Below are 115,343 nucleotides of genomic sequence, written 5' to 3'. Positions count from 1 at the left end.
ATACATGGACTTTTCAATTACCACGGAATAAAGATTAAAAAGGAAGTACTGACAATCAAAGCGGGATTTGAATGCTCTCTTGGTAAACATGATTGGAGTCACTTGGAAAAGGTTGAGATTGAAGTGATTAGCAGTAATCTGGAAGTCATTCGAGAAAGTCTCAAAAAACTTGAAAAGGAAATTATAGCTTTTGCTCAGCAGCTTCCTGGATTTAATAATCTCATCAGCATTAAAGGTATTGGTGCGATTTCTGCAGCAGTTTTTGTTGCAACAATTGGTGATATTAATGATTTTAGTAATCCTGAAAAACTTACAGCTTATTTTGGAGTTGTACCGCGAGTTTCTCAATCCAATCAACAATGCACAATTGGAAGAATTACTAAACGTGGATCAAAAATTGGGCGTACTTCTTTAGTACAGTGTACTTGGATTGCTATACGTTATAGTCCTTATCTGAAAAGTTTTTACGAGCGTGTGAAAAAAAGCGTGGTTCTGCTAAGGCTATTATTGCTACTGCTAGGAAGTTTCTCACAACTATTTTCTATACTCTTAAAAACAACTGGATTTTCAAAGATTTTACAAAATATGAAATTTCTTATTGACAACAATCATAGGAGAAACATTTATGAGTTGTATAACCGAACAAAATAACCTTGGTGACCTATTAAAGTATGAGGCATCAAATCTATACTCAAGAGACCAAATAACAGTAGCAAAGGGGCAAAACCTAAGCTTGGGTACTGTAGTTGGCTGTAATATTGAAGATAATGTAATTAAGATTATCAATCCAACTGCAACAGATGGTACGCAAACAGCTATAGGAGTGATAGCAAGTGATGTAAACGTGAAAGAAAATACCAAAGCAGTAATCATTACACGTATAGCAATGCTAGCAGATCATGCAGTTGTGTGGCCAGCAAATATAACAGAAGAGCAGAAAGCTGCAGCAATAAAGCAACTTGAAGCACGAGGCATCATTATCCGCAAAGGGGTTTAGAAGCCCAGCAAACATCTTAATCATTCGCAAAGGGCTTAAAAGCCAACAAACATCTACAGCATTAAAGGGGAAAAAACATGCAAAATCCATTTACAAATTCAGCATTTAGTATGACGGAATTAACTAAAGCAATAAACATATTGCCGATAAATTATGGTCGAACAGAAAGCTTAAATTTATTTCCAAGTAGATCGGTAAGATTCCGACATATTACGATAGAAGAGCAAAACGGTGTTTTGAGCCTATTACCAACGCAAGTTCCCGGAGCACCAGCAACAGTGGGAAAACGTGGAAAACGAAAAATAAGAACGTTTACGATACCACATATTCCCCATGATGACGTAGTGTTACCTGAGGAAGTGCAAGGGATAAGGGCATTTGGGTCAGAGAATGAACTGAAAGCGTTGGCTAACGTGGTAACAGATCATCTGGAATTGATGAGGAACAAGCACGCGATAACGTTAGAACATTTGCGAATGGGGGCGTTGAAAGGGATTATTCTGGACGCTGATGGCAGTGAATTGTTAAATCTTTACAACGAATTTGAAATTACGCCAAAAGTAGTAAATTTTGCACTGGGAATAGCAACAACAGATGTAAAGCGTAAGTGTATGGAAGTACTCCGGCATATAGAAGATAATCTAAGTGGTGAATATATGACAGGAGTACATGCTTTGGTAAGCCCTGAATTTTTTGATGCATTAACTTCGCATAGTAAAGTAAAAGAAGCATATGAAAGATGGCAAGAAGGAGCAGCGCTTCGGAATGATATGAGATCAGGATTTACGTTTTGTGGAATAACATTTGAGGAATACAGAGGACAAGCAACTGATCCTGAAGGAACCGTGAGAAGATTTATTGAGAAAGATACAGGTCACTGTTTTCCACTTGGTACAGCAAGCACATTTACTACTTACTTTGCGCCAGCGGACTTTAATGAAACGGTAAATACACTAGGACAACCGCTCTATGCAAAACAAGAGCCAAGAAGATTTGATAGAGGGACTGACCTTCATACCCAATCAAACCCTCTACCAATGTGCCATCGCCCAGGTATACTTGTAAAACTTGCTGCATAACAGGTGAGGTAAAGCTAAGTGCAGATTGTTTTTAATACCCCGAACAGGAAGCATTATATCAACTAAAGAATAAAAAGCAACTAAAAAATTATGTTTAGAGATATTAAAAGATTATTTGCAGATTGTTTTGCACATCTAGGGCAGCAAGCGTTGTATGAATCAAAGGATAAGTCATATATGGTGCAAATATTAAAACAACAGCCAGATAAATTATACGAGATTGGTGAAGGACAATTTGTAGGGGAGATATTGATTTTGGAGGTGAGTATATTCGATGTATTGCAGCCAGTAGTAGATACCGTCTTGCAAGTCAACAAAAAAATTACAAAAATTGTTCAAGCTGTATCATAAAATTAAAAAATACTTCCAATTCACATTTTGTGTAACGGTACACAGATTATAGTTAGTGAATATGTTGATAAGTAAATTTCCGCTTTTTTGTACGTATAAAATTAATTTACTTATCAACATATTCACTAACCAGTTACAAAATTTGTGTAAGATACTATTTTACATAATTGGAGCGTTTTTTGATTTTAAAGCACTAAACTTTCAGCCAAACTCCTAGCTCTGTAGTTTTTGATATGATCTGGATCAAAAGCCTTCTTTGACCTTAAAACACCAAAAACAATATGGAGTAACTTACGCATTGCAGCTCCCACAATGGCCATGTTATGCTTGCCTTTCTCTTTTAACCTTTTGCAAAAAGTCATAATAGTAGGATTATGATTCTTAGCTACTATGGCAGGAAAGTACATTGCCTTACATAATGTTCGTGAACCGGATTACTTAATCTGGGCTTGGCATGTACAGACGTACCTGACGTTATATTTCGTGGTATAGCTCCAGCATATGCTGCCAATTGCCTGGCATCCTTGAAAGCTTTTATGTTAGGAACTTCAGCCAAAATAGCTACTGCTGATTCTTCTCCTATTCCTGGAATGGTCAATAGAAGTTGAAAATTTTCCAACAATTCTTTGTGTTTATTTAATAGTTCACGTAAGGAGTTTTTTATTCTTTCTATTTTTTGTTTTATGTTCATTGCAAGGTCTTCCCAAGCATTTGCAACTTCTTTAGGCAGTCTCTCTTTTTTTTCTAAGTGGTTATTTACTAATGTCAATTCATCTTTTAACGCAGCCGAGCAACGATAAAGATGCTTTAATTTCTTTAACTCAGGAGAAGGTGGTGCCCAACGAATAGGTTCCTGTCTTTGGCAATAATCGGCAATTATCTCTGCATCAGTCTGATCATTCTTTTGTCGTATAAGCTTACTTTTTGCATAAAATCTTATACAAGCTGGATTAACAACACTCACAAAATGTCCAGTATTGTGTAGAAATTCAGCTAAGGCTTCACTATAACAACCAGTAGCTTCCATGCAGGCTTTTACTTGTTCTACATTATGCTTTTGTAGAAAGCTCAGTAAACCTTGAAACCCATGATCATTATTCTTGAAACTCCTTTTCCTGGTTTCACGTTTTCCTTTGTTGCTTATGAATGAAAGAGAAACATCAAAGCGATCTTTTGATATGTCTATACCCAAAAAGTTGTTGATCATATATAACTCCATACGTTACTATTAAAATGAAAAGTAAGGCTAACCTTGTGGATACAGAATTATAACCATTTAGGTCTTTCTACGATACCGTTCAGCCTATACTTTTGAGAAGGGAACTCTTGTCTACCACACAGATTTTATATCTAAGGAGATATTCAAAGTTCTTCCCTTCTCCACCTAATGCTTAAGCTTAAAACATCAGATGCTTTTGACAAGATACAAGGAGATATTGCTCTTGTACTTGGAATTAATATATCGATTATAGAGTTTCTTAACCATCTAACTAGGAATCTTACCCAATTTTCTACTCATTTCGGCAAAGTTTCAGATGCATTGCCAATCTTGACTACCGTACCAGAAATTCAAGATAAGGAAAATGCTAAAGAATTAAATTTATTAAGTGGAAGAATAACGTTTAATAATGTTTCTTTTTCTTATGAAGGTCAGGAGCCATTATTTCAAGATTTTTCAGTTACCATTAATCCTTGCGAAAAGGTAGGTCTAGTTGGTTATTCTGGAGGTGGTAAATCTACTTTTATAAACTTAATTCTAAGGCTATTTGATGTTAAAAAAGGTAATATACAGATTGATAATCAAGTAGTATCGGAAGTTACACAGAGTTCTTTGAGGCAACAAATATCTGTAATACCTCAAGAACCATTGTTGTTTCATGATACTATTTTAGCAAATATTATATATGGTAAACTTCAATCTACTATCGAAGAAATAATAAGAGCTGCAAAGCTGGCTGGTATTCACGATTTCATTATGACTCTACCCGATCAATATGAAACTGTAGTCGGAGAAAAAGGCATAAAGCTATCTGGAGGAGAAAGACAAAGAATAATCATAGCGAGAGCATTTCTAAAAAACGCTCCGATATTATTTTTCGATGAGCCAACTAGTCAGTTAGATTCTATAACAGAGAAAACAATTCAAATGAGTTTATTTAAGTTGATGGAAAATAAAACCACCATTACTATAGCACACCGTATTTCTACACTTTTACATATGGACCGAATTCTAGTATTTAACAAAGGAAAAATTGTCCAAGATGGTAAACACGCTGAATTAGTTTCTAAGCAAGGTCTTTACAAGGAACTTTGGAATGCTCAAATTGGTTGTTTGAATGGCAAAAAATAAGATGGAAAAAATTATTGATCTGAGAAGTGACACTACAACTCTGCAGAGCTCCAACGTTATACATGCAATAAGTAATGCAACTGTTGGAGATTTTGCTTATGGTGAAGACAAAAGCTGTAATGACTTATCAGAATATTGCAAACAACTATTCAAAGTAGAAGAAGCATTATTTGTAACCAGCGGTATGCTTGCAAATAGATTAGCCATTGCCAGTCAAACAAGTCCTGGTGATGAACTCATAACTCATTATAATTATCACGTTAATTTTTTCGATAGCGCAGGCAATGCAAAAGTAAATAATATCGTATTTAATTGCATTAGAAATAATAGCGGAATCTTAGATGTTGATGAAGTAGAATATGCTATTAATTCTAAGCCGAGGTATAAAATTTTTGCTCAGGTGAGTCTTGTTTCTATAGAAAATAGTATAAATGGGTTTAATGGTAAAATTTATCCTTTTGAAAAACAAGTTGAGTTATATAACTTTTTAAAAGCTCACAATGTAAATCTTCATTTAGACGGTGCAAGAATATTTAATGCTCATATCGAAACGAATATTGCTTTAGCAGATTATGCTAAATACGTGGATACAATGAGCTTTTCTTTTACTAAAGGACTTGGAGCTCCTTTTGGTTCAATGCTTATGGGTAAAAGAGAGATAATTGAAAGGGCTAAAAAGCTACAGGTTTGGCTAGGTAGTGGTTATCATCAGATAGGGTATTGTGCTAATGCAGCAAAATACGTACTACAGAATAATATCTCTAGGCTTAAAGAAGATAATAAGCTCGCTAAATTACTTGCAGATAAGATTAAAGAAATTCCACACATAAAACTGGTACTACCTTATCCAGAAACTAATATAGTAAGCTTTAGTATAAAAGCACTAAATGTAACTAATGAGGTTTTCTTGAGTAAGTGCCAAGCTTATGGTTTATTGCTTTTTCCTTGGCTCGAGTCTCATATAAGAGCAGTTACCCATCTTGGCACAAAGAAAACAGACATCATGAAAGCTGCTGAAATTATAAAGGAGGTTGTGTTAAATTTAATATGAGAATAAAAATAGATTTCTTTAGCGATTCAAACACTGACCCTTCAGCTAAAATGAGGGAAGCGATGGCTAAAGCAAAAGTTGGAAACGAAGCTGCATGTGAAGATCCAACTGTGAACGAATTAGTGGCAACCGCATGTAAAATATTAGGTAAACCTGCAGGAATCTTGTTGATTTCAGGAACGATGTCCAATGTAATTGCTTATAAAGTACACATTCAAAGACCTGGTGATTACTTGCTGCTTGATGAAACTTCACATCCGCTCATAGTACAATCTGGCTTGATTGCGGCCCAGGCACATGCTACTCCTTTGCCCATCAAAGGTACGAGAGGAATATTTACTGGAGAACAAATTGTTGAGTTTATTACTCGTCCTAGTTTAAGAAATATTCCGAGAGTTGGGCTTGTTTCTATCGAACAAACGACAAATTTTGGTGGTGGAGCTGTGTGGCCTTTAGAATATATTCAAGAGATCTCAAGTCTCTGCAAAGAGAATGACGTATTCACTCATTTAGATGGAGCAAGACTGTTCAACGCTTGTGCTCATACTAAAATATCTCCAAAGGAGTATGCAAGTTATTTTGATTCGGTATTCATTGATTTTAGTAAAGGATTAGGTGCTCCAATGGGCGCAATATTGCTTGGAAGTGAAGAGTTTATTGAAAAAGCTTGGTACTATAAGTTTCAAATTGGCGGAGGTATGCACCAAGCTGGCATTATTTCAGCTGCATGTTTATATGCTCTACATAATAATGTAAATTCTTTAGAAGAGGATCATAAAAAAATGCAGCACCTTATAGAAGGCCTAGACTCCATAGATCAAGTTATAATTGATATCGACCTGTATAAAACTAATATAGCGTATTTTTCATTACGTACTAATTGTATATCTACTCAAGAATTAATAAACGTACTAATGACAAATTATGGAATTAGAATGGCTAACATCAAAGGTAAAATCAGAGCTATAACACATAGAGATATAAGCTATGAAGATATTAATACTACTGTATCTGCTATAAGAAAGATACTAAGTAAGTAATTTTTTGCACTAATTGTTTGCAAACTTCTTGTCAAACAATATTATACCAATATAGTATTATGCTAGCATCTGCATAGAGCTATTTGGGAATAGGTGTGAACTTTGTCTTCTTTCAATATTTACTATTCTTCTGTGGATATATGCTGCTTTATTTATCAAGACAAAGTATACCAATTGCTCTACCACTGTTAATAGATACTGACCATGTAAAATTAAGCTATTTTTTTGCCTGCTTTTCTTTTTTTTATGGAGTATCAAAATTTGTTAATGGAATAATAATGGACTCCAAAAATAATCCATTATTTATGTTTGGGCTATGCAATATTGCAACTGGATTATTAACCATTGGTATAACTTTATCATATAATAATCTAACTTTATTACTGTTAACATTAATATTATTAGCTTGGACACAAGGGTTAGGTTGGCCAGCTATTACCAAGTTTATGGTTACAAACTCTAGCATCTCTTCAATTGCATCATCATGGGGAGTTATGAGCTCATCTCAGCAACTTGGTTCTTGTATTACTTTAATTGTATTACCAAGTATAATTAAAATATATGATGCAAAAAGTGCATTTTTGTACTCTGGTCTCTTATGCTTACTTTTTGGAATTTATATAATATTAAAAGCATATTACAAAGAAAGTGCCAACTTTACTACCTATTATAAGGTGCATAAATCTCAAATAGGTATCAAGGTAACAAGTTCCATATGGTTTCTATGTTGTGCTACTTTTTGTGCTTATATTATAAAAATGGGAATCTTCTTTTGGTTTCCTATAATTTTAAGGGATAAATTACAAATTTCTCTTGTACAATCCTCACTAATAACAGGTGTATATGATTTAGGTGGAATCCTTGGAACTTTAATCACAGGAAGAATTAGTGATATGTACTTCTTTCAAAATAGAAGCTTGCTGGCATTACTTTACATGTTGGGTATAGCACTCACTTTTATTGCAATGAACTTTGGTCAAAACATAATTCTTATGAACCTTTGTGCAATCTTATCAGGATTCTTTATATTTGGAGTGCAAGTACTGACAGGTGTTATAGCTATAGAAATTGCTCCACAAAATAATGTATGTGCAATTGTAAGCTTAACAGGATTATTTGGGTATATTGCAAGTTCAATATTTTCATGCGTGGTTTTAGGAGTACTTGTTAAGCACTATGGTAACAGTATTATGTTTTCATTTTTTTCCATTTGCTCTGTTGTTGCACTCGTTTGCTTTTCCATACTATCAAGCAAAGATCTAAAAAAACTAAGTAAAGCGGTGTAAAAAAAATTTCTCAACAGTTAAACTTTGTAGATAGATTTTTTACCCAAGGAATAAACATGGTAACCATATCTTAGTAATAGCTCGCTATCTAATAAATTACGGAAATCAAAAACATTAGGTGCAGCCATAATACTCTTTAAACTTGCAAAATCTTGATTTTTAAATTCTTTCCACTCCGTTAACAATAACAAGGCTTCCGCGTCCCTTGCAGCCCCTATAGCATTGTCCGCGTATTCTATATCCTTTAGAACTTGCCTAGCATTATCCATCCCCATTGGGTCATATGCAGTAATTTTAGCCTTGTTATTCACTAACAATTGTGCAATATCTATAGCTGGGCTATTTCTTACATCATCAGTACCAGACTTAAAAGTTAGCCCCCATATTGCTATTTTTTTATTTTGGACTCCATTTAATACATATTCTACCTTTTTAGCAATGTTTGTTATATGATTATAGTTAGATTCCTTAACTGAATTTAAAATGTGTAGCTTGACATTGTGATCTTCAGCAAGCCTTATTAAAGCTGACAAATCTTTAGGAAAACATGATCCTCCAAATCCTGGACCAGCTTTGAGAAATTCCTTACCTATTCTATGGTCCATTCCCATACTGTTAGCTAAAAGGTCAATGTCTGCTCCTAATAGCTCACATAAACCTGCCATCTCATTGATAAAAGCAACCTTTGTTGCTAGAAAAGCATTAGAAGCATATTTAATCATTTCAGCAGTAACTGTATCAGTGACTATTAACGGAATATTCTTATCTATAAATGATCTATATATAACTTCTAGTTTTGCTCTAGCTAGCTTAGTTTTTACTCCTATTATTATCCTATCTGGGTATAAAAAATCTGATACTGCAGAGCCTTGCTTGAGAAACTCTGGATTAACCCCCAAATCAAAGTTATAGCCCTTATTAGATAAATAATTATATATATTTTCTGCAGTACCAGGAGGAACAGTTGACTTTATCACTATTAAGCAATCTTGATTAACTCTCTCAGAAACTTCACTTACTGCATTATATACATTCTGTAAATTTGCATTTCCTAGGGAGTCTGATGGAGTATCTACAGTTACAAACACTACTTCTGTGTTGGGATTTATTTGAGAATACGAATCGAAGAATCTTATCCTTTGTAACTTTATATTATTCTCTAAATAGTCTGCTAATCCAGGCTCATATATAGGAATTTTTCCTAATTTCAATAACTCAATCTTCTTAGTATTTATGTCAATGCAATCAACGTTATGACCCTGCTCTGATAACATTGCACAAGATACTAAACCTACATACCCTATTCCTATAATGGTTATATACATCTTGTCATCACCTTAAAAATATCCTAATGTAGCTCAACTGCTTAAACATTTAAAAAGAACATCATTAACAATTAGAGTCATAAATTTTTACTCTAGCGTTGCATACATTATTTTTCTTAATTACTTTACTTTCTGAATAAACTATAAACAAAGTCGATGGTATTAATATTAAAATACCATACAAAGCACTTTTATCAGGCAACTCATTAAACATAACATATGTTACTATTGCAGAAATTATTAGCTCTATGTATCTATATGGTGCAAGTGCAGTAGCATCTGCAAGAGTAAAAGCTTTTAATGTGAAGAACAGAATTAGATTTGAATTAATTCCCAAAATCAGTAGTAATACTAATTCTAACAAGGAAGGCAAATGCCAATAAAACAGCAAAGGCACAGTGGAAAAAATAGTTGTTGTTAGAGCTGAATAAAATAACATACTTATTATGGACTCTTTTATTGCGAGTTTCTTATTAAGTATGTCTAATATAGCAAAGATTAATGTAGATACAATAAAAATAAGAATTTTAGGATTAAAGTCTTCACTATAAGCTTTGGTAGTAATAGCAATACCAACAAAGCCAATAACAGTTACTGACCATCTTTGCCAAATTATATTTTCATTTAGTAAAGGGATTGCAAGAAGTATAACAAATAATGGTATAGAAAAACTTATAACTGTTGCAGTTACTATGGGAAAAATAGCTAACCCATAGGTCCACAAGGTTATTCCAACAAATAACAATACTCCTCTAGTTATCTGAATAGATATTTGACTTGTTTTAAAAGCTTCTCTTCCATAGTAAAGCATAAAAGGTACAAGGGTAATAGTGCTAAATAAAAAGCGGAAAAAGATTACTTCAAAACTTTGGAGATGTAAACTTAGATATTTTGATATAGTATCATTAACTACACTACTAAGTAAACTGAGTATAAACCAGGTAACTCCAAGCAAATAAGCTCTTAATCTGTGATCCATAAAACTCCCAATTTAATATTTTATGAGATAACTTTACTATAAAAAAGATCAATACTAGACAAGTTTTCCTCTATCTACTGTTTAACCATATTCATAAATATTTAGTAGAAATGATTTGAGAAGTATTATATAAAGTGCAGCTTTATTGTATAATTTTAATAAACAGAAATGCTAACTGATTTTTTTGTAATATATGATAATACTTGCGAATACTATCACATTATCAGGAAAAGTAATCGGGAGTACTGACGGCTGTGGCAATTTTACCAACTAGCTTCTCTGCTAGCATTAGCAATATGTGTTTTCAGTGTTAGCTGTGATGACGTTAAAGAAAGTTATCAAACAAGCAAATTAGCAGCAAAACTTTACGAAAATGCTTCAGTTGAGTCAGCTAAACAAATTTTCAGAATAGATGTATTAAATACGTAACCATCTTTACTTATATCTTAATATAATGTTTCTCAGTACCGTCTTTAACACAATTCAATTTTCACACTCATCAGCAGTTAGGCCACTTGCTCGCACAATAATATCAATTGCAACACCTGCCTTTGCTAGATTTTTCGCAACCCTGATTTTCTCTGCTTTTTTAACTTTTTCCTTGCCGCTTTTCATATCTTCAGATAGAGATTTGACTAACGCATCTAATGATTCCGGTTCTCTGTACTCGTTTATTAAACTCAATAGCTTTTTACTTTCTCTCGTTTCAGGTAGCAAGACTTTAATATTTACTGATAATGCTCCTGCTATTTCATATAATTTATCAAATAGTATGGTAGTATAACCTCTTTCATATTCATGTATTTCCTTGAGTGTTACGCCAACTTTATCCGCTAAATCTTTTTGAGTATACCTTCTTATTAACCTCCATTCTCTTATTCTTTGCCCTATTCTGTAATATATAGAATCAGTGCAGATTTCTCTCTCTGTATTATCATACTCGTAAATAGATAAGCCGGTTGCCTGGGAAATTATGTCAACTGAAACTCTTTCTTTCACTAGATTTTTTGCTATTTCCAACCTTGCCTCTTCTTGATTAATTTTTTCGCTAATATGAACAAACCTGACTAATGAAGGTACTATTTTGCCTAACTTTTGATTCTCATATATTTTCGTTAGATAGAGTATTTCCTCGTCTTCATAGCTGTCTTCCCTTACTATTACTGGTTCGGGTAATAAATCTATAGCATTAACTGACAATACTCTTGCTATTACATATAGTACTTCAATTGGAATAGGAATATACCCATTTTCATAGCTGTTTACTTCTTGGTATGTTAAACCTATTTCACTTGCCAATTCTACTTGAGTATGCCCTCGCATTAACCTGCTATCTTCTATTTTTTGTCCTATTTTGTAGCTTATAGAACTAATATCGCTTACAGAAACAAACATATATACCTTACTTAGAAATAAATTTTCATGCAATTTGATCAACGGATAAACCGATTATTTGCAAAATAATATCAATAGAAATTCCCCCTTTTACTAAATCCTTTGCAACTTTAATCCTTTCTATCTCTCTCACTTTCTCCTCACAAATCCGTATCCCTTCAAACAAAGACTTTATTAGTGCATGCCGTAGTTCTTGGCTCTCAATTTCTTTGTATTCTTTAATCAAATCAGGTAGCTCATTTTTCACTTTACTCCCTTCCTCTATTAGTAGATCCGTAATATTAATCGATAATGCTTCTGCCATTTCATATAATTTATCAAGTGGAACAGCAGTCCTTCCTTGCTCATAGTTGCTTATTTCGTCACGTGTTGTACTCATTTTTTCTACTAAATCTTTTTGAGTATACTCTCTCACTAGCCTCCATTCTTTTATCTTCTTTCCTATTTGGCAGTAAATAGAACCTCCTTTTTCTTCAACGCATTCATCAGCAGAGAGGCCAATTGTTTTTGCAACAATATCAACAGAAACTCCTGCTTTAACCAAACCTTTTGCAATCTTTATTTTCTCTGCTTTTTTACTACTTTTTTCACTAACTTGGACAAAATTGGTTAGTAAACAAAACATCTTACGTAACTCCTGGTCATTAATCTTTTTATATTCTCTTACTAGATTTAAGATTTCTTCTCCCTCATCTTCAAGACAGCTTTTTGATATAGGAATTAGATCCGTAATACTGATTGATAGTGCCTCAGTTATAGCATATAACCTTTCAATTGAAATTCTACGATTCCCTTTTTCATATTGAAGTATTACCCAGTACTTTACACCAAGTTTCTCTGCTAAATCTTTCTGAGTATACCCTCTCTCTAACCTCCAACTTTTTAATTTTTCTCCCACTTTATAATCTAGACTTTTTTCCACAAAAAGAACCATACATATAATATTTTATACTATAGCTCAAAGGCTCCAGATATAATAGCCAGACTCTGGAACCTTTAAATTGATGAATTAAAGTGCCCTACAAGTTTCTTTACTATTTTCACGTACTTTGTCTGCCCATGAAAACAATTTTTCACTTACTTCCTTCTGCTTTTCACTCCATATGCCGCACCTAGTGAAATTACCTCTTTCTACCACTTCCTTAAGATTCACTCCCCCAAAGAGGCAATTTTTTCCTATTTCTTCGCCTCTTTTTTGTAATTCAGCCCACATTTCCTTATCCGCTACTTTTACTTGTACCTGACTGCAGTTTTTTACGTCCTGGTACAATACAATATTTAGCTTACCAAGGCTTGTAGGAAATTCTAACACAACGGAGCTACCATCTGATACATCAACGTAATTTCTTGCACCTCCTTCCTCCCTTCTGATCTCAACTGCATTATTACCCATTTTTAAAATGTTACTCCCTAACTCTCTCAGTATTTTGGCTACCTCTACCTTGCTATTCCCAGAAAACTCTATGTACGATGTTGTATTATCTATCTCAACATCTATTAATTCTCCTTCTTGCACAGCACTTTCGCCAGCTTTCTCTAGTTCTTCTAGTCTCTCATCTATCTGTGGCTGAACTTCTGGTTGTAGCTCATTATAGATTTCACCTATCAGTTTATTCTGTAGTAGAGTATCATGAAACTCTGCACCACTTAGCATTAGCTTACGCATTATCTTTTTTCGATCACTTTTTTCTAATCTGTGAAAGTGTGTGCCCAATATCATGTATTCTGCGAAGCTCCACTCCCCATCATTACATGCATTTACTCTTGCTCCAGAGGCTAATACTTGCTCTATAACTTTATGCAATGCATTTACGTTTTTTGTCTCTACTACAGCACTCTTAAACCAGCTCAACTTTTCACTTTCGCTTGCACTTGGTTTTATTTTTTGCAAATTTGAAGCAAATGGATTTAAATCTTCTGCTTGATCATTTAAAGGTTTTGTGCCATAAACATAGTCAAGGCTTTTCCCGTAGTTGATTTTGTTTTCGCGAATGTTTCTGCTAGGGGAGGCCTCCCGGTTTATCTCCTTCTGGTTATTAATTTTACTCACAAATTTAGACTGCTTTATATCAACGCCTTCAAGAGCACCAAATATTTTCTTGTGATTAACATTAGTCTTTTTATTCCGATCTTTACTAGTCATATAAACCTCATATTAAAAATACTTTTTAAGCGTACAATAAACTTTATACATCTTACTACTCATTATAAATTATAATGAGTAGATTTGCAAATACTTTCTACTATAACAATCCATTTTCTCGAAAGCTGAAATAGCCTCCACTTGTGATGATAATATGGTCAAACAATTTTACGCTTACAGTACTACATGCTGCTGCTAAGCTCTTCGTTACTGCTTGATCTTCTTCTGATGGCTCTAAGCTCCCTCCAGGATGGTTATGTGACATTATTATTGATGTTGCATTTTTCATTAATGCCTTTCTTGTAATTTCCTTTATGTATACTGGTGCTTTTTCCATTTCACCAATATAGGATTCTTCTCCAATTAGTTGACGCCTTTTATTCAAGTACAGTATTTTTACACATTCCCTTTCTGAGTGGCCTATACTTACGTTTAAGTACTCTACTATCCCTTATAAGTCCATGATTGGCTCACTCTTAAGCTTTTCTTTCAGTACCCTTTCTAGTGTTTCCTTAACACACATGATCATTGCTACTGCAGAATCAGTTACTCCTTCTATAACTTTCAGGTCATCCATTTCTCTACCTAAAATCCTTCCTACTCCCGTATAAGTATTCACCAGATTTTTAGCAATTTCTTGAGCTTGTGGCCTTTCATGTACTGCACTTAGAAACGTTTCCATTATTTCACGATCAAGTAGTGCTTTGCCTTTGCTTTCTAATATTCTGAATTCGATTTCTTCTTTACTTTTATTCATATAATTTACCCTTCACTAACAACAAACTTTTTTTTAATATTTACTGCTGTTTTTTATCAGCATTGGCATAAAGCCATAGCTTTCGAGTGAAGTCAAATCAATTTCTCAATCTTTTCTACTTATTTTTTCATGAATAAATTAAGATCTTAATAGATAATGATTTTTTTATTTTAAATCTGTTGAATTTCGCCTAAAGAGATGCCTACTGTTTTTAAAATAATATTGATAGAAATTCCTTCCTTAACTAAATTCTTTGCAATTTTCATCTTTTCTACTCTCTCCACTTTCTCTTTGCAAACTTGTATGCTTTCAAACAGAGATTTTATTAGCGCATAGCGTAATTCTTGACTCTCAATTTTTTTGTATTCTTTTATTAAATCAGGTAGTTCATTTTCTACTATCTCATCTTCTTCTATGAGCAGATCTGTAATGCTAATTGATAATGTTTCTGCTATTGCATATAATTTTTCCAGTGGAATGGCCACACGTTCTTGCTCATAATTGCTTATTTCATCACGTGTTGTATCCATTTTCTCAGCCAAATCCTTTTGAGTATACTCTCTCACTAGTCTCCATTCTTTTATCTTCTTTCCTATTTGGCAGTAAATAGAACCTCCTTTTTCTTCAACACATTCATCAGCAGAGAGACCAATTGTTTTTGCAACAATATCAACAGAAACTCCTGCTTTAACCAGACCTTTTGCAATTTTTATTCTCTCCGTTTTTTTACTATTTTTCTCACTAACTTGAACAAATTTGGTTAGTAAACAAAACATTCTACGTAACTCCTGATCGTTAATCTTTTTATATTCTCTTATTAGATTTAATATTTCCTCTCCCTCATCTTCAAAACAGATTTTTTCCTTTGATACAGGAATTAGGTCTACAATACCTATCGATAACACTTCTGCTATAGCGTACAACTTCTCAATCGAAATTTTACGTGTTCCTTTTTCATATTGTAGTACTATTTGATATGTTACGCCGATTTTTCCCGCTAAATCTTTTTGAGTATAACCTCGCTTTAACCTCCAGCTTTTTACTTTTTGTGCTATCTGATACCTTATTGAGATATCTACCATAAATATTATACAGGTTAATACTACCAAATAAAGATATACAAAATGTTTGCATTTTAGTTGAATATTTCTTCACAATTGTGTATAATTATTAATGCTTTTTATCTTACTTTCTCATGGCTCTTTCGAAGTTTCTTGATGCTCGCAATGATTATGCCTTTAAAAGAATATTTGGCACCGAGAAGAATAAAGATATTCTCATTCATTTCTTGAACGATATTTTAGGCTTTACTGGCTTAGCTGCTATTCACGATGTTGAATTCTTAGCTACCATTTTGGACCCTGAAATTGCCGCTAAAAAGCAGAGTATTGTTGATGTTCTTTGTAAGGACTCTCAAGGTTCAAGATATATTATAGAAATGGTGCGACCTGAAAGCCTTCGGTCATATTGTTTAAAAGGAGAGGAATTCATTCAGAAAGAAACTGAAAGGATTCTAAAGCTTATTGAACCAGATGTTTTGCCATCTGAGTCTACGCATCAGTGCGAATTGGGTAACCAGTTGGTGCCGAGCGACGCGGACAATGAACCTCCTCTTGATAAAGAAGATGCTCAATCGTAAGAGAAAGCATAAACTACAAGCATCATGTGGTTGGAGGGCTAGGCTTAGTGGTATGGTGAACGTAAGTGAAGCTTCATAAGTATCGTAACGATTAAAGAGCTAAAGATGCTGATAAGCTCCGACCAAAAGGTAATGTGGATGAGTTACATTTTTCATTTCTGGATGTACGCAAATAATAATTCCACCGGTATAGAGAAGCCACCTAACCCACTATTGTATGACAAAAGGAACAGGATAAGCCTGTATTTTCGCCTATATGGCAGGCAACCCGCAAGGAATGCTGATGGATGTGCAGGTAAAGGATAATGGAGAAAGCGAATGCCATTTTGTAACGAAATGGATAGAATTTGTAACATTAATTCGCGTGAAAACGAGCAGACTTCCATTTGGTCCCTCATGACAAGAAACTTTGTTAACCACTTAAGGTAGGAAAGCAGATGATTACAAGTACAACTGTAAGTGCACCTACCAATAACTCCGAAGCATGGAACCAGTTACCCTGGAAGAAATGCCAAAAAGTTGTTATGAGGCTACAGAGGCGTATTGTTAAGGCTGTCCAACAAGGCAGATGGGGTAAGGTGAAAACTTTACAACACCTTCTCACACGCTCTTTTAGCGGCAAAGCTTTGGCGGTTAAGAGAGTAACTGAAAACCAAGGAAAAAACACAGCAGGTGTAGATCGTCAAATATGGTCAACTTGCAACACAAAATTTCAAGGAATAAAGCTATTAAAACAAAGAGGATACAAACCTTCTCCGCTAAAACGGATATACATCAGTAAGTCTAATGGCAAAAGAAGACCTCTTGGAATCCCTACGATAAAAGATAGAGCCATGCAAGCATTATACTTGTTTGCTTTGGAACCGATAGCTGAAACGATCAGTGATCGTCACTCTTATGGTTTTAGACCAAAAAGATCCTGCGCAGACGCTACTGTGGCTTGTCACTTGTTACTGGCAAGCCGTAACCAACTACAATGGATACTCGAAGGTGATATTAAAGGGTGTTTTGATAACATTAACCATGAATGGCTCATGAAGCATATTCCTATGGAGAAGAAAATTCTTCATAGCTGGTTAAAAGCTGGCTTCCTAGAATCAAAAACTCTGTATTCCACAACTGCAGGTACCCCACAAGGTAGTATCATCTCTCCAATACTAGCAAATCTAGCCCTAAATGGACTTGAAAAATCATTGGAAAGTCAATTTGGTAAACTTGGCAGTAAAAGAAGAAGCAAAATCAGAAGTGGAGTAAATGTAATCAGGTACGCAGATGACTTTATCATTTCAGGAATCACACGCGAAGTACTGGAAAATGAAGTAAAACCTCTAGTATCGTCCTTTCTTCAGGAGAGAGGTCTTATCCTTTCCGAAGAGAAAACAAAAATTACATCTATTACAACAGGGTTTGACTTTCTTGGTTGTAATGTACGCAGGTATAATAAGAAGTTAATTATAAAACCTTCAAAAGAAAGTATTAAGAAACTTCTTAATAAAGCACGTACATTGATAAAGGCAAACATAGCGAACACTCAGGCCGTACTAATCAAGTTGCTCAATTCCCTATTAAGGGGATGGGGAAATTACTACAGCCATGTGTGTGCGAAAAGAGCTTTTAACAAAATAGACCATGAAATTATGTGTGCTCTATGGAAATGGGCAAAGAAAAGACATCCTCGTAAAGGATTACGTTGGATAAAGAATCGTTACTTCAAGGTAATGAAACAACGCCAATGGGTCTTTGCTGCACCCATATGCAAGAACAAACCGAAAGAGATAAGGTATTTAAGACTGCTTAGGTTGATTGATATACCTATCAGACGACATGTTAAAATCAGGGCGGATGCAAATCCACTTGACTTAAAATGGAAAAAGTATTTTGATGAAAGAGTGAAACAAACAAAAATTTTAGCAAGCTCTTTCTCAAGAGAAGGTTCTCTACTGTTGGTGTCACCATTAAGAATGATGTTTTCTGAGGAATCATGAAGGACAAGCCGGTTCGAGAAAAGAAGGACTTAGATAAGGGGCTCAAGCGTAGTGTGGGGAAACCTGCATGCTGCGTTTCTAAGGGAGGGAGTAGTAGCAATACTACTTCCTTACCTAACCAGGTCGCTAAAACTAAAGGCTTTGAAAAACGCGCACAACTTTATGCTGCTAAGGCTTACTCAAGACAAGCTGATAAATCTGGTAAATACGTTGATTTAAAGAAGATTTTCTTTATCGCGATTTCAAATTGTACCTTATTCCCTGATAAGCTTGACTATATATCTAGCCATACCATAAGAGATGAAAAAACCAATGAGCATGACTTAAAAGATTTTCAATTTATCTTCATAGAGCTGCCAAAATTTCCTAAGAGTAGAGAAGAACAACTAGAAAGTGTAGTAGACCGTTGGCTATTTTTTTTCAAATATGCAGATGAAACAACGGACGAAGATCTCAGAAAAATTGCGGAAAAATCACCAATAATAAAGCTAGCATATGATGAATTAGATAAGTTTCACTGGAATGAAAAAGATCTAATAACTTATGAAGAAAGAATAATGGATCTGCGCAAAGAAGAAGCCATTCTTGAATACAGACTTGACCTTGCTACTGAAAAAGGCATCCAAATTGGCGAAGAAAGAGGCATCAAAATCGGTAAAGAGGAAGGAAAAATCGAAGGAAAAATCGAAGTCGCAAAAGCAATGCTGGCTAACAATGTTGATGTCAACACTATTGTCAAATTTACTGGCCTTTCTATTAGTGAGATTGAAGAATTAAGTGTGAACGGTTACTAATTAAGAACTTTAATCATCAATCATAAATCACTGAATTTCGCTAGTAAATTTGTTGCCATTGTCCATATTGCACAATTGTATATAAGATATAGTATAACAATAGTGTCCGTTCAGCTAAGAGGTTGTCCGGAAACAAGTAAAAGGCTATAATATCTGAAATTTTAGTACGGGGTAAAGATGAGAAAAAAGTATCCAACAGATCTAAGCGAAAGGGAATGGGCAAGAATAGAAAAACACTTCAGAGTATCATACAAGAAAGGAGGAAGGCTGCCAAAGTATAGCAAAAAAGAAATATTAGAAGCAATTTTCTATGTATTGCGTACAGGGTGTCAATGGCGGTATTTACCAAATGATTTTCCGCTATGGAAGACTGTGTATGAGCAGTTCAGGCAATGGAAGAAGCAGGGAATTTTTGAGAAAATGAATTATGAAATTACAAAATATAGTAGAAGAAAAATAGGAAGGAATGAGCAGCCGAGTGCCTGTATAGTAGATAGTCAATCTGTAAAGACTACAGAAAAGGGGGGATCAAAGGCTATGATGGAAGTAAAAAAGTAAAGGGTAGAAAAAGGCATATAATTACAGACACTCAGGGTTTTATACTAGGTTGTTACGTAGGCGCTGCTAACGAAAATGATAGAGATGGTATTAAAATAGCATTAAACAATATGAGAACAAAATATACTAAAGTTAAAAAAATGTGGGCTGACATGGGATACCAAGGAAGAAATTTAAAGAATCACATAAAGGAAGAATATGACATAGATATTGAAATTGTTAAAAGGCCTCCATGTAGATTTTGGGTGCACAAAGATACGCCACCTGAGCTACTACCAACAAGAGAACAAGGGTTTAAAGTACAGCCAAGAAGATGGGTTGTAGAAAGGACTTTTGCTTGGGTTAATAGGAATAGAAGGCTATCGAAGGAGTATGATTTACTCACAACATCCACTGAGAATTTCATATACCTAGCTATGAGTAGGGTTATGTTAAAGAGGGAATATGCTTGAATTTACTAGTTTCCGGACAACCTCTAACTTTGCTATTTTTCTCTCTAGATTCTTGCAAAGTTCTACAAGATTAACCACATTACCTCACGGTTTCTCTATGATTATTTTTTTAGATTACTTGTTTACCTTATTTGCCGTTCTCCTGAACGAATATACATAAGCTATAAAAACTATCTAATAGCTACCCAAAACCCTTATTTCCCACTCAAGTTCAACATTAAATTTATCCTTTACTGCATCTTTTACTTTGTTGCCAAGGTTTTCCAAGTCAGATGCAGTTGCATTATCGTAATTGAGCAAGAAGTTACAATGTTTCTTAGAGATTCTAGCTCCACCAATATTTAACCTTAGGCAGCCAGATTTATCAATTAACTCCCATGCTCGGTAGTTTTTTGGATTTTTGAATATGCACCCAGCAGTTTTTCCTCTTATTGGCTGGCTTTTATTTTTCCTCTCAATAACTTCCTTTAACCTTTGCAGTATAAGCTCATACTCTGAGTTTACTCCTTTAAACTCAGCTTCAACAAAAATCCAATTTCCTTTTAGGCTATGTCCACGGTAAAAATACCCCATTTCTTCGCTGGAGAACTCATATAGGTTTCCATCCTCTAGATTCACTGCTTTTATGTATTGTACAACACTTGCGATATCACTACCATATGCACCTGCATTCATTTCTATTCCGCCACCAACTGTTCCTGGAATTCCAACTAGAAACTCCAACCCACTAATCTGCTGATTTCCCGCAAAGTGAGCAAGGTTGCTGAGCAGCACAGCTCCCCCAGCTACAATAGAGTTGTTACCCTTACTTTTAATATATGCAAACTCCTTACCTAATTTTACTGTTATTCCTCGAATGCCACTATCTCGCACTATTATGTTGGATGTTGCACCAATAACGCTAACTGGCAGTTCAGTATTTTTAATCAAGTATGTTAAATCTTCAATATCACATGGTTTAAATAATACATCAGCTCGTCCACCAACATTTAACCACGTCGCTTTAGACATTAAGACATCATAACGATAGATTCCACGTACTTTAGGTAAGCTTATAAGCATTTTGATTTCAACTCTAATCCTGCATCCATACCCATTTTCTCCGCATCTTCTATAAATGAAGTGCGCTCAGTGAAGTATATATTTTTTCCACTTGCTAACATACAACGAAGGTGTAGCATATTTTCGCTCACATATTCAGCCAAAGCTGCAAGTGGTGTAAAACATGAACCATTCACTGTCTTCATAAAACTGCGCTCTGATTTCACTCCTATAAAAGACATATTATTATTAATTTTCTCTAAAAGATCGATAATTTTTACATCATTCCTTCTACATTGAATACAAACCGCCCCCTGCCCCACTGCACTTAACATAACTTTTGGTGGCAATACCTCTGTAATCAAGTGATGTTTTTCTAATCTTATGAGTCCTGCTTCAGCTAGAATTATTCCATCAAAACTTTGATTTTGCAATCTGGTTGTTACATTTCCACGTAGCGGTACTATATTTAAATCTGGTCTAACATTTAACAACTGAACTTTTCTTCTTATTGAAGAAGTGGCAATAGTAGCCTGCTGTGGCAAAGACTCAAGGCTATTGTGTTTATGAGAAATAAACGCATCGCATGAACTTAGCCTTTCTAAAACACAAGGAATTGTTAAACCCCCTGAGAAAAACGCAGGCATATCTTTTAGCGAATGAACTGCCATGTCTATATTATTTTCGAGCAATTCAGTCTCAATTTCTTTAATGAATAATCCTTTGCCTCCTATTTCAGCAAGATTTGCGTTTGCATACTTATCTCCAGAAGTTTTTATTTTAACAATTTCAATAGATAAGTTAGGAAAAGAATCCAGCAACTTTTGTTTTGCTTCCAAAGCCTGGGCAACTGCAAGCTTGCTTCCTCTGGTACCTATTTTGACTAGCATGTGTACGATTGTTTGTCTGATGTCATTCAAGTAGCTGACTACTTGGATCCAGTTTATATAAACCTTTGCATTTATTGTACTTTAACTTAAAACCAAAAGCAACTTTGACTTTACAAAATAATAACCTTTTATATGCATAAATAAGCTTACTGGATTCTAGTACTTGCATGACAAGGTATAAACCTTATCGTCATACCACCGCGAACCGTCATACCGTCACGGTATCTCTAGATCCCGCTAACACGTAGCGGGATGACGAATTATTTAACCTTCATACCGCGATTCATTCGCGGTATCTCTAGATCCCGCTAACAAGCAGCGGGATGACGGTTGTCGTTTAGCTATAAATATTAAAAAATTTACCAAGCGAAAAAAAAGGCAAAAGAAGCCCCGTGGTGGTTGGCTATTTACTATGTACTAAAATATCGGCGTTTTTTTTATTCTAAAACGCTTGATTAAGAGCGATTTAGCTGCTTTTAACTTGCAACTAACCTACACCGCAAGTGTTTAAGAAATTTACTAAGCAGGAAAAAAGGCAAAGAAACCCCGTAGTAGCTAGCATTCAAATTCTCCCTTGTCAATTTGACGTTTTTTGCTGTCTTAAACGCTTTGTAAGCGCGTTTCGGCTTATATAGGTAAAAACCTAAAAATTTTTAAAGACATGCGATGCACGTAGTGCGAAAAATTAAACATGAGACGCCAAATACCCTAAGTTTTTTGTCATTAACCTGCACAGATTGCGAAGATAAATAAATAGCTTCAGTTTCATGATAGGGGGGATGGCAAAGCTTGTCAAGGAATTTTTATGGCCTAGCGTCACGTGCTGGAATGACATTTGGGAATATGTTATCCGTTTGTCACTTCTAAATGATAAGAGCCTCAATGAATTTATTAGTTTATTACATGTCCCTTTTCATGTATAAATCTATAGAAAGTTTTATACGGAAGTTGTTTTATGAGCAAAATTATAGAAATCAGAGCACCAAAAACTCTTGGTGGTGAATCAGTTACAGAAGGTATAGTAAAAATAAAGAAGGGTATTGGAGAAGCAGTAAAAGTAGATGACTTGATCTTTGAAATTGAAACTGACAAAACAGCACTCGAATTAACTGCAGAAGCTTCAGGGCAAATAACTGAATTTCTTATAAAAGAAGATGATGTAATAAGTCCTGATCAATTGTTAGCGAAGCTTTCCATGGGAGAAGTAAAAGAGGAAGCGAGAAAAGAAGATAAAAGCGAAAGTGCTGCTAAAAAAGATGCTCCATCAGCTCGTAAAATTATGGAAGAAAATGCAATCAGTGCAGAAAGCGTCAAAGGAACTGGCATGGGAGGCAGAATAACAAAAGCAGATGTGATAGGCCATATGAACAAAGCTGAACAACCTGCAATAAAACAATATGAATTGCCAAAAAGTGTAGTAAATGGAGAGCAAAGAGAGGAACGAGTAAAAATGAGCAAAATAAGGCAAGTAATTGCCGCTCGTTTGAAAGCATCGCAAAATACTGCTGCAATACTGACCACGTTCAATGAAATTGACATGAAGAATGTCATGGATCTAAGAGCAAAATATAAGGACGCCTTTGAAAAAAAATATGGAATAAAACTTGGTTTTATGTCGTTTTTTATAAAGGCAGCGGTGCAAGCATTGAAAGAAATTGCTGAAATTAACGCTGAAATCTCAGGCGATGAAATCATATATAAACATTACTATGACGTAGGTGTTGCTGTTGGCACCGATAAAGGTCTTGTTGTACCAGTTATTCGGGGTGCCGATCAGATGTCATTTGCAGAAATTGAGTTGACTTTAGTTGCTCTTGGCAAAAAAGCTCGTGAGGGTAAATTACAAGTATCAGAAATGGAAGGTGCAACATTTACCATCTCAAACGGTGGAGTATACGGTTCACTTCTTTCCACTCCGATAATAAACCCTCCGCAATCTGGAATACTTGGAATGCATTCAATACAAAACAGGCCAGTTGCTGTTGGTAATGCAGTAGAAATCAGACCTATGATGTACATTGCTCTCTCTTACGATCACAGAATAGTTGACGGCAAAGGAGCAGTAACTTTCCTCGTTAAAATAAAAAATTATATAGAAGATCCAAATAGATTAGTTTTGGAAGTGTAGCTCAAATGAATTGTTGTTAATCCAGTATTGCTAAAAACCTAAATGTCATCTAGTTCTGCCAGCAGTTTAGCAACTTCCGGATGATCAGGGCCATAATGTTTCTCAAAAATAGGCAAGGCCTGTTCAAGCAATTCCTCTTGTTTCTTGTGATCGCCCAAAGCGCCATAGGCAATACCAAGATTTGCCAGTAGTTTGGCAACTTGAACATGACCAGAGCCATAATGTTTCTCAAAAATAGGTAAAGCTCGTTCAAACAACTCTTTTGCTTTCTGATGATAGCCAAAAGTACCATAAACGATACCGAGGGTTGCCAGTAATTTAACAACTTCAAAATGGTCGAGGCCGTAATGTTTCTTTCGAATTGCTAGAGCCTGTTCAAGCAACTCTTTTGCCTTCTGGGGATTACCTAAAACCCTATAAGAATTACCGAGGTTTGCCAGTGTTCTAGCAACTTCAAAATGGTCAGGCCTGTAATGTTTCTTTTTGATTGCTAAAGCCCGTTCAAGTAACTCCTTTTGTTTTTTATAGTCACCTAAATCCACATGAGAGATACCAAGGTTTGTCAGAGTAATAGCGACTTCAAAATGATCAGAGTTGTAATATTTTTCTTTAATTGTTAAGGCCTGTTCAAGCAGCTCCTTTTCTTTCTGAGGATCACCCAAAGCACCATAAGCGATACCAAGGTTTGCTAGTAGTTTAGCAACTTCAAAATGATCATAGCCATAATATTCCTTAAAGATAGGTAAAGCCCGTTCAAGCAACTCTTTTTCTTCCTGAGGATCACCTAAAGCCCTATAAGCGGTGCCTAAACTTATTAGTGTTCTAGCAACCTCAGGATGACCAGTGCCATAATGTTTCTCAAAAGTAAGTAAAGCTCGCACAAGTAAAGCCTTTTGTTTCTGAGGATCACCTAAAGCACCATAAACGTTACCTAAGTTTGCCAGTGTTCTAGCAACTTCAGAGTGATCGGAACCACAATGTTTCTCTTGAATTGCTAAAGCTCGTTCAAGCAATTCCTTTTGTTTCTTATAATTGCCTAAATACCCGTAAGCGTTACCTAGGTTTGCCAGCAGTTTAGCAACTTCGAAATGATCAGGGCTATAATGTGTCTTCAAGATAGGTAAAGCCCGTTCAAGCAACTCTTTTTCTTTCTGAGGATCACCTAAAGCACCATAAGCAATGCCAAGGTTTGCTAATGTAATAGCAGCTTGAAAATGATCAGAGCCATAATGTTTCTTGATGATAGGTAAAACCCGTTCAAGCGACTTCTTTTGTCTTCTAGGATCTAAATCAAAATATCCATCGCCTATCCATATTAACAAATTTACAAGATAATCCTTTTCTATTGTTTGTTTTTCTGAAGGATTTTTTGTTAGCCAATTATCTACATGTGATAAGAACGCTTCTAAATGCGGCAATAATTGTCGTTTCTTAGCATAATCTTCTAATTTATCACTGCCGTAAGGAAAGCTTTCTTCCAGTAACTCAAAAGTCTTTTTCACAACTTTGTCTTTGCCTTGTTTTTCTAACTCTATTCTTGTTACTTGCTGTACTAACCTGTGGATATTGACTGAGCTTTGCTCTTCTCCTGAGTTGATCATTGAATATTGTTTAAGTAGTTGGATAGCATCACCTAACTTTTCTTCATTGCGTTCTACCCCTAAAAACATTTTTGCAGGAATGTTGTCAGGAGCAATATAGGCAATGATATCCAAGATTTCTTTGGCTTGCTGACCATACTCTGGGTTATCTTTGATTTTATCAATAGTAATTCTCCAGGTTATAAAAGTTGTCTTGGTGTAGCTATTGTCGCTGTCTTTAGGAAACTTAAAATCAAGTAATTTTTCTGCTTCCTCTTTGTATCTCTTTAAATAATCACTAATTTCAAACTTCAAGCCTACATTCTTTAATGCTATATCCCTTTCTTTTATGTATGCAACTGCCTGCTGCAAAGCTAAAGGAAAATGCTGTAATGTTTCTGCCAAATTCTTTATTTCATTTTCTTGTGACCCATCTTTTATACCTAATGCTTTTCTAATAAAGTCTATTGATTCTGGTTCAGTAAATGCACCCAATGTTAATGATTTTATATCTCCCCATTTCTGATTACGAGAGGTAATCAAAACACTAGGTTTATTATCATCAGATGATAAAAAGTGGGACGGTAAGAATTGACTAATACCAGCATCTTGACCTTCACTTCTATATTCTTCTGCATTATCGAAAACAAAGAGACTTTTTCTCTTGGCGAAAAAAGCGTATATGTCTCTTACAATAGATTCAATATCCCTATCTTCTGTAGGAATGCCTAAAGGATCTCTAGCTAACCTGAGAAAAGACTGCACCATGGTTTCATGGGTTTCAGCTTTTATCCATATAATATTGTTGTCATAATCTTTACTGTGTTCTTCAATATATTTTTTGGCCAGCTCAGTCTTACCTATTCCTCCCAACCCACTAATAGAAACCAGTTGCGATATTACTGTGGCTACACCTTGACTTTTTTGTATTAATTTGTGTAGTTCTCGTAATTCTTCTGTCCTTCCAGTGAACGATCCTACTGGATTTCTCACCTCAAATCGAAAGCCTCCTAAGATTTCTTCTTTCATCTTGCGAAAGAATTCTCTTCCGTCTTCATGTGTAAGAAAACGTCTCCCTTTTTCTTTCAACCAATCTAGCATTTTTTCTTGGAAGCGAGCGTAAACATTCTGTCTATCAATATCATTAAATTGCTCGCCTAGCTCACTTTTGATAATATCCGCTAGTTTTATTTCATTGGGCTGATTTACTGCAAATACTAACTTATCAAAAAATTCTTTTATATTGTCTTCCAACCTACCTTCATTCATCATTCGTCCAAATTCACGTTGCCACGTCTGATTTCTTTCCAATTTCCTTTTTGAGTTCTGATCTGGCTTGTTTTGGAGTTTTTTTATCTCCTCTTCTAATTCTTCCATCGCTTCTTCTACAGCACTTTCAAATGCTGGTTGCACTACTGAAATCATGTTATTGTGAATATAAGAGAACTTATATCTAGTGCCACCATCTTTAAAAAAGACATCACTAGTGTCGATTACTTCAACTAAAATTTCTATTTCCTCGTTTGGTCCTAAAGTTTTTACCCTCAACTTCTTCACTGTGTTTCGTGCTGTGCTTTGATCCAGATCAAAATCGATATTAGTACAGATAATAAAATCTTTCAGGTTACCATCTGCAAAATCTTGATTATTTTTGATCTTTAGGTAAGAAACAAAATACTTTGCTAATCCAAACTCACCACTTTTATCTTTTGTAAGTAAGTTCCCTACTCCAATTTTCTTGTTATCTTCATCTTGTGTGTGTTTAGCCTGCAAAAAACGGTATACTTTCTTACTACCTTGGGTACATTCAAATACTAAATCATCGAATTTTCTGGCCTCTTCTATTTCTGTACCTAAGCGAAAAGAGTGCTGATAGAGCACTCCTCGATGCAAAAATAGCATCAATACCTTTAGCTGGTAGATATTACCGTGCATAACTAGTTACCTCATACAGGCTGCTATAAATTTGTTTGATCTAGAATTAAAGATTACCAAACACCTAAAATAATGCAATAGAGTCTTTATGTGTTGATAGAAAGGCCTTCGAGGGTAGGAATTGCCTGGCAAACTCTTAATTCTTGATTTAAAAAAGACTTTCCAAAGACTCCCCAAATCTAATATGTAATTGCTGTAGGCTGCATTTAGTAATATAATCTCATATTAAATAAGACTTTACTTAAGTTTATGCTAGATTCTCCGCTAATTTTGACAGCCATTCTTATATTTTTCATTTTTACGTTGTCATTCTTTTTTATAAGAAAGATATTTGGGTCAACAAATAAGAAGATAATAAAATCCTTTAGGAAAATTGTTCAGCAAATAAATGCATTAGAAACAGAAATGCAGAGTTTATCTGATGAGGAGCTTGCTGGTAAAACTGAAGAATTCAAACAAGAATTGAAAAATGGGAAAACGTTAAATGATCTTCTCGTACCTGCATTTGCAGTTGTGCGTGAAGCCTCTCGAAGGTTTCTTAACATGAGGCACTTTGATGTTCAACTGATTGGTGGAATGGTGCTCCACAATGGTATGATATCAGAAATGAAAACAGGAGAGGGAAAGACACTCGTTGCAACTTTAGCAGCATATCTAAATTCCTTAGAAGGGAAAGGCGTACACGTCGTAACTGTTAATGACTACCTTGCAAAACGAGACACAGAGTGGATGAGCAAATTATATAATTCTCTTGGGGTTTCTGTTGCGTTTATTACGAATAACTTGACAGACGAAGAGAGGAAAGAGGCTTACAGTGCAGATATCGTGTATTCCACAAATAACGAGCTTGCCTTTGATTACCTGCGAGACAATATGAAATTTTCTCAAGAAGACATGGTTCAGAGAGGCTTTCACTACGGAATAGTTGATGAAGTGGACTCAATACTCATTGATGAAGCTCGCACTCCGCTTATTATTTCTGGCCCGGTTGAGGAAAACAATCAGATATATAAGCATATCAATAAAATAGTAACCAAATTAGTTGACTCCGATTATGAAGTAGATGAAAAAGGTAGAACGGTATTCTTGACTGAAGATGGTATTTCACGAGTGGAGGAACTACTAAGGTCATACAATCTCATTCCTGAAAATTCCTCGCTCTATGATACTGACAGCATGATAATGACTCATTATATAGACCAAGCATTACGTGCATATAAGCTGTTTACTGCTGATAAAGATTATATAGTAAAGGATGGCAAGGTAGTGATTATTGATGAATTTACTGGGCGTATGATGGAGGGCAGGAGATATTCGGATGGTCTTCATCAGGCACTTGAAGCGAAGGAGAATCTTGAAATTCAGCATGAAAACCAAACTTTAGCATCGGTCACATTTCAGAATTACTTTCGTATGTACAATAAACTTTCCGGAATGACGGGAACAGCAGCAACAGAGGCAGAAGAGTTTCGTGATATATACAGATTAAATGTAGTAAAAATTCCAACCAATGTACCTGTAAAAAGAGTTGATATTGATGATGAAATTTACGGTACAGAAAAGGAAAAATTTAATGCTGTGTTGAAGTTTATAGAAGAATGCTACAAACGCCTTCAACCGGTCCTTGTTGGCACGGTGAGCATCGAAAACTCTGAGAAGCTTTCTGCGCTTTTGCAAAGCCATTCTCTTAAGCATTCAGTATTGAATGCTCGTTATCATGAACAAGAGGCGTACATAATAGCGCAAGCTGGGGTGCCAGGTAGTATCACTATAGCAACTAACATGGCAGGGCGTGGAACTGATATTCAACTCGGTGGAAATGCTGAAATGATCGCAAAGGTAGAGCTAAAGAAGATAAAAAATGCTGATGAAAGAGAAAAAAAATACCAAGAAATAGTTGAAAGAGTAAAAAAAGATAAGGAAATTGCTATAAAAGCTGGTGGTTTATGTGTGGTTGGAACCGAAAGACATGAAAGCAGGAGAATAGATGATCAATTACGCGGCCGTTCTGGTCGTCAGGGGGATCCTGGACTTTCTAAGTTCTTTTTATCGCTCGAAGATGACCTAATGAGAATATTTGGCTCTGATAGAATGAGAAGCTTTTTACAAAAAGTAGGGTTAAAGAATAACGAAGCTATTCATCATCCATGGATCAATAAGGCACTCGAGAAAGCGCAAAAGAAAGTTGAAGCTAGAAACTATGACGTGCGGAAATCTCTACTTAAGTTTGATGACGTAATCAATAACCAACGTAAAGTTATTTTTAAACAGAGAAACAATATCTTAGGCAACGAAATTAATGATTTACTTGAAGTATATAGCGAAGTAAATGAGAGCGTAGTAGAAGGTATAATCCAAAGTGGCTATTATGAGGATTATATTGAAAATATAGTCAAAGAATTCCATACAAGGTATGGAATAACGCTTGATAAAGAAGACTTGGCAAAGTTTTTGAATAAACAAGAAGCTTTGAATTATATAAATGATAAGATACAAGAATTTTTTACTGAGAAAGAAAAATATTTCAACAGTCAGCACACTACAGATTTGTGGAATACGATCGTGAAGCAAATGATGATAATGACACTTGATCATTTATGGAGGGAACACCTTTCAGTTCTAGAGAGCCTAAGACAAAGCATAAGCTTACGTGCTATGGGGCAGAAAGATCCACTGAATGAATTTAAACGCGAAGCTTTCTTGATGTTTGAGTCAATGCTTGAAAAATGGAAGGAACTCACCATTCACCGCTTAGCACACTTTAAGTTGGCAGACAACCAAGAGATAGGCAATAGGTTAGATTCTGCTAGAAATAGCAGACTTCCCAAAGTCTCAAGAAACGACAAATGTCCTTGCAACTCCGGAAAGAAATACAAACACTGCCATGGTGCGGTTACTGTGGTGAGCTAATAATTATGGTTATACAGTTTGTTTATTTCCATCAACATTACTGCATCTAACCTCACTTAGCTTACTGTTTAATGAGTGCTCTGATGACTTATACGCAGCCCCATAGGAAATTCCACCAACTATCAGTGCAGATGCTACAGTAATTCCAATTATTGCTAGTGCAGGTAATGCAGTAGCGTAAACGAGTGCTAATGGAGTAACAATGGCAGCTAATATACCCACAGCAACTCCTGCTGTTATAGCTTTAGATCTATGAATAAATGATGGATCTGCACCATCATTTAGTAGAAGTTTTGCTAGCTTTGGGTATCCACGCTGAACAGCGTAGTGTAAAGGAGTTCTTCCTCCTCGATCTTGTATATTAACATCTGCTCCTTTTTTTAGTAAAACTTCTACTACTTGTGTGTGTCCATGCTTAGCAGCATTATGTAAAGGAGTTCTTCCAACTTTACTTTGCACATTAACATCTGCCTCTTTTTCTATAAGATGTTTTACTACCTCTATACGACCATGCTTAGCAGCATCATGTAAAGGACTTCTTCCATATTGGTCCACTACATTAACATCTGCCTCTTTTTTTATAAGATGTTTTACTACCTCTATATAACCATTATTAGCAGCATTATGTAAAGGAGTTCTTCCAACTTTACTTTGCACATTAACATCTGCCCCTTTTTTTATAAGATGTTTTACTACCTCTATATGACCATTATTAGCAGCATCATGTAAAGGAGTTCTTCCAACTTCACTTTGCACATTAACATTAGTGCTTCTTCCCAATAGATTTTCTAATACCTGTGTATGTCCATACTTAGCTGCATAATGTAGAGGAGTTTCCCCATACCTATTTTTCAGATCGATATCTGCTTCTTTTTTTGACAAAATTTCTACTATTCGTATGTGTCCATGTTTAGCAGCAACATGTAAAGGAGCTTCTTTGCAATATCCATTTTTTATACCGGTTTTCGCTCCATTGTCTAATAGATTTTCTACTATTTGTATGTGCCCATGTTCAGCAGCAACATATAAAAGAGTCCTTTCATATTCTATAAAGAACCCTGTTAATTTTGTATCTTTAGCTATCATACGCAACATGATACCTGGTAAAAACAGGTGATCTATATCAAACTTGTTATCTTTCCACCCGTTGTATACGCGTGGGTCCTTTTCCTGCAGCTTATCCTTAATTTTATCAATTATATTATCTTTATTGAAGCCTTGATCATTAATTTCTTGTAATATTTCCTTTAGCATTTCTTCAAATTCTGATCCCACTATTTCCTACCAAGCTATAAAACTTTATTAAGGCATATGAAGTGGATTATGTCAATGAAGAACTAAGAAACTGGTTCTTCTTTTTTTCTATAGCTTTAGGTTTACCTACAATTTGAAAAACAACAAATTCGTCATTCCGCTACTCGTTAGCGCCGCGGCGGTATGATGTAGGGAAACCTTTCTTGGGTTAGCTATAAAGTTAAAATTCGACCAGGGCAGCCGCAATAAGGTAGCAAACGCCATCATGTCTTTAGGAGAGTTTGCTAATGAAGGCTCTTAAGTTGACGCCATTGCCTGAACGGATACGCCAATTTTTATGTTCATTTGTAACCGTCTATTATTTTACACCCCAGTCTTTTTCAAATATTGCTAGCCCTTGGTCAGTAAGTGGGTGATTAATTAATTGTCTAAGTACTTTTGCTGGCACAGTAATTGAATCAGCACCAAGCCTTGCAGCTTCTATTACATGCGCTGGGCTTCTCACTGATGCAACAAGAACTTTAGTATCAAAACCGTAATTAGAATATATAGTACATATATCTTCTATTAGCGATAAGCCATCATAGCTTATATCATCAAGGCGACCAACAAAGGGGGAAATAAAACAAGCACCGACCTTAGCGGCAAGCAGTGCTTGTCCAGGAGAAAAACATAATGTGATGTTAACAGGTATTTTATGCTCTGTCCATAACTTTTTACAAGAAATTAATCCTTCATGTGTAAGAGGTAATTTGATCACAACATTATCAGCAATTTTTGCTAAATTCAGACCTTCTGTGATCATCTCTTCATGGCTATCTGCAACAACTTCAACACTAACAGGCCCTTTTATAATAGAGCATATTTCACGCACTAAATCCTCGTATTTATCTTTACGCCCGGACTTTGCTATTAAAGAAGGATTAGTTGTTATGCCGTCAATGAACTCCTTTAGTCCTTTAATTTCATTTAAATCAACGCTATCAAGAAAAATTTCCATATTAATCTCCTATAAAAAAAATACCCTTGCAAAATCTTGTCATCCTACCGCTTGACTTACAACCTTATGAACTTTCTGCGTTGTAAACATCAAACAGCCGATAACACAACTGTACAAATATTGAGACATAAGAGTAATTTGTACCAAGAAAAAAGATGTCATCCCAGTGCCCAGACCCCTTAGACAATGTACCATCTTTTGATTTTGTCCATTCTGGGCGGGGTTTTCAAGTTCTTTGATCTTAAATACTACATCTACTTTATCAAGATCAATGTTGACTTCTTTTACTAATGTTCTAATAAGACTACGTTTGGCTTGCCAATCTAGGTCCGATTTAACACTAGAATAAAAGCCCTTTATGCTATTTGTAATAAGATTCATTTTCTGCCGTATTCCCTTTTACCTTTTTCTTCTCTCCTTCAATCTCTTTTAAACGTTACTTCATTTTTTTTATTGCCTGCTTAAAGTCTTCCTTACTTATAGTTAGTGCATACTTTGTTGCCGTAAAAACTTCTGGTACCCAAACAATTGTAATAAGTATACACAATCTTTGTCAACTATTTTCGGCACTGGTATATTGACCTTACCCAGAAAAAGTGGAGAGAAAGAAAGGAGTTTTTTCGGGTAAAATAAAATTTTGGAGGATTAGAAATGGTAAGAGAATATACGGCAGAATTCAAATTGGAAGCTGTTAAGCTGGCAAATGAACAAAGAAAGGTAGGTCAACCAGTTGCAAAAGTAGCAAGAGATCTAGGAATAAGGGATAGTGTATTAGGAAAATGGATGAAGAAATATAACGAAAAAAAGTCAGCGGCAAATGCATTTCCAGGTAGAGGTAACATGGCTCCTTACGACAAAGAGAGGTTTGATTTACAAAGAGAGTTAGCAAGAGTAACAAGGGAAAGAGACATTTAAAAAAAAGCCCTGGCCAGTCAAAAAGAGTAAAATATTTTTTTATATAGTAACTGCTATAAAGTACAGGAATTATGTAGGATTTTCTGCTAGTGGCTACTATAAGTGGACCACAAGAAAAATAAGCAGTAGAGAATCAGCAAATAAAGAGCTACTCGCAGCTATTCAAAAAATATATCAAGTTTCTAAATGTAGATATGGAGCTCCTAAAATTCATGCTGAATTGAAGGCTTTGGGTAAAAGTTGCAACTTAAAAACAGTGCAAAGTATTATGCAGAAAAATGGTATTCAGGCTATATTGAGAAGAAAATTTAAAATTAAGAAACAACAAACGGACAGTAGCTCCCAATATATTAGACCAAAACTTTATTGTCGATCAACCAAATAAAGTATGGGATTACTTATATAAAAACCAAAGAAGGATGGCTATATTTGGCAACAATAATCGATCTATATTCACGCATGGTAGTTAATGAGCAGTTCAATAAATAAACAATTGGTTATGGACTCTTTATTAATGGACGTTAACAAGCGTAAACCTGCCAAAAATCTACTATTACATAGTGATCAAGGTTCACAATATACTTCGCAAGGTTATCAATATCTCTTATCCATAAAAAACATAGATGAGTTATAAAGGTTGTTGTTACGACAATTCTGTTGTGGAAAGCTTCTTCAGTTCTCTAAAAAGGGAGTTACCAATAGACACCTCTCGGCACTCTAAACAGCATATCAAAACTGCTATATTTGAATATATAGAAATTTTTTATAACAAACAACGTCACTATTAACTATTGCATTCCTGAGCATTTTGATTCATCATTCTCTTTGTGAAAAACATTCCAAACTTTCTCTCCACTTTTTCTGGGTAAGGTCAGATACTATAAACTATAAAAAAATTTCTCCGATAGTTCATATAGCAAGTAAATTCACAAAATGAAGACTATTATTTTTATTACAGGTGTATCTACGGTTGGAAAATCAAGTTTGGCTCATATATTAGGTTCAAAGCTTTTTATGCCTAGAAACTTTGCAATTCCACTAACTATAGCTAACCCAAGAAAGGTTTCCCTACGTCATACCGCCGCGGTATCTCAGCATAGATTCCGCTAACGAGTAGCGGAATGACGAATTTGTTGTTTTTCAAATTGTAGGTAAACCTAAGCCACTTTAGCTATACTTGTAGAGAAAAAAGAATAGATGATGATCCTAAATATTTAATAAATTTGACTACTGAGGAATTTCAAAAATCTCAATTTTTTATTAATTGTGATATGGTACATTCTATCTTCATATAGCTTTCCTCTTCATACCTCAACTAATGAAATCAGAAGCATCAACTCCCTTTTGCAAGCAAGCAGCAATAACAGTGTTCATCATTAGAAATGCAATGGTCATTGGGCCAACGCCCCCGGGTACTGGGGTCATAGCTTTGGCTTTCCCTTTTATTCCTTCAAAGTCAACATCACCTACAAGCTTTCCTACGTTAACGCTATTTATGCCAACATCGATCACTATTGCACCTTTCTTTATCCAGTCTGCTTGAACAAAATTTGGCTTTCCGACTGCTGCAACTACTATATCCGCTTTAGAGCAATATTCAGCTAAATCCTTGCTTTGTGAATGCAAGATGGTGACAGTGCAGTTTTCTTGCAATAGCAGGTAAAACATTGGCTTGCCCACGATATTTGACCTACCAATTACCACTGCGTTTTTACCGGAAAGGTTCTCTTCAATTGACTTAATTAAATGCAAAGAACCTTTAGGAGTGCAAGGTATAAGGCAGTTTTTTTCACCTTTAACTAATTTGCCAACGTTTTCATCATGAAAGCCATCTACATCTTTTTCAACACTTACTGTGTTAATTACTCTGCTTGCACTAATATGATTTGGTAAAGGCAATTGCACTAAAATGCCATGCACAGATGGATCTTCATTTAATTCATTGATTTTTTCAATTAATTCATCTTCTAAAATATTATTAGGCAAAACAATGGTCTCAGAACTTATGCCTATTGATTCTGCTTTTTTCTGTTTGTTGCGAACATAAACCTGACTTGCTGGATTGCTACCTATGAGAATTACTTTCAGGCAAGGAAAAATGTTATACTCTCTCTTTAAAATATCAATTTTTTGTGATAGCCTCTCACATAGGTCGTTTGCTATTTTTTTACCATCAATAATAATTGTCACTTCCTTGCCACTCCTTAAAGTCGGGTAATTTGATATCAAATAAATCCAATACTTTGCCAACAGAATGATTAATAATATCATCCAACGATTTCGGTTTAATATAAAAAGCAGGCACTGGTGGAGCAATAATTGCTCCCATCTCCGTTAATTTTAACATATTTTGTAAATGCCCAAGATGCAGTGGTGACTCTCGCACCATAAGAACTAACTTTCTTCTTTCTTTTAGCGTTACATCTGCAGCCCTTGTCAATAGATTGGAAGTAACACCTGATGCGATTTCAGACATTGTCTTCATAGAGCATGGTGCTACAATCATCCCTGAGGTTTTAAATGAGCCGCTTGCTATTTTTTCTCCAATCTTTTCTTCAGAATAGTAAAAATCTGCAAGTGATGTAATATCTTCAAGTTTTTCTTTAATCTCGTGAGCTAAAGTTACTTTCCCAGCACGACTTATCACTAAATGAGTTTCATAATCGACGTCTTTCAACGCTTCTAAAATACGCACACCGTAAATAGAACCAGATGCTCCACTTATTCCAATTACAATTCTGCTATTCACTTAACTCTTCTTCGTAGCTCATTCCCAATGCACGTTTATAGGTATCAAGCAATATTTCTTGTTCCTCTCTGTCATCATCATCCATCTTCCTCAGCCTAATAATTTGTTTCATCACTTTTATATCCCAACCTTCATCTGCGGCTTTTGCATATACATCACGAATGTGATCTTGCACATCCCTCTTTTCTTGTTCAAGTTTTTCGATTCTCTCTATGTAACCCTTCAACTCTTCAGCCGTTATTTTTACTGTATCTTCCATGAAACTCCACTAATTAATTGCTGCCACTAATATTACCAATTTTTACTTGCACTTCAACAACAGTAATAATATTTTTATCTTTTTTTAAAATCTTAAAGCGAAAACCATACATGGAAAACTCCTCGCCTTCGTCAGGAATGCGCTCTATTTCATTCACAATCATACCTGCTAGAGTTGTAGCTTCTTCATCAGGGAGATTCCAGTATAACTGCCTGTTAATGTCCCTAATAGTAGATTTTCCTTCTATGTGATACATATTATCAGATATTTTCTTTATAAAATTCTCCGTAATCAAATCATGTTCATCCGAAATTTCTCCAACTATTTCTTCCAGTATATCCTCAAGAGTTACAATTCCCTGCAGTGCTCCATACTCATCAATAACAAATGCAAGGTGTTTCCTGTTCTTACGGAAGTTGTGAAGTTGCACGCTGAGCGGTGTACTTTCTGGTATGAACCAAGGCCTTGACATAACTTGGGTAATGTCAACTTCTTCCGCTTTATTATTCTTTTCACGCAAAGCATTTATTAGAGCTTTCACGTGAATTACACCTACAATGTTATCTGGTTCCTTCTGCCATAAAGGTACTCTACTGTGACTGCTGGTTAAAATCTCTCTTATTAACTCTTCTTTATTCCGATCTATATCAAGAGAAAATAGGTTTCTTCTATGGGTCATAATTTGTGATATCTCTGTCTCAGCCAAATCAAGTATGCTGCTTAGCATATCTAAATCCTGTTGCAACATAGTTCCTTCACTGCGGTGAAGAGTAATCATATTACGCATTGCATCCGCTGCAGATATCACTTCCTTATCTTTATGCAGCCCACATAATTTTAGGATGAGGTTAACAATAAATTGAATACCTAGTGTCAATGGAGAAAAAATCTTTACAAAAAACAATACAAAATAAGCAGAAAATGATGCAAATTTTTCAGGATTTTGAATAGCATAAGTTTTTGGTAGAACTTCGCAGAACAATAAAATACAAAATGTCATTATAATTGTTGATAGGAGAATGCCCTCATTTCCAAAAAGATTGATAAATATTGCTGTAAATAAAGCAGAGCAAGTAATATTAATAATTGTATTGCCGAGCAATACCGTTCCTATTGTCAATTCTTTCCTATTTAATAAGCGATCTATTACCCTGGCTTTTTTGTTACCGTCTAGCTTTAGCTTATTAACTCGAGAACGGCTAATTGAGGTTAAGCCTATTTCTGCTCCTGAGAACAAAAACGATAAAACTAACAAAACAAAAATTGCTGATGATACTAAGACCAATAACCAATCCATTAAAGTACGATGTTATTGTGATAAAAAATAAAATTAATTTTACATGTTATGAGAGGCATTTGCAAGCCTGAATTTATATTGCCGAATTTTATATACCTTTAATCTTAAAAAACAAATCATAAAGCATATTACACGCTGCGTTCACATGCTCATCCTCAATGATAAGTGGTGGGGTTACCCTTACTACTTTGTTGTTTAAAACCCTAGTTATTATTAAACCTTTATCAAGAGATCGACTAATAATTTTATCAGCTACAAGAGTTGCTAGTTCTATTCCCATTAGTAACCCTTCTCCACGAACTTCTAAAATCATCTCAGGAAATTCTTTAGCTAAAAGCAACAGCTTTTCTTTTAAATATTTACTAATTCTTTTAACATGATCAAAAAAGCCTTCTTTTAGCATTATATCGAGCACTGCATTACCAACAGTCATGGCAAGTGGATTGCCACCATAGGTTGATCCATGAGTTCCTGGAGTAATTGCTTCTGCTATATAATCTTTCACTAAACATGCAGCTACAGGAAAACCGTTACCCATAGCCTTCGCACAGGTTAGCATATCAGGTTCAATGCCGACATTTTGATAATGAAATAAAGAACCGATGCGTCCATATCCGCACTGCACTTCATCAAAGCACAAAATTATTCCTTGAGCTTTTGTTATTTCCCTTACTTTTTGAAGATATTCTACGTCTAGTGGATATACTCCACCTTCGCTTTGTATGGGCTCTAAAAATACAGCAGCTATTTCATTGTTGATTTTTTCTTCTAATGCTTTAATGTCATTTCTTGGCACTTTATCAAAACCAGAAAGGAGCGGAGCAAAACCTTCGCGTGATTTTTCATTGCCTCCAGCAGAAATTGCAGCAATACTGCGGCCATGAAAGCCTCCTTCAATTGTAATAATACGATTACGTTTTGCTTGCCCTTTTGAATAAAAGTAACGACGAATAAACTTAATTGCAGCTTCTGTTGCTTCAAGCCCACTTGAGCAGAAAAAAACTTTATCTGCAAAAGTAAGGGTTGTTAAACGCTCGGCAAGCCTTTCTTGCTCGGGAATAGTGAAAATGTTAGAGCAGTGCCATAATGAGCTCGATTGCTCTTTCAGCTTATCTGTAATGTATGGATGACAATGCCCTAAAGAAGTTGTAGAAATACCTGCAGCAAAATCTAAATATTTTTTACCATCTTTATCAAAAAGATATGCCCCTTCTCCCCTGACTATAGGAGTGTCAAGTCTATTATACGCATTAACAACATGATCCATTTTATAAGTATTGTGGTATTATCTATACTATACCTGAAATGAATCCATTAACACAAAGCTTTTCCTTTAACCTCTTATGCTACTTCAACTAAAAATTTGGCTAATGCAAACCTTTTTTGTCATTCTATAGCTAAAGTGACTTGGTTTTACCAACACTTATTAGCCATTGTAAAAGTTTTTGTTTCTATTGAATGATAGTTGTAGCCTATGCAAGAAGTTTATTGACTTTGAGCGCACTTTAGCCTATACAATTTCAATATCTTAAACTACTGGACATGCCCGATCTAAAGACAATGATGTTAAATTTTGGACCTCAGCACCCAGCTGCACATGGAGTGTTGCGTCTTGTTTTAGAGATGGATGGTGAAGTGATCGAGAGGGCAGATCCCCATATTGGGCTTTTGCACCGCGGTACTGAAAAATTAATAGAACATAAAACGTATCTTCAAGCTTTGCCTTATTTTGATCGCCTTGATTACGTATCACCAATGTCACAAGAGCATGCATATTCACTTTGTGTGGAGAAATTGTTGCAATGTGAAGTGCCAATTAGGGCAAAGTATTTACGTGTCTTGTTTTGTGAACTGACGAGAATACTAAATCATTTACTGAACGTTTCTTCTCAAGCACTTGATGTTGGAGCAATGACCCCTCTTTTATGGCTCTTTGAAGAAAGAGAAAAAATACTGGAATTTTACGAAAGAGCTTCAGGTGCAAGGTTTCACGCAGCTTACATCAGGCCAGGTGGAATTGCAGCAGATGTTCCAGAAGATTTGATTGAGGATATTGCAAAGTTTATAGAGCAATTTCCAAAATATATAGACGATGTTGATGAACTTTTAACAGAAAATAGGATATGGAAGCAACGCACTGTAGGAATTAGTGAAATATCAATTAAACAGGCACTTGATTGGGGCTTTAGTGGCCCAATGTTGCGCGCTGCTGGGCTTGCTTGGGATTTGCGAAAAAGCCAGCCATATGAGATATATGATCAACTAGATTTTGATATACCGATCGGCCAAAATGGCGACTGTTATGACCGTTATCTAGTTAGAATGGCAGAGATTAGGCAATCTATCAGTTTGGTGAAGCAGTGCATAGAGAAAATGCCTGAAGGGCAAATAAAAACTGAAGATAGAAAAATTTCTCCACCGTCAAGAGCAGAGATGAAAAAATCTATGGAAGCTCTGATTCACCATTTTAAGCTCTATTCAGAAGGATATCACGTACCAGAAGGTGAGGCTTACGCAGTTGTTGAGGCACCAAAAGGTGAGTTTGGAGTGTATATAGTTTCAGATGGTACCAATAGACCTTATAGGTGCCGAATAAGAGCACCTGGCTTTGCGCATTTACAAGCCTTAGACTTTATGGCAAAAGGACACATGCTTGCTGACGTTGCAGCAATTATTGGCTCACTCGATATAGTTTTTGGTGAGATTGATAGGTAATCATTGGTACCCGTTCAGGCAATGGCGTCATGCAAGTAGCTGACACATAACTGTACGAACATTTGTTTGCAAAGGCAGTATGTTAAGTGTTATAGCCGATTTTGCCTCAAACACAAAGGCAGTGCCTTGACTACTTGGATCCAGAAAAATTGATTGTGTACTATACAACATTTTTGATCAAAAGCGTAACCGTTCACTGTTAGACTGCATTCTGTGATTTTTAGCAAAACATGATCTTTCATTTGAGCTTCCTTCAATTTAAAATAAATACAGAAAATTGCTGCCTATAGCTAAACTGACTTAGATTTACCAACAATCGTCATCCCGCTACTTGTTAGCGGCTAAGAGATACCGCGGCGGCATAGCTATCTTCAAAAATATGGTTGAATAATTGTGTGTATAATTATTAATATTTTTAAACACTTTGGCTATGGCTTTATCTAAGTTTCTCGACCCTAAGCTGGATTTAACCTTCAAAAAAATATGTAGGGTCAAGAACTGGCGCGCCTACTTTAGGGTTTGGTGGCTGATCCATTGTTTTCACAATAGGCCTCAATCCAAATTCCCATGTTAACGTTTCCAGCTCCCGCCTCGTCAAACGCAGCATCCGCACTACGCTTTCCTAGCAGATTCTTTACCAAAGTTTATAACATATTGTGCTGGTGATGCTTTCGGTTTGTAATACCTTATTCTATAGTCTGAATATAGACCCAGCGTTTTGTATATCCATTCGCTACTCCACTTCTTCCAACCAAACCCTCTCTTCACTTTCAGCTAATAAGTGATTTTCTATTTCACCTTCCAAACTTGCCTCCAGCAGCTTTTTTATAAATGGTGTAAATGCTCCATCCCTTCCTGTTAATGGTCTGCCTTCCCTTATTGATGACAGTATATTTGCTTCCAGTTCTTTGTAATCTACCAAACCGGTAGTTCTGTTTACTACTTTCTGACTCATTGTCAAACCTCCATTTTTTTTATATCAATTTATTACTTTTTTTTTGGTTTGACACACTTTTTTGAACATTCCCTGTTAAGATGCCTAATCTACTTTCAGCTCCTCAGTATGTAAACTGCGTGGTAAAGACTCTAATTCCTTTGCAGCACTTAAACTTTTATTTTTTGCATGTATACCAAGCTTATTGAATTCTTGAGCAGCAGGAAACACCCTTGCTTCAAGAGAGCCAGCAGTTTTATTATAATGATCAACAGCACTTTTTAAGCTCCTGCGCAAATTATCAAAGTTTTCACCCATTGTGCAAATGCGCTCATATAAAATATGACCTAGTTCACTGATTTTCTTTGCGTTTTCAGCTATCATCTCTTGCTTCCATCCATACGCTATTGCTCTCAGCAACGCAATTAGAGTGATCGGTGTTGCAATGATCACTTTTTTTTCCACTCCAATCTCTATCAAAGCAGGCTCATATTCCAGTGCTGCGCTAAAAACCCCCTCCCCTGTTAAGAAAAGCACCACAAGTTCTGGCGTATTTTCAAATTGATTCCAATACTCTTTTTTACCCAAATCATTTATGTGTTTTTTTATTGCCAGGGAATGATTCTTTAATTTCTCCTTTTGTATTTGCAAATCATTTTGTGATATAGCATCCATGTAAGAATCAAGCGGCACTTTAGCATCTATTATTATTTGCTTTCCAGATGGCATTTTGATTATTAAATCAGGACGCAATAAATTATCCTCGTTTTTATCAACCACTGACGGCTGAGTAAAAAAATCGCAATATTCAATCATTCCCGCCATTTCTACCACCCTTTTGAGTTGCATTTCACCCCACTTTCCTCTGATGTGAGGCTTTCTCAAGGCATTAGCAAGGCTGGAAGTTTGGTTCATCAGCGCTCCAATTTGCTCCTTTAAACCTTCATAGGCCCCTACCCTCTCTTTTTCCAGCTCGCGTATTTCATTATCAAATTTTTCTAATTTTTCTTTTATTGGAGTTACAACTTCGTTGATCGTTGCTTGTCTTTTTTTGAAATCGCTTTCCGTTTCTTTTAATTTACTATCGATTACTTCCTTTGCTAAGTTCAGAAAATTATTGTTATTTGTCTGCAAAGCATCAAGAGAGAGCGCTTTAAAAGTGTTTGTTAATCTCTCCTCTGCTTTTGTTAGTAATTCTATTTCCTTTTTCTTTTCCTCACGTTCTTTTTGCAGAGTTACTTCAAGTTCTGCTTTTTTGACCCTTAAATCAACTATTTCTTCATTCTTCGTAAGCAAAGTTTGCTTTGTTTCTTGAAGTTCTTGCTCTAATTTACATAAATTACCCTCAAGGTTTGCTTTCTTTTCGCTCAGTTTTTTTACGATAATGTAGAAAAATAGTAATAGAGAGACAACCAGAGCTATAGAATTGAAAAGCATCAGAATAAAAAAGCTGTATTTACAATTCTATATGATTTTTGTGTGTATAAGAAAGAAAAAAGGAGCACCTAAAGAGGTGACCTTACCCAGAAAAAGTAGAGAGAAAGTTAAGACGTTTTTATCATGAGAATAAATTGTGCAGGAATGCAATAGTTAATAGTAGAATGTCTACGTTATTTGTTATAAAAGATTTCTATGTATTCAAATATGGTAGTTCTGGTTTGTTGAGCGAGAAGTATCAATAAGCAGCTCCCTTTTAAGAGGTTGTCCGGAAACTAGTAAATTCAAGCATATTCCCTCTTTAACATAACCCTACTCATAGCTAGGTATATGAAATTCTCAGTGGATGTTGTGAGTAAATCATACTCCTTCGATAGCCTTCTATTCCTATTAACCCAAGCAAAAGTCCTTTCTACAACCCATCTTCTTGGCTGTACTTTAAACCCTTGTTCTCTTGTTGGTAGTAGCTCAGGTGGCGTATCTTTGTGCACCCAAAATCTACATGGAGGCCTTTTAACAATTTCAATATCTATGTCATATTCTTCCTTTATGTGATTCTTTAAATTTCTTCCTTGGTATCCCATGTCAGCCCACATTTTTTTAACTTTAGTATATTTTGTTCTCATATTGTTTAATGCTATTTTAATACCATCTCTATCATTTTCGTTAGCAGCGCCTACGTAACAACCTAGTATAAAACCCTGAGTGTCTGTAATTATATGCCTTTTTCTACCCTTTACTTTTTTACTTCCATCATAGCCTTTGATCCCCCCTTTTCTGTAGTCTTTACAGATTGACTATCTACTATACAGGCACTCGGCTGCTCATTCCTTCCTATTTTTCTTCTACTATATTTTGTAATTTCATAATTCATTTTCTCAAAAATTCCCTGCTTCTTCCATTGCCTGAACTGCTCATACACAGTCTTCCATAGCGGAAAATCATTTGGTAAATACCGCCATTGACACCCTGTACGCAATACATAGAAAATTGCTTCTAATATTTCTCTTTTGCTATACTTTGGCGGCCTTCCTCCTTTCTTGTATGATACTCTGAAGTGTTTTTCTATTCTTGCCCATTCCCTTTCGCTTAGATCTGTTGGATACTTTTTTCTCATCTTTACCCCGTACTAAAATTTCAGATATTATAGCCTTTTACTTGTTTCCGGACAACCTCTAAGTGAACTTTTCTGCAACAGAGTTATCGTAACAACAGCCCTTATGGCTCATGCTGGAAATGATGTTTTTTGTATTCAATAGAAATTGGTAATTTTGAGAGGTATACTGTGACCCTTGATCGCTATGTAACAGCAGATTTTTATCGGGTTTGCGTTTATCAACGGCCATCAATAAAGAATCTATAACTAATTATCATGTTACTCATTAACCACCATGCGTGAATATAGGTCAATTATTGCCGCCAACAACCTTCTTTAGTTTTTATGTAGGTAATCCCAAACTTTATTTGGCTGATCAGTAGTAAAATTTTGATCCAATGTGTTCGGAGCCACAACTCGGTTGCTTATTTGCTGTTTTTTATTTTTGAACCTTCGTCTAAACTTGGCTTTAATGCCATTTTCTTGCATAACACTTTGTACTGTTTTAATTTTTGCCTAAAGCTTTTAATTCAGCGTGAATTTTAGGGGCTCCATATCTGCATTTAGAAGCTTGATGTATTTTTTGAATATCTGCTAGAAGCCCTTCTTTTGCTAATTCTTTACTGCTTTTTTCCTTAGCAACCCATACCACCAGTACAAAACCCTACATAGTTCCTGTGTTTTATAGCAATTTCTATATAAAAGAATACTTTACTCTTTTTCTTTGCCCAGGGCTTTTTTTAAGATGTCTCTTTCTCTTATTAGCTCTTTTTTTAGATCAAATCTTTCTTTGTCATAAGGAGCCTTTGCCTGGAAATGCGTATGCTACAGACATTTTTCCATTATATTTTCTTACTTAACATACTGCCATCTATACCTAGATCTTTTGCTATTTTTGTACTTGCTTGACCTGTTTCTTTAACCAGCTTAACAGCTTCTAATTTGAATTCTGCTGTATATTCTCTTCTATTTGTCATATTTTGAAAAAACGTTTTATTTTACTCCAAAAACGTCTTAACTTTCTCTCTACTTTTTCTGGGTAAGGTCAATTTACCGCCGCGGCGCTAACTAGTAGCGGGATGACGGGTTACCAAATTGTAGAAGTTGCTTTAGCTATAAATTCAAGTTTTATCAATGTCTTGTGTTGTTACCCAAATAATGGTTGTGCAAGCGCTTAATTTTTTGATCAAAAAGGAACAAGTTTAGTAAAAAATAATGATATTATTAGTGGAACATAAAACAGTCCCACTGCAGTACTGATTAGAAGCAACAGAGTAGCTTTATCTGGTTGATAATTCAAAATATTAGCAAGTATTATACTGGACCCAGAAACTGGAATAATAGCCAGCAACATCAGTGCTTTATATATGCTCTCATCGTATATACCTATAACATGCTTGTCTAAAAGGACAATTCCTAAAACAAACAGTGGCCAGAATACGTACTTTGCTGTAATAGTGATCAAAGCAAGCTTCCAATCTATTTTAAAGCTTGCAATATTCGCAATGCTCACTCCAAGTAGCACCATTCCTAATGTGACAAATGTACTTCTAATATTCATCATAACATCTGTTAAAAAAGTAGGTATTTGTATATCGTATATACTTAAAAAGAAGCCCAGAACCATCGCATAAAGCGAAGGAAGTTTGAACAACTTTAATATGCATTCTTTTGCGGTATAAATACCATTTGCAGCTATGTAAAATCCTAAGCTGTTTTCAAATAGCGCCATTCCTATATAACAAACAACATATACAGATACTGAATCTTCATCAAATAAAGCCATGGCAATCGGCAGGCCAAAATAACCCATACTTGTGCTGCCCGAGCTAAATGCTAATATGTTTCTTGTGTTATCCTTAAATAAAAAAGAAGAAAGATAATACACTGATAAGGACATAGTGCTACCTATAAACCATATCAAAATCGGCAGAGAAATTACTTTTAAGTTAACTTCTGTATGAGAGACTCCATATAAAATCACTATTGGATTAGCTATATAAAAAAGTATTTGAGATATAGTGTTTCTATCAATTTTAAGATATTTTCCTGCTAAGTAACCAATAAATATTGTAATATAAATAGGTAATATTTTGAGAAAAAGAGTAAGGAACATACTAGCCTATTGTAATATTTTTGATTGATAAAGTGACATTAGATCTTAAGGTGTTGTAAAAGTAAACAAAATTTATTTTCTAATTTATCCAGCTCATAGTTAATTAAATTAGTGCCAAAATTTGTTTTTACATAGGACTTAAGAATGACATTTGTATGATAAAATTATGTTAAGTTTCTGTAAAGCTTCTTGCATATTTTTGAATAATGACATATTTACTAAAAATTAAACTGCTTGTAGTAATTTAGACGGACTGTTGAAAAAGTAAGAGGAAATAAGTAAAGTTAGGACAGAGAGTAAGAGCTTTAACATAGTTGTCATATTTTTCTTTAATTAACCCTAGTGTCCAATTTATCCACCATTCCTTCACATGAGGTGTTTCTAACCATTTTAATAACAGTAAAAAATGTTTTCTTTCAACGCTTTAAATGTGATATTTTTATTCATTAATTAAAAATCTCAAATGTTACTACCATTTCTGTTAATCCTGTCTCTCATTGCCAAGTTCATTGAAATTGACATTTCCGTACCTAGTTTTCCTGATATGGTGCACTATTTTAACGTACCGGAAGGCATAATTCAATTAACTATTGCTTATAATTTCCTAGGCTTTTGCATAGGAGGGTTGTTTTTTGGTCCATTGTCTGAATGCTATGGCAGAAGGAGAATTATGATCATAGGTAACACTTTGTTATTAATCGGCGCTGTTGGTTGTGTTTTTGCACCGTCGATTTTTTGGCTTTTAATCTCTCGCTTTGTTCAGGGCATTGGTGTTAGCACATCTGTAGTTGTGTTTGCAATCGTTGCAGACAGCTACAAAGGCGACGAAGCGGTGAAATTTATTGGAATCATGAATTCTGTTCTTACAGTTGTCATGGCAATTGCGCCAGTGTTAGGCAGTTTCATCAATGAAATTGTAGGATGGCGTGGTAATTATGCAACTGTTGCAATACTTTGTTTGATCTCTTGGGTTTTGCTGCTTTTAGCGTTACCAGAAACAAAAAAGAACCGCGATATTTTCAGTTTGAAAAAAACGATGAAAGATTACAGAAAACTACTATCTAATCCGAGGTTTGTTACGTTGTCTTTGATGTCAAGCCTCTTTTCTGCTGCGTATATGTCATTCATTACTTGTGGACCTTTTCTGTATATGAAGACTTTTGGTTTATCTAGCACTATTTATGCACTACATCAAGGTGCAATAGTTGGGTGCTTCTCACTCATCAGTCTATTTGCTGGCAAAATCTTGCAGAAACTTGGAGCAATAAAGTGTGTAATTTCTGGTACGAGCGTGGGTGCTATTGGGTCTCTATTGCTTGTAATATTCAGTATAATTGTACCCCACTCTTTCTACTTAGTAACACTGTCTATGATTATTTTTTCTATCGGTTGTGCAATTTTCCAGCCAGTGATTTTTAATGCATCAATAAATGTTTTCCCTGAAATTAAAGGCACAGCTTCTTCTGCAGTCTCGTTCATTAGAGCTTTTATCATGGCTATTTTTATCGGCTTAACAAGCTACATTTACAATGGTCAAACAATTAGTGTAGCTGTTCTTGTTTTATCCGCGATAGTACTAGAACTTGTTTTTACTGTCTATCTATTGCGTTTAAAAGATCCTATGTAATTAATAAAGATATTCCATTGTAGGCTGCTAACTTTCCCCTGCCAATCTTTCTGCTTCATTACGTGAGATTAATGCCTCAATAAATTCATCTAGTTCGCCTTCTTTTATAATCTGCTCTAGCCGATGTGAAGTTAGATTAATTCTGTGGTCTGTTATTCTTGATTGTGGGAAATTATATGTTCTTATGCGCTCGGAACGATCACCAGAGCCAATCTGACTTTTCCTCATTGTTGACCTTTCCATTTCTTTTTTTTGTCTTTCAATTTCGTATAGCCTTGCCCTCAATACTTTGAGCGCTTTAGCTTTATTTTTATGCTGCGATTTTTCATCTTGCTGTATCACAACTATCCCTGTTGGCAAGTGGGTGACCCTTACTGCGCTGTCAGTTGTATTCACTGATTGCCCTCCAGGACCACTGGATCTATAAACATCTATTCGTAAGTCTTTTTCTTCTATTTTAAAGTCAACTTCTTCTACTTCAGGTAATATCGCAACAGTAGCGGCAGAGGTATGCAACCTTCCTGAAGATTCAGTTTCTGGCACTCTCTGTACTCTGTGCACTCCTGATTCAAATTTCAACCTTGCAAAAACTTCTGTTCCATTAATGAGTGCAGAAGCTTCCTTATATCCACCTATACCTGTATTAGAAATGCTTATTGGCTCGAACTTCCAATTTCTTCTTTCTGCATATTTTTGATACATACGAAATAACATTGCTGCAAATAATGCTGCTTCTTCTCCGCCTGTACCTGCTCTAATTTCTAATATTGCATTTCTTGAGTCATCTTCATCTTTGGGCAATAATGCTAACTTTAATTTTGCTTTTATTTTTGGTAATAATACCTTGTGCTTTTCGAAAAATTCTTCTTTTGCTAACTCTTTTATATCACCTTCGCTGTTTTCATCTTTCATTATTTCTTCTAAGTCTGAAATTTCCTCTTTCAGCGTGTTATATTCATCAATTATCTTGATTATTGGCCTGAGCTCAGAGTATTCCTTTGAAAGGGTAATGAATTCTTTTTGACTTAAATTGGTAGGATTTTCCAAATTCCTCTCTATATCATTAAATTTTTTCTTTAAGTCTTGTAAATTATTTTCCATATCCATATAGCACAGATCTAGCTAAGTAATATATACTGAAATAAAAAATTTCTTATATCAAGCAATAACACTATAATATACCTACTACCTTCTAGTTGAATATAATGGCAAAACAGATAACATCAAACTGCAATTTCATATTTGGAGCTTCGGATATAAAATCATTACCAAATGAGTCGGCTCCAGAGATTGCGTTTGCTGGTAGATCAAATGTAGGAAAATCCAGTCTGATCAACTTACTGATAAACAGCAAAAAAGCTGCCAGAGTTTCCTCTAAACCTGGATGCACTAGACAAATAAATTTTTACTCTATGTACGATGATAAGTTCAGACTTGTTGATCTACCAGGGTATGGCTACTCTCATGCAGGCAAGGAGGAAATTATACAATATTTAAACTTAATTGAGTATTATCTAATTCAAAGAGAAAATCTAAGAAGAGTGTTTGTGTTGATAGATAGCAAGGTAGGATTAAAAGAAATAGACAAAGACTTCATTTATTGGTTAATATATAATAACATTAACTTTAACATTGTGCTAACAAAAATAGATAAAGTAAGTCAAAAAAGCTTAGGTGCTGTTATAGAAGATATTCAAAAATGGATTAATAATGAGAATGTGTCAATTCATCAAATGAGCATCCGTGTTAAGCATAAAATAACCAAGGTAAGAGATGAGTTTTTCAAGTTTACAAGATAAAAAAATGAAGAGTAGTGAATTTTTAAAGGGTGAGGTATCATTTGAACAAAAAGCAGAAATATTACTTGAAGTGCTATCTAACATACCTAGCTTTGTAGGCGAGACTTTTGTCATTAAATGCGGTGGTACAATAATCTTAGATGAAACACTATTTAATACTTTTGTGCATAATGTTGTCTTGTTGAAACAGCTTGGTATAAATCCGGTAATAATTCATGACGGAGAATATGAAATTAACTCAGTGTTAAAAATGCTGGATATGAACAGTAAGTTTGTGAATGGTATCAGACTTACAGACAAAGACACTATGAAAATCATTGAAATGGCACTGTGTGGTTCAGTTAATAAAAAAATTGTTCAGTATATAAATTCTGCTGGTGGTTCAGCTATTGGATTATGTGGAAAAGATGGTAACTTAATTAAAGCCGAAAAAATAACCGCTACGCTTAGAGAAGATAGATCAAATAATATCGAAAAGATATTAGACATGGGGTTCATCGGTAGACCCACTGAAATCAATCCTGATATATTATTTTTTATTGAAGAATCAGATTTTATACCAGTTATTGCACCAATTGGTCATGGAAAAGATGGGGAAACATATCATATTGATGCCGATAGCACTGCAAGCGCAATCGCAATCGCAGTTTCTGCATCTAAAATGATAATCTTGAGTGACACAGATGAAGAAATAGATAAAATTGGTGGCAGGAAGATATCTGTTAAAAATTTAAATGCATCGATTGATTGTGGGAAAATTAAAGGGGAAAAATTTATTGAAAGGCTTATGGCATACGTTAAAATGGCGGAGGAATGTGCTGGAGTTGTTCACATAGTTGATGGTAGAATATCTAACATTATGCTTGATTTATTTACTGAGAGTAATTCAAGCATATCGATTGTGAGTGATTTATAGCTATACTGCTTGCAACTACACGAATACCAAGAGGGTGTCATTCAAGTAGCTGACACTGGAATGACAACAATCTACGTCATACCGCGATTCATTCGCGGTATCTCTAGATCCCGCTAACAAGTAGCGGGATGACGGTTGTCAGGGTGTCATCCCAGCGCCCTTATGATGTCATCCCAGTGCCCAGACACTGGGATCCAGAAGACTTAATTTCAACCAAGTGGCTGCATAATAAGGACTAGATTCCAGACTGGAATGACATCATAGAGGCACTGGGATGACAAAAAAAGGAGCACTGAACTTGTCAAGGAATTTTATGGCCTAGCGTCACGCGCTGGAATGACATCATTTACATTTATCACTTTTGCAGATACAATTTACATGCTATAATTGAGTCTTCATAGATGGTAAATTGGAGTGCAAAGAAGTAAAATTAAAGTAGAAATAAAAAGATTATCACACGGAGAAGACTTGTCTCTTCCATGTTATGCAACTACGCAGAGTGCTGGCATGGATCTTTATGCTGTATTGAATGATTCTGCTGTTTTAAATCCACTTGAAAGATTACTTGTTCCAACTGGAATTGTGATTGCAATACCAAACGGTTTTGAGGGGCAAATCCGCCCACGTTCTGGTCTTGCTGCAAAACATGGAATCACTGTCTTAAATTCTCCGGGCACTATAGACTCTGATTATCGAGGTGAAGTTAAAATTTGTCTAATTAATCTAAGTAATCAGCCATACGAAATAAAAAGAGGAGATAGAATCGCACAAATCCTTATTTCTCCTGTATCTCAGGTAATTTGGGATGACAGAGAAGAATTCTGCGCAGAAGAAACCGGTCGCAATGCAGGGGGCTTTGGCTCAAGCGGCAGGTAGCTTACGAAAAAGCTTGACTATGACAGTTTTTTTATTTAAGCATATTAATATTTGAGGTCGTTTATGCTAACTTTCAAAAATCACTGTGGTCAATTCCACAAAACAAATACTGCACTTGTTGCACTTACTTCTTTGTATGTCATAGGCGCAGCAGTAGCACTTTCAGCACCATATTGGGTGTCTTCAACTTGCACGCTTGCTCCACTTGCAGCTTTTGCAGCTACACCACTTGGAATCGGTATATTAGCAATTGTTGCTGTTGCACTGGTTAGTTCAGCAATGTACGCTATCAGCAAAAACAATGAAATATCTGAGTTGAGAGCTCCGAAGATTGTTGTTAATAACGATAGAAAAAACGGTAAAGAAACAGCATTGCTAGTAACAAAAGACACATTTAAGGAAATGGCAAGGAATAACCAAGTTAAAGATGAAGAAGGTAAGGTAGAAAAGGGTAAACATTATATAGCCTTCAGCTTAGAAGGCAAGAACTACCGTATTATTGTTGATATTAATCAGCTTACCAATACGCTAGGCAATACTTTACTCTTCGAGATAGGTTCACTAAAAGAGAAAAACGATGAAGGTAAGTTCGAGGCAGTAAATGAAACAAAGTGGAATAAAACATTAGGTTTAGACAAAGATGGTGCTAAAGGGGTTAACACTTATTTAGGCTCACTTATTGTTGAACAAGTTACTTCTCAACAACAGACAGTATAGCCAAGTGAAATAAAAGAGGTAGATTAAGTCTGCCTCTTTGTTTTTTTTGATTTTTAGTGTTACGCGCATAACTGCATGGATGTTGCGATTCTCAAGGCAACGTATCTGTTTAGATGCATGGCTAATGCTGAAACAAAAATTCCAGTGTTCCCTTTCTTGTCATCCCAGTGCTTGACACATAACTGTACAAACATTCATTTTTGAAGGTAAATTGCACAACAGATAATGTCATTCCAGTGCTCCCTTTCTTGTCATCCAAGTAGCTGACACTGGGATGGCTTTGTTGCATCACACTTTATGAGATGGTGATTTATGGTAAATTCATGTAACTATCTCAAATTTAGCCATACCAATATCAGTGAATTTATTAAGCAAATAGCATTTGATTAGCAGTTCTTTTTCTCGATTTATCTCAGATTTATTCCTAAAACTAAATCCGAATATTTGCTTTAATCTTGAGAAAAACCCTTCAATATAAGATCTTTTCCCATAATTTACTTCTTTTTTCCATTCTTTCATGCCATCTTCACCGTATAATTTTATTAACCTAATAGCAGCATTCCTGTCAGACATATAATCTATTTCTGGATGTTCTGCCGCATTGTTTATTGGTGGAATTTTTGTCTTTATATCATATTCGTTACACAACTTATAAAACTTGTGCCTATCACATGCCCTATCTGCATATAGTACTTTTATGACATACTGAAAATCGACTTCTTTTAGCAAATCACAAGCTCCATAGTGATCAGCCGTTACTGTATTTTACAGCTATGGCTTTTTTGCTGTTTGTATTCAACATTACATGCAATTTTCTTGTCTGTTCATAGCTGCGATACTTTCTATCTTCGCTATTTTCTTTGCTATGACCAGGAGTGTTGTTGTATATACTAATTCCTGTACTGTCTATAGCAATTTCGATATCTTCCATATTATTTTCTGCAATCATTGATCTTAATATTGAGTTTCTTAAACCTTCTTGATGATTGTGAATAGCTGATAACTTGCAAATTTTTCCCAATTTGCTCAAGGTATCCTGCTATAAACCCAACTGTTTGCCTCAGGCCTATTCTAAATAAACAAGTTATTATGTGCACCAAAATTACAACTTTATCGCTATAAATATTGTTGCCACCTGGTATTTTTGGACCATTCTCGTACCACTTTTCTATGGCTTCGTTGATATAATGAAAAATATTTCCTCTTTTTTCTAGAAATTTGTTATATTCGCTATGGTTACTGACCCTCATTTTTTGTGGCATATTTTTTCTTTCAAGGTTAAATGGCTATTTTATAATGAATTTTGTCAGTAGCCACCAGATTTTTTCAGTTGCTATGCAACAAAGCCATTCCAGTGTCAAGCACTGGGATCTGGTAGACAATGTTCATACAGCAGCTACTCGGATGACACCTTGTGCTTGCTGGCTATAATTGCTAAGGATTTTTATTTAATTTAACTGCATCTTTTGCCTTATCCAATAACCCATTAATAAAACCAATTTCGCTTGGTTTATCAAGTAAATCAGATGCAATGTTAGTATATTCATTAATGACAACTGGAACTGGCGTATCACAATTAGCTAACTCACATATTGCAACACGCAAAATAGATAAGCTTATAAGATTTAACCGTGAAAGGGACCAACTTGGGTGTAAATAAGACTCTATTATTTTATCATATTCTTCACTGCTTTTTATAACCTTATATAACAAGTTTTCTAAGAACTGATGTTCAAATTCTTCACATTCAAATATATCTTTCAACTTATTTATGTAGTCCTTAAGCTCACAACTTTCCAGTTTAAAAGTGCTTTTGTTGTAACCTACGAAAATATTTGAATAAGCAATTTGTACAGCAAGAAATCTTGCCGTGCTTCTTTTTATGCGCCACTTTTTATCTACTGGTTTTTCCTCCATTATTTTAATTTATTGTGTAAATCTATCATACGCAAAACAGTTGAGGCTGCATGGCCACCAACGTTCTTTTTGTTTTTATCAGCTCTAACTAGTGCTTTATCTTTGCTGTCAGCGGTAATTACACCCATACCAAGGGGTATTGCATAATGCATAACAACCTCATTTAAGCCTTCAATTACTCCTTTACAAACATATTGATAATGATCGGTTTCACCGCGAATTACGCACCCAAGAGCTAAATAACCATCATAATTAGTATGCCCACTCTTGACTGCAAAAAGAATTGTAGCTGGTATCTCAAATGTACCAGGAACCTCAACTACATCGTAACTGGCATTACTGCCTTTTAATTTATCAATTGCACCTTCAAGCAAAAGGTTCGCTATTTCAGTATAATAAATCGAATTAACTATTAGTATTCTCGACATTTACTACCACTTTTTTTGTTAAAAACAACTTTATTAATGACTGTTGAATTAGAGTTATAATATTACTAAATATCCAATATATTACCAGGCCGGCAGGAAAAGAAGAAAAAATAAAGACAGAAATGTAAGGTAAAAACTTCATAACATTTACTTGAATATCATCTTTACTGGTTTGATCTTTCTCACTTAGCTTCTGCTGAATTATCATGGTGGCACCGAAAATTATAGGTAAAATGCCTATAGAAATAGGAAAGTTATAATTAAACAACCCAAATAATGTAAAGATGTTCGTTGGGTCAGGAGCTGAAAGATCCTTAATCCATAAAAAAAAAGGAGCATGCCTCATCTCTATAGTAACAAATAATACTTTATATAGAGCAAAAAATACCGGTATTTGTATTAGCATGGGAAAAATGCTCGACATTGGATTTACGTTGTTTCTCTTAAACAATGCAATTGTCTCTTTATGCTGCTTTAAGCTGTCATTTTTATACAACTCTTTTATACGAGTTAATTCAGGCTGCAGGCTTTTTACCTTAAACATCGAAATATATGATCTATTAAATAAGGAAAGCATCAAAAGTTTGATTACTAAAGTCAGCAATAATATTGCTAAGCCAAAATTTTTTAAAACGAAGTTAAAATATTCAAGCAGTAAAAACACTGGTTTAGTTATAAAGTAAAGAACACCAAAATCTACAGCTTTATCAAACAGGGGTATATTGAGAGTGTCCTTATAAGAATCCAGTAAATTCAACTTTTTTGCTCCAGCAAAAAAATAATTCACATTAGAAACGCTTGCACCAGGAAGTATGCTCTTGTAAGGTTTGACAAAATCTACTTGGAATTTATCAGTATTATTAACGTTTGTGTGTTTAATGCTTACATTTATTTTATCAGATTTTTCAGGTATGATGGCTGTGAGCCAGTATTTATCAGCAAAACCAAACCAATTTTTTTCACTCGTGCTTGCTTTTATTAAATGTTTTTTGGAAATATCCTTATATGTCCACTCCTCTAGTTTATTATCAAATGCACCCAGTACTCCTTCATGGGATATCCAATAAGATTCGTTGATATTGTCACGTTTACGGTTAATTTTACCATAAGGAACCAAAACTACATTATCCTTTGTATTATTTTCAACAACTTGCTCAACTTTAAACATGTAATTATCGTCGAGGTTAATTTTCATTCTAAATAAAATGCCATTCTCATTGTCCCAAGATAAATTGACCTCTTTTTGATTAAGTTTATCTGCTCGCCAGACTGCTTTAGAATCTGGAACTTTAATCTTGTTACTCGGATCGAGCCACCCAAATTCTGCAAAATATACATCTTTTGATTCTGCAGGTGACAGTAACACCACTTGTGGAGAAGAAGAACTCGGTTCTAAGTGGTAATTAGTTAAAATTAAGTCATCAAACCTTGCACCTTTCAGAGAAATTGATCCTTTAATCATGTTATTGGTTAAACTAACCCTCTGTTCTCGAGTAGAATTAATAATTTCAGAACGATTTTGGTATATTATAGGAGCAAGGTCGTTAAAAGATTCGATATGTTCAATATTTTCAATCAATGGCTGGTTTTGGTTTGTACTAAAAAAATTATCATAAATAATACGCCAAGACACCATGATTAACATGGAAAGGATAGCTGCCAAAATTAAACTTTTTGCTTCTGACATGAAATTAAATCAAACATATCTTCTTAAAGTGTATACTAAATATTGTACTAAAACAATGAAATTTACTTATTTTTAATAATAACTTTTAACGCTGATCTTTAAAATTTATTTTAATAGCTTCAAATTTTAACAATATGAACGCGGTGAAAAATCTAGTTATTTGGTTGCTAATAATAGCCACTACTGCAATGCTTATTGATTCACAAAGGGACAAACTAAGCGACAGATTTCTCAGTACTTTTTTACCATATAAAGGAAGAATTCAAAATAGCGGTCAGAATAGTGGAAGTATTGAATTTACGAAGTCATATGATGGACACTTTTATATTCAGGCTCAAGTCAATGATCGCAATATAACGTTTTTGCTTGATACTGGAGCAACCGATATTGTTCTATCACAAAAAGACGCATTACATGTTGGTATTAACTTACAAAATGTTCAGGATTTTAAAATATATGAAACTGCGAAAGGTCAAATAAAAGCTGGAGTGGTTCAAATACCTCAAGTTAAAATAGGAAATTTTTTGATTAATGATGTACAGGCAAGCGTTAACACTCATTCTATGTCTCATTCACTACTTGGAATGAGCTTTTTAAGGTATTTTCATTTCACTATAAGAGATAATAAGTTGATATTATACCGCGACTAAACACTTCTACAATCTACTTATCAAAGCTCTGTAGGTCAATATAGGAGCAGAAATAAATATTGCAGAACAAGTGCCAATCAAAATACCAAAAAAAATGATCAAGCTGAAGTCTCTCACTGCATCTGTGCAGATTAATACCAAAGGAAGAGCAGCAAGAAGGGTTGTACCAGAAGTTAATATAGTGCGAAATAATGTAGCGTTGATACTTGCATCTACTACCTCACTCATCCGCCCACTTTTACCACTCCTGCGATACTCTCGAATCCGATCATATATAATTACTGAGTTATTGATTGAATAACCAATGACAGTAAGGAGAGCTGCAACTGATGAAATATTAAACTCAATGCCAGTTAGGCTAATAAAACCAACAGTTAAAATCACGTCATGAATCAGTGCTGTTATTCCACTGAATCCACATTGCCAATTAAATCTAAACCAAACGTAAAAAAATATTCCAACAATCGCGATCAACATGGATAACATTCCTTCAAATATTTGTGTTGAGCTTATTTGTGGGCCAACATAGTCTATTTTACGATAGCTTATTGAGCTCCCCAGCTTTTCTTCTAGTATGCTTTTTATCTTTTTGATTTTATCTTCATCTCCTTCATCTTTAAAACGCATGACTAAATTATCACCCGCTTTTGAACTCTGCACTGTAAAACCATTTTCTTTTAATGCATCGAGAATAGAGTGATTCTCATCTGAAGATTTTATCTCTATCAAAATTCCGCCTGCAAAGTCTATGCCTAAGTTCACTCCACGCAGCACAACAGTGAATATTGAAAAGATGATAAGAATAATGCTAATTAATGCAGTCAAATCCCTATATTTACTAAACTTGATATCGAGGTTGTCTGGAATGAGTCTAAGTGCCATGCTATTTACTTAAACTTGAATTTTATATACTTTTCAAAAAATTCACTAGTTTATTCTGTGATTGTTTGATTATGTCAATTTTTCCATCAGTTAATTCTTGTCTGTCAATTAAGTTCTATCTAGCTTGCATACTACCATTTTGAAGTACATTACAAAAGCGAAATACTGCCAATTTGGCCCATCATTTTATCTCTGCAAGCTTATCCCCCCCTTGCTATGTTAGCAACGCAACCTAAGCTAGGTTCCTTCATAGCAGTGTTAGGTACACTGCCATATCTTTCAAAACTTTCATGCTCTATAGCTTCCTCAACACTTTTTCCTCCTAAAAGACAGTTTTCCCCTAAACTTTTTCCCCTATTTTTTAACTCATTAAGCCTTGCTCTGTTTTCCCCATCAATCTCCACTTTTATTTTATTGCTGCCTTTCTCACTAGGACTTAGATAAATACTTATCTCTCCTACCTCAGTAGTAAAAGACATTTCAATACCACCTTTTGAGACATCCATGTAATTTCTTTTTCCCCCTATTTCTTCTACATTTTCAACTCTTACTATACTTTCTCCAATTTTGAGTATGCCAACTCTTAAATTTAAGTCTTTGGCTTTTTCATTGTTTAGGATTTCTGCAACTTCAACAATACTATCTTGCGAGTACTCTATACAAAAATATCTATTATCCTTGTCTACTCCTAATACATTTTGAGTCTGCTTGCTTTTGTTTACAATACTTTCATATGCTAAACCTTTTAGCTTGCTTTCAATTTCCTTACATTTCTCAGAAAGACCATCATCAAATCCATTACAAGTAACTATCTGCTCAAACTCATTCCCATCGAAAAAATTATGGCGTTTTACTTTCCCACCTTCTAACAATAAATTACTAACAATGCTTTTGATAATGTCCTCTTCGGACACTTCATTTTTTTTGTTACAGTTTTGATCTTCACTTTCTTTATTACAGTTTTGATCTTCACTTTCTTTGTTACAGTTTTGACCTTTACTTTCTTTGTTACAGTTTTGACCTTTACTTTCTTTGTTACAGTTTTTATCTTTACTTTGATAGGGAAAGTTATCAAATACAAAAGTGTTACTTCTGTTACTTATATGACTACCACTAGTAAGATCTTTTATTTCTTCAAATACTGTATTTGTTACAGTTTTGTTACAACAACTACATTTTAAATTTAACATTACTTCTTTTTCTAAGTATTTAGCTACTATGCACTTAATACTTTCTGGAGTATTTTTTATATCTTTTTGTTCATTTTGTTCTGTTATACCTCTCACCTCCCCACAGCATTTATCAATCAGATCCTGTTTACTTTGAGTTAACGACATTTTTAGTTTCATAAAAAGTGAGTCTTTTAGAAAAGGATTATCATCTTCTAGGTCCCGATCATTTTCTGAATCCAAATCATCTGTTAACTCCATTGAATCAAGATTACCTGAACTATAGTACGAACCCTTTTTTGAGTCCGAACTATCTTCTGAGTTCCCATCACTATCTGACCAATTGTCAACTTTCGGAAATTCTGAGCTTTTCTGTTCACCTTCAAAAGTCTGATTACTACCACCAGCGCCCTTTGTCAAATTTTCTTTATTTTCACAAGAACCACCTAAAGAATAGCCTTGACCCTCTTCTTGATCTGAAGCACTTAATTTACTATAAGTTGCTTGACTATAACCATTGAAGTTATAACCTAAACCATTACTACCATGCTGTAAAGGATCGCTTTCAAAAGTTTGTGGATTATCACTTTCACCTAACAAACCACCATTTGTTGGATTACATACATTTTCTGTATATTTTTGATTATTTTGTGCTTCTATTTTCCTCTTCTTGTACAACGGTTCAAACTGATCAATTTCAATCGATCGTACTCGTTTCCTTGAAGGAAAGTCCTCTGGAATCTGATCCTCATCGTCAGAATTGTGACCTGAATCACAAATTACATGATCATTGCAGGTAGAATTATGCTCTTGACTAATCAAGGAAAGCTGAATTAGATTGCTAAAAACAATATTATCTAGCTGTACTGAATCAGTACTTTCAAAAATTTGTGGATTATTACTCACGTCTGGCAAATCACCTGATAAACCAGTCTGATGATTATTTTCACCTACCCAACCATCAGTTGGTGTTGGAATGCATATTCCTGTATATCTTTGGCTATCAAGAGAATCATTAGTTAATTGTACTGCTGTATAAGTTGTCCGGTCATCCTCATCATCGGAACTAATACCTGAATCATGGCCATCACCTTCTTCAATCTTTTGAGTTTCTATATCGTGTTCATTTATTTCGCTCGACGAATCATAGTTGGAAGGGTTATACTGTTGATTAGGACGTTTAAAAATTTGACGCCAATCGCTGTAAGGCTCCTTAAAATCGAAAGGAGTGCGTATAACTTTTTCCTTGCCTGATACCCCACCATTCATATTGTATAACCATTACTCACTAATCCCTTAGTGAATATCGTAATATATAGGTCTGTCAATAAAAAAATATAACTTTCTTTGGTTCTAACCTTTGCAAATCAGTATCTATAGCTCGGTAATTTCTCATACGTTGCACTCTGGACCTAGGAGCGTTGTTAATAAATCCACGACAGCTAGACAATCCTTGCTCGTCCACTAAAAGGAAAAGCAGCAAGGAGCGAACCAAAAGCGATAAGAAAGGATCCAAGCCAGATTATAGACATTCCAGGTTTATAGTGCACTTTGGCTGCGATTTTGCTCTTACTCTTATCAATCTCTCCAATTACAACATAAATATCAGAAAGCAAATTGTGGTAGATACTGCTTTCAACATTTTTCTGACCTTCCGCAAGGTAAAATCTATATTCAGGAGTTACTTCACCTAATATCTTATTATTCAGCAAATTCCTGATATCCATTGTACCCCTCACTGCATGGAAATTTTTTTCTTTTATTAGCTCAATATTGCGTAAAGTAACTTTAAATTTATTGACTGTTATGCTATCCCCTATTTTTAAGTAATTTTCTTTTTTCTCCTGCCAACCAACTGAATAAGCTATACCAAGCACTAGAATTGCCACTCCAGCATGAGCAAGCATCATTGCATAGTAGGACTTAGAAACTCTTCTTGCTAATAAAATTGATTCACCAAATGCTACCTTAAATAAACGAATTCTTTTACTGTATGCTTCTAAAACAAAGATTAATAATGCTATGGAGATAGTAATTGATAGCACAATTATTAGCTCCATGTGAAAGATAAACGGCAAAATAGCTGCAGCACTGCAGAATGAAAATCTATATTCACGGAATATTGGCAATAGACTATTTCCCTGCCAACTGCAGTATTGCCCGATCATGGTGAGCACTAGAATAGCTAGTGCAATAGAGTTAAATAAAGAATTGTAATATGGTGCTCCAACTGAAATTAATTCACCGGTTAAATACTCAAGCACTGTAGGGTATAAAGTGCCAACGAACACGATGAAAAAGGCAGTGATGAATAATAAATTGTTCATCAGTATCATCGTAAAGCGTGAAAAGAATCTTCTACCCTCTGTCACTTGAGTAGCAAGTTTCTTTCTGGATTCCAGTGTCAAGCATTGGAATGACATCGCAGGCGTGTGATTTTTTCTCGTAAATACTACAAATATTACTAAGCTACTGACTGTAATTACACCAAGTAGAGCTAATATATATAGTCCATATCTTGGGTCATCTGCAAACGTGTGCACTGAGGTAAGTATTCCTGAGCGGACTAGAAATGTTCCAGTCACACTCAATATAAAAGTTGTAAGCGTAAGTAAAATAGCAAAGTTCCTTAAAACATTGAAATTCCGTACCACGAGCAACAAATGTGTCAGCGCTACTGCAATTAGCCACGGCATCAAAGAAACGTTTTCCACTGGATCCCAAAACCAAAATCCACCCCACCCAAGTTCGCGATATGCCCACCAGCTACCCAAGCTGATGCCCAAAGTGAGCAGCGACCAAGAAATAAGTACCCAAGGCCTGACAATTTTAGCCCAAACATTTCCTTCAGTATTTAAAATTAATCCAGCTATAGAGAGCGAAAAAGGAACGCTAAATCCAAGGTACCCCAAATATAATATCGGTGGATGAATAGCAAGGCCTATATCCTGCAATATCGGATTAAAACCTAATCCATCTGTTTCAATGCCTGGCATTTTAGTGAAGGGGCTGGATTCAATTAAAGTGAACAGCAAAAAACAAAAGCAAATCAGCCCATGAGTGATAAGAGATATTTTTTTTAATTTACTACCATTAGTTCGTTCTGGTGTCATTCCAGTGCTTGACACTGGAATCCAGTTTTTATTACACTGCCATTTGATGTACTCATTTGCAATTAAATTGTCTGGATCCCAGTGCCCAGACACTGGGATGACAGAAGAAGAGACTGGGATGACAGAGGGGGAAACTGGGATGACAGAAGGTATATAAATATCCATTAGTAATAAATACATGACAAGCACTAAGGTCCAAAGCAACATGGACCCTTCTTTGTTTCCCCAAACACCACAAATCTTGTAGATCAAAGGTTTTGTTGTGTGTGAGTGGTAGTATACGTTTTCAAGTGAAAAATCATTTGTAATGTGGCAGTAGATCAAAATAGCCATTGACGCTGATACACAAAAAAATATGGCAGTGGTAATAAACCGACAAGAACTAAGCGGTAAAAACAAATATGTCAAAGACAATAAGCAGGCTAGCAATAGCAATATATTCCCAAGTTCAGGCATAAAAAATTATAGTTTTTATATAAACAATATTACTGATGACAAGTTAGAAGTTAAAGTGTTAATTGATGCTAGCATAATGCTCCCGTAGTTAGCTGTGCTAGTATTAATTAAAAATTAAATATTAAATCTTTATACTTTTATAGATAGCGTTAATATTGAGGTAATATTGTGGGTACAACTAAGATTAGTAAATTTCCATTCAATATAAAAGGTAAAGTGGCAAAACAACATGCCGAACCAATAATCGAAAAAAATCTCTATACTATTTTAGGATTCAAAGATATAGAAGATTTTGAAAATAAGACAAGTAAACTTGTTAATAAAAAAGTTTGGCAATCATTTGTTGACTGCTTTGCAAAAGAAATAGATTATGCAGCAACCGAAGAAGTTGTAAAAAACATCGTTTGTAACATTGCAAAGAGTGATCAAGGTAATGCTTTTACCAAAACTGAACATCTCATATTAAATGAAAAGCAAGATAATAAAAAGAGAGAAAAAGCGATTAGAAAAGCTATTAGTATTTTGAGAAAAATCAATCCAGAAAAAGCCTTTAATGAACTTTCAGTAATAAAAAAACAAGCTGAAGATTTTTTACAAACCGATTTTTGTAAAGCACAGAGTAAATCACTTCAAGGATTTGCTCCCTCTGGTGGACAGCTCTTTGCGGAAACTCTGAAATATATAGAAACACTAGAAAGATTATCCGAAGTAAAAAAAGAAGGGCTAGTTAGAGATTTCTTGTTAAATCATGTTAGTTTATTGAATAAAAAGTATCCTAAATCACAAGGTAAAAGGGAAGATGCTATAACAATACTATCAAGTGATGAGTTGAAGAATTTTTACAATAAAGGTGTAAAAGAAGGAATGTTACAACCAATGGCATCTTACAAAGGATGCAGAAACCTGTATGACAAAATGAACCAGATAAAAAATGAATCCAAAAGTATAATTAAAAGAGAAGAACGGGAAGAAAATTTAAAGAAAATAGATAAGTCGATAATCAGCGCAATTAATGACATAAAAAAACATAGAGAAGCAATCCTTAACTGTAAAGACTTTCAAAGTTCTTACATAAAAGAGAAAAAAGAACATCCATTTAGAGGCAACGCATGTCAAAAAATGATTGATATATATCAAGAGAGAATTGTTGGATATCAGGAGAAAATTCGTCAAAACTTAAACCAAATAAAAGCGATATTAAAAAGTGCGCCGCAAGAAATGGATGATGTGGAAGAATTCGAGGAAATAATTGATGATATACATGAAGCAAAGCAGTGTGATGAAATTTTTGATTCAGCTTTAATTTGTTTATCGAACATACAGAATGAGCTAGATATTCAGCTGGAAAATCCTTCAACAGAACTCAGAGCTTCACACATTAACGTTAAAACTGAGCTAACTAGGTTATAAGAACCAAATCTTTAGGGTAATGAAAGCACTTTAATTCAAGACAGCTCTTAGTCTGTGTTTTAATTTGGTTGTGTTTTATTAAAAAAACTTTAGATTTATTTTATAATCGATACTCAAATATAATGACTCAAACTTGGGATTTGTTGCAAACAGGGCAAAAGGAAGGCTATAAAATTGCGTATACTAATGCTCGTATTATCGACCCGGAAACTAAACTTGATATAAAAGGTTCATTATTGACTGAAGGGGATAAAATTGTTGACTTTGGTGAATCATTATTTTCAACAAGTGGAGTTGATGAAACAATAGACTGTAAAGGGCTTGTTCTAATGCCAGGCCTTATTGACATTCACGTACATTTTCGTGAACCAGGCCAGGAACATAAAGAAACTATATATACAGGCAGCAAATCTGCAGCTGCGGGGGGAGTTACAACTGTAGTTTGTCAGCCAAACACTGTTCCAGCAATTGATAGCGTTATTTTGGCTAAATATTTGAAATATAGAGCACTTGAAACTTCACATGTAAACGTTGAATTTTACGCTAAAATCACCACTTCGGAAGAACACCTGACTGAAATGGCACTTTTAAAGGAAGCAGGTGCGGTTGGGTTCACCGATGATGGCATGCCAGTTATGAACCCAATGATTATGAGACAGGCGCTGCTTTATTCAAGTATGCTGAATGTTCCTATTGCTCAACATGCAGAAGATTTAAATTTATCTGCTGGTGGCGCAATCAACGAAGGTAAAATTTCTGAAGAATTGGGAGTAAAGGGGATCTTGAGTGCGTCAGAATCGGTTATGGTAAATCGTGATATACTGCTAATGAAGGATATGGAAAATGTGCACTACCATATTCTACATGTCTCTTCAAAAGATTCACTTGATGCTATTAAACGTGCAAAAGATTTGGGATTAAATGTTACGTGCGAAGTAACCCCTCATCACTTCACTTTGACTGAAGATATAGTAAAACAACATGGAGCAATTGCAAAAATGAATCCGCCGCTTCGCACTGAAGAAGATCGTTTAGCTATGGTTGAAGGTTTAAAGACAGGTGTGATTGATTGCATTGCAACTGATCACGCTCCGCATGATCGTAGTTCTAAAGATCTACCACTTGAAAATGCTGCATTTGGTATTGTTGGTCTTGAAACAATGCTGCCCCTTTCACTTGAACTCTATCACAGTGGGCAAATGGGTCTACTTGATGTGCTTGCAAAATTGACATATAAGCCTGCAGATATAATACACATACCACGTGGTCGTATACAAAAAAACCTTGCTGCAGACTTAATTTTAGTTGACCTCAATCATGAATGGGAAATTAAAACTGACAACTTTGCTAGTAAATCAAAGAATTCTCCTTTCGATGGTCGCAAAGTAAAAGGACACGTAGTACGTACTGTTGTGTCCGGCAAAACTATATACTCGCAGAAGAGTTAGTTATCATATCTTATCTATTCCAATTTGTTATCACCAGAATGGGCTAAGTGCACCTAAATTTAAATTAAGAAATCTTACACTGTCTCCGAATAAACACATCCTCTTATCTTTCCCTAATCTGTAAAGTTATTTTGTCTATCAATCTGATTCCAAAACAGCAAAATTATTGTATAATGTTACTTTGAAGTTTTATTTTCAATGCACAAGTTTGCAATACTTTTTTCTATACTGCTTGCAATAGTTGCTTACTACCTAAACAATGAAATCATATTTGAAATAGCAAAGCTATTTAGTGATATCTTTATCAGCTTGCTCAAATTAATAAGCTTACCTCTGGTTTTTTTATCCATAGTTTCCACAATTTCCGGGCTCAAAGACTCAATTGAAATCAAAGTCTTAGTTAAGAAAACACTATTTTATACTCTGCTTACAACTATTATAGCTGCGTTTGTTGCATTATCGTTTTATTTGTTAATAGATCCAGCAAGAAAAAATTTCATAAGTAATACAATAGGGAGTATTAACAGCAATAACCACAGTTATTTTTCATATTTAAAATCACTCATTCCTTCTAATTTTGTGCAAGTTTTTCTTGAAAATAATATGATTGGTAGCATATTAATCGCTTTTTTGATGGGTGGAGCTATTGTTTCACTTTCAAAAGAAAAGCAGGATATATTATATCAAGTATTCTCTGCACTTTTTGATACGCTACTTAAAATTGCTCAAGGGTTATTAAAATTTATTCCGCTTGCTGTTTGGTCTTTTATTACATGTTTTTTGCATGAATTAAAAGGCGGTAGTGAGTTCTACAATCTTTTATGGTATTTTGTTTGCATAATGTCTGCAAATTTTGTGCAGGCATTTCTGATTTTACCGCTATTTATGTGGTATAAAGGCATATCACCAATTCAAACGCTGAAAGGGGTTATGCCAGCACTCACACTTGCGTTTTTTTCTAAATCATCCAGTGCAACATTGCCAACAACTATAGAATGTGTGCAGAACAAGCTAAAGGTGCCAAAGAAATTATCGTCTTTTATTTTACCAATATGCACAACAATTAACATGAATGCATGTGCTGCATTTATACTAATCACTGTAATGTTTGTTGCAGAAATGAACGGATACGTATTTTCCTTAAGCGAAATGTTGATATGGATTTTTTTAGCTACAGGGGCTGCAATTGGTAACGCTGGAGTGCCGATGGGGTGCTATTTTATGGCAACCAGTTATCTCATGTCGATGAATGTTCCTCTGCATATTATGGGACTGATTTTGCCTATTTATACAATCATCGATATGTTTGAAACTGCAATAAATGTGTGGTCTGATGTTTGTATCACTCAGATAATTAATAAAGAATGTAATAGTGAAACTTAAAAAATGATATTAGACGAAAATAACCTAATAATAAAAGAATTTAAAGAAGCAGAAGCAATTTTGCATGGGCATTTTGTTTTATCATCCGGGCTGCATAGTGACACATACATACAGTGTGCGAAGATTTTTGAAAATCCAAGCAGAGCCATGAAAGTTTGCGCATTATTAGCAGATAAAATAAAAAAAGAATTAAATAGCTCCATAGATTTAATATTATCTCCTGCAATTGGTGGAATAATTGTGGGTTATGAGATTGGCAGGCAGCTTGGAATAAAGACAATGTTTTGCGAGCGCGTTAATGGTAAGTTTGAATTACGCCGTGGATTTAAGATCAAAAAGGGTGAGAAAATATTGCTCATTGAAGATGTAATAACCACAGGTAAATCTTCACTTGAAGCAGTGGAATGTGCAGAAGGGGAAGGAGGTAAAGTTGTTGCTGAAGCTTCTTTGATAAAGAGAAATAGTGAAACGAAACTGCCTTTTCCTGTCATATCTTTGATTGAACTGAACATCAAAAACTACAGCGAGGAAGAACTTCCAAGTGAATTAAAACAACTACCCATAACAAAACCTGGGAGTAGGGAATATTTAACAAAGTAATCCTATAATATCTTGGAAACACAGCATTTATACACAGCTTTAGTTATTTACTCCAAGTGTATTTTATGTATACTTATTACTAAATTAATTTTGAAATGATAGAAAATGAACGAATTTAAATCGATCCGAAATATAGCAATAATCGCACACGTTGACCACGGTAAAACTACTTTACTTGATAACATGTTAAAACAAAGTGGCACATTCCGCGAGAATCAAGAAGTTCAAGAACGAGTGATGGATAGTGGTGATCAAGAGCGTGAACGCGGAATTACAATACTTGCAAAATGTACATCAATAATGTGGGGCGATGAAAAGATCAATATTATTGACACGCCAGGGCACGCGGACTTTGGTGGGGAAGTGGAAAGGGTATTGTGCATGGCAGATGGTGTGTTGCTGCTGGTTGACGCTGCAGAAGGTCCCATGCCACAAACAAAATTTGTGCTCTCAAAAGCACTAAAAGCAAATTTGAAGCCAATTGTGATAATCAATAAGGTCGACCGACCAGATAGCAGAATTGATGAAGTATTAAATGAAATATATGAGTTATTTTTTAACCTTGATGCAACCAACGAGCAGCTAGATTTTCCAGTGTTGTATGCTTCAGGTAGAAATGGCTGGTGTGCTAAGGAGCTTTCTGATGAAAGAAAAGATTTAAGCCCATTATTTTCAACGGTTATAGATTATATAAAACCTTCTGTTTATAATCAAAATGCACCTTTTGCTATGTTGGTCACTCTACTTGAGTCTGATAAGTTTCTTGGCAGAATATTGACAGGAAAGGTTTATCAGGGCATTGCAAAAGTCAATTCAGATCTTAAGGTGCTTGACCTCGATGGCAAAGTAATTGAACGAGGAAGATTAACTAAGTTGCTCTCATTTTCTGGCTTGAAACGCATTCCAGTAGAACAAGCTGTGGCGGGAGACATAATTGCAATTGCAGGACTTGAGGAAGCTTCGGTTTCAGATACTATAGCAGCACCAGAAGTTACAACTGCAGTAAGCTCAACTCCAGTTGATCCGCCAACAATGGCGATTACTCTGAGCGTTAATGATTCACCTTTTGCTGGGCAAGAAGGTACAAAGCTTACTTCAACTGCTATAAAGGATCGTTTATATGCGGAAGCAGAAACAAATGTTGCAATTACTGTGACTTTGGCACCAAGCGGTGAAGCATTTGAAGTAGGTGGGCGTGGTGAGTTACAGCTTGGAGTGTTAATTGAAAATATGAGGAGAGAAGGTTTTGAGCTTTCGGTATCACGCCCTCGCGTGTTATTTAAAGAAGAAGGCGGTAAAAAACTTGAACCTATAGAGGAAGTAGTAATTGATGTAGATGATGAATATAGTGGAATCATCATGGAAAAACTCAGCTTCCGTAAAGGTGAAGTAACTGACATGAGACCTTCTGGTAATGGCAGGACAAGATTAACGTTTTTAGTGCCATCAAGAGGATTAATCGGTTATCAAGGAGAGTTTTTAACTGATTCTCGTGGCACAGGCATAATTAACCGTTTATTTCACAGTTATGCTCCACATAGAGGTCCAATTTCTGGAAGGCGCAATGGAGTTTTAATTTCTACAGATAAGGGTGAGGCTGTGGCATATGCAATTTTCAATTTGCAAGACAGGGGAATTATGTTTATTAAGCCACAGGATAAGGTATATTGTGGCATGGTTGTCGGCCAGCATAGCCGTGACAATGATTTGGAGATAAATGTGTTAAAGGGTAAGCAATTAACAAACGTAAGAGCTTCAGGTAGTGATGAAGCTATAAAGCTCACTCCACCAAAGATAATGACACTGGAGGATATGATAGCGTATATAGATGATGATGAATTGGTGGAAGTAACTCCAAAATCTATACGTTTACGCAAGAAATTCCTTGATCCAAATGAACGTAAGCGTGCAGGAAGGGCAAAGAATAAGGAGTAATCAGAGGTTGAACATTTGCGAAAAATAGTGTATAATTATTCGTCTCCTAATTGTATTTAATTATGGCCTTTTCGAAATTTCTCGATCCAAAAAACAATTTCGCGTTCAAGAGAATATTTGGCACTGAGAAAAATAAAGATATTCTCATTCACTTTCTCAATGATATATTGGGCTTCGCTGGCAAAGATGAAATAGAAGAAATAGAATTTCTCAGCACTATCATGGATGCTGAGATTGCCTCTAAAAAACAAAGTATTGTTGATGTTTTCTGTACTGATTCTGCTGGAACCCAGCTAATTATTGAAATGGTGCGACCTGAAAGTCTTCGGTCATATTGTTTAAAAGGAGAGGAATTCCTTCAGAAAGAAACTAAAAGAGTTCTAAAACTTATTAAACCAGATGTTTTGCCATCTGAGTCTATGCATCAGTGCGAATCGGGTAACCGGTTGGTGCCAAGCGATGCGGACAATGAACCTCCTCTTGAAAAAGAAGATGCTCAATCGTGAAAGGAGCATAAACTACAAGCATCATGTGGTTGGAGAGCTAGGCTTAGTGGTATGGTGAACGTAAGTGAAGCTTCATAAGTATCGTAACGATTAAAGAGCTAAAGATGCTGATAAGCTCCGACCAAAAGGTAATGTGACATTTTTCATTTCTGGATGTACGCAAATCACCGGTATAGAGAAGTCACCTAACCCACTGTTGTATGACAGAAGGAACAGGGTAAGCCTGTATTTCCGCCTATATGGCAAGCAAACCGCAAGGAACGCTGATGAAAATGCAGGTAAAGGATAATGGAGAAAGCGAATGCCATTTTGTAACGAAATGTATAGAATTTGTAACATTAATTCGCGTGAAAACGAGCAGATTTCCATTTGGTCCCTCGTGACAAGAAACTTTGTTAACCACTTGAGGTAGAGAAGCAGATGACCTTACCCACAGAAATGATGAAGAAATTAGGAATATTTTTTACAAAAAGGACAATACTAACAAAAGAACTTTATTCTATTTAAAATATAAAGTTACAATAAATTTTCCTGTCATCTCCAAATAAATTACATTAACTTAGTATTGTATATTGTTAATAACTTAAATAATACAACCATTTTCAGCAACAAAAACCAAAGGTCTTGAGATACAAGATATTTGTATGGTTACTATGATAGTTCCTTTTTTAAGAAAGTTTTAAATTTCATACCTAACAATAAACAACTTTAGGTTTAAATTTATGAAATCAGTTGTTATATACATCAGCAAATACGAATTTAACTGGTGTTATGGACTTAAATAAATTTACCGAAAAAGCAAAAAGTCTAATTCAAAGTGCTCAAATGAAAGCGTTGGGAGCTGGGCATCAGATTTTTATGCCTGAGCATTTACTAAAAGTGATGCTTGAAGATGAATCAGGTTTAGTTCAGGATTTGATAAACGCTTGTGGTGGAAATGTGCAGAGTATTTCCGATGCTGTGGATAGTGCAATAAAAAAGTTGCCAGTAATTGAAGGTCCAGGAAGTGGTGGCCTTCAACTTTCAAGAGAAATAGCAAAAGTTTTTGAAGATTCAATTGGTATTGCAAAGAGAAATAAAGATTCATTTGTTGCTGTCGAGCGTTTACTGCAGGGCCTCACTGCACAAAAAGATGATACTGTAGGCAAAATTCTGGCAGAGAATGGTGTGACTCCACAAAAACTGAACTCAGTTGTTGCAGAAATGAGAAAGGGCAGCAGTGCGGACTCGCCAAACAGTGAGGAAAAATTAAATGCGGCAAAGAAATATACAAAAGATGTTACAGAGCTTGCTATGCAAGGAAAGCTTGATCCTGTAATTGGTCGTGATGAAGAGATCAGAAGAACTATGCAGGTATCACTGAGGCGGACAAAAAATAATCCAGTGCTGATCGGTGAACCTGGTGTTGGAAAAACTGCAATAGTTGAGGGGCTTGCAAATAGAATTGTTGCAAACGATGTACCACTTGGTTTGCATGATGCAAAGGTCTTAGCTTTGGATCTTGGAGCACTAATTGCTGGCACTAAGTTTAGAGGAGAATTTGAAGAAAGGTTAAAAGCAGTTATTAATGAGCTTTCGAGAGCGGAGGGAAAAGTTATCTTGTTTATAGATGAGCTTCATACTTTAGTTGGAGCAGGAGCAACAAGTGGTGCAATGGATGCCTCGAATCTGCTGAAGCCTGCTCTTGCGCGTGGAGAAATTCGCTGTATAGGAGCCACAACTTTAGATGAATATCGTCAGCATATAGAAAAAGATCCTGCACTTGCAAGGCGTTTTCAGCCTGTGTTTATCTCTCAACCAACTGAAACTGATACCATTTCAATACTCAGGGGTTTGAAGGAAAGATATGAGGTGCATCATGGTATAAGAATTACAGACGGTGCAATAATTGCTGCTGCAACGTTATCCAATAGATATATAACAGATAGGTTTTTACCTGATAAAGCAATTGATTTGATTGATGAAGCAGCAAGTAGGGTGAGAATTGAAATGGATAGCAAGCCTGAAGTTATTGATGAACTTGAGAGAAAGGTTATACAGCTAAAGATTGAAGCAGAGGCTCTAAAAAAAGAAAGTGATGAAAATTCTAAACAGCGTTTAAAAAAGATAAATGAAGAGATCGAAAATCTAAACAGTAAATTTGCTGACTTGAACAGCAAATGGCAGATGGAAAAGAATAAAATAGCTAGAATACAAGAAACAGCCGAAAAATTAGATAACGCTAGAAAAGAGTTGGAATTAGTTCAGCGTAGTGGGAATTTGGGAAGGGCAGGAGAGCTGATGTATGGTGTGATCCCTCAGCTTGAGAATGAATTAAAAAATCAGGAAAAGGTTACTGATAGTTTCTTAAAGAAAGAAGTGACTGGAGATGATATTGCAAACATTGTTTCAAAGTGGACGGGAATTCCAGTTGATAATATGATGCATAGTGAAAAGGAAAAACTCCTTAACATGGAGAATGAAATAGGAAGAAGAGTAATAGGGCAGAAAGATGCAATAGAAGCGATAAGTAATGCAGTTAGGCGCTCCCGCTCTGGGGTGCAAGATACCAATAAGCCTTTTGGTTCATTTTTATTTTTAGGTCCAACTGGAGTTGGTAAAACCGAACTTGCGAAAGCCTTAGCTGAATTTCTGTTTGACGATCAATCAGCGCTTTTGCGTTTTGATATGTCAGAATATATGGAAAAACATTCTGTTTCAAAGTTAATTGGCGCGCCTCCAGGGTATGTTGGCTATGAACAAGGTGGCAGATTAACTGAAGCGGTAAGAAGAAGGCCATATCAGGTTATTCTGTTTGATGAAATCGAGAAAGCAAATCCAGATATATTTAATCTATTGCTGCAAATCTTGGATGAGGGTAGACTCACTGATAGTCATGGTAAATTAATTGATTTTCGCAACACCATACTGATTTTAACTTCTAACCTTGGCGCTGAGATAATGCTAAAAGGGAATGTTGATTCTGTAAGAAATGAAGTGATGCAAATAGTTAAATCAGCATTTCGTCCAGAATTTTTAAACAGGCTGGATGAAATTATTATATTCCACAGTTTAACCAGAGATGACATCTATAAAATTATAGATGTTCAATTTTCTTATTTACAAAAAACACTTGCTAAGCGTAAACTGAGTATAAGTTTGTTGCAGGAAGCTAAAGAACTAATAGCACAAACTGGCTATGACCCTGAATATGGAGCAAGGCCCTTAAAAAGGGTTATACAAGAGTGTATTCAAAATAATTTAGCTAAATTAGTTTTATCAGGGGAAGTAGTAGAAAATGATGAGCTAATAGTGTACGCTCTTGATAATGAAATCTTAGTTAAAAAGGTTTAAGTTCACTGTGTATTTTTGTTAAAAAAAATGTGTATAGATCATAATGTTGACACTGAGTCTTTATTTAAGTTAGCTGATCAAGAAAATCAGCAAGATAAAGAAAAAATTAAAAAATTTATTAAGTATTTTTATAGTTTTGTTTATAAAAGCGACCTAAAAGCCAATGATAAGTTTTTGCTATATATTGTAAACGATGCTTACAATTTTGTTTCTCAAAAAGAGAAAGATGAAAGTAAGTTAGTAGTAAGCAATATAGATGATATACCAGGAATAGAAGGCGATTTTACCACGATTAAGATAACAAACGATGATATGCCATTTTTGGTTGACTCCGTTATTGCAACTATTAAGTCGCACGATTTAACCATATGCTATTACAGCAACAGCATAATTAACATTAAAAGAAAAGATGGCCTAATAGACGAGATTTACTCTTTGGAAGAAAGCAATGGAGTCAAAGAGTCAGTCATATATGTAATTATCAAAGGTATAAGTGACAGCTTTGTTGATACATTAAAAGAATCTCTACAGAAAACGCTGAAAGCGGTTAATTGCGTTGTGAAAGATTGGCACTTAATGCTCAAGAAACTTGATGAGGCAAGTCTTTCTGTCATCCCAGCTGGGATCCAGGAAAAGGACACGTGGATTCCAGTGTCACGCACTGGAATGACACCAGACCGAAATCAAGAGCAAAAAGATTTTCTAGTTTGGTTAAAGAATAATAACTTCGTATTTCTAGGTTATCAAGAATATATTGCTGGTAAAGATGAAAAACTCGTCTGTGACAGCAAAAAGGACCTTGGCCTGATGAGAGTAGGTCAAAGTACGTTGATTCCTTCTGCAAACCTTGATTCCCTATACATATTGAGATCAGATCTAATCTCAATAGTCCATCGGCGTACATACATGAATTGTATAGGAGTAAAAGAATTTGATGACCAGGGTAATGTGGTAAAGGAACGGCGTTTTTTCGGGCTATTTACTTCTGTAGCGGAGGTCCAAGATATTAGAACTATTCCAATAATAAGAGATAAAGTTAAAGTTATAGAAAAAAATGCAGGGTTTGTAACCGGGGGCCACAATAACAAAGCTTTGATTTCTATTTTGCAAGTGTTCTCTTGTGATGAATTATTCCAATCAAATGAAGACGAATTATTTAAAATTTGCATTTCGATCATGTCTCTTGCGATTAGGCCAAGGGTCAGATTATTTTTAAGAAGAGTCGGGGATTTTATTAGTTGCATAGTGCTGATACCGATGCGTTATGCTAGCGCTAGGCTAATGTTCAAGATACGTGACATATTGAAGGATGAGACAAGTGCAGGAAGTTCAGATATTTATAACAATCACATTATCAATGAATATGATTTGATGAAATTGCATGTAGTGCTAAAGACCAAAAATGCTAGCGTTCTTGATGATGAAGTTTTGCGTATCGAAAACAAATTAAGAAACATTACAGAAAAGTGGGAAGATCGTTTTATAGACAATTTATACAATACTTTTAGCACTGTTGAGGATATATTCATCCGTTATTGCAAGGCATTTCCAATAAGCTATCAAGAGAGTTTCGAACCTCATGACGCATATTACGATATGAAAAAATTGGAGATAGTGAGGAAGAAAGGAGTTAGCGAGGTCGATTTAAGACTTACTCGTGATAATCTTAATTATCAATTAAAGGTTTATACTCCAAACAATGGAGGCCTTGAATTATCGAAGATATTAAGGATCACTAAGAATTTGGGAGCTAAAATTCTATCTCATAATGGCTATTACATAGAAATTAACGGTGGAATATGGATACACCATTTTGTGTTGTCAAGAGTCGATGAATTAATAGACAACATTACTCTAAAAGAGCAATTTGAAATAACACTTGCGAAAGTGTTTAGCAAGGAAATTAAAAATGACTATTTCAATAGTTTGATCATTATTGCTGGGCTCAAGTGGAAAGAAGTGCTTCTGGTTAGAGCGTTAAGTGCTTACCTAAAGCAGACGTCATTTAACTACAATCCAGAATATATCCAAAAGGTAGTCTCAGAGCATCCAAAAATAGTAAAGTATTTGATACAACTATTTCATGCAAGATTTGATCCTAACATAGACATTGATAGAGCAGAAACTACGGACATTGTCAGAGAAAAAATTGAGGAACTTCTAAAAGAGATCAGCAATGTTTCACATGATTACGTTTTGCGCTCGATATTTAACTTGATAATGGCTATTTTAAGGACCAGTTATTATCAAGACGATAAACCATATTTATCTACAAAATTTGACTCAAGTAAAATAAATGGTTTACCTGATCCTCGTCCGTATCGTGAATTGTATATTTATTCAAACCTTTTTGAGGGAATACATCTAAGAGGAGGGAAATTAGCCCGTGGTGGCTTAAGGTGGTCGGATAGGACGGAAGATTTTCGCACTGAAGTTTTGGGGCTCATGAAAGCTCAGATGACAAAAAATGCGGTTATTGTCCCTGTTGGTGCAAAGGGTGGGTTTGTAATAAAGCAAGCTTATAAAGATAAGAATATTTTAAGAGAGAAAAGTGTTGAGTGCTATAAGAGTTTTATCAGAGGAATGCTTGATATTACTGATAACGTGGTTGATGGTAAAATAATTCCACCAGAGAATGTGATTAGGTATGATGAAGATGATCCATATCTCGTGGTTGCTGCTGATAAAGGAACTGCTTCATTTTCTGATTATGCCAACCAGATAGCCTCTGAATATAACTTTTGGCTTGGCGATGCATTTGCATCTGGTGGATCAGTAGGTTACGACCATAAGAAAATGGGTATTACAGCAAGAGGTGCATGGATTGCAGCACAGAGGCATTTTTGGAGAATGAATAAGGATATTTACCAGGATGCAACTGTTATTGGAATTGGGGATATGGCTGGCGATCTATTTGGAAACGGTATGCTGCTTTCAAAAAATATACATTTAATCGGCGCATTTAACCATATGCATATTTTTATTGATCCAAATCCTGATGCAGAAAAGAGTTTCACAGAACGTAAACGTCTCTTTAAGTTACCATTTTCAACCTGGATGGATTATAACAAAGATTTGATCTCTCAGGGTGGCGGGGTATTTGAGCGTAGCAGCAAGCAAGTAAATCTTTCTCAAGAAATGAAAAAATGCTTTGACATAACGGAAGATACGTTATCTCCAAGTGATTTGATTAGATATCTACTCAAAGCAGAAGTGGACTTCATATGGAACGGAGGAATCGGCACGTTTGTTAAGGCAAAGAGTGAAAGTCATAGCATGGTCGGTGACAAAGCAAACGATGAATTAAGAGTAAACGGTAAGGATATTAGAGCTTCTATGTTTATAGAGGGTGGAAATCTTGGTTGTACACAGCTTGGGAGAATAGAATATGCTGAAAGAGGTGGATATATCAATGCAGATTTTGTTGATAATTCAGCCGGAGTGATATGTTCGGACCTTGAAGTTAACATTAAGATTGCATTTGTTTCAGCTATGAAAGCAGGGGGTATTTCTTTAGAAAAAAGGAATGAAATACTGGCAAGTATGGTGGATGAAGTTGCATCCAAGGTGCTTGAGAACCACAACAGAATTGAAACAAAAGCATTACTTCTTGAGTGTTTGCAAGCTAAAGAGAGATTGGAGCAGGACCACAGGTTACTGCTCAGTTTAGAAAAATCTGGGCTGTTAAACCGAAGCGTAGAATTTCTTCCAGCTGACGAAGAGGTAGCAAGGATGTTAACCGGTGCAGAAGGTTTCAGTTCTCCTCAGCTTTCTATTCTAATATCTTATGCTAGAACAGCAATAAAAAATAAAATTATACATTCCGATCTGCCTGAAAAAGATCTTATATCTAATGACTACTTGCTAGGTTATTTTCCTAAAAAGATGTTAACAGAGTTTAAGGATTTCATATTAAAACACCAACTTCGTAGAGAAATTATCTCCACTTGCATTGCAAATGATGTTGTAAATAGGATGGGCTGTATATTTATTAATAATTTAGTTGAGAATACTGGAATTAAGGTACACGAAGCAGTTAACATATATATCGTTGTTAACCACCTATATGATTTAAATAACCTGTGGCAGAAAATTGATGAATTGGATGGAAAAATTGATATTAACTCATACTTGCAAATAGTGAGAAATGTGCAGAAATTTATTGGCAGAGTATCGTTTTGGTTAGTAAAAAATCTTAGCTTTGTAGAATTGGATGATGTTACAAAATTTAAAGATGCAATTGAAACTTTAGGCCATGATGTTTTAGATGAACACCTGTTAAAGGTCTATAATCATGGATACACTTCTTTAGTGGAACTTAATATAGATAAAGATCTAGCAAAAAAAATTGCTGACCTGTGCGTTCTTACTTATGCACTGGATATTATATCTGTTGCTGAACAGACATCTTTGTCCATTCTTGATGCTGGTAAAATATACTTTGAGTTAAAGTCGCTGTTAAGATTCGATCTGATTAGGACAATTGCCATCAAGATGAAAAGCCGCTCTTCTTATTGGGATCGCAGCTTAGTTAATGATTTATTGGACGATTTAAGCAATTACCATCACAAGCTAGCTGTTAAAGTCATAAAAGCTACTGATAACCCTGAAGATAAGGTTCAAACCTGGGCTTGTAATGATAAGGACTACATAGAACGTTATAATAGTTTTTTAGATGAGATGGTTGCTTCTAAACTTGATTTAAGCAAATTAATATTTATAATCAGAAGGATTAAAGTACTTGCTTCATAGGAAAATGTTCAATATAGGTCTTTCAGAAATTTTAGTTGTAGCTTTAGTGAGCATAATTGTTCTTGATAAAAATAAGGTACCTGTATTTATTGATTTTATTAAGACTATATATAGGTATTTTACAATTGTAAGGTTAAAAGCCAGAAGGTTATTGAAGGATGCCGGAATTGAAGACTTATATAAAGAGTGTAATACTGAGAAAGTAAATTACATAGTTGGTAAAAATGGTAAGCTTTATCCTACTTACGATATAGATAATACATCTAAAGATAATGACAGCGAAGATTCTGGTAGTAGATGATGTACTATCTAATGTCAAGCTTTTAGAAGCTCGACTAAAAGCAGAGTACTATACGGTTATCGTAGCTCATGATGGTGAAGAAGCTATAGATTTAGTAGCAAAGCAGCAGCCTGATATTATATTACTTGATATCATGATGCCAAAGATGAATGGCTTTGAAGTTTGTAAGGAGCTAAAGAGTGATCCCTTGACAACCCATATTCCAATAATTATGGTAACTGCGCTGCATGATACTCATGATAGAGTGCAAGGTATTAATGCTGGCGCGGATGATTTTCTGACTAAACCAATAAACGAAACTGCTTTATCTTCACGAATTAAGTCTCTCACACGCTTAAAGATGATTATCGATGAATTGCGTTTGAGAGGAGAAACTAACGCTGAGATTGGTGGAGTCGCAGGAAACAGTATTATGGATTATTCCAATCAGATTTTTGATGCTAACGTACTTGTTATAGATGAGGATGTTCATCAAGCAGAGCAGATATATAATATATTAAAGCAACGCTTTAGGTCAATTAAAATACTGAGTGATCCAATGGAAGCATTGAAGGTTGGTATTGAGAATGGTTACGACCTGATCATTTCTGATATGCAATTTTCAAAAACTGACGGCTTGCGTTTGTGTTCTGAGTTTCGTAGTAAGGTGGAAACACGTTATACACCAATTCTGATTCTTTCTGAGGATTATGATAAAAACAATTTAGTAAAAGCACTTGATGTAGGTGCTAATGATTATTTAACAGTACCTTTGGATGAGGGTGAGCTAATAGCAAGGGTTAATTCGCAAGTAAAACGCAAAAGATATCAAGATGCCTTGAGAATGAATTTATTTAATAATGCGGAAATGTCTATAAAGGACCCATTAACTAACTGTTATAATAGAAGATATTTTGATGCACACTTAAGAAACATTGTTAAGGACTCTGTGGAAAAGGATAGAAGGTTGTCTCTTATGATACTTGATATAGACTATTTTAAGATAGTGAATGACAGTTTTGGGCATAGTGCTGGAGATGAACTTTTAAAGCAAATACAGAAAAGAATTTCTGAAAATATCAGAGTGACAGATTTACTAGCTAGGTTTGGTGGTGAGGAGTTTGTTGTTGTAATGCCAGATACCAATGTATCAGATGCGTATACTATTGCGGAGAGAATACGAAAAATTATTGCTAAAAAACCTTTTATACTTGCGGATAAAAATACAACCCACGATGTAACTGTGAGCATTGGAATTGCAGAAATGCAAGAATCTGACCTTGACAATATTAAAGAATTTATAGTACGTGCCGACAAATATTTATATAAAGCAAAAAACAGTGGTAGAAATAGAGTGGTTACTGGCTATAGCTAAAGTGGCTTAAGTTTGCCGACAACCGTCATTCCGCTACTAGTTAGCGGAATCTATGCTGAGATACCGCGAATGAATCGCGGTATGACGGTTCGCGGCAGCATGACGATAAGGTTTATACCTTGTCATTCCAGTGCTTGACACTGGAATCCAGTTTTCCATATAATCTCATCGAAAACGTTGTAACCACTTTCCATGCTAGTTTGCTTGTTCACAAGCAAACTTTTCTGGATCCCAGTGTCTGGGCACTGGGATGACATCATAGGGGCGCTGGGATGACACCCTGACAACCGTCGTCCCGCTGCTTGTTAGCTGGATCTATGCTAAGAGATACCGTGAATAAATCACGGTATGACGGTTCGCGGTGGCATGACGATAAGTTCGTCATCCCGCTACTTGTTAGCTGGATCTATGCTAAGAGATACCGCGAATGAATCGCGGTATGACGTAGGACTGCTAAGATTAAAGCGACAACATGAGGTTTCTCAGCTCTGGAAATTTCACGTTTAACTGCAAAAATAGATACTTATTTAAAAAATATCCTGTGACTTTCAGTCCTAACTGAAATTCTTGGAATGAGTAGCTGTTTTGTAGGTTATTATTGTATACATCATGTAACATTTGTGGAAAAGGTAGGAGTTTATCTGCATAATAATCTCCTACTTTTTTTGACACTGCTCTACCAGTTTTTGGAGAAATAAATTGTAAATTTTCCTTAACACCTGTTACAGCGCATTTGGATAAGTCTAACTTGAATCCCAATTGCGTAAGAAGCAGAAGCTCTAAGTTAAGATAATGGCTTTGCCAAGACTGATTGTTGTGTTTAATTACATCGATGAAATATCGAAAATTGTCATACAGCATGGCACAGGGTTCACTTTCTGGAAGCACTTTTTCTAAAATAGAGGAGAAAGAAACAATAGTAATGCTTTTTAACCTATCTTGAAAGAAATGATGGAATGGAGATTCGATTAATTCGCACTTAAAAAAACCTAGATTTTCAGGTAACTTAGCACTCCATTCTGCATGTAATAGATTACTTATCTGAAACTTATAATTGCTATTGTTTGTTAGCTTAGTTAATCCCCTGCGCTTTCCATGATTTTTTGTAAACAGAGAAAGAATTAAGTTTTTATCGCCGTATTTTTTAGCAGCTATAATGATGCCTTCATCTTTCCATCTCATTTAGAGTGTATTGACCGTATGATATATAGGATAGTGCACCTAGAGCGTGTAATCCATAAAAATCACTTACTCCGTTACTGTTTGCTTCCAAAGTTTCAAGGCTATGAGAGAGTAAGTTATTGGCTGCCACTCTTCTTCCTGAGCCTGATGCATTTCATACTGAGCTTTTGGTTTGCTAAATAATTGTTTGAATGATTTTAGTAACATTACTTTTCCTCGTCTGAAATTTTGGATAATTCAGCTTCTAATTCTTCTATCGTCGGTAAAGCTGTTTTTATGTTCTCTGGTAGATTTTCAGTTATTCGATATTCTGCTAGCCCTATTGGCTTGTTCATGTCTCGGAGTGTATATTTAGCAAGTACATCGTCTTTAGATTTACATAAGATTAACCCTATAGAAGGTTGATCTGTCGAGTGCTTCAGTAAATCATCAACTGCAGAAAGATAAAAATTCATTTTACCAGCATATTCCGGCTTAAAATCCTTATCTTTTAGTTCAATCACTACGAAGCAACGTAACTTTAAATGATAGAATAATAAATCAATATAAAAGTCTTTATTACCAACATCTAAATGAAATTGTCTACCAACAAATGCAAATCCTTCACCGAGTTCTAACAGAAATTTTTCCATATGCCCTACGAGTCCTTTTTCTACTTCTCTTTCATGAGCATCCTTACCTATACTTAAAAAATCAAAAATATACGGATCTTTTAATGTGTAATGTGCTAGATCGGATTGTGGAGATGGTAATTTTTCTTTAAAATTAGTTATTGCTTTTCCTTGACGTTTATGTAGTCCAAGTTCTATCTGCATCACCATAATGTTACGTGACCAGCCATGTTCAATAGCTTTTTTTACATAAAATAATCTTATTTCATGACTTTCTATTTTTTCCAAAAGAGTGATATTGTGATACCAAGTTAATTGTGCAAGAGGCTCCTGCACAAATTCAACATCAGGATATTCTTCGGCAAACTTACGCATATACTTCAGATTTCTCATGCTAAAGCCTTTCATTTCTGGAAATGTACTTCTCAAATCCTTACTTAATTGATCAATTACCTTAGCTCCCCAGGTATGTTCTTTTTGGCGTTTTAGGATCTCTGTACCAATATGGTGGTAAAGCAAAATAAGCTTACTATTTACTGCAAGTGCTGCTTTATAACGGTTTGTTGCAATATGATCCTTCAATTGCTCTAAAAATTCTGTATATTCTTTTGCTATAATTTTTGTCATACGGTTCCTTTTAATCCATTATACAATTCCTTTGTCTGTCGAGAAGACAATCTTCCGCTTGCCTTCAGCTTTGAAGGGATTCCTTATTGACTTCAAACTCGTCCATCAACTAAAATATATTGACTTTACGTGCAATATTAGCTTTAAACCAGTAAAACAAGCTGCTTAACATATGCGTTTTTTCTATTCGAATTATATTCTTTTTTTGTCTTTATGTTGTTTTTTGCTTTTTTCGTTATCTTCAACAAAAGCCCAAACGAATGATACGTTAGCTGTTCCTATACCACAAAGGAAAAAAGAAATAGTTGAGCACACTGTTGTAGCACAACCGAGGCAAATTATCGAAATGCAAGAAGAAGTCATTATTAACGAGGGTAAAGAATTCATTCCAATTCCAAAAAGAAAAAAAAGTGTAGAGAAAAAACTAAGAAGGGATGTTAGAGGGGCAAAAAATGAAATAGGAAACGAAAAAAGCGTTGAGAGCAAAAAGGATGAATTAGTTGTAACAGAAATTATTAACTCTATAAGAGACAAGCTCACAAAATGCTGGAGCATTCCTGAAAGCATAGCTTACAAAGAAAATTTTAATATAAAAATTAACTTATTGTTATCCAGTCAAGGCGAGATAATTATGGCGGATGTAGCAGACAGTGATTCCTATCGAAATAATCCACTTTTCAGGTCGATAGCAGATAATGCAATGCGTGCAGTATATAAATGTAGCCCATTGACCGGCTTGCCTACTCAGCACCACCACATTTGGCGTGAAGTAACACTAGATTTTATTCTATAGCTAAAGTAATTCTATAATTTAATAAGCCCACTGTATCCGTTCAGAATAGCAGCAAGGTAGTATAACCATAGAGTAAAAGTGAGTTTACAACAAATGGTGTCATCCCAGTGCTTGACACTGGGATGGCTTTGTTGCATCGCTACTTATGAAAGGCTAACTATAGTTAGGATTATAAGCAACCTATTGAAAATCTTGTTTTTTTGCAATCAATCTGATCAAATTTAAGAATAGTAATTTGTTATTTATATTAATAAATTTAATTCTATTGAAAATAGCTAAAGCATTGAAATTCTTGAATTTTAGCCGGATTGGTAAATGGTAGTGAAATTTCTTTTACTCAAATTTAGGTATTCATTGACCGTTCTTGTTATAAATACCAGAATAATAAGCTACTGATATTCCCTATCTTTTTTATCTTTAATCCATCATAGCTAGCGATGCAACAAAGCCCACTGGGATCCAGTTTTCTTTACAAATTCACCAAAAGTGCTTCATTCTATAACGCAAAACCCATACTTACCAAACCCAATGCATTACTTGCAATTAAGTTTCCTGGATCCAAGTAGTCTGGGCACTGCCGTCATAAAGGAACTAGTGTCAGCTACTTTCATGACACCCTTCTGGTAGGCCCAAATCGCAATGTTCGTACAGTTATGGAATGAACCGCGGTATGACGTAGGAAGATCTGAGCAAACTTTCAATCAGAAACAGCCAAAGATCTCTCTAAGATGTCAGTTTCTTTTGTATCTTCAACTTTACCGTCCTGGTCGAATGAAATTTGCAGAGACTTACTACTATACTTCCTTTTTCCTAAAAAATTGGCTTGTTTAATTTTATATGAGACATAGTACCAAACATTGTCATCGAACTTTGATACTAATGTTGGTGATCCTAAAGTGTGAACCACTTTTTCTTTATCGTCACCTACTTTTATCTTGCTCCACAATTCAACACTAATGCCAGGAGCTCCGTGATTGTGAATAGTGTGAGTGCAGCTCACTGTAAATAATAAAATAAAAGATATTAATACTCGCATTTCTGTTGATAAATTACTTGAAGCTATAATACACTAATAAATTATCTGCCGTCAAATTTCAAAAAAGTTAAATTGACTGATTCTCAATATCACTTAATATAATATTTACTTTAGAAAATAATAGGTGTCTTATGTCATTGTTAGAAGCAGATCCAATATACAAACCTTTTAATTACCCTTGGGCGTATGATGCGTGGCTGCAGCAACAAAGAATCCATTGGATACCTGAAGAAGTTCCGCTCGCTGATGACGTGAAGGATTGGAAAACTAAACTTTCAAGTGTAGAAAAAAATCTACTAACCCAGATCTTTAGATTTTTTACTCAGGCAGACATTGAAGTAAATAACTGCTACATGAGGCATTATTCAAATATATTTAAGCCAACAGAAATATGCATGATGCTTGCAAGCTTTTCCAATATGGAAACCATACACATTGCAGCTTATTCTTATCTTTTAGACACAATTGGCATGCCAGAAAGTGAGTATCAAGCATTTTTAAAGTATGATGCTATGAGAAAGAAATATGAATATATGTTGGAATTCGAGGAAAGCAAAAAACACGATAAAAAACATGTAGCTAAAACTCTAGCAGTGTTTGGTGCATTCACTGAAGGGTTGCAGTTATTTGCATCATTTGCAATTTTGCTCAATTTCCAACGTTTTGGAAAAATGAAAGGAATGGGGCAGATAATCGCCTGGTCAGCCCGTGATGAAACTTTGCACACCAATTCAATTATCATGTTATTTAATACATTTATTAAAGAGAATAATGAAATTTGGGACAACGAGTTTAAAGAGGAATTATATTCTGCATGTCGCACCATCGTTGAACTTGAGGACGAATTCATAAAGCTTGCCTTTGATTTAGGAGATGTTGAAGGACTATCCGCAGAAGAAGTGCGCAATTACATACGCTACGTAGCAAACAGACGGTTAATGCAATTAGGTCTTGAGTCCATATATGATGTCAATGATAATCCTATTCCGTGGCTTGATGAAATACTAAATGGCGTTGAACATACGAATTTCTTTGAAAATAGAGTAACAGAGTATAGCCGCGCAGCAACTCAAGGCACGTGGGAAGAAGCTTTTACTGAAAATGACACGAATAATAAGTGAATGCTAATTTCACTCTTTTTTGTCATTCCACTTTCATTACACCATTTGCTGTGCAGTTTAGACAGTTTTGCTTTACTTAACAACTAACTTACCATATATATGTCCATAGGACATTGGTATATAAGAACGTGCTACAACTATTAATCTTACTCACGGTCATCACTTCAGCTGCATTCTTTGGTCATTTAGTTCCAATGGAAGTAAAAACCTTCTTGTACTCAACGAGCCTTAGTATAAAAGAGGTTTTGCTATTTATAATGCCTTTTATTATTTTTGCGTTAATCTTTAGCAGTGTTAACAATCTTAAGCAGTCAGCTATAAAGTTCATATTGTTACTTATTATAATGATCTTCTTATCGAATCTGGCTTCAAGTTTAATAGCTTATTCTGTTGGGCATTTTATCATACAAAACACTTATTCAATACAAGATATAACGTATGAAGAAACAATTGTTCCCTTATGGTCGTTTAGACTGCCTGCATTGCTTTCTAATTTTTATGCCCTTGCTTGTGGATTTGTGTCCAGCATAGTAGTGTCCACACTGCTACCCAAAAAAAGCAGAGAGCTTTCGAACAAAATGTTAGATTTAACTCTCTTTATTTTGAAGACGTTTTTGACGCCGATTATTCCAATATTTGTACTTGGGCTTGCTTTAAAAATGCAGCATGATCAAGTTTTATCTATAATATTTAAGGATTACTCAATAATTTTCATTATTATAGCATCTGCAACCTACCTTTATGTTTTCCTCTTATATGGAGCAGCAAATTCATTCAAGATCACAAGCTGGATAGCTAGTATAGGCAATATGATACCGGCATTTATTACTGCAATGAGCACAATGTCTAGTAATGCAACTATGCCGCTTACTCTTGAAGGAAGCAAAAAAAATGTAAAGCAACCTGACATAGCATCGTCTGTTGTGCCAATAACTGCTAGCTTTCATTTAGTAGGTGATTGCTTTTTTATTATAATATTATCAATGATAATTGCCTCCGGTTATTCATTGTGCACAACAGACTATGTAACTTTCCTTCTCTATTTTTTGTTATTTAAGTTTGCTATCGTGGCAGTTCCGGCAGGAGGAATTATGGTAATGCTACCTATTCTTGAGAAATACCTCAAATTTTCTCCAGAAATGCTTTCGTTAATCACAGCACTGTATATAGTGTTTGATCCAATAATCACTTCAGCAAACGTTATGGGTAATGGTGTCTTTGCTATAATGTTTACAAAACTCTATGATAAGCTTAAGTAATGTCTATTTTAGCGATTGATACTGTAGGTATTGGTAGTTCAATAGCAATAGTTGATTATGATGGTAACTGTTTTGTAGAGCACAATTCCGCCAGCAACAATCATGCAGAATCATTTTTTCAAATTCTGAATACTTTGTTTGATAAGCACAACTATAATTATGATAAAATAGATCATTTAGTGGTAGTAGTTGGACCAGGAAGTTTCACTGGAATTAGAGTTGGTATATCAGCTGCACAAGGTATAAATCTTGCTACAAATAAGCCATTATACGGAGTTAGTGCGCTGGAAGTTCAAGCCTACGCAATATCTTTGCTTTGTACGAATAACAAAAAAAATATCAGAGCTATAGTCAAAAATGCTCAAGGGTTTTATACGCAGTTATTTGATTTCAATTTATTGCCACTATCTGCACCTGGATCCCAGTGTCACGCTACAAGCAGTACACATATGGATTGCAATTTAAATGCTAGCCATGCAGGGCTATTAGTCCGTTATAGATTAGAGAACAAGCAAAAATTAAATGAAGTTGAAGCTCTATATTTAAATGAGCCTCAGTATATGAAATCATTATAGACTATTCTTTCACGTACATGCAATGTTACTAAGCTTGTGCATCTGGTTTACTATCTCTTGAGCTACTTCTTTTATAATCATATCTGAATTTTCTATCTCTATGGCACTTGGTGGTATAAATAAATCGTCAGTCCTAAATTTCTCTACAATGCTATTTAGATTAATCACCTTCCTATTTTTTCTTTGCCTTTTTAATGCAATACGCTTTTGTAATGTCGGTAGATCACACCTAAGTACCACAGGAAGGATTTCTGTGTTCATTTTTTTACTAAGCCTTACTATTGAATCATACATCCTCATGTTCTGGTCATTATTTTCCATCAACTCATCAATAAATATGTAATTTTTTGAGTGAATCGGATAATTTTCTATTACCTGAAGCATAATTTGCATAATGCCATATATTCTATCTTGAACTTCTTTAGGTATTTGATCACGTTCAAAGACACCATCGTATATAGAGCAAGCTTGAACATTGTTATAGAACTTACTATTTACAATTAGAGGTTGTCCGGAAACAAGTAAAAGGCTATAATATCTGAAATTTTAGTACGGGGTAAAGATGAGAAAAAAGTATCCAACAGATCTAAGCGAAAGGGAATGGGCAAGAATAGAAAAACACTTCAGAGTATCATACAAGAAAGGAGGAAGGCCGCCAAAGTATAGCAAAAGAGAAATATTAGAAGCAATTTTCTATGTATTGCGTACAGGGTGTCAATGGCGGTATTTACCAAATGATTTTCCGCTATGGAAGACTGTGTATGAGCAGTTCAGGCAATGGAAGAAGCAGGGAATTTTTGAGAAAATGAATTATGAAATTACAAAATATAGTAGAAGAAAAATAGGAAGGAATGAGCAGCCGAGTGCCTGTATAGTAGATAGTCAATCTGTAAAGACTACAGAAAAGGGGGGATCAAAGGCTATGATGGAAGTAAAAAAGTAAAGGGTAGAAAAAGGCATATAATTACAGACACTCAGGGTTTTATACTAGGTTGTTACGTAGGCGCTGCTAACGAAAATGATAGAGATGGTATTAAAATAGCATTAAACAATATGAGAACAAAATATACTAAAGTTAAAAAAATGTGGGCTGACATGGGATACCAAGGAAGAAATTTAAAGAATCACATAAAGGAAGAATATGACATAGATATTGAAATTGTTAAAAGGCCTCCATGTAGATTTTGGGTGCACAAAGATACGCCACCTGAGCTACTACCAACAAGAGAACAAGGGTTTAAAGTACAGCCAAGAAGATGGGTTGTAGAAAGGACTTTTGCTTGGGTTAATAGGAATAGAAGGCTATCGAAGGAGTATGATTTACTCACAACATCCACTGAGAATTTCATATACCTAGCTATGAGTAGGGTTATGTTAAAGAGGGAATATGCTTGAATTTACTAGTTTCCGGACAACCTCTTAATGCGTTTATCATATTAGATAATTCTATTGCTGTGGAAAGTTTACCACTTCCCGAAAGACCAGAGAGATATATGAAAAATCCTGCTGGCTGTTTTTTTGTGTTAATATTTACCATATTATTTTCAATCTTGAAACTTACATTTATAATAACATAAAAATGAAGCTTTAAAACATATGAAATATTATATAGAAAATTATTTTTGTAGTTAAGATATTATGTAATTTAAAAACATAAATTCTGTATATAAACTCTATAATAACGATAACTATTTTTAAGCAAGCTACAACACAAAAGTGTTTGGTATTCAGAAAGCAAGACAGAGTGGCATAGACTTATTAGTTTACTACAAGTCTCTTTTCGCGTATAAACCTTCAGAAGATTCTAACAGAGGATTGTGTTGTTAACAAAGAGCAGAGTAAAAAGGGATCTAGTCTATGCCTATCAGATTTTGTCCTACCTTAAGTTCGATGATCATACATATACTCACCTTTCAGTGCGTTCTGAAGATCAAAAGTCGTTTTATATTTATCCGTTTGGTATGCGTTTTGATGAAGTAGATGAACGTTCGTTAATGAAAGTATCATTTGATGGAGATGTAATTGAAGGCAAAGAATATCAATATAATAGAACTGGCTATATAATTCATGGTTTTGTTTATCAAGCAAGGAAAGATATTCAAGCAATTTTTCACTTGCATACACCTTCTATTGTAGCGGTTTCTTCTCTCAAAGATGGGCTGCTTCCTATAAGTCAATGGGCACTGCACTTTTACAATAAAATCTCTTACCATAATTATAATTCCCTAGCACTTAGCGATACAGAAGGAAAGAGGTTAATAGCTGATCTGAAAGAAAATTTTGTCATGTTAATGCGTAATCATGGATCTATAACGTGTGGTCGGACTATACAAGAAGCAATGTTTTACTCGTATCATTTAGAACAAGCGTGCAAAACTCAATGTTTAACGTTAGCAATGAATAAGGAGTTATCAATTCCAAGTGAAGAAATTTGCTCAAAAGCTGTAAAGGATCTCCTATCTTTTGAAAGCAATCTTGGTGAGAGGGATTGGCACGCATGGGTTAGACTAATTAAAAGTAAGTTGTAAGAGACTTTCGCACTACTATCTGTCATCCAAGTAGTGACCTTACCCAGAAAAAGTAGAGAGAAAGTTAAGACGTTTTTGGAGTAAAATAAAACGTTTTTTCAAAATATGACAAATAGAAGAGAATATACAGCAGAATTCAAATTAGAAGCTGTTAAGCTGGTTAAAGAAACAGGTCAAGCAAGTACAAAAATAGCAAAAGATCTAGGTATAGATGGCAGTATGTTAAGTAAGAAAATATAATGGAAAAATGTCTGTAGCATACGCATTTCCAGGCAAAGGCTCCTTATGACAAAGAAAGATTTGATCTAAAAAAAGAGCTAATAAGAGAAAGAGACATCTTAAAAAAAGCCCTGGGCAAAGAAAAAGAGTAAAGTATTCTTTTATATAGAAATTGCTATAAAACACAGGAACTATGTAGGGTTTTGTACTGGTGGTATGGGTTGCTAAGGAAAAAAGCAGTAAAGAATTAGCAAAAGAAGGGCTTCTAGCAGATATTCAAAAAATACATCAAGCTTCTAAATGCAGATATGGAGCCCCTAAAATTCACGCTGAATTAAAAGCTTTAGGCAAAAATTAAAACAGTACAAAGTGTTATGCAAGAAAATGGCATTAAAGCCAAGTTTAGACGAAGGTTCAAAAATAAAAAACAGCAAATAAGCAACCGAGTTGTGGCTCCGAACACATTGGATCAAAATTTTACTACTGATCAGCCAAATAAAGTTTGGGATTACCTACATAAAAACTAAAGAAGGTTGTTGGCGGCAATAATTGACCTATATTCACGCATGGTGGTTAATGAGTAACATGATAATTAGTTATAGATTCTTTATTGATGGCCGTTGATAAACGCAAACCCGATAAAAATCTGCTGTTACATAGCGATCAAGGGTCACAGTATACCTCTCAAAATTACCAATTTCTATTGAATACAAAAAACATCATTTCCAGCATGAGCCATAAGGGCTGTTGTTACGATAACTCTGTTGCAGAAAAGTTCACTTAAAAGGGAGCTGCTTATTGATACTTCTCGCTCAACAAACCAGAACTGCCATATTTGAATACATAGAAATCTTTTATAACAAATAACGTAGACATTCTACTATTAACTATTGCATTCCTGCACAATTTATTCTCATGATAAAAACGTCTTAACTTTCTCTCTACTTTTTCTGGGTAAGGTCAATTTGGGTCTGCACCATTTTTGAGTAATAGTTTTACTTCTTGTGCATTACCATCTTCTACAGCTAGGAATAATTGTTCTTCCTGTGTTTTTACGCGTGTTTCCACATTAGATATAAAAAATAACAATACTAAACATGCAATACCAATAATGCTAATATATTTTATAACTTTTCTCATAAGATATTTTACAATGCTTCTAATAATATTAGATATCATCTATAAAATTAAAAAATCCATGAAAGGGGATGAAAATATGTAAAAAAGTATTATTGATTAATTAAAAACAGATTTTGATTTAATAATACTAATAAAATCGATTTATCTTAAATTTACGTTGATTTTTACCTGTTATTTTTTGTAGTTTATCCAACGTAAATTCCAGGTAAAACAAAGTCGTTATCTCCAACCGTTACAACCAACTCTCCTTCTTTAATTTTTATTTGATTAGGTGTATGGTCCCATACCATCACACTCTGGGATCATACACCTAAAGTACTCCGACACTGGGATGACACCCCGGGGTTTCTGGGATGACAAAAAAGAGCCCCCTGAGCAAAAATCTTATAGCCACTTGAATGATAATTGACTTTTTGCCTAAAATAACTAAGAAAGAAACTTCTCATCAAGATAACTTAAATATATACTAATTCTCTTATTTTTAAACGATTTCTCATCATGAATTGCACGATCAAAAACCTGAATTTGACTTGTTATAATGCTACAATTATTATTTGCAACTTCTAATACGCCACTATCAATTACAACCTTCTTTTCTGTTTGGTTACTCATTTTAACAGTAATCATACCAGGCAATAAATAAATTAAGTAAGGAGCATGGTGAGCTAAAATCATAAGCTCCCCTTCGAGCCCAGTTACTGAAAGAGAAACCACTCCACTGAATGAAATTTGATCATCAGGAGAGAAAAATTGCACTTTAAAAGTATTCATAATCTTTAACTTTTATTTAGCTTCAGCTTGTATTAATTCAGCCTTTTTTATTGCTTCATCTATATTCCCCACCATATAAAAAGCAGCCTCTGGTAAGTGATCATATTTGCCTTCAACAATCCCTTTAAAACTGGAAACAGTATCAGAAAGTGAAACAAATTTACCAGGCATGCCAGTAAATATTTCTGCAACGTGAAAAGGTTGAGAAAGAAATTTCTGAATCTTCCGAGCCCTATCAACAATAATTTTATCTTCATCAGATAGCTCATCCATACCAAGTATTGCGATAATATCTTGCAGTGATTTATAAGTTTGCAATATACGTTTCACCTCAGAAGCTACATTATAATGTTCTTCACCAATGATTTCAGCAGATAAAGACTGAGAAGTTGAATCAAGTGGATCAACAGCAGGGTATATTCCCATTTCAGCTATTTGCCTTGACAACACTGTGGTTGCATCAAGGTGAGAGAATGTAGTTGCTGGGGCTGGATCAGTCAAATCGTCCGCAGGAACATATATAGCTTGCACAGAAGTAATAGAGCCAGAAGTTGTTGAAGCTATTCTTTCTTGCATTGCACCCATATCAGTTGCAAGGGTTGGCTGATAACCAACAGCTGACGGTATTCTTCCAAGTAAAGCAGAAATTTCAGAACCAGCTTGTGTAAATCTAAAGATATTATCCACAAAAAATAGAACATCTTGGTTTTCACGGTCACGAAAATACTCTGCCATAGTAAGTGCTGTTAAAGCAACTCTAGCCCTTGCTCCAGGAGGCTCATTCATCTGACCATAAACCAAAACAGCTTGAGATTTTTCATGCTCATTTATATTTATTACATTTGAAGTGATCATCTCGTGATAAAGATCGTTACCTTCACGCGTTCTCTCCCCTACCCCGGCAAACACAGAAAATCCTTTATGAGCTTTTGCTATATTATTAATTAATTCCATTATTAGGACTGTTTTACCAACACCGGCTCCACCAAATAAGCCAATTTTTCCTCCTTTAAGATAAGGTGCAAGAAGATCTATAACTTTTATTCCCGTAACTAAAACTTCTTCCTGTATTCTCTGTTCAGTAAAACTTGGAGGTGCTCTGTGTATAGGCTCTAAGTTATACTTTCCCTTCAGTGGACCACACTCATCTATAAGCTCTCCAACAACATTAAAAATCCTTCCTAAAGTTGAACGCCCAATTGGCACCGATATTGGTGCACCTGTATCAACAAATTCATCCCCCCTTGACATGCCATCTGTGCTATCCATAGCAATACAACGAACTATATTGTCACCTATATGCTGCGAAACTTCTAAAACCAGCTCCTTATCCTTATATTTTAGTTTGCTTTTTAAAGCATTAAATATTTTAGGCAATTCACCTTCAAATTTTATATCAACAACTGCTTGAGTTACCTTAATCGCTCTACCTATATTCATCTCTTTATTTTTATCACCTAACACTATAATTCCATAAAAGAACTTCTAAAGAAAATAAATTTTATATTATTAATAGAAATTTTGCAACATTAAAACGCTTACTAGTTACGCTTCATTACAAACAATGCAAATGCATTTAATAGCCAAGTAATAATAAACAATACTAAACTAAGCGCATAAGCAGCAAGAGTTTGTACACTATTGAAATCCTGATCTCCGGTAAGTAATGTAGCGATCTGCACGGTAATGGTAGTAACTGAATTAAGAGGGTTAAAAGTCAAATTTGCGTTGATTCCCACAGCCATTAGCACAATCATTGTTTCACCTATCACTCTTGAAATTGACAATAAAATTGCACTTAAAATTGTAGGCATTGCATAAGGTATTGTTATATGCCATATAGTTTCCGCTGGAGTTGCACCAAGTGCCATGAAGCCATAACGCAAGCTTTTTGGAACAGATCTTATGGCATCTTCGAGTAAAGAAATAATAAAAGGAAGAATCATTATCCCAATCGATAAACCGGCAACTAAGGCACTTTCTGAGTGTATACTTAAACCAAAAAAATTTGCTACCTGCTTTATAAAGAAAGACAAAAACACAACCGCGAAATATCCATATACAACCGTAGGAATAGCAGACAAAACTTGCAAAGTTGTATTAACAATATAACGCACTTTCTCACTCGCATATTCACTAATATATATTGCAGAAAATAAACCAAGCGGAACGACAACTAACATTGCTATAATAGTTATAAGTAATGTACCAACTAAAAGCGGCGCTATACCAAAACATCCTATCTTCTCTTCATTGATAGTGACTACATTGTGGCCCCATTTCAAGCAAAACAAGAATTCTGAAATAGCTACTTTATTAAAAAAACTAATGGATTGAATAAAAATAGACAGCATTATAAATAAAGTGATAAAAAATGATATGGCCAAAGCCACAAATAACGAAAGTTTTATTATCTTATTTCTTTTATTTTTAAAGATAAAAGCAAGCATGAAAAAAAGTAACGCTATAGAAATAAAAGTTACAAAACAATTATTATAGAATACTAACAACCAAGTTAGCATCCATACACAACTAAGATATAGATAAGATTTAACCTTATTTACTTCTTGAAACCTACTAAAACAAAATAAAAGGATTAGTAAGACAGGTATGACTATCACCGAATTCATTCTTCCATGCATCAAATTTTATTCTACGAAAATGTCATACAAGTTCACCATTATTTGACAATAAAGTAAAACAATTTAAAATAAATAATTATATTAATATAAAAACAATGAAGAGAACATTTCAACCAAAAAATTTGATAAGAAAGCGCAGACACGGATTTCGTTCACGTATGGCAACAAGAGCTGGAAGAAAAATCCTTAATAGGCGCCGTTCATTAGGGTGTAACAAATTATGCGCATAGTAAGTATAAAAAAAAAGATTTTTCTTCTGCTTTCAAAAATAAGTTAGCACTCAACAGTCTTTTTTATCGTGGGCTTTATATATCACTGTACGCTATAAAAGAAAGAGAACCTGAAAAGTACATTCATACTATTAGAGTAGGTCTGGCTATCAGTAAAAAAACCGGAAAAGCAGCAAAAAGAAATAAAATAAAAAGGCAACTACGAATGCTTGCTAAAATTAGCATTTTAAATATAAGTAATATAGGGCACTACTACATAATACTAACTCATAGAAACATTATGCAAGCAAGTTATAAAAATTTACAAAAAGATCTAACTATTTGCTTAAAAAAGATAAAATAAAAAAAATCTCAATTAAGGTATTTACAACTATATTTTTTATGATAATATAGGTAAAATTTTTAAAAATAGTTAATGGGTGTGGTGAATGGTAGAGCATATAAAAGAGGTAAATAACACAGGCTTTGGTCAGATGTATCAATTCTTATTTCTTCCTAAAGGAACAGGAACAGATTGGAGGTCAGCATTTCGCCAACAAGAAGAATTATTTAAAAAAGTGGGAGGTAATGTAATATTACCAGAAGTCAGTAATTCTCCTTCAAAAGGGAATCAATTAGGGGAAGTAGGAACAATGCTAAATAATGTAGAAAATGACCAAGAACATATAAGAAAAAAAAGATATCGTAGTTAAAGTAAAAACTTAAAGAATAGTAACAAAACAAGAAAGTTAAAATATAAGTATACCTACTGTCTAATTAACAAAGAAATTTTTATAAACTTGGCGGCGACCTACTCTCCCTTTTCAAGTACCATCAGCGCTAAAAAGTTTCACTTCCGAGTTCGAGATGAGATCGGGTGGTTCATTTTTGCTATAGCCACCAAGTCAATAAAAATTTCTAACTTAACAATTTTAACTTAATATTTAACACTGCATACACACATATAGAAAGCAAATAAATCAATCAGGCTATTAGTACTAGTTAGCTTCACATGTTACCATGCTTCCACACCTAGCCTATCAACGTGGTAGTCTTCCACGGCCTTAATTGGGAAATCTTTTTGAAGAGGGTTTCTTGCTTATATGCTTTCAGCAATTATCCCATCTATACATAGCCACCCAGCGATGCTATTGGCATAACAGCTGGTACACCAGAGGTATATCCATCTCGGTCCTCTCGTACTAGAGTCAGACCTTCTCAAATTTCCTTCACCCACGGCAGATAGAAACCGAACTGTCTCACGACGTTCTAAACCCAACTCACGTATCACTTTAATCGGCGAACAGCCGAACCCTTGGAACCTTCTTCAGCCCCAGGATGTGATGAGTCGACATCGAGGTGCCAAACGGTGTCGTCGCTATGAACGCTCGAACACCATCAGCCTGTTATCCCCGGCGTACCTTTTATCCGTTGAGCGATGACCCTTCCATACAGAATCACCGGATCACTATGACCGACTTTCGTCTCTGCTTGGCTTGTCAGCCTCGCAGTCAGGCAAGCTTATGCCATTATACTATCAAGCTGATTTCCGACCAGCTCTAGCTTACCTTCGCACGCCTCCGTTACTTTTTAGGAGGCGACCGCCCCAGTCAAACTACCCACCATACAATGTCCTAGTTCCAGATAATGAAACATAGTTAGATATCAAAAGTGTAAAGGGTGGTATCTCAAGGTTGACTCCATTATAGCTAGCGCTATAACTTCAAAGTCTCCCACCTATCCTGCACATCACACTTTTAATAGCAATGTAAAGCTATAGTAAAGGTGCACGGGGTCTCTTCGTCTAACCGCGGGTACCCCGCATCTGCACGGGGAATTCAATTTCGCTGAAGTGATGTTGGAGACAGTGGAGAAATCGTTACGCCATTCGTGCGGGTCGGAACTTACCCGACAAGGAATTTCGCTACCTTAGGACCGTCAGTGTTACGGCCGCCGTTTACTGGGGCTTCAATTCGGAGCTTGCACCCTTCCTATTAACCTTCCAGCACCGGGCAGGCGTCAGACCCTATACTTCCACTTACGTGTTTGCAGAGTCCTGTGTTTTTAGTAAACAGTCGCTACTCCCTATTTTGTGCCACCTACTCATAGTTGCCTAAAAGCAGGTTACCCTTCTTCCGAAGTTACAGGTATAATTTGCCGAGTTCCTTCAACATCATTCTTTCAACACCTTAGTATACTCTACTCATCCACCAGTGTCGGTTTGCGGTACGGCCTCATAAATATAAGTGCTATTTCCTGGAGCTTCTTTTAAGCATAGATCAATCCAATAAGATCTATACAAATACGAAACCCGTCACACTTAAGAGGTTTAGGAATATTAACCTAATTGCCATCGACTACTCCTTTACGGACTCGCCTTAGGAACCGACTAACCCTACGCAGATTAACTTAACGTAGGAACCCTTAGATTTTTGGTGAGAGTGTTTTTCACACTCTTTTACGCTACTTATGTCAGCATTCTCACTTCCGATATCTCCAGCAGTTTTCACAAACCACCTTCACAGACTTACGGAACGCTCCGCTACCGCGCCTATTGATCGAAATCAATAAGCACTCACATCTTCGGTATACAGCTTTAGCCCCGGTACATTTTCGGCGCAGAAAAACTTATTTAGACAAGTGAGCTGTTACGCTTTCTTTAAAGGATGGCTGCTTCCAAGCCAACCTCCTAGCTGTAATGGTTTTTCTACTTCCTTCCCCACTTAGCTGTAATTTTGGGACCTTAGATAGTGATCTGGGTTGTTTCCCTCTTCACCACGGACTTAGCACCCGTAGTGTGCCTGCTGTATAATTAATTGTTGGTATTCGGAGTTTAGTTAGATTTGGTAAGACGTTGAATCCCCCTAGTCTATCCAGTGCTCTACCCCCAACAACATACATACAACGCTCTACCTAAATAGATTTCGCGGAGAACCAGCTATTTCCAAGTTTGATTGGCCTTTCACCCCTAATCACAACTCATCCAATAATGTTGCAACATTAACTGGTTCGATCCTCCAGTGTGTTTTACCACACCTTCAATCTGGTCATGACTAGATCACTTGGTTTCGGGTCTAATCCATAAAACTAAAACGCCCTATTCAGACTTGCTTTCGCTACGCCTACACCTAACGGCTTAAGCTTGCTTCATAGATTAACTCGCTGACCCATTATGCAAAAGGTACGCTGTCACTCTAAATATCAATAAATTGATATAGAGCTCCAACTGTTTGTAAGCACTTGATTTCAGATTCTATTTCATTCCCCTCCCGGGGTTCTTTTCACCTTTCCCTCACGGTACTTGTTCACTATCGGTCGTTAAGGAGTATTTAGGCTTGGAGGATGGTCCCCCCATATTCAAACAGGATTTCACGTGCCCCGCTCTACTCAAGGATTTAAAAACTTTCTACTTATACAGGACTATCACCTTCTATGGTTACTATTTCCAGAGTATTCTAATTCTTATTCTTAAATCACTAGCCTTTTCCGCTTTCGCTCGTCACTACTAACAGAATCTCGGTTGATTTCTTTTCCTTTGGCTACTTAGATATTTCAGTTCACCAAGTTTGCTTTACATACTTAGTACGTAATAACTAGCTAAACTAGTTGGGTTTCCCCATTCGGAAATCTGCGGATCAAAATTTGTTGACAATTCCCCACAGCTTATCGCAGCCTGCCACGTCCTTCATCGCCTCTTAACGCCAAGGCATCCATCAAGTGCTCTTAATAATTTATTTATCCGACTATATGCAGAATATGCAGAGTTAAATATTATTAAAATTGAATTGAGATTAAATTAATCTCTACCATAAAACTTGTCAAACATCTAAAAACTAAATTAATCTTTTATATGTTATAACCTAATAAATAATATGTCAACGCCTTTTTGCACAAAACATTTACTTATATTATCAACAACAATATACTAGCAATCCTAAACAGTATAATCTGAGAAATATGTGGTAAACTTATATATACAGTAAAAATTAATAAAAAAGATATTTTGTAAGATAAAATGTGTTAAAATCAATTGCCTAAAAATGATAATAAACATTCGGAGTATTTCTAACGTATGAAAAGTAATCTCTCTTTTATAAAAAACGTTGCTTTAAATTGTATGTCTAAGCTCATTGGCGTATTAAATATTAAGAAAGTAAAACACTTCATTGTGAATAAATATAATACTCTTCATAAAGAAATGACAGTGCTTCTTAAAAAATCTAAGAACCTGTTAAACACCAACATTGAAATCGGTTTATATCACTTTTATAAAGGTAGCATATCAGATGCAAAGTTACGATTTTGGTTAATTAGCATATTTTACCCCCATTTACCTATAGTCTGGTATAACATCGGAAGGTGTCATTTTGCGGTAGGGAATACTAACAAAGCTTATAATTATTTAACAAGGGCACTAAAATTAGATAATGACCACGAGGAGGCGTCTTACTATATAAAAAAAATGACAAACTCAGCGCCTATTACAGAATTGCCAAAAAACCTCATAAGACAATATTTTGATTACACAGGTGAATATTTTGTTGAGCATTGGTTGATTGCCAAACAATATAGAGGGCATGAACTTGTACACATGATAATTACAAAAATCTTCAACAACTCCACTTCTGAGCTCAATATACTCGACCTTGGTTGTGGAACTGGAATATGTGGTCATTTCTTGAAAATAAATAGTATTGGAAACCATATAACAGGAATTGACATTTCAAGTAGAATGCTAAATATCGCAAGAGGATGCTTTATAAAAGGTAAGCCTGTTTACAATGAATTAATACATATGGAAATGAAAGAGTTTCTTAAACAAGAGAAAAACCAGCAGTATGATGTAATTATCTTTGCTGAAGTGCTACATTATCTACATGACTTTCAAGAAGAGTTGGAATTAGCAAAAAGATCTACGAGCAAAAAAGGAGTTATTGTATGTTTAATAAGAAGAAAGGAAGGTGAAGGTATTGACTTTGTAAACAAAGGAGACTATTTTCGTCACTCAGAAAGTTATGTTCAACATGTTGCAAAAGAAATAAATATGCAAATAAGTTATATGAGTTACTGTAAAATATATGGCAGTCAGGTTGACGGTATCTTGTTTGCATTACAGCATCAACAAAAAAATCCGAAAAACCTAACTTAAAAATCGCTCAAAATGACTTTTAAGTACCTATATATAATAAAAGAATAAAAGGAACTTTATGAATAACATTACCATTAATTACGCAAAGGACAGCAAATTAACCGACTTTGGAAAAGCAGTTCTATCAGACAGGTATTTAATAGAAAATGAAAGTTATCAAGACCTCTTTGCACGTATTGCTAATTACTATTCTGATAATAAAGAACATGCGCAGCGTCTTTATGACTACATGAGCAACTTGTGGTTCATGCCTTCAACACCAATACTCAGCAATGGTGGCACTAAGAGAGGGTTACCTATCTCTTGCTTTCTTAATGAAACCGAAGACAGCTTGCAGGGAATAGTTGATCTATGGAACGAAAATGTTTGGCTTGCTGCACGTGGAGGAGGCATAGGTAGTTATTGGGGAAATTTACGCTCAATAGGCGAAAGCGTAAAGGGTAGCGGCAAAACATCAGGAATTGTTCCATTTATTGTAGTGCAAAATGCTCTAACACTTGCAATTAGTCAGGGATCCCTAAGGCGAGGAAGTTCAGCAGTCTACCTTCCTGTATCTCATCCGGAGATAGAAGAGTTTCTAGATTTACGCAAGCCAACAGGCGGTGACCCAAATCGCAAAGCGTTAAATATACATCATGCTGTAATAGTAACAGATAAATTTATGCAGGCTGTTGAGAATGATCAAGAATGGAATTTAATAAGCCCTCACAACAATAAGGTTATTTCAACTGTAAAAGCGCGGGATATATGGATCAAAATATTAACAGCAAGAGTTGAAACTGGAGAACCTTACATTATTTTCCTTGATGCAACAAATAACAATAAGCCAGAATCTTACAAAAAGCTCAACTTAGACATCAAGATGTCAAATCTATGCAGTGAAATAACTTTAACCACAGGTTATGATCACCTGAATAAGTCACGCACTGCTGTGTGTTGTCTATCATCCGTAAACCTTGAGTACTACGAAGAATGGAAAGACAATAAACTCTTCATAGAAGATATAATGCGCTTTCTTGATAATGTATTGGAAGATTTCATAAATAAAGCACCGAATGAAATGCAGCGAGCAAAATATTCTGCAGCCAGAGAACGCAGTATTGGTCTTGGTGTGATGGGCTTTCACTCATTTTTACAAAGCAAAATGGTTCCTTTTGAATCAGTAACAGCACAACAATGGAATAAAAAAATATTTAAGTATTTACGCGAGCAAGCAGATATAGTTTCTAAAAAATTAGCAGAAGAAAAGGGAGCATGTTCTGATGCCAAAGAAGTTGATCTAATGGAAAGGTTTACACACAAACTCGCTATTGCTCCTACTGCCTCGATCTCCATTATTGCAGGTAATACCTCCCCTGGAATAGAACCATACGCAGCAAACGTATTCATACAAAAGACACTTACAGGCTCATTTGTAGTGCGAAATAAATTCTTGCAAAAACTATTAGCAGAAAAAAATCAAGACAATGATAAAATATGGTCTTCAATTTCAACAAACGAGGGTTCCGTTCAGCATTTAGATTTTCTTAGTGAGCATGAAAAATTGACATTTAAAACAGCGTACGAGCTTGACCAAAGATGGATTATAGAACATGCAAGTGATAGAACTTCATATATTTGTCAATCTCAATCAGTAAATCTGTTCTTACCTGCCAACGTACATAAACGTTACTTGCACAAAATACACATGCTTGCTTGGAAAAAAGGATTGAAGAGCTTATATTACTGCAGATCACAATCAATGCAGAGAGCCGATAAGGTCTCGCATGACATATTCAAAAAAAGTGAAATATTGCAACAAAAAACAGATATTGACTACGATGAATGTCTGTCATGCCAATAGCGGCCTTACTCAGAAAAAGTAGAGAGAAAGTTAAGCAAATGGGTAAATAGACTTCTTGCATAACCATATAACGCACTTTTATTGGGAATAGAAACGAAAAAACTTCCTTGACAAACTCCGCCAGCCCTCTTATCATAAAATTGAAGCTATTTATTTATCTTCTCTCTACAGATTAAAGGACAAAAAAACTCACGTATCTGGCGTCTCATGTTTAATTTTTTGCACTATGTGCACCTTATGTCTTTATCAAACTTCTACCTACATAAGCTGAAACGCGCTTATAAAGCGTTTAAAACATAAAAAAACGCCAACTTAAAAAATGGATAGTGAATAACTAGCTACCCTAGGGTTTCTTTTGCCTTTTTTTCTGTTTAGTAAATTTCTTAAACATTTATAGCTAAGGTTAGTTGCATTTAAAAGCAGCTGAGTCGCGGTTATTAAGCGTTTAGAATAAAAAAACGCCATACTTGAAAGTATAATGTAAGTAATTAGCCAACTACGGGGCTTCTTTTGCCTTTTTTTTCATTTGGTAAATTTCTTAAATATTTATGGCTAAACGACAATCGTCATCCCGCTACTTGTTAGCGGCCGAGATACCGCGAATGAATCGCGGTATGACGGTTCGCGGTGGCATGACGATAAAGTTTATACCTCGTCATCCCGCTGCTTGTTAGCGGGATCTCTTGTTAGCGGCTGAGATACCGCGAATGAATCGCGGTATGACGGTTCGCGGTGGTATGACGGTTCGTGGCAGCATGAAGATAATCCCGCTACTTGTTAGCGGCTGAGATACTGCGGCGGTATGACGTAGATTGCTGTCATTCCGCTACTAGTTAGCGCCGCAGCGGTATGGTGTAGGAAAATTAGCTATATAGCTAACTTGTACCACGCGTTAAAGCTTTTAAACAGGTCTTGGTTTACTTACTCCATTATTTTCTTTATTATCAGATATCATTTTAAATAATATGGAGGAGCAAATTGTCAGCAATTGCCATTATTGATTTTGGTTCACAGTTTACACAGCTTATCGCAAGACAAGTAAGAGGAATGGGTGTTTATTGTGAGATATTTCCAAGCAACATCAGTTTTGAAACAATATCAAAATTCAATGGGTTTATTCTCTCTGGAGGACCACAATCTGTAAATGATGATTGTTCTGAAACAAGTAGAGTAGTACATGAAATTATAAAACTTAATGAGGCAACAAGCGTTCCTATACTTGGAATATGCTATGGACAGCAACTCATTTGTCATTATTTTGGAGCAAAAGTAAAAGAGAGTTTCAAACAGGAGTTTGGTAGAACTAAAATCAAGATACTAAAAGAATCCCCCATTGTAAAGGATACCTGGGATGTTAATTCTGAAGTGGATGTATTAATGAACCATGCGGACAGTGTTGATACTATACCACAGGGATTTACTGTTATCGCATCAGGTGTGATAAATCAAACAATTGCAATGATTGTCAACGAACAGCGGAAGATTTACTGTACTCAGTTCCATCCTGAGGTTAAGCCCACAACAAATGGCAGTAAATTGCTCTCTAACTTCTTGGATATTGCAAATTGCAAAAGAGACTGGACAATGAAGTCGTTTATTGAGGAGCAAAAGGAAAAAATCAAAAATGTAGTAGGAGAGAAAAAAGTAATCGCTGCAGTAAGTGGTGGGGTTGATTCAAGCGTTGCAGCGGCTCTCACACATAAAGCTATAGGAAAACAATTGAACTGTATTTTTATCGATACTGGGTTGTTACGCAAGAACCAAACCATCGCTATGTTGAAAGAGATTCCGATAAATTACGTTGATAAATCAAATTTATTTTTGAGTAGGTTGAAGGGAATAACTGATCCAGAAGAAAAGCGAAAAATTATCGGTAACACTTTTATTGAAGTGTTTGAAGAAGAAGCAAAAAAAATAGGTGATGTGGATTTTTTGATGCAAGGTACCATCTACTCTGATGTAGTTGAGTCAGGGCATGCCTCAGACAACACTAGTACAATTAAGTCTCACCATAATGTTGGTGGGTTGCCAGAAAAGATGAATCTGAAGTTAGTGGAGCCTTTACGTTACCTCTTTAAAGATGAGGTAAGGCTACTTGGAAAAGAAATTGGGCTTTCAGACGAGATAATATTTCAACATCCATTTCCTGGACCCGGACTTGCAGTGAGGATTATAAGTGAAGTCGATAAAGAAAAGGTGCAAATATTGCAAGAAGTAGATGAAATATATATTAATACGATGAAAAATTACGATCTATATGATAAGATATGGCAAGCTTTTGCTGTATTATTACCAATAAAAACTGTAGGCGTTATGGGAGATGGTCGTACGTATGGATATGTTTGTGCTTTAAGGGCTGTAACATCATCTGATGGTATGACAGCCGATGCATTTCCATTTGAAGATAAGGATCAACACTTGCTAGTATTTTGGGATTTTTTACGCAATGTCGGCAGTATAATTGTTAATAATGTTCCCGGAGTAAATAGAGTTGTTTATGATATCACTTCTAAACCACCCGCAACTATTGAGTGGGAGTAAATCAAAAAGATCCCGCTGCTTGTTAGCTGGATCTAGAGATACCGCGAATGAATCGCGGTATGACGGTTAATTTTCTTTATTTTGCTTATAATTTCCACAAGCAGTGCAAACATAAATGAAGAATACAAATATCCTTTTGGTAATTCTATATGAAATCCATGAAGTATGAGGTACACACCGACAAGTAAAACAAATAAAATGGCGATTATTTTTAACCCTGGGTTAGATTTGATTAACTGGGCGGTATAACTTGATAAAAACAGCATTGCTAGCATGGAAAATGTAAATGCTGTAGCAATTATTACCATGTTATAAGTTAGTGCTATAGCAGTTAATATCGAATCAACCGAAAAAACTAAATCTATTAATATAATTTGTAGCACAACTAAAAAAAATTTTGATTTAACGTTTGCTTTCTTTTTATTTTTCTTACATACAAAGATGTCATCCCGTAACTCCATAGAGCTCTTAACAATAAGGAATAATCCCCCTGCGATCATAAGTAAATCCCTTGCTGATGCAGTGTGAAATATAGGTTTTTGCATTGATAATATAGATGATGTAAAAAATAGTATTACAAAACGCATTAATAGTGCTAATCCAAGGCCCATAAGGCGCACTCTTTCTCTCAGCGCATTTGGTACCTTATCTATTGCTAGAGAAATAAAGATTAAATTGTCTACACTAAGTATAGTTTCAAGTAGTGTAAGTGTCAGTAAAGTCCAAGCATCAGTTAGCATTTTTGTTTCAAATTCGGTTCTTCTTACTCTACAATAGATGTGTAAAAATTAAGTGACTTCACTCAGAAGTTTTATAGCAGTTCTCCAGAAAAACAGGATATATAAAGTTCAGCAGCTTCTTCTATTTTCGTTTTTGAGCAAAATCAATAATAAGAGAGTTTCTTATTTTCATGCACGCAAATAAGATAAAGCCTTATTTTCATTTTTGACTTTATTTGAAAATAATATATACTATAAAAATAGTGTGCTAGGTTGAATGAATGTATATTAAAGGATCACCATCAGGCAAAGTATTCGCTGGTTATCAGGCATTTATACCAAGCCCCTTGCCACCAAAATTTGAATGGGACAATGATTTAGTGAATAGTCTTTAAACCCTTACTTTACTATAAGGAAAGTGGTTGAAAACTTAGGTGTCGTATTTACAACAGCCCAAAGAGCAATCGTAAAGCTTGAAGATTTAGGCATCGTTTCACAAACTTCTCAAGGAAAGAGAGATCGGGTTTATTGTGCAACTGATATTTTGAATATTCTAGAAGAACCAACTAAGATTACAGAGAACTTCGATAGCACATTGTAGCTATTGTGATGAATAAATTCAGCAAACAGCAAGCTTAAAGAGTCTGATCCAATGGACATGCTGAACAAAAAGTAAGGAGCTCCTTTTGGAGGATTATATTAACTTATTAATTAATTGCTTGACTTTTAGCAGGATTTATTATATTATTTATTAATGAGTAATGCAATCAAACCAAGGAGGATAGCATGATAAATAATTTGGATTCAATAATTCTTGGAATAAAAGATGGTGAAAAGGCGATTGAAGATTTAAGGGTTGTTCTTAAAAAAAGAAAAGAAGAAGTTATTACTACACAGACATTTAATTACGCTTTACAATGCCCACAAACTACAAAGGAAGCGATAGTACACGAAATTCTGCTTCATTTTATACAAAATCCTGGCGAGCAATCACTAGAACAAGTAATACAATACTTAGATGGAGCAATACAATCTAGGATATATGCAAAAAACAACCCAATAAGAAATCTAGATGAAGAATTTCGTACTCATATAAACTTTAAAGATGAAGAGGGAAATACATTACTACATCATGCAGTTATAGGTAATAAAACTGAAGAAATAACCACCCTGCTTGTTACATATAGTGCAAATCCTTTGATACAAAACGCGGATAATAAAGTTCCTTCAGATTTAGCTCAAGGAAAAACAAAAGAAGTGCTTATTAAAAGTATGAAAAAACAAGCTAATACGAAAAAAGAAAGCGCTATGGTAGGCAGTTTGGTGCCTGGCGTAATAATTGGTGGTTTTCTTGGTGTTGTACTTGGAGCTGGTGTGTGTGTTGCAGTAAGTCTTTCTGGTGGTATGATACTAGGTGTAATGATAGCATCTTCTCTTGTTGCTAGTATAGCTATTGGACTGGCCATGTATTTTTTGAGTCAAGACTATGAACAGGCTAAAGCGATAGAAAAAACTATTAGCACTGTTAGCTCTGAAATATCTGTTGATGATACAACTGTCGCAAATGGTAAAAAGGGGCCACAACTTACATAGAAAAAGCTATAGTATTTTTCAAACTAAATAATAAACCTTGTAATTAGGATATTCTGGATTCCAGCGTCACGCGCTGGAATGACAACTGTGTTTTTGTTTTTTTGTCATCAAATACTCCTACTCTTTATGTCATCCAAGTGTCCTGACTACTTGGATCCAAGAAATTTAATTGTTTTAAATTTTCCCCTCTATACACCTATTTAAAATTTATGTTATTCACATGTGCAATATAATCTATAATAACGTTTATCAATACAATATATTAAAAAATATTATGAGCTTCGTAAAAGAAAAAAACACCCCTGTGATGGAGCAGTATTTGAACCTGAAAGCTCAATACAAAGATCATCTGCTATTTTATAGGCTAGGAGATTTTTATGAATTGTTTTTCGATGATGCTATTAAAGCTGCGAAATTGCTGAATATAGTGCTCACTAAGAGAGGTAATTCGTGTGGGCAAGAAATACCAATGTGTGGAGTGCCAGCACACAGTAGTGAATCTTACCTGCACAAGCTAATAGATTTAGGATTCAAAGTAGCAATCTGTGATCAATTAGAAACTGCTGATGAAGCAAAAAAGAGGGGCTATAAATCCATAGTAAAACGTGATGTAGTGCGAGTTGTAACTCCAGGTACAATTATAGAAGATTCACTACTGGAGGATAAAAGCAATAATTATCTCGCATCCATAGTTGAACAAAATGACGAATATGCTATTAGTTGGCTTGAATTATCGACGGGAAAATTTTTTCACACTTTAACGAGTTTGAAAGCTCTAGATAGTGATTTATTGCGTATATCACCAAGAGAATTATTAATTTCTGAAAAATTCACTGAGGATGAAAAAATTAGATCGATTTTAAAAAATTATAAAATATCAATTACGCAACACGCACAGAGCTTTTTTGAGTATAGTAAATCTCACAGAACATTATGCGAGTTTTATAAAATCAGGGAACTTGGGAGTATAGGAAATTTCAGCAAAGTAGAAATCATGGCGTGTGGTGCACTGCTTGAATATGTCAGAGTAACACAAAGGGGCTCTATTCCAAGGCTTGAATTCCCAAAAACCTATAAGCAACAAAATTTCATGCTTATTGATGCTTCAGCAAGGAGAAATCTTGAGTTGTTTTCAACTCAATTTGGTGAAAAGAAAGGTTCACTAATTTCAGTTATTGATCATACAGTTACAGCTTCTGGTGGACGCCTGCTCAAACAAATGCTCGCTTCACCCCTTGCTTGCTCCAAGGCAATCAATTTGAGGCTCAGCACCGCTCAATTTTTTGTAAATAATCATGATTCACGCAGAAAAATACGAGAGATATTATCTAACATTCCGGATATTGAAAGGTCTTTATCGCGCTTAATACTAGGGCGTGGTTCACCAAAGGATATGAACCTATTGAAAATAGGCCTAGGAAAGACTTTAGAATTGTCTGAGTTCTTATGTAAAATTGAATCAGGTGAAAATGGATCTCTCCCACAACAATATGTCATCCAAACTGAGATCCAGCCAGCGTCACGCGCTGGAATAACAGTAAAATCAGACGAGAGTGAACTAAGCACAATACATAAAAGCCTTGGCAATCATAAAGACCTATTTGAACTGTTAAATAGTGCTATACTCGATAATAACCTCAGTTCCGTGAAAGAAGGAGGATTTATTCACTCAAAATACAACTCAGAATTATCTGAGTTATCTTATATATTGAACAACAGTAACAAGTTGGTAACTAAGCTCCGTGAATCTTATCGCGATCTTACTGGCATTGCCGCACTCAAAATATTACACAACAACATACTTGGTTATTACGTTGAAGTGTCGGCAAATCACAAAATAACTTCGGATATATTTATTCATAGGCAAAGCTTAGCAAATAGCATGCGCTACACTACTAATGAATTGAAAGAACTAGAAAATAAAATTCTTACGGCACGTGATGCTGCAATCGGCTTAGAAATGAAAATTTTTAGTGAACTGTGTAGTGAAGTCGCTAAAGAATCTGAAAAAATTGCTCTTGCTGCAAATGCTTTGGCAAAACTTGATATTAGAACCGCATTTGCAGAGCTTGCAGTGCAAAATAATTACGTAAAACCCATTATTGATGACAGCAAAGAGTTCAATATCTGTAGCGGAAGACATCCAGTGGTTGAAGTTAACGATAAATTCATTGCAAATAGCATCAATTTAGCTGGTATACATCTAATTACTGGTCCTAATATGGCTGGAAAAAGCACTTTCTTGAGGCAAAACGCTCTCATTGCAATTTTAGCTCACATGGGGTCATTTGTGCCAGCAGAGAGTGCACATATTGGAGTGATTGACAAGATATTCAGCAGGGTTGGCGCAACGGATAATATAACAGCTGGTTATTCTACCTTCATGGTAGAGATGATCGAAACAGCAACGATAGTAAATCAGGCAACGGACCGTTCCTTGGTGATACTTGATGAAATTGGTAGGGGCACAGGGGTGTATGATGGATTATCTATTGCACAGGCGGTGATTGAACATATTCACAATGTAAATAAGTGCCGCGCCATTTTTGCAACTCATTATCATGAATTAACTAAAGTAAGCAAATACTTGAAGAACGTGAAATGTTTTTGTGTAAAAATAAGAGAGTGGAACGGAGAGGTTATTTTTCTACATGAAGTAATTGAAGGCATTGCAGATGAGTCATATGGAATACATGTAGCAAAACTTGCTGGTTTTCCTGATTCTGTTTTAAATAGAGCAAGTGAAGTGTTTGAGGAGCTGAAGGCTTGAATCATTATTATAAGTGAAGAATTACCTATACAATCGTGGTAGTAGCTATAGAAACGAAAAACTTACTTGACACCCTTCGCCAGCTCCCTTATCATGATAGTGAAGCTATTGTATTTGCTTTCGCCAATCTGCAGATTAAAAGGTAAGGATTACTTAATGTATCGGCGTCTTATGTTTAATTTTTTGCAGTATATAGATACTGTATGTCTTTACAAAACTTCATCTACATCTAGATTTTTATCTAAATAAGCTGAACGTGCTTATAAAGCGTTACAAGACATCAAAAAATGCCAATACTCGACAGAGATAGTAAAAGACTAGCTAACTCGGGGATTCTTTGTCTTTTTTTCTGCTTAGTAAATTTCTTAAACATTTGCAGCGTAAGTTAGTTGCAATTAAAAGCAGCTTAATCTTGCTTGTCAAGCGTTTAAAACATAAAAAACGCCAATATTTTAAAGCGGATAATAACCCCAGGGCTTCTTTTGCCTTTTTTTTTATTTGGTAAATTTCTTAATATTTATAGCTAAACGACAATCGTCATCCCGCTACTTGTTAGCGGGATCTAGAGATACCGCGGCGGTATGACGTAGGACTGCTGTCATCCCAGTGCTCCTTTTTTTGTCATCCCAGTCTGGGATCTATTTTGCATGTAACTCCAATTGTGTTTTGGCATAAAACGCGACGCGTATTAGACTTATTTGCAAGCAAAGCTTGCTAGATCCAAGTAGTCAGGGCACTGGGATGACAAAAAAAGGAGCACTGGGATTGGGATGGAAAAGGCTATTTGTGTGATGCCAATGAGTGATAGAAAGTTCTGCAAGAAGTCATTAATTGCAAAAATTTAATATAAATTATAAAATAAATCCACTGAATAAAAAATATATGCTAATTAGTACAACATCAGAACTGGAGAATACATGTGAAGAGTTAATAGCAAAAAAGCCGAAATTTATAGCAGTTGACACGGAGTTCATTAGAAATAATTTAATCTACTACCCAAAATTATCGTTAATTCAAATTTCTTACGGAGAGAAGAGTTTTATTGTAGACGCATTAGTGCCAGAAATTGATTTATCATTCATTAAGAAAATAATGCTAAATCAGGGGATAACCAAAGTGTTTCATAGCTGCCGGCAGGATATAGAATCCTTACTCACTGTGTTTAAATGTATTCCCACTCCCATTTTTGATACCCAAGTTGCTGCTATGTTTTGTCATTATTATCATGACTTTATTGGTTACTCAAAAGTAGTGGAGCAATATCAAGGAATAGCACTGGATAAAATTAAAGCTAAAAATTCAGATTGGTTAAGGCGTCCGTTGTCCGAAGATCAGTTAGATTATGCAGTAAACGACGTGGTACACCTATATGACCTATACCAAATATTGTGCAATAAACTTGAAGAAAATAATAGGATGGGTTGGTTTCAAGAAGAGATGGAATCAATAGTTGATATAAATAAGTATTTACATAGCCCAAAAGATGCATGGAAGAGGATTAAATTTAATTATGAAGTAAATCCAAGATTGATACTAACTGTTAAAGCAGTTAGTGAGTGGCAAGAAACCTTAGCACAGCGCTATAATATGAACCGTAATAAAATAATCAATAATGCTGTAATAGCTGATTTTATTGAAAAAAATGTAGAGCATGTTGATGAGATTTTAGATGATCTCAAGAGGAATACAAAAAATATAAAAGATGCGGATTTACTAGAGTTTGTGAATATTTTTAATGAAAATGAGAGAAATTGGATGCAGCAAAACAACACCTTATCGAGTAATTATGACAAATCTGTACTTGATATACTCTCAATTATTTTAGATAGTAAATGTAAAGAAAGTAACATATCAAGGAAATTAGTTTCTTCAAAAGATGAGTTAACCGGGTCAATATCTGGACAGACAGATAAATTATTCAAGGGATGGAGATATGATTTTTTTGGCAGGTCAGTTGAATCATTTTTGAACACAAGCTCAAAATTTGAGATTTCAGCAGTGAAATCCGCAAATAATATAACCAAAATTCAGAGTAATTTAGTGGAGAATAACTGTTGCTAAAGTAACTTAGATTTATCGACAATCGTCATCCCGCTACGTGTTAGTGGCTAAGAGATACCGCGGCGGTATGACGGTTAAGTAGGGTGTTATCCAAGTAGCCCTGACTACTTGGATCCAGGAAAATTGATTGTGCACTATACAACATAAAAGCTAGATTCCAGACTGGAATAACACCACCTACAAATTGCAATGTTCGTATAGTTATGTGCTTGACACTGAGATCTAGAAAATCTAGTTAATATATATAGAGAAACCTTAGCTATAGTTTCAAAAGAAGTCGAATGTATTTTGTTATATGATTATAAGTCTAACAGGCGGAATTGGGGTAGGAAAGAGCTTTGTAGCTAATTGCTTTCAAGAGTTTGGTGCTGTTGTATTTGATGCTGATTCTGTTGTACACCAACTTTATAAAGTGGATAAAAGCATAATAAGTTATGCAGAGAAAAATTTTCCTGGAGTGGTAGTAAATGGTGAAATAGATAGAACAGTACTGTCTAAATATTTCTTAGCCTACGATGAAAATTGGAAACAATTTCAATCTTTGGTTCACTCTGCTGTGCTGCGTGAATTAGAATTTTTTATTGCCAAGGAAAAAAAGATCGATAGAAAACTTTTAGTTTTAGATGTGCCACTTCTATTAGAAACAAAATTTTATTTATATTGCGACCTTATTGTTTTTGTTCATGCAGATAGCGTTGTGCAAGCTCAAAGACTTAACGAACGCAACATAGATAAAGAAAAGCTTAATCTAATCTCCGATGTTCAGTTATCTATTGAGGAGAAAAGGAAGATGAGTGACTTTATTATCGATACCAGTGTAAGCAAAGAGTATGTTTTTTCTCAAGTAAAAGATATAGTGGATTCATTAAACCTAAACACGTAGCTCTACGTCATACCGCCGCGGTATCTCTAGATCCCGCTAACAAGCAGCGGGATGACGGTTGTCAGGATCCCAGCAGCCTCCCTCCCCTGTCATCCAAGTAGCCCCCTATGGTGTCATCCAAGTAGCCCAGACTACTTGGATCCAGGAAAATTGATTGTGCACTATAGCAACATTTTTGATCAAAAACTGGATTCCAGTGTCAAGCACTGGAATGACACCCTTCCGATGGGAACTGCTCTCAAACTACAACAGCATGAGTAGCTACAGAAGCTTTAATGATACAAGAAAAAATAAACAGCTATCATTTTTTTAGTAATTAAGTAAAATAGAGTGAAAGATTGCGAGGAAGTTTTGAAAAATAAGATAAAAAAGATAGTAATTTCAGGAAAGGAAGTGTGGCCAATCATCGAAGGTGGTAAAGGCATTGCAGTTAGTGATGGGAGATCAAGCGGAGCATTTGCTGCAGCAGATGCTGTGGGTACATTTTCTGGTGCAAATGCTAAGCTTATTGATGATAATAGCGAGTTAGTGCCACTAATTTATAAAGGCAAAACAAGAAATGAAAAGCATAGTGAATTGATTGAGTATAGTATTGAAGCTGGAATTAGTCAGGCAAGAATAGCAAATGAAATATCAAAAGGTCATGGAAGAATACACATGAATGTACTTTGGGAGATGGGAGCAGCAGAACGCGTACTTCATGGCATATTAGAAGGAGCGAAAGGTTTGATTCATGGTATTACCTGCGGTGCTGGTATGCCTTATAGGCTTGGAGAAATTGCAGCTAAATATCAGGTTTATTATTACCCTATTATCTCATCGGTGCGTGCTTTTAAAGCATTATGGAAGCGTGCTTACCAAAGAATATCTTCCTATTTGCTTGGTGGAGTAGTGTATGAAGATCCATGGCTTGCTGGAGGGCACAATGGACTGAGTAACAGTGAAGACCCAGAGCTACCACAGGCTCCATTTGAAAGAGTTGCAGAGCTTAGATCTTTCATGAACGAGATCGGTCTTTCAGAAACACCAATTGTTATGGCAGGAGGAGTGTGGCATTTGAAAGATTGGGAACATTGGTTTGACAATCTGCAAATTGGACCAATAGCTTTTCAGTTTGGCACTCGTCCACTTTTGACGAAAGAAAGCCCAATTTCTGCAGAGTGGAAAAAGAAGCTACTCACTTTAGAAGAAGGTGATGTATTTTTAAATAAATTCAGTCCAACAGGGTTTTACTCATCTGCGGTGAGGAATAATTTTATACGTGAGTTACAGGAACGAAAATTACATCAAGTAAATTTTTCAGAAAATGCCAGCGAAGAATCCAATAGTGAATTTGCAATGGGTAGCAGAGGTAGGAAGATCTACCTTACTGCAAAAGACAAAGAACTGGCAAATACATGGACTAAAGCAGGGTACACAAAAGCAATGAAAACCCCAGATTCAACTGTTATTTTTGTGACGCCAGATAAATTTAAACAAATAAGAGAAGATCAAATCAATTGTATGGGATGTTTGAGCCATTGTTTGTTTAGCAATTGGAAAGATCATGGTGACCATTCAACAGGACGAAAGCCAGATCCGCGTAGTTTTTGCATACAAAAAACACTGCAAAACGTTATACACGATGGTGATATTGAGAACGAACTCATGTTTTCCGGGCACAATGTGTACAAATTTAAGCAAGATCCATTTTATGAGAATGGCTACGTACCGGCAGTAAAAGAACTGGTGGAAAGGATATTGACTGGGTATTGAGTCAGTGACCTTACCCAGAAAAAGTGGAGAGAAAGTGTGGAATGTTTTTTACAAAAAGAATGATGCATCAAATTGTTCTGGAATGCAATAGTTAATAGTGACGTTGTTTGTTATAAAAAATTTCTATGTATTCAAATATTGCAGTTCTAGTTTGTTGAGCAGAGTGTTGTGAAGTATCAATAAGTATTTCTCTTTTTCAATGAGCTAAAGAAGCTTTCTGCAACAGAATTGTCGTAACAACAGCCTTTATTACTCATCTATATTCTTTACAGCTAAGAGATATTGATACCCTTGCGCAGTATATTGTGAACCTTGGTCACTGTGCAGCAGTAGATTTTTAACAGGTTTACGCCTATTAATGGCCATTAATAAAGAGTTCATAACCAATTGTTTATTTATTGCACTACTCATTAACTACCATACGTGAGAATTATTGCTGCCAAATATAGCCATCCCTCCTTGGTTTTGATGTAAGTAATCCCATACTTTATTTGGTTGATCAACAATAAAGTTTTGATCTAGTATATTGGGAGCTACAGCTCTATTATCTGTTTGTTGTTTTTTAATTTTAAACTTTCTTCTCAGTATAGCCCTGATGTCATTTTTCTGCATAATACTTTGCACCGTTTTCAAATTGCAACTTTTACCCAAAGCCTTCAATTCAGCATGAATTTTAGGAGCTCCATATCTACATTTAGAAACTTGATATATTTTTTGAATAGCTTCGAGTAGCTCTTTATTTGCTGATTCTCTACTGCTTATTTTTCTTGTGGTCCACTTATAGTAGCCACTAGCAGAAAATCCTACATAATTCCTGTACTTTATAGCAGTTACTATATAAAAAAATATTTTACTCTTTTTGACTGGCCAGGGCTTTTTTTTAAATGTCTCTTTCCCTTGTTACTCTTGCTTTGTAAATCAAACCTCTCTTTGTCATAAGGTGCTACATCTGGAAATGCATTTGCCGCCGACTTTTTTTCGTTGTGTTTCTTTATCCATTTTCCTAATAAACCACCCTTTATTCCTAAATCTCTTGCTATTTTTGTAATTGTTTGACCTGCCTTTCTTTGTTCATTTGCCAGTTTAACAGCTTCCAATTTGAATTCTGCCGTATATTCTCTTACCATTTCTAATCCTCCAAAATTTTATTTTACCCAAAAAAACTCTTTTCTTTCTCTCCACTTTTTCTGGGTAAGGTCAGTCTTTAGGCACCCAAACAAAGGGAAATGCTGGATAAAAAGAAAATACTTTAAAAAGTATAATAACGATAACTGGCGTTTTATGACAAGTAACAAGATACATTTTATTATACACAGCGATCATGTTATTAAACGACATATCAAAGTGCAAAAAACCAGATCTCCATATGATGGTGATTGGGTTTATTGGGGTAAACGTCTGAGAAAAATACCAGATAAGCCATTAAGAGTAATAAAACTATTGAAGTTACAACAAAGTAAATGTGATAATTGTAGACTATGGTTTAAAAGTGATGATACAATAGAAATACATCACAAAGACCGGAATAGACGAAACAACATGATCAAAAACTTATCTTTGTTACATGGACATTGTCACGATGAATTACACAGGAGGTGTGCATGAAAAGCTCCAAATTGG

At 35.2% G+C, this 115,343-nt stretch carries 87 protein-coding genes, 2 rRNA genes and 14 pseudogenes (1 of these 103 running past the window's edge); 54 read left to right on the top strand and 49 right to left on the bottom strand.

The genetic code is table 11. The annotated features are described in order from the left end of the window. From ACQH2O_RS03045 to ACQH2O_RS03030, 4 genes are all read left to right on the top strand, one after another. Window positions 1-602, top strand: a protein-coding gene (locus ACQH2O_RS03045; RefSeq protein ID WP_076611893.1) for an IS110-like element ISWpi14 family transposase whose coding sequence is annotated in 2 segments (ribosomal slippage) — window positions 1-478 and window positions 478-602 — 1,014 coding nt in all (it extends 411 nt beyond the left edge of the window). Because the reading frame shifts where the segments join, the coding sequence is not laid out codon by codon here. A 23-nt stretch (window positions 603-625) separates the two neighbouring features. Beyond that, window positions 626-997, top strand: coding sequence for a head decoration protein (locus ACQH2O_RS03040; RefSeq protein WP_070356777.1), 372 nt, complete (start codon window positions 626-628; stop codon window positions 995-997). Window positions 998-1,074: 77 nt separating this feature from the next. Continuing rightward, entirely contained in the window at window positions 1,075-2,076 is a 1,002-nt protein-coding gene (locus ACQH2O_RS03035; RefSeq protein ID WP_010962476.1) for a major capsid protein, read from the top strand. Between the two features lie 90 nt (window positions 2,077-2,166). Next, window positions 2,167-2,427: a head-tail joining protein gene (locus tag ACQH2O_RS03030; RefSeq protein WP_010082171.1), complete on the top strand. Its 261-nt coding sequence runs from the start codon at window positions 2,167-2,169 to the stop codon at window positions 2,425-2,427. Between the two features lie 185 nt (window positions 2,428-2,612). Here the strand turns inward: ACQH2O_RS03030 and ACQH2O_RS03025 are convergent. Continuing rightward, window positions 2,613-3,634, bottom strand: a pseudogene (locus tag ACQH2O_RS03025) (IS110 family transposase). A gap of 222 nt (window positions 3,635-3,856) precedes the next feature. Between ACQH2O_RS03025 and ACQH2O_RS03020 the strand changes: the two are divergent. The 4 genes and pseudogenes from ACQH2O_RS03020 to ACQH2O_RS03005 all read left to right on the top strand — a co-directional run. Then, window positions 3,857-4,777: pseudogene (locus tag ACQH2O_RS03020) on the top strand (ABC transporter ATP-binding protein); the annotation flags it as partial. 1 nt (window position 4,778) lies between these two features. Further along, a complete protein-coding gene (locus ACQH2O_RS03015) occupies window positions 4,779-5,828 on the top strand; it encodes a threonine aldolase family protein (RefSeq protein ID WP_425385379.1) in 1,050 nt (349 codons plus the stop codon). Beyond that, the gene (locus tag ACQH2O_RS03010; protein ID WP_425385293.1) at window positions 5,825-6,868 is read left to right on the top strand and encodes a threonine aldolase family protein; all 1,044 of its coding nucleotides are present in this window, start codon (window positions 5,825-5,827) and stop codon (window positions 6,866-6,868) included. Before ACQH2O_RS03015 ends, ACQH2O_RS03010 begins: the two co-directional genes overlap by 4 nt. A 140-nt stretch (window positions 6,869-7,008) precedes the next feature. Beyond that, a complete protein-coding gene (locus tag ACQH2O_RS03005; RefSeq protein WP_425385292.1) occupies window positions 7,009-8,154 on the top strand; it encodes an MFS transporter in 1,146 nt (381 codons plus the stop codon). A 17-nt stretch (window positions 8,155-8,171) separates the two neighbouring features. Here the strand turns inward: ACQH2O_RS03005 and ACQH2O_RS03000 are convergent, their stop codons facing one another. From ACQH2O_RS03000 to wmk (ACQH2O_RS02970), 7 genes and pseudogenes are all read right to left on the bottom strand, one after another. Further along, window positions 8,172-9,479, bottom strand: coding sequence for a UDP-glucose dehydrogenase family protein (locus tag ACQH2O_RS03000; RefSeq protein ID WP_425385291.1), 1,308 nt, complete (start codon window positions 9,477-9,479; stop codon window positions 8,172-8,174). A gap of 64 nt (window positions 9,480-9,543) precedes the next feature. Further along, complete coding sequence (locus tag ACQH2O_RS02995) at window positions 9,544-10,458, bottom strand: DMT family transporter (protein WP_425385290.1); 915 nt, start codon at window positions 10,456-10,458, stop codon at window positions 9,544-9,546. 483 nt (window positions 10,459-10,941) lie between these two features. Next, complete coding sequence (gene wmk, locus ACQH2O_RS02990) at window positions 10,942-11,853, bottom strand: WO male-killing family protein Wmk (protein WP_425385289.1); 912 nt, start codon at window positions 11,851-11,853, stop codon at window positions 10,942-10,944. Window positions 11,854-11,878: 25 nt separating this feature from the next. Then, entirely contained in the window at window positions 11,879-12,787 is a 909-nt protein-coding gene (gene wmk / locus ACQH2O_RS02985; RefSeq protein ID WP_006280075.1) for a WO male-killing family protein Wmk, read from the bottom strand. Window positions 12,788-12,862: 75 nt separating this feature from the next. Next, on the bottom strand, window positions 12,863-13,996 hold the full coding sequence (locus ACQH2O_RS02980; protein WP_425385288.1) for a hypothetical protein: 1,134 nt from the start codon (window positions 13,994-13,996) through the stop codon (window positions 12,863-12,865). Window positions 13,997-14,096: 100 nt separating this feature from the next. Next, window positions 14,097-14,753 (bottom strand): annotated as a pseudogene (locus ACQH2O_RS02975) (JAB domain-containing protein). A gap of 170 nt (window positions 14,754-14,923) precedes the next feature. Continuing rightward, window positions 14,924-15,835, bottom strand: a complete 912-nt coding sequence (gene wmk, locus ACQH2O_RS02970; protein ID WP_425385287.1) for a WO male-killing family protein Wmk — start codon at window positions 15,833-15,835, stop codon at window positions 14,924-14,926. 113 nt (window positions 15,836-15,948) lie between these two features. Between wmk (ACQH2O_RS02970) and ACQH2O_RS02965 the strand changes: the two are divergent. From ACQH2O_RS02965 to ACQH2O_RS02945, 5 genes and pseudogenes are all read left to right on the top strand, one after another. After that, window positions 15,949-16,194 (top strand): annotated as a pseudogene (locus tag ACQH2O_RS02965) (PD-(D/E)XK nuclease family transposase); the annotation flags it as partial. A 454-nt stretch (window positions 16,195-16,648) separates the two neighbouring features. Then, on the top strand, window positions 16,649-16,792 hold the full coding sequence (locus ACQH2O_RS02960) for a hypothetical protein (RefSeq protein ID WP_173862902.1): 144 nt from the start codon (window positions 16,649-16,651) through the stop codon (window positions 16,790-16,792). Between the two features lie 37 nt (window positions 16,793-16,829). Continuing rightward, a complete protein-coding gene (gene ltrA, locus ACQH2O_RS02955) occupies window positions 16,830-18,377 on the top strand; it encodes a group II intron reverse transcriptase/maturase (protein WP_425385084.1) in 1,548 nt (515 codons plus the stop codon). After that, window positions 18,374-19,171, top strand: a complete 798-nt coding sequence (locus ACQH2O_RS02950; protein WP_182282561.1) for an Rpn family recombination-promoting nuclease/putative transposase — start codon at window positions 18,374-18,376, stop codon at window positions 19,169-19,171. Before ltrA ends, ACQH2O_RS02950 begins: the two co-directional genes overlap by 4 nt. A 177-nt stretch (window positions 19,172-19,348) precedes the next feature. Then, window positions 19,349-20,181, top strand: a protein-coding gene (locus ACQH2O_RS02945) for an IS5-like element ISWpi1 family transposase (protein WP_264374449.1) whose coding sequence is annotated in 2 segments (ribosomal slippage) — window positions 19,349-19,718 and window positions 19,718-20,181 — 834 coding nt in all. Because the reading frame shifts where the segments join, the coding sequence is not laid out codon by codon here. A 174-nt stretch (window positions 20,182-20,355) separates the two neighbouring features. Here ACQH2O_RS02945 and murB read toward each other — a convergent pair. Together murB and hemC are read right to left on the bottom strand one after the other, a co-directional pair. After that, the gene (gene murB / locus ACQH2O_RS02940; protein ID WP_425385286.1) at window positions 20,356-21,243 is read right to left on the bottom strand and encodes a UDP-N-acetylmuramate dehydrogenase; all 888 of its coding nucleotides are present in this window, start codon (window positions 21,241-21,243) and stop codon (window positions 20,356-20,358) included. After that, the gene (gene hemC, locus ACQH2O_RS02935; protein ID WP_010962666.1) at window positions 21,234-22,112 is read right to left on the bottom strand and encodes a hydroxymethylbilane synthase; all 879 of its coding nucleotides are present in this window, start codon (window positions 22,110-22,112) and stop codon (window positions 21,234-21,236) included. Before hemC ends, murB begins: the two co-directional genes overlap by 10 nt. Window positions 22,113-23,067: 955 nt before the next feature. Between hemC and odhB the strand changes: the two genes are divergently transcribed. Further along, window positions 23,068-24,240 (top strand): 2-oxoglutarate dehydrogenase complex dihydrolipoyllysine-residue succinyltransferase, encoded by a 1,173-nt coding sequence (odhB, locus tag ACQH2O_RS02930; protein WP_010962667.1) that lies wholly within the window; start codon window positions 23,068-23,070, stop codon window positions 24,238-24,240. A 38-nt stretch (window positions 24,241-24,278) separates the two neighbouring features. Here the strand turns inward: odhB and ACQH2O_RS02925 are convergent, their stop codons facing one another. Beyond that, entirely contained in the window at window positions 24,279-27,755 is a 3,477-nt protein-coding gene (locus ACQH2O_RS02925; RefSeq protein ID WP_425385285.1) for a tetratricopeptide repeat protein, read from the bottom strand. Window positions 27,756-28,004: 249 nt separating this feature from the next. Between ACQH2O_RS02925 and secA the strand changes: the two genes are divergently transcribed. Next, entirely contained in the window at window positions 28,005-30,665 is a 2,661-nt protein-coding gene (gene secA, locus ACQH2O_RS02920) for a preprotein translocase subunit SecA (protein ID WP_425385284.1), read from the top strand. Between the two features lie 9 nt (window positions 30,666-30,674). On the opposite strand, the gene ACQH2O_RS02915 is transcribed toward secA, so the two are convergent. The 3 genes from ACQH2O_RS02915 to ACQH2O_RS02905 all read right to left on the bottom strand — a co-directional run bounded on the left by ACQH2O_RS02915 (window position 30,675) and on the right by ACQH2O_RS02905 (window position 33,300). Further along, entirely contained in the window at window positions 30,675-31,940 is a 1,266-nt protein-coding gene (locus ACQH2O_RS02915; RefSeq protein WP_208571734.1) for an ankyrin repeat domain-containing protein, read from the bottom strand. 337 nt (window positions 31,941-32,277) lie between these two features. Beyond that, window positions 32,278-32,919, bottom strand: a complete 642-nt coding sequence (gene fsa / locus ACQH2O_RS02910; protein WP_007552982.1) for a fructose-6-phosphate aldolase — start codon at window positions 32,917-32,919, stop codon at window positions 32,278-32,280. A 39-nt stretch (window positions 32,920-32,958) separates the two neighbouring features. Continuing rightward, a complete protein-coding gene (locus ACQH2O_RS02905; RefSeq protein WP_010082297.1) occupies window positions 32,959-33,300 on the bottom strand; it encodes a hypothetical protein in 342 nt (113 codons plus the stop codon). Window positions 33,301-33,570: 270 nt separating this feature from the next. Between ACQH2O_RS02905 and ACQH2O_RS02900 the strand changes: the two are divergent. Next, window positions 33,571-34,665: pseudogene (locus tag ACQH2O_RS02900) on the top strand (IS3 family transposase). Window positions 34,666-35,145: 480 nt separating this feature from the next. Here the strand turns inward: ACQH2O_RS02900 and folD are convergent. The 5 genes from folD to ACQH2O_RS02875 all read right to left on the bottom strand — a co-directional run bounded on the left by folD (window position 35,146) and on the right by ACQH2O_RS02875 (window position 39,406). Next, complete coding sequence (folD, locus tag ACQH2O_RS02895) at window positions 35,146-36,024, bottom strand: bifunctional methylenetetrahydrofolate dehydrogenase/methenyltetrahydrofolate cyclohydrolase FolD (protein ID WP_010082295.1); 879 nt, start codon at window positions 36,022-36,024, stop codon at window positions 35,146-35,148. Next, window positions 36,008-36,583, bottom strand: coding sequence for a UbiX family flavin prenyltransferase (locus tag ACQH2O_RS02890; protein ID WP_010082294.1), 576 nt, complete (start codon window positions 36,581-36,583; stop codon window positions 36,008-36,010). Before ACQH2O_RS02890 ends, folD begins: the two co-directional genes overlap by 17 nt. After that, window positions 36,576-36,842: a DUF2312 domain-containing protein gene (locus tag ACQH2O_RS02885; RefSeq protein ID WP_010082293.1), complete on the bottom strand. Its 267-nt coding sequence runs from the start codon at window positions 36,840-36,842 to the stop codon at window positions 36,576-36,578. The genes ACQH2O_RS02890 and ACQH2O_RS02885 overlap by 8 nt, the downstream gene beginning before the upstream one ends. Before the next feature lie 13 nt (window positions 36,843-36,855). After that, window positions 36,856-38,139 carry an HlyC/CorC family transporter gene (locus tag ACQH2O_RS02880; RefSeq protein ID WP_010962674.1) on the bottom strand — a complete coding sequence of 428 codons (1,284 nt, stop codon included), beginning with the start codon at window positions 38,137-38,139 and terminating at the stop codon, window positions 36,856-36,858. A gap of 88 nt (window positions 38,140-38,227) precedes the next feature. Further along, window positions 38,228-39,406, bottom strand: a complete 1,179-nt coding sequence (locus ACQH2O_RS02875) for an aspartate aminotransferase family protein (RefSeq protein ID WP_006280246.1) — start codon at window positions 39,404-39,406, stop codon at window positions 38,228-38,230. 275 nt (window positions 39,407-39,681) lie between these two features. Here ACQH2O_RS02875 and ACQH2O_RS02870 point away from each other — a divergent pair, with 275 nt between their 5' ends. Then, window positions 39,682-40,854 (top strand): NADH-quinone oxidoreductase subunit D, encoded by a 1,173-nt coding sequence (locus ACQH2O_RS02870; protein WP_010962676.1) that lies wholly within the window; start codon window positions 39,682-39,684, stop codon window positions 40,852-40,854. 27 nt (window positions 40,855-40,881) lie between these two features. Here ACQH2O_RS02870 and ACQH2O_RS02865 read toward each other — a convergent pair whose 3' ends face one another. The 7 genes and pseudogenes from ACQH2O_RS02865 to ACQH2O_RS02835 all read right to left on the bottom strand — a co-directional run. Next, the gene (locus tag ACQH2O_RS02865) at window positions 40,882-41,025 is read right to left on the bottom strand and encodes a hypothetical protein (RefSeq protein ID WP_153296793.1); all 144 of its coding nucleotides are present in this window, start codon (window positions 41,023-41,025) and stop codon (window positions 40,882-40,884) included. A gap of 589 nt (window positions 41,026-41,614) precedes the next feature. Further along, window positions 41,615-41,809 (bottom strand): annotated as a pseudogene (locus tag ACQH2O_RS02860) (IS256 family transposase); the annotation flags it as partial. Between the two features lie 84 nt (window positions 41,810-41,893). Next, entirely contained in the window at window positions 41,894-43,225 is a 1,332-nt protein-coding gene (gene rmuC, locus ACQH2O_RS02855; protein ID WP_425385283.1) for a DNA recombination protein RmuC, read from the bottom strand. Between the two features lie 284 nt (window positions 43,226-43,509). Beyond that, window positions 43,510-44,342, bottom strand: a pseudogene (locus ACQH2O_RS02850) (IS5 family transposase). A 64-nt stretch (window positions 44,343-44,406) separates the two neighbouring features. Continuing rightward, window positions 44,407-45,298 (bottom strand): annotated as a pseudogene (locus ACQH2O_RS02845) (IS3 family transposase); the annotation flags it as partial. 209 nt (window positions 45,299-45,507) lie between these two features. Further along, window positions 45,508-46,437, bottom strand: coding sequence for an AEC family transporter (locus tag ACQH2O_RS02840; protein ID WP_006279391.1), 930 nt, complete (start codon window positions 46,435-46,437; stop codon window positions 45,508-45,510). Between the two features lie 304 nt (window positions 46,438-46,741). Next, window positions 46,742-46,884, bottom strand: a pseudogene (locus tag ACQH2O_RS02835) (N-acetyltransferase); the annotation flags it as partial. A 16-nt stretch (window positions 46,885-46,900) separates the two neighbouring features. Between ACQH2O_RS02835 and ACQH2O_RS02830 the strand changes: the two are divergent. After that, window positions 46,901-48,064 (top strand): multidrug effflux MFS transporter, encoded by a 1,164-nt coding sequence (locus ACQH2O_RS02830; protein WP_010962461.1) that lies wholly within the window; start codon window positions 46,901-46,903, stop codon window positions 48,062-48,064. A gap of 27 nt (window positions 48,065-48,091) precedes the next feature. Here ACQH2O_RS02830 and prfA read toward each other — a convergent pair whose 3' ends face one another. After that, window positions 48,092-49,171: a peptide chain release factor 1 gene (gene prfA / locus ACQH2O_RS02825; RefSeq protein ID WP_007548640.1), complete on the bottom strand. Its 1,080-nt coding sequence runs from the start codon at window positions 49,169-49,171 to the stop codon at window positions 48,092-48,094. 98 nt (window positions 49,172-49,269) lie between these two features. On the opposite strand from prfA, the gene yihA reads away from it, so the two are divergent. The 4 genes from yihA to ACQH2O_RS02805 all read left to right on the top strand — a co-directional run bounded on the left by yihA (window position 49,270) and on the right by ACQH2O_RS02805 (window position 52,372). Then, the gene (gene yihA / locus ACQH2O_RS02820; protein WP_010962460.1) at window positions 49,270-49,863 is read left to right on the top strand and encodes a ribosome biogenesis GTP-binding protein YihA/YsxC; all 594 of its coding nucleotides are present in this window, start codon (window positions 49,270-49,272) and stop codon (window positions 49,861-49,863) included. Between the two features lie 4 nt (window positions 49,864-49,867). Then, window positions 49,868-50,779, top strand: coding sequence for an acetylglutamate kinase (argB, locus tag ACQH2O_RS02815; protein WP_010962459.1), 912 nt, complete (start codon window positions 49,868-49,870; stop codon window positions 50,777-50,779). A 414-nt stretch (window positions 50,780-51,193) separates the two neighbouring features. Continuing rightward, the gene (dut, locus tag ACQH2O_RS02810) at window positions 51,194-51,655 is read left to right on the top strand and encodes a dUTP diphosphatase (RefSeq protein ID WP_425385282.1); all 462 of its coding nucleotides are present in this window, start codon (window positions 51,194-51,196) and stop codon (window positions 51,653-51,655) included. Window positions 51,656-51,718: 63 nt separating this feature from the next. Then, entirely contained in the window at window positions 51,719-52,372 is a 654-nt protein-coding gene (locus ACQH2O_RS02805; RefSeq protein WP_425385281.1) for a hypothetical protein, read from the top strand. Window positions 52,373-52,493: 121 nt separating this feature from the next. Here the strand turns inward: ACQH2O_RS02805 and ACQH2O_RS02800 are convergent, their stop codons facing one another. From ACQH2O_RS02800 to yidC, 5 genes and pseudogenes are all read right to left on the bottom strand, one after another. Beyond that, on the bottom strand, window positions 52,494-52,661 hold the full coding sequence (locus ACQH2O_RS02800) for a hypothetical protein (protein ID WP_167471207.1): 168 nt from the start codon (window positions 52,659-52,661) through the stop codon (window positions 52,494-52,496). Between the two features lie 32 nt (window positions 52,662-52,693). Further along, a pseudogene (locus ACQH2O_RS02795) lies at window positions 52,694-53,634 on the bottom strand (IS5 family transposase). 172 nt (window positions 53,635-53,806) lie between these two features. Further along, window positions 53,807-54,289 (bottom strand): transcription antitermination factor NusB, encoded by a 483-nt coding sequence (gene nusB, locus ACQH2O_RS02790; RefSeq protein ID WP_425385280.1) that lies wholly within the window; start codon window positions 54,287-54,289, stop codon window positions 53,807-53,809. Next, window positions 54,289-54,717: a 6,7-dimethyl-8-ribityllumazine synthase gene (locus tag ACQH2O_RS02785; protein WP_006279647.1), complete on the bottom strand. Its 429-nt coding sequence runs from the start codon at window positions 54,715-54,717 to the stop codon at window positions 54,289-54,291. Before ACQH2O_RS02785 ends, nusB begins: the two co-directional genes overlap by 1 nt. Next, a complete protein-coding gene (gene yidC, locus ACQH2O_RS02780) occupies window positions 54,695-56,404 on the bottom strand; it encodes a membrane protein insertase YidC (RefSeq protein WP_095742636.1) in 1,710 nt (569 codons plus the stop codon). The genes ACQH2O_RS02785 and yidC overlap by 23 nt, the downstream gene beginning before the upstream one ends. Before the next feature lie 134 nt (window positions 56,405-56,538). Between yidC and ACQH2O_RS02775 the strand changes: the two genes are divergently transcribed. Beyond that, window positions 56,539-57,054, top strand: coding sequence for a TIGR02281 family clan AA aspartic protease (locus ACQH2O_RS02775; RefSeq protein ID WP_006279648.1), 516 nt, complete (start codon window positions 56,539-56,541; stop codon window positions 57,052-57,054). Window positions 57,055-57,060: 6 nt separating this feature from the next. On the opposite strand, the gene secF is transcribed toward ACQH2O_RS02775, so the two are convergent. The 3 genes from secF to ACQH2O_RS02760 all read right to left on the bottom strand — a co-directional run bounded on the left by secF (window position 57,061) and on the right by ACQH2O_RS02760 (window position 62,674). Beyond that, a complete protein-coding gene (secF, locus tag ACQH2O_RS02770; protein ID WP_010082185.1) occupies window positions 57,061-57,936 on the bottom strand; it encodes a protein translocase subunit SecF in 876 nt (291 codons plus the stop codon). Window positions 57,937-58,136: 200 nt separating this feature from the next. Further along, entirely contained in the window at window positions 58,137-60,374 is a 2,238-nt protein-coding gene (locus tag ACQH2O_RS02765) for a hypothetical protein (protein WP_425385279.1), read from the bottom strand. 173 nt (window positions 60,375-60,547) lie between these two features. Next, on the bottom strand, window positions 60,548-62,674 hold the full coding sequence (locus tag ACQH2O_RS02760) for a heme lyase CcmF/NrfE family subunit (RefSeq protein WP_425385278.1): 2,127 nt from the start codon (window positions 62,672-62,674) through the stop codon (window positions 60,548-60,550). Between the two features lie 168 nt (window positions 62,675-62,842). On the opposite strand from ACQH2O_RS02760, the gene ACQH2O_RS02755 reads away from it, so the two are divergent. The 11 genes and pseudogenes from ACQH2O_RS02755 to ACQH2O_RS02705 all read left to right on the top strand — a co-directional run bounded on the left by ACQH2O_RS02755 (window position 62,843) and on the right by ACQH2O_RS02705 (window position 79,696). Continuing rightward, entirely contained in the window at window positions 62,843-64,084 is a 1,242-nt protein-coding gene (locus ACQH2O_RS02755) for a hypothetical protein (protein ID WP_095742638.1), read from the top strand. Between the two features lie 122 nt (window positions 64,085-64,206). Next, window positions 64,207-65,532 carry a dihydroorotase gene (locus tag ACQH2O_RS02750; protein ID WP_022626228.1) on the top strand — a complete coding sequence of 442 codons (1,326 nt, stop codon included), beginning with the start codon at window positions 64,207-64,209 and terminating at the stop codon, window positions 65,530-65,532. A 198-nt stretch (window positions 65,533-65,730) separates the two neighbouring features. Continuing rightward, a complete protein-coding gene (locus ACQH2O_RS02745) occupies window positions 65,731-66,915 on the top strand; it encodes a dicarboxylate/amino acid:cation symporter (RefSeq protein ID WP_010082165.1) in 1,185 nt (394 codons plus the stop codon). 3 nt (window positions 66,916-66,918) lie between these two features. After that, a complete protein-coding gene (pyrE, locus tag ACQH2O_RS02740; protein ID WP_006279657.1) occupies window positions 66,919-67,515 on the top strand; it encodes an orotate phosphoribosyltransferase in 597 nt (198 codons plus the stop codon). Between the two features lie 105 nt (window positions 67,516-67,620). After that, the gene (gene typA, locus ACQH2O_RS02735; RefSeq protein WP_010962447.1) at window positions 67,621-69,450 is read left to right on the top strand and encodes a translational GTPase TypA; all 1,830 of its coding nucleotides are present in this window, start codon (window positions 67,621-67,623) and stop codon (window positions 69,448-69,450) included. Window positions 69,451-69,512: 62 nt separating this feature from the next. Then, window positions 69,513-69,758, top strand: a pseudogene (locus tag ACQH2O_RS02730) (PD-(D/E)XK nuclease family transposase); the annotation flags it as partial. A 437-nt stretch (window positions 69,759-70,195) separates the two neighbouring features. Further along, window positions 70,196-70,339 (top strand): hypothetical protein, encoded by a 144-nt coding sequence (locus ACQH2O_RS02725; RefSeq protein WP_173862872.1) that lies wholly within the window; start codon window positions 70,196-70,198, stop codon window positions 70,337-70,339. 388 nt (window positions 70,340-70,727) lie between these two features. After that, a complete protein-coding gene (gene clpB, locus ACQH2O_RS02720) occupies window positions 70,728-73,289 on the top strand; it encodes an ATP-dependent chaperone ClpB (protein ID WP_095742641.1) in 2,562 nt (853 codons plus the stop codon). 27 nt (window positions 73,290-73,316) lie between these two features. Beyond that, window positions 73,317-78,041 carry an NAD-glutamate dehydrogenase gene (locus tag ACQH2O_RS02715; RefSeq protein WP_391158886.1) on the top strand — a complete coding sequence of 1,575 codons (4,725 nt, stop codon included), beginning with the start codon at window positions 73,317-73,319 and terminating at the stop codon, window positions 78,039-78,041. Window positions 78,042-78,045: 4 nt separating this feature from the next. After that, on the top strand, window positions 78,046-78,342 hold the full coding sequence (tatB, locus tag ACQH2O_RS02710) for a Sec-independent protein translocase subunit TatB (RefSeq protein ID WP_010082258.1): 297 nt from the start codon (window positions 78,046-78,048) through the stop codon (window positions 78,340-78,342). Continuing rightward, the gene (locus tag ACQH2O_RS02705; RefSeq protein ID WP_010082259.1) at window positions 78,314-79,696 is read left to right on the top strand and encodes a PleD family two-component system response regulator; all 1,383 of its coding nucleotides are present in this window, start codon (window positions 78,314-78,316) and stop codon (window positions 79,694-79,696) included. The genes tatB and ACQH2O_RS02705 overlap by 29 nt, the downstream gene beginning before the upstream one ends. A gap of 459 nt (window positions 79,697-80,155) precedes the next feature. Here the strand turns inward: ACQH2O_RS02705 and recO are convergent, their stop codons facing one another. From recO to ACQH2O_RS02690, 3 genes are all read right to left on the bottom strand, one after another. Continuing rightward, complete coding sequence (gene recO / locus ACQH2O_RS02700) at window positions 80,156-80,878, bottom strand: DNA repair protein RecO (protein ID WP_010082260.1); 723 nt, start codon at window positions 80,876-80,878, stop codon at window positions 80,156-80,158. Then, complete coding sequence (locus ACQH2O_RS02695; protein ID WP_007548499.1) at window positions 80,862-81,008, bottom strand: hypothetical protein; 147 nt, start codon at window positions 81,006-81,008, stop codon at window positions 80,862-80,864. The genes recO and ACQH2O_RS02695 overlap by 17 nt, the downstream gene beginning before the upstream one ends. A gap of 76 nt (window positions 81,009-81,084) precedes the next feature. Then, on the bottom strand, window positions 81,085-82,116 hold the full coding sequence (locus ACQH2O_RS02690) for a PDDEXK nuclease domain-containing protein (RefSeq protein WP_038199734.1): 1,032 nt from the start codon (window positions 82,114-82,116) through the stop codon (window positions 81,085-81,087). 172 nt (window positions 82,117-82,288) lie between these two features. Between ACQH2O_RS02690 and ACQH2O_RS02685 the strand changes: the two genes are divergently transcribed. Then, window positions 82,289-82,909, top strand: a complete 621-nt coding sequence (locus tag ACQH2O_RS02685) for a hypothetical protein (protein ID WP_022626225.1) — start codon at window positions 82,289-82,291, stop codon at window positions 82,907-82,909. A gap of 697 nt (window positions 82,910-83,606) precedes the next feature. Here ACQH2O_RS02685 and ACQH2O_RS02680 read toward each other — a convergent pair. Beyond that, window positions 83,607-83,945, bottom strand: a complete 339-nt coding sequence (locus ACQH2O_RS02680) for an outer membrane protein assembly factor BamE (protein ID WP_006279908.1) — start codon at window positions 83,943-83,945, stop codon at window positions 83,607-83,609. A gap of 131 nt (window positions 83,946-84,076) precedes the next feature. Between ACQH2O_RS02680 and ACQH2O_RS02675 the strand changes: the two genes are divergently transcribed. The 3 genes from ACQH2O_RS02675 (at window position 84,077) to tsaB (ending at window position 86,900) form a co-directional block, all read left to right on the top strand. Then, on the top strand, window positions 84,077-85,066 hold the full coding sequence (locus tag ACQH2O_RS02675) for a ribonucleotide-diphosphate reductase subunit beta (RefSeq protein ID WP_006280119.1): 990 nt from the start codon (window positions 84,077-84,079) through the stop codon (window positions 85,064-85,066). A gap of 128 nt (window positions 85,067-85,194) precedes the next feature. Continuing rightward, window positions 85,195-86,325, top strand: a complete 1,131-nt coding sequence (locus tag ACQH2O_RS02670) for a cation:dicarboxylate symporter family transporter (RefSeq protein WP_425385378.1) — start codon at window positions 85,195-85,197, stop codon at window positions 86,323-86,325. Next, window positions 86,325-86,900, top strand: a complete 576-nt coding sequence (gene tsaB / locus ACQH2O_RS02665; protein ID WP_010962437.1) for a tRNA (adenosine(37)-N6)-threonylcarbamoyltransferase complex dimerization subunit type 1 TsaB — start codon at window positions 86,325-86,327, stop codon at window positions 86,898-86,900. The genes ACQH2O_RS02670 and tsaB overlap by 1 nt, the downstream gene beginning before the upstream one ends. 9 nt (window positions 86,901-86,909) lie before the next feature. On the opposite strand, the gene ACQH2O_RS02660 is transcribed toward tsaB, so the two are convergent. Then, window positions 86,910-87,401 carry a hypothetical protein gene (locus ACQH2O_RS02660; RefSeq protein ID WP_425385377.1) on the bottom strand — a complete coding sequence of 164 codons (492 nt, stop codon included), beginning with the start codon at window positions 87,399-87,401 and terminating at the stop codon, window positions 86,910-86,912. A 61-nt stretch (window positions 87,402-87,462) separates the two neighbouring features. On the opposite strand from ACQH2O_RS02660, the gene ACQH2O_RS02655 reads away from it, so the two are divergent. Further along, window positions 87,463-88,295, top strand: a protein-coding gene (locus ACQH2O_RS02655) for an IS5-like element ISWpi1 family transposase (RefSeq protein WP_094189578.1) whose coding sequence is annotated in 2 segments (ribosomal slippage) — window positions 87,463-87,832 and window positions 87,832-88,295 — 834 coding nt in all. Because the reading frame shifts where the segments join, the coding sequence is not laid out codon by codon here. Here ACQH2O_RS02655 and ACQH2O_RS02650 read toward each other — a convergent pair. After that, window positions 88,270-88,437: a hypothetical protein gene (locus ACQH2O_RS02650; protein ID WP_316659189.1), complete on the bottom strand. Its 168-nt coding sequence runs from the start codon at window positions 88,435-88,437 to the stop codon at window positions 88,270-88,272. The two genes, ACQH2O_RS02655 and ACQH2O_RS02650, sit on opposite strands and share 26 nt — an antisense overlap. Before the next feature lie 280 nt (window positions 88,438-88,717). Between ACQH2O_RS02650 and ACQH2O_RS02645 the strand changes: the two genes are divergently transcribed. Further along, window positions 88,718-89,428, top strand: a complete 711-nt coding sequence (locus ACQH2O_RS02645; protein ID WP_010082280.1) for a class II aldolase/adducin family protein — start codon at window positions 88,718-88,720, stop codon at window positions 89,426-89,428. Between the two features lie 105 nt (window positions 89,429-89,533). Next, window positions 89,534-90,514 (top strand): annotated as a pseudogene (locus ACQH2O_RS02640) (IS3 family transposase). 93 nt (window positions 90,515-90,607) lie between these two features. Here ACQH2O_RS02640 and ACQH2O_RS02635 read toward each other — a convergent pair. The 4 genes from ACQH2O_RS02635 to pstC form a co-directional block, all read right to left on the bottom strand. After that, complete coding sequence (locus tag ACQH2O_RS02635) at window positions 90,608-90,787, bottom strand: ankyrin repeat domain-containing protein (protein WP_223823054.1); 180 nt, start codon at window positions 90,785-90,787, stop codon at window positions 90,608-90,610. A gap of 426 nt (window positions 90,788-91,213) precedes the next feature. After that, a complete protein-coding gene (locus tag ACQH2O_RS02630; RefSeq protein WP_006279902.1) occupies window positions 91,214-91,558 on the bottom strand; it encodes a F0F1 ATP synthase subunit epsilon in 345 nt (114 codons plus the stop codon). Between the two features lie 12 nt (window positions 91,559-91,570). Further along, window positions 91,571-92,998 carry a F0F1 ATP synthase subunit beta gene (atpD, locus tag ACQH2O_RS02625; RefSeq protein ID WP_010962432.1) on the bottom strand — a complete coding sequence of 476 codons (1,428 nt, stop codon included), beginning with the start codon at window positions 92,996-92,998 and terminating at the stop codon, window positions 91,571-91,573. Window positions 92,999-93,099: 101 nt separating this feature from the next. Then, window positions 93,100-94,188, bottom strand: coding sequence for a phosphate ABC transporter permease subunit PstC (gene pstC, locus ACQH2O_RS02620; protein ID WP_038199744.1), 1,089 nt, complete (start codon window positions 94,186-94,188; stop codon window positions 93,100-93,102). A gap of 107 nt (window positions 94,189-94,295) precedes the next feature. Between pstC and rpmH the strand changes: the two genes are divergently transcribed. The 3 genes and pseudogenes from rpmH to ACQH2O_RS02605 all read left to right on the top strand — a co-directional run bounded on the left by rpmH (window position 94,296) and on the right by ACQH2O_RS02605 (window position 95,122). After that, on the top strand, window positions 94,296-94,430 hold the full coding sequence (gene rpmH / locus ACQH2O_RS02615; RefSeq protein WP_006279898.1) for a 50S ribosomal protein L34: 135 nt from the start codon (window positions 94,296-94,298) through the stop codon (window positions 94,428-94,430). 67 nt (window positions 94,431-94,497) lie between these two features. After that, window positions 94,498-94,773: pseudogene (gene rnpA / locus ACQH2O_RS02610) on the top strand (ribonuclease P protein component); the annotation flags it as partial. A gap of 85 nt (window positions 94,774-94,858) precedes the next feature. Then, window positions 94,859-95,122, top strand: coding sequence for a hypothetical protein (locus tag ACQH2O_RS02605; protein ID WP_010082134.1), 264 nt, complete (start codon window positions 94,859-94,861; stop codon window positions 95,120-95,122). Window positions 95,123-95,207: 85 nt separating this feature from the next. Here ACQH2O_RS02605 and rrf read toward each other — a convergent pair. Next, window positions 95,208-95,314: ribosomal RNA gene (rrf, locus tag ACQH2O_RS02600) — 5S ribosomal RNA — on the bottom strand. A gap of 66 nt (window positions 95,315-95,380) precedes the next feature. Beyond that, window positions 95,381-98,146, bottom strand: a 23S ribosomal RNA gene (locus tag ACQH2O_RS02595). A gap of 335 nt (window positions 98,147-98,481) precedes the next feature. Between ACQH2O_RS02595 and ACQH2O_RS02590 the strand changes: the two genes are divergently transcribed. The 3 genes from ACQH2O_RS02590 to guaA all read left to right on the top strand — a co-directional run bounded on the left by ACQH2O_RS02590 (window position 98,482) and on the right by guaA (window position 103,942). Further along, window positions 98,482-99,558: a methyltransferase domain-containing protein gene (locus ACQH2O_RS02590; RefSeq protein ID WP_010082287.1), complete on the top strand. Its 1,077-nt coding sequence runs from the start codon at window positions 98,482-98,484 to the stop codon at window positions 99,556-99,558. Between the two features lie 58 nt (window positions 99,559-99,616). Beyond that, window positions 99,617-101,401: a ribonucleoside-diphosphate reductase subunit alpha gene (locus ACQH2O_RS02585; protein ID WP_006280151.1), complete on the top strand. Its 1,785-nt coding sequence runs from the start codon at window positions 99,617-99,619 to the stop codon at window positions 101,399-101,401. A gap of 978 nt (window positions 101,402-102,379) precedes the next feature. Then, a complete protein-coding gene (guaA, locus tag ACQH2O_RS02580; RefSeq protein ID WP_010962427.1) occupies window positions 102,380-103,942 on the top strand; it encodes a glutamine-hydrolyzing GMP synthase in 1,563 nt (520 codons plus the stop codon). Between the two features lie 32 nt (window positions 103,943-103,974). Here the strand turns inward: guaA and ACQH2O_RS02575 are convergent, their stop codons facing one another. Continuing rightward, window positions 103,975-104,682 (bottom strand): TerC family protein, encoded by a 708-nt coding sequence (locus ACQH2O_RS02575; RefSeq protein WP_010082284.1) that lies wholly within the window; start codon window positions 104,680-104,682, stop codon window positions 103,975-103,977. Window positions 104,683-105,079: 397 nt separating this feature from the next. Here ACQH2O_RS02575 and ACQH2O_RS02570 point away from each other — a divergent pair, with 397 nt between their 5' ends. From ACQH2O_RS02570 to ACQH2O_RS02545, 6 genes are all read left to right on the top strand, one after another. Continuing rightward, window positions 105,080-105,262 (top strand): hypothetical protein, encoded by a 183-nt coding sequence (locus tag ACQH2O_RS02570; protein ID WP_006279522.1) that lies wholly within the window; start codon window positions 105,080-105,082, stop codon window positions 105,260-105,262. Between the two features lie 185 nt (window positions 105,263-105,447). Next, window positions 105,448-106,254, top strand: coding sequence for an ankyrin repeat domain-containing protein (locus ACQH2O_RS02565; protein ID WP_010962425.1), 807 nt, complete (start codon window positions 105,448-105,450; stop codon window positions 106,252-106,254). A 274-nt stretch (window positions 106,255-106,528) separates the two neighbouring features. Next, window positions 106,529-109,024 (top strand): DNA mismatch repair protein MutS, encoded by a 2,496-nt coding sequence (mutS, locus tag ACQH2O_RS02560; RefSeq protein WP_095742633.1) that lies wholly within the window; start codon window positions 106,529-106,531, stop codon window positions 109,022-109,024. Between the two features lie 882 nt (window positions 109,025-109,906). Continuing rightward, entirely contained in the window at window positions 109,907-111,085 is a 1,179-nt protein-coding gene (locus tag ACQH2O_RS02555) for a ribonuclease D (RefSeq protein WP_010962422.1), read from the top strand. Between the two features lie 295 nt (window positions 111,086-111,380). Further along, on the top strand, window positions 111,381-111,968 hold the full coding sequence (coaE, locus tag ACQH2O_RS02550) for a dephospho-CoA kinase (RefSeq protein WP_006280338.1): 588 nt from the start codon (window positions 111,381-111,383) through the stop codon (window positions 111,966-111,968). 351 nt (window positions 111,969-112,319) lie between these two features. Beyond that, window positions 112,320-113,723: an NAD(P)H-dependent flavin oxidoreductase gene (locus ACQH2O_RS02545; protein ID WP_425385277.1), complete on the top strand. Its 1,404-nt coding sequence runs from the start codon at window positions 112,320-112,322 to the stop codon at window positions 113,721-113,723. A gap of 48 nt (window positions 113,724-113,771) precedes the next feature. On the opposite strand, the pseudogene ACQH2O_RS02540 reads toward ACQH2O_RS02545, so the two are convergent. Beyond that, window positions 113,772-114,850, bottom strand: a pseudogene (locus ACQH2O_RS02540) (IS3 family transposase). A 154-nt stretch (window positions 114,851-115,004) separates the two neighbouring features. On the opposite strand from ACQH2O_RS02540, the gene ACQH2O_RS02535 reads away from it, so the two are divergent. Further along, the gene (locus ACQH2O_RS02535; RefSeq protein WP_022626216.1) at window positions 115,005-115,328 is read left to right on the top strand and encodes an HNH endonuclease; all 324 of its coding nucleotides are present in this window, start codon (window positions 115,005-115,007) and stop codon (window positions 115,326-115,328) included. Window positions 115,329-115,343: the final 15 nt, after the last annotated feature.

This window comes from Wolbachia endosymbiont (group B) of Schoenobius gigantella (assembly GCF_964031005.1).
Classification (GTDB): Bacteria; Pseudomonadota; Alphaproteobacteria; order Rickettsiales; family Anaplasmataceae; genus Wolbachia; species Wolbachia pipientis.
This window is presented reverse-complemented; position numbering and strand designations above follow the sequence as displayed.

What these genes read in the sequence shown, in the direction of transcription:
- ACQH2O_RS02785 (WP_006279647.1), bottom strand. Translation starts at nt 54,717, where the DNA reads ATGTCGAGAATACTAATAGTTAATTCGATTTATTATACTGAAATAGCG.
- ACQH2O_RS03000 (WP_425385291.1), bottom strand. Translation starts at nt 9,479, where the DNA reads ATGTATATAACCATTATAGGAATAGGGTATGTAGGTTTAGTATCTTGT.
- ACQH2O_RS02575 (WP_010082284.1), bottom strand. Translation starts at nt 104,682, where the DNA reads ATGCTAACTGATGCTTGGACTTTACTGACACTTACACTACTTGAAACT.
- ACQH2O_RS02995 (WP_425385290.1), bottom strand. Translation starts at nt 10,458, where the DNA reads ATGGATCACAGATTAAGAGCTTATTTGCTTGGAGTTACCTGGTTTATA.
- ACQH2O_RS02840 (WP_006279391.1), bottom strand. Translation starts at nt 46,437, where the DNA reads ATGTTCCTTACTCTTTTTCTCAAAATATTACCTATTTATATTACAATA.
- ACQH2O_RS02765 (WP_425385279.1), bottom strand. Translation starts at nt 60,374, where the DNA reads ATGAATGGTGGGGTATCAGGCAAGGAAAAAGTTATACGCACTCCTTTC.
- ACQH2O_RS02885 (WP_010082293.1), bottom strand. Translation starts at nt 36,842, where the DNA reads ATGGAAGATACAGTAAAAATAACGGCTGAAGAGTTGAAGGGTTACATA.
- ACQH2O_RS03040 (WP_070356777.1), top strand. Translation starts at nt 626, where the DNA reads ATGAGTTGTATAACCGAACAAAATAACCTTGGTGACCTATTAAAGTAT.
- mutS (WP_095742633.1), top strand. Translation starts at nt 106,529, where the DNA reads ATGAGCTTCGTAAAAGAAAAAAACACCCCTGTGATGGAGCAGTATTTG.
- tsaB (WP_010962437.1), top strand. Translation starts at nt 86,325, where the DNA reads ATGTCTATTTTAGCGATTGATACTGTAGGTATTGGTAGTTCAATAGCA.
- ACQH2O_RS02865 (WP_153296793.1), bottom strand. Translation starts at nt 41,025, where the DNA reads ATGTTGTATAGTACACAATCAATTTTTCTGGATCCAAGTAGTCAAGGC.
- typA (WP_010962447.1), top strand. Translation starts at nt 67,621, where the DNA reads ATGAACGAATTTAAATCGATCCGAAATATAGCAATAATCGCACACGTT.
- ACQH2O_RS02685 (WP_022626225.1), top strand. Translation starts at nt 82,289, where the DNA reads ATGCGTTTTTTCTATTCGAATTATATTCTTTTTTTGTCTTTATGTTGT.
- ACQH2O_RS02745 (WP_010082165.1), top strand. Translation starts at nt 65,731, where the DNA reads ATGCACAAGTTTGCAATACTTTTTTCTATACTGCTTGCAATAGTTGCT.
- hemC (WP_010962666.1), bottom strand. Translation starts at nt 22,112, where the DNA reads ATGCTAGTCAAAATAGGTACCAGAGGAAGCAAGCTTGCAGTTGCCCAG.
- recO (WP_010082260.1), bottom strand. Translation starts at nt 80,878, where the DNA reads ATGAGATGGAAAGATGAAGGCATCATTATAGCTGCTAAAAAATACGGC.
- ACQH2O_RS02715 (WP_391158886.1), top strand. Translation starts at nt 73,317, where the DNA reads ATGTGTATAGATCATAATGTTGACACTGAGTCTTTATTTAAGTTAGCT.
- wmk (WP_425385289.1), bottom strand. Translation starts at nt 11,853, where the DNA reads ATGTTTGTTTCTGTAAGCGATATTAGTTCTATAAGCTACAAAATAGGA.
- ACQH2O_RS03015 (WP_425385379.1), top strand. Translation starts at nt 4,779, where the DNA reads ATGGAAAAAATTATTGATCTGAGAAGTGACACTACAACTCTGCAGAGC.
- coaE (WP_006280338.1), top strand. Translation starts at nt 111,381, where the DNA reads ATGATTATAAGTCTAACAGGCGGAATTGGGGTAGGAAAGAGCTTTGTA.
- ACQH2O_RS02565 (WP_010962425.1), top strand. Translation starts at nt 105,448, where the DNA reads ATGATAAATAATTTGGATTCAATAATTCTTGGAATAAAAGATGGTGAA.
- yihA (WP_010962460.1), top strand. Translation starts at nt 49,270, where the DNA reads ATGGCAAAACAGATAACATCAAACTGCAATTTCATATTTGGAGCTTCG.
- ACQH2O_RS03030 (WP_010082171.1), top strand. Translation starts at nt 2,167, where the DNA reads ATGTTTAGAGATATTAAAAGATTATTTGCAGATTGTTTTGCACATCTA.
- ACQH2O_RS02980 (WP_425385288.1), bottom strand. Translation starts at nt 13,996, where the DNA reads ATGACTAGTAAAGATCGGAATAAAAAGACTAATGTTAATCACAAGAAA.
- ACQH2O_RS02800 (WP_167471207.1), bottom strand. Translation starts at nt 52,661, where the DNA reads ATGCAACAAAGCCATCCCAGTGTCAGCTACTTGGATGACAAGAAAGGG.
- ACQH2O_RS02760 (WP_425385278.1), bottom strand. Translation starts at nt 62,674, where the DNA reads ATGCCTGAACTTGGGAATATATTGCTATTGCTAGCCTGCTTATTGTCT.
- ACQH2O_RS02650 (WP_316659189.1), bottom strand. Translation starts at nt 88,437, where the DNA reads ATGGTAAATATTAACACAAAAAAACAGCCAGCAGGATTTTTCATATAT.
- murB (WP_425385286.1), bottom strand. Translation starts at nt 21,243, where the DNA reads ATGCTTATAAGCTTACCTAAAGTACGTGGAATCTATCGTTATGATGTC.
- ACQH2O_RS03035 (WP_010962476.1), top strand. Translation starts at nt 1,075, where the DNA reads ATGCAAAATCCATTTACAAATTCAGCATTTAGTATGACGGAATTAACT.
- ACQH2O_RS02830 (WP_010962461.1), top strand. Translation starts at nt 46,901, where the DNA reads ATGTTACTACCATTTCTGTTAATCCTGTCTCTCATTGCCAAGTTCATT.
- ACQH2O_RS02775 (WP_006279648.1), top strand. Translation starts at nt 56,539, where the DNA reads ATGAACGCGGTGAAAAATCTAGTTATTTGGTTGCTAATAATAGCCACT.
- ACQH2O_RS02630 (WP_006279902.1), bottom strand. Translation starts at nt 91,558, where the DNA reads ATGAATACTTTTAAAGTGCAATTTTTCTCTCCTGATGATCAAATTTCA.
- ACQH2O_RS02750 (WP_022626228.1), top strand. Translation starts at nt 64,207, where the DNA reads ATGACTCAAACTTGGGATTTGTTGCAAACAGGGCAAAAGGAAGGCTAT.
- ACQH2O_RS02870 (WP_010962676.1), top strand. Translation starts at nt 39,682, where the DNA reads ATGCCCGATCTAAAGACAATGATGTTAAATTTTGGACCTCAGCACCCA.
- ACQH2O_RS02690 (WP_038199734.1), bottom strand. Translation starts at nt 82,116, where the DNA reads ATGACAAAAATTATAGCAAAAGAATATACAGAATTTTTAGAGCAATTG.
- ACQH2O_RS02725 (WP_173862872.1), top strand. Translation starts at nt 70,196, where the DNA reads ATGGCAAGCAAACCGCAAGGAACGCTGATGAAAATGCAGGTAAAGGAT.
- prfA (WP_007548640.1), bottom strand. Translation starts at nt 49,171, where the DNA reads ATGGATATGGAAAATAATTTACAAGACTTAAAGAAAAAATTTAATGAT.
- wmk (WP_006280075.1), bottom strand. Translation starts at nt 12,787, where the DNA reads ATGGTTCTTTTTGTGGAAAAAAGTCTAGATTATAAAGTGGGAGAAAAA.
- ACQH2O_RS02880 (WP_010962674.1), bottom strand. Translation starts at nt 38,139, where the DNA reads ATGGATTGGTTATTGGTCTTAGTATCATCAGCAATTTTTGTTTTGTTA.
- ACQH2O_RS02605 (WP_010082134.1), top strand. Translation starts at nt 94,859, where the DNA reads ATGGTAGAGCATATAAAAGAGGTAAATAACACAGGCTTTGGTCAGATG.
- rpmH (WP_006279898.1), top strand. Translation starts at nt 94,296, where the DNA reads ATGAAGAGAACATTTCAACCAAAAAATTTGATAAGAAAGCGCAGACAC.
- ACQH2O_RS02960 (WP_173862902.1), top strand. Translation starts at nt 16,649, where the DNA reads ATGGCAGGCAACCCGCAAGGAATGCTGATGGATGTGCAGGTAAAGGAT.
- tatB (WP_010082258.1), top strand. Translation starts at nt 78,046, where the DNA reads ATGTTCAATATAGGTCTTTCAGAAATTTTAGTTGTAGCTTTAGTGAGC.
- ltrA (WP_425385084.1), top strand. Translation starts at nt 16,830, where the DNA reads ATGATTACAAGTACAACTGTAAGTGCACCTACCAATAACTCCGAAGCA.
- argB (WP_010962459.1), top strand. Translation starts at nt 49,868, where the DNA reads ATGAAGAGTAGTGAATTTTTAAAGGGTGAGGTATCATTTGAACAAAAA.
- ACQH2O_RS03005 (WP_425385292.1), top strand. Translation starts at nt 7,009, where the DNA reads ATGCTGCTTTATTTATCAAGACAAAGTATACCAATTGCTCTACCACTG.
- secF (WP_010082185.1), bottom strand. Translation starts at nt 57,936, where the DNA reads ATGGCACTTAGACTCATTCCAGACAACCTCGATATCAAGTTTAGTAAA.
- ACQH2O_RS02680 (WP_006279908.1), bottom strand. Translation starts at nt 83,945, where the DNA reads ATGCGAGTATTAATATCTTTTATTTTATTATTTACAGTGAGCTGCACT.
- fsa (WP_007552982.1), bottom strand. Translation starts at nt 32,919, where the DNA reads ATGGAAATTTTTCTTGATAGCGTTGATTTAAATGAAATTAAAGGACTA.
- ACQH2O_RS02675 (WP_006280119.1), top strand. Translation starts at nt 84,077, where the DNA reads ATGTCATTGTTAGAAGCAGATCCAATATACAAACCTTTTAATTACCCT.
- ACQH2O_RS02555 (WP_010962422.1), top strand. Translation starts at nt 109,907, where the DNA reads ATGCTAATTAGTACAACATCAGAACTGGAGAATACATGTGAAGAGTTA.
- ACQH2O_RS02905 (WP_010082297.1), bottom strand. Translation starts at nt 33,300, where the DNA reads ATGAATCTTATTACAAATAGCATAAAGGGCTTTTATTCTAGTGTTAAA.
- ACQH2O_RS02705 (WP_010082259.1), top strand. Translation starts at nt 78,314, where the DNA reads ATGACAGCGAAGATTCTGGTAGTAGATGATGTACTATCTAATGTCAAG.
- odhB (WP_010962667.1), top strand. Translation starts at nt 23,068, where the DNA reads ATGAGCAAAATTATAGAAATCAGAGCACCAAAAACTCTTGGTGGTGAA.
- ACQH2O_RS02805 (WP_425385281.1), top strand. Translation starts at nt 51,719, where the DNA reads ATGCTAACTTTCAAAAATCACTGTGGTCAATTCCACAAAACAAATACT.
- ACQH2O_RS02585 (WP_006280151.1), top strand. Translation starts at nt 99,617, where the DNA reads ATGAATAACATTACCATTAATTACGCAAAGGACAGCAAATTAACCGAC.
- clpB (WP_095742641.1), top strand. Translation starts at nt 70,728, where the DNA reads ATGGACTTAAATAAATTTACCGAAAAAGCAAAAAGTCTAATTCAAAGT.
- pyrE (WP_006279657.1), top strand. Translation starts at nt 66,919, where the DNA reads ATGATATTAGACGAAAATAACCTAATAATAAAAGAATTTAAAGAAGCA.
- nusB (WP_425385280.1), bottom strand. Translation starts at nt 54,289, where the DNA reads ATGGAGGAAAAACCAGTAGATAAAAAGTGGCGCATAAAAAGAAGCACG.
- ACQH2O_RS02950 (WP_182282561.1), top strand. Translation starts at nt 18,374, where the DNA reads ATGAAGGACAAGCCGGTTCGAGAAAAGAAGGACTTAGATAAGGGGCTC.
- secA (WP_425385284.1), top strand. Translation starts at nt 28,005, where the DNA reads ATGCTAGATTCTCCGCTAATTTTGACAGCCATTCTTATATTTTTCATT.
- ACQH2O_RS02925 (WP_425385285.1), bottom strand. Translation starts at nt 27,755, where the DNA reads ATGCACGGTAATATCTACCAGCTAAAGGTATTGATGCTATTTTTGCAT.
- ACQH2O_RS02590 (WP_010082287.1), top strand. Translation starts at nt 98,482, where the DNA reads ATGAAAAGTAATCTCTCTTTTATAAAAAACGTTGCTTTAAATTGTATG.
- ACQH2O_RS02875 (WP_006280246.1), bottom strand. Translation starts at nt 39,406, where the DNA reads ATGGATCATGTTGTTAATGCGTATAATAGACTTGACACTCCTATAGTC.
- pstC (WP_038199744.1), bottom strand. Translation starts at nt 94,188, where the DNA reads ATGAATTCGGTGATAGTCATACCTGTCTTACTAATCCTTTTATTTTGT.
- rmuC (WP_425385283.1), bottom strand. Translation starts at nt 43,225, where the DNA reads ATGCTTTTCAATTCTATAGCTCTGGTTGTCTCTCTATTACTATTTTTC.
- ACQH2O_RS03010 (WP_425385293.1), top strand. Translation starts at nt 5,825, where the DNA reads ATGAGAATAAAAATAGATTTCTTTAGCGATTCAAACACTGACCCTTCA.
- wmk (WP_425385287.1), bottom strand. Translation starts at nt 15,835, where the DNA reads ATGGTAGATATCTCAATAAGGTATCAGATAGCACAAAAAGTAAAAAGC.
- ACQH2O_RS02535 (WP_022626216.1), top strand. Translation starts at nt 115,005, where the DNA reads ATGACAAGTAACAAGATACATTTTATTATACACAGCGATCATGTTATT.
- atpD (WP_010962432.1), bottom strand. Translation starts at nt 92,998, where the DNA reads ATGAATATAGGTAGAGCGATTAAGGTAACTCAAGCAGTTGTTGATATA.
- yidC (WP_095742636.1), bottom strand. Translation starts at nt 56,404, where the DNA reads ATGTCAGAAGCAAAAAGTTTAATTTTGGCAGCTATCCTTTCCATGTTA.
- ACQH2O_RS02635 (WP_223823054.1), bottom strand. Translation starts at nt 90,787, where the DNA reads ATGAGAAAAGTTATAAAATATATTAGCATTATTGGTATTGCATGTTTA.